This window comes from Thermaerobacter composti, assembly GCF_033582035.1.
GTDB lineage: Bacteria > Bacillota > Sulfobacillia > Thermaerobacterales > Thermaerobacteraceae > Thermaerobacter > Thermaerobacter composti.
Genome location: NZ_CP132508.1, coordinates 1,960,833 through 2,076,175, shown reverse-complemented (window position 1 = coordinate 2,076,175; position 115,343 = coordinate 1,960,833). Strand labels below are relative to the sequence as shown.

93 protein-coding genes, 4 pseudogenes and 2 riboswitches (1 of these 99 only partly in view) are annotated in these 115,343 nt (G+C 73.1%); of the genes and pseudogenes, 55 read left to right on the top strand and 42 right to left on the bottom strand.

Features of this window, described 5'->3' with window-relative positions:
- Window positions 1–61: 61 nt before the first annotated feature.
- On the top strand, window positions 62–1,546 hold the full coding sequence (gene lpdA / locus Q5761_RS08410) for a dihydrolipoyl dehydrogenase (protein ID WP_318750239.1): 1,485 nt from the start codon (window positions 62–64) through the stop codon (window positions 1,544–1,546).
- A 329-nt stretch (window positions 1,547–1,875) separates the two neighbouring features.
- On the opposite strand, the gene Q5761_RS08405 is transcribed toward lpdA, so the two are convergent.
- Window positions 1,876–2,076, bottom strand: coding sequence for a hypothetical protein (locus tag Q5761_RS08405; RefSeq protein ID WP_135225808.1), 201 nt, complete (start codon window positions 2,074–2,076; stop codon window positions 1,876–1,878).
- A 216-nt stretch (window positions 2,077–2,292) separates the two neighbouring features.
- Between Q5761_RS08405 and Q5761_RS08400 the strand changes: the two genes are divergently transcribed.
- Both Q5761_RS08400 and Q5761_RS08395 read left to right on the top strand, forming a co-directional pair.
- Window positions 2,293–3,441, top strand: coding sequence for an MFS transporter (locus tag Q5761_RS08400; RefSeq protein ID WP_318750238.1), 1,149 nt, complete (start codon window positions 2,293–2,295; stop codon window positions 3,439–3,441).
- A gap of 986 nt (window positions 3,442–4,427) precedes the next feature.
- On the top strand, window positions 4,428–5,030 hold the full coding sequence (locus tag Q5761_RS08395; RefSeq protein ID WP_135225806.1) for an ECF transporter S component: 603 nt from the start codon (window positions 4,428–4,430) through the stop codon (window positions 5,028–5,030).
- A 316-nt stretch (window positions 5,031–5,346) separates the two neighbouring features.
- Here Q5761_RS08395 and Q5761_RS08390 read toward each other — a convergent pair.
- A pseudogene (locus Q5761_RS08390) lies at window positions 5,347–5,643 on the bottom strand (YunC family protein); the annotation flags it as partial.
- A 543-nt stretch (window positions 5,644–6,186) separates the two neighbouring features.
- Between Q5761_RS08390 and Q5761_RS08385 the strand changes: the two are divergent.
- The 4 genes from Q5761_RS08385 to Q5761_RS08370 all read left to right on the top strand — a co-directional run bounded on the left by Q5761_RS08385 (window position 6,187) and on the right by Q5761_RS08370 (window position 10,532).
- Window positions 6,187–7,401 carry a hypothetical protein gene (locus Q5761_RS08385; protein WP_318750237.1) on the top strand — a complete coding sequence of 405 codons (1,215 nt, stop codon included), beginning with the start codon at window positions 6,187–6,189 and terminating at the stop codon, window positions 7,399–7,401.
- Window positions 7,402–7,872: 471 nt separating this feature from the next.
- The gene (gene lipA, locus Q5761_RS08380) at window positions 7,873–9,033 is read left to right on the top strand and encodes a lipoyl synthase (protein WP_318750236.1); all 1,161 of its coding nucleotides are present in this window, start codon (window positions 7,873–7,875) and stop codon (window positions 9,031–9,033) included.
- Complete coding sequence (gene lipB / locus Q5761_RS08375) at window positions 9,030–9,818, top strand: lipoyl(octanoyl) transferase LipB (protein ID WP_318750235.1); 789 nt, start codon at window positions 9,030–9,032, stop codon at window positions 9,816–9,818. Before lipA ends, lipB begins: the two co-directional genes overlap by 4 nt.
- Window positions 9,819–9,860: 42 nt before the next feature.
- Window positions 9,861–10,532: an MBL fold metallo-hydrolase gene (locus tag Q5761_RS08370; RefSeq protein ID WP_318750234.1), complete on the top strand. Its 672-nt coding sequence runs from the start codon at window positions 9,861–9,863 to the stop codon at window positions 10,530–10,532.
- Here Q5761_RS08370 and Q5761_RS08365 read toward each other — a convergent pair.
- A complete protein-coding gene (locus Q5761_RS08365; protein ID WP_318750233.1) occupies window positions 10,529–11,131 on the bottom strand; it encodes a DUF2203 domain-containing protein in 603 nt (200 codons plus the stop codon). The genes Q5761_RS08370 and Q5761_RS08365 overlap by 4 nt on opposite strands.
- A gap of 66 nt (window positions 11,132–11,197) precedes the next feature.
- On the opposite strand from Q5761_RS08365, the gene Q5761_RS08360 reads away from it, so the two are divergent.
- Complete coding sequence (locus Q5761_RS08360; protein ID WP_256369289.1) at window positions 11,198–11,737, top strand: deoxycytidylate deaminase; 540 nt, start codon at window positions 11,198–11,200, stop codon at window positions 11,735–11,737.
- A 279-nt stretch (window positions 11,738–12,016) separates the two neighbouring features.
- Here the strand turns inward: Q5761_RS08360 and Q5761_RS08355 are convergent, their stop codons facing one another.
- Entirely contained in the window at window positions 12,017–12,877 is an 861-nt protein-coding gene (locus Q5761_RS08355) for a DUF421 domain-containing protein (protein WP_318750232.1), read from the bottom strand.
- 218 nt (window positions 12,878–13,095) lie between these two features.
- Here Q5761_RS08355 and Q5761_RS08350 point away from each other — a divergent pair, with 218 nt between their 5' ends.
- From Q5761_RS08350 to Q5761_RS08340, 3 genes are all read left to right on the top strand, one after another.
- Window positions 13,096–13,515 (top strand): translation initiation factor IF-2, encoded by a 420-nt coding sequence (locus tag Q5761_RS08350; protein ID WP_135225802.1) that lies wholly within the window; start codon window positions 13,096–13,098, stop codon window positions 13,513–13,515.
- A 6-nt stretch (window positions 13,516–13,521) separates the two neighbouring features.
- Complete coding sequence (locus Q5761_RS08345; protein WP_318750231.1) at window positions 13,522–13,887, top strand: DUF4363 family protein; 366 nt, start codon at window positions 13,522–13,524, stop codon at window positions 13,885–13,887.
- Between the two features lie 94 nt (window positions 13,888–13,981).
- Window positions 13,982–15,157, top strand: a complete 1,176-nt coding sequence (locus Q5761_RS08340; RefSeq protein WP_318750230.1) for a serine hydrolase — start codon at window positions 13,982–13,984, stop codon at window positions 15,155–15,157.
- 3 nt (window positions 15,158–15,160) lie between these two features.
- Here the strand turns inward: Q5761_RS08340 and Q5761_RS08335 are convergent, their stop codons facing one another.
- The 3 genes from Q5761_RS08335 to Q5761_RS08325 form a co-directional block, all read right to left on the bottom strand.
- The gene (locus Q5761_RS08335) at window positions 15,161–16,072 is read right to left on the bottom strand and encodes a hypothetical protein (RefSeq protein ID WP_318750229.1); all 912 of its coding nucleotides are present in this window, start codon (window positions 16,070–16,072) and stop codon (window positions 15,161–15,163) included.
- A gap of 259 nt (window positions 16,073–16,331) precedes the next feature.
- Window positions 16,332–17,735, bottom strand: a complete 1,404-nt coding sequence (locus tag Q5761_RS08330) for a class II fumarate hydratase (RefSeq protein ID WP_318750228.1) — start codon at window positions 17,733–17,735, stop codon at window positions 16,332–16,334.
- 57 nt (window positions 17,736–17,792) lie between these two features.
- Window positions 17,793–18,728 carry a TerC family protein gene (locus tag Q5761_RS08325; protein ID WP_318750227.1) on the bottom strand — a complete coding sequence of 312 codons (936 nt, stop codon included), beginning with the start codon at window positions 18,726–18,728 and terminating at the stop codon, window positions 17,793–17,795.
- 471 nt (window positions 18,729–19,199) lie between these two features.
- On the opposite strand from Q5761_RS08325, the gene crcB reads away from it, so the two are divergent.
- On the top strand, window positions 19,200–19,577 hold the full coding sequence (gene crcB / locus Q5761_RS08320; protein ID WP_318750226.1) for a fluoride efflux transporter CrcB: 378 nt from the start codon (window positions 19,200–19,202) through the stop codon (window positions 19,575–19,577).
- Between the two features lie 197 nt (window positions 19,578–19,774).
- Complete coding sequence (locus Q5761_RS08315) at window positions 19,775–20,161, top strand: DUF190 domain-containing protein (protein WP_135225796.1); 387 nt, start codon at window positions 19,775–19,777, stop codon at window positions 20,159–20,161.
- Here Q5761_RS08315 and Q5761_RS08310 read toward each other — a convergent pair.
- Window positions 20,158–20,745, bottom strand: a complete 588-nt coding sequence (locus Q5761_RS08310; protein WP_318750225.1) for a cupredoxin domain-containing protein — start codon at window positions 20,743–20,745, stop codon at window positions 20,158–20,160. The two genes, Q5761_RS08315 and Q5761_RS08310, sit on opposite strands and share 4 nt — an antisense overlap.
- Before the next feature lie 183 nt (window positions 20,746–20,928).
- On the opposite strand from Q5761_RS08310, the gene Q5761_RS08305 reads away from it, so the two are divergent.
- From Q5761_RS08305 to Q5761_RS08240, 14 genes are all read left to right on the top strand, one after another.
- Window positions 20,929–22,770 (top strand): ATP-binding protein, encoded by a 1,842-nt coding sequence (locus Q5761_RS08305; RefSeq protein WP_318750224.1) that lies wholly within the window; start codon window positions 20,929–20,931, stop codon window positions 22,768–22,770.
- A gap of 330 nt (window positions 22,771–23,100) precedes the next feature.
- Window positions 23,101–24,141: a PstS family phosphate ABC transporter substrate-binding protein gene (locus Q5761_RS08300; RefSeq protein WP_318750223.1), complete on the top strand. Its 1,041-nt coding sequence runs from the start codon at window positions 23,101–23,103 to the stop codon at window positions 24,139–24,141.
- A 155-nt stretch (window positions 24,142–24,296) separates the two neighbouring features.
- Window positions 24,297–25,403 (top strand): phosphate ABC transporter permease subunit PstC, encoded by a 1,107-nt coding sequence (pstC, locus tag Q5761_RS08295; RefSeq protein WP_318750222.1) that lies wholly within the window; start codon window positions 24,297–24,299, stop codon window positions 25,401–25,403.
- A complete protein-coding gene (gene pstA / locus Q5761_RS08290) occupies window positions 25,403–26,380 on the top strand; it encodes a phosphate ABC transporter permease PstA (protein ID WP_318750221.1) in 978 nt (325 codons plus the stop codon). The genes pstC and pstA overlap by 1 nt, the downstream gene beginning before the upstream one ends.
- Window positions 26,381–26,405: 25 nt before the next feature.
- Window positions 26,406–27,350: a phosphate ABC transporter ATP-binding protein PstB gene (gene pstB, locus Q5761_RS08285; protein ID WP_318750220.1), complete on the top strand. Its 945-nt coding sequence runs from the start codon at window positions 26,406–26,408 to the stop codon at window positions 27,348–27,350.
- A 28-nt stretch (window positions 27,351–27,378) separates the two neighbouring features.
- Window positions 27,379–28,035 carry a phosphate signaling complex protein PhoU gene (gene phoU / locus Q5761_RS08280; protein ID WP_318750219.1) on the top strand — a complete coding sequence of 219 codons (657 nt, stop codon included), beginning with the start codon at window positions 27,379–27,381 and terminating at the stop codon, window positions 28,033–28,035.
- 188 nt (window positions 28,036–28,223) lie between these two features.
- Window positions 28,224–28,679 carry an arsenate reductase (thioredoxin) gene (arsC, locus tag Q5761_RS08275; RefSeq protein WP_318750218.1) on the top strand — a complete coding sequence of 152 codons (456 nt, stop codon included), beginning with the start codon at window positions 28,224–28,226 and terminating at the stop codon, window positions 28,677–28,679.
- A 151-nt stretch (window positions 28,680–28,830) separates the two neighbouring features.
- Complete coding sequence (locus tag Q5761_RS08270; protein WP_318750217.1) at window positions 28,831–29,415, top strand: glycerol-3-phosphate responsive antiterminator; 585 nt, start codon at window positions 28,831–28,833, stop codon at window positions 29,413–29,415.
- Window positions 29,416–30,074: 659 nt separating this feature from the next.
- Complete coding sequence (locus tag Q5761_RS08265; RefSeq protein ID WP_318750216.1) at window positions 30,075–30,788, top strand: MIP/aquaporin family protein; 714 nt, start codon at window positions 30,075–30,077, stop codon at window positions 30,786–30,788.
- A gap of 18 nt (window positions 30,789–30,806) precedes the next feature.
- Entirely contained in the window at window positions 30,807–31,808 is a 1,002-nt protein-coding gene (dhaK, locus tag Q5761_RS08260) for a dihydroxyacetone kinase subunit DhaK (RefSeq protein WP_318750215.1), read from the top strand.
- A gap of 1 nt (window position 31,809) precedes the next feature.
- Window positions 31,810–32,478 (top strand): dihydroxyacetone kinase subunit DhaL, encoded by a 669-nt coding sequence (dhaL, locus tag Q5761_RS08255; protein WP_318750214.1) that lies wholly within the window; start codon window positions 31,810–31,812, stop codon window positions 32,476–32,478.
- A complete protein-coding gene (gene dhaM, locus Q5761_RS08250) occupies window positions 32,475–32,966 on the top strand; it encodes a dihydroxyacetone kinase phosphoryl donor subunit DhaM (protein ID WP_318750213.1) in 492 nt (163 codons plus the stop codon). The genes dhaL and dhaM overlap by 4 nt, the downstream gene beginning before the upstream one ends.
- 36 nt (window positions 32,967–33,002) lie before the next feature.
- Window positions 33,003–34,502: a glycerol kinase GlpK gene (gene glpK, locus Q5761_RS08245; protein ID WP_318750212.1), complete on the top strand. Its 1,500-nt coding sequence runs from the start codon at window positions 33,003–33,005 to the stop codon at window positions 34,500–34,502.
- Between the two features lie 295 nt (window positions 34,503–34,797).
- Window positions 34,798–36,444 (top strand): glycerol-3-phosphate dehydrogenase/oxidase, encoded by a 1,647-nt coding sequence (locus tag Q5761_RS08240; RefSeq protein WP_243123427.1) that lies wholly within the window; start codon window positions 34,798–34,800, stop codon window positions 36,442–36,444.
- Between the two features lie 97 nt (window positions 36,445–36,541).
- Here Q5761_RS08240 and Q5761_RS08235 read toward each other — a convergent pair whose 3' ends face one another.
- The 8 genes from Q5761_RS08235 to cobA form a co-directional block, all read right to left on the bottom strand.
- The gene (locus tag Q5761_RS08235) at window positions 36,542–37,123 is read right to left on the bottom strand and encodes a redoxin domain-containing protein (protein ID WP_243123424.1); all 582 of its coding nucleotides are present in this window, start codon (window positions 37,121–37,123) and stop codon (window positions 36,542–36,544) included.
- A 346-nt stretch (window positions 37,124–37,469) separates the two neighbouring features.
- Entirely contained in the window at window positions 37,470–38,141 is a 672-nt protein-coding gene (locus tag Q5761_RS08230; protein ID WP_135225785.1) for a response regulator transcription factor, read from the bottom strand.
- A 248-nt stretch (window positions 38,142–38,389) separates the two neighbouring features.
- Window positions 38,390–39,106: a nicotinamidase gene (locus Q5761_RS08225; RefSeq protein ID WP_318750211.1), complete on the bottom strand. Its 717-nt coding sequence runs from the start codon at window positions 39,104–39,106 to the stop codon at window positions 38,390–38,392.
- Window positions 39,107–39,142: 36 nt separating this feature from the next.
- On the bottom strand, window positions 39,143–41,179 hold the full coding sequence (gene cysC / locus Q5761_RS08220) for an adenylyl-sulfate kinase (RefSeq protein ID WP_318750210.1): 2,037 nt from the start codon (window positions 41,177–41,179) through the stop codon (window positions 39,143–39,145).
- Window positions 41,180–41,201: 22 nt separating this feature from the next.
- Window positions 41,202–41,660, bottom strand: coding sequence for a hypothetical protein (locus Q5761_RS08215; RefSeq protein WP_318750209.1), 459 nt, complete (start codon window positions 41,658–41,660; stop codon window positions 41,202–41,204).
- Between the two features lie 95 nt (window positions 41,661–41,755).
- Window positions 41,756–42,574, bottom strand: coding sequence for a phosphoadenylyl-sulfate reductase (locus tag Q5761_RS08210; protein WP_318750208.1), 819 nt, complete (start codon window positions 42,572–42,574; stop codon window positions 41,756–41,758).
- 13 nt (window positions 42,575–42,587) lie between these two features.
- A complete protein-coding gene (locus Q5761_RS08205; RefSeq protein ID WP_318750207.1) occupies window positions 42,588–44,312 on the bottom strand; it encodes a nitrite/sulfite reductase in 1,725 nt (574 codons plus the stop codon).
- Between the two features lie 5 nt (window positions 44,313–44,317).
- The gene (cobA, locus tag Q5761_RS08200) at window positions 44,318–46,090 is read right to left on the bottom strand and encodes a uroporphyrinogen-III C-methyltransferase (protein ID WP_318750206.1); all 1,773 of its coding nucleotides are present in this window, start codon (window positions 46,088–46,090) and stop codon (window positions 44,318–44,320) included.
- Between the two features lie 441 nt (window positions 46,091–46,531).
- Between cobA and Q5761_RS08195 the strand changes: the two genes are divergently transcribed.
- From Q5761_RS08195 to Q5761_RS08180, 4 genes are all read left to right on the top strand, one after another.
- Entirely contained in the window at window positions 46,532–46,975 is a 444-nt protein-coding gene (locus Q5761_RS08195; protein ID WP_318750205.1) for a hypothetical protein, read from the top strand.
- Between the two features lie 232 nt (window positions 46,976–47,207).
- Window positions 47,208–47,323, top strand: a riboswitch (SAM riboswitch).
- A gap of 118 nt (window positions 47,324–47,441) precedes the next feature.
- Entirely contained in the window at window positions 47,442–49,985 is a 2,544-nt protein-coding gene (gene metE / locus Q5761_RS08190) for a 5-methyltetrahydropteroyltriglutamate--homocysteine S-methyltransferase (protein WP_318750204.1), read from the top strand.
- Between the two features lie 379 nt (window positions 49,986–50,364).
- On the top strand, window positions 50,365–51,903 hold the full coding sequence (locus tag Q5761_RS08185) for a carboxypeptidase regulatory-like domain-containing protein (protein WP_318750203.1): 1,539 nt from the start codon (window positions 50,365–50,367) through the stop codon (window positions 51,901–51,903).
- Between the two features lie 194 nt (window positions 51,904–52,097).
- Window positions 52,098–53,072, top strand: coding sequence for a class E sortase (locus Q5761_RS08180; RefSeq protein WP_318750202.1), 975 nt, complete (start codon window positions 52,098–52,100; stop codon window positions 53,070–53,072).
- 480 nt (window positions 53,073–53,552) lie between these two features.
- Here the strand turns inward: Q5761_RS08180 and Q5761_RS08175 are convergent, their stop codons facing one another.
- The 3 genes from Q5761_RS08175 to Q5761_RS08165 all read right to left on the bottom strand — a co-directional run bounded on the left by Q5761_RS08175 (window position 53,553) and on the right by Q5761_RS08165 (window position 58,904).
- Complete coding sequence (locus tag Q5761_RS08175; RefSeq protein ID WP_413084594.1) at window positions 53,553–54,779, bottom strand: trans-sulfuration enzyme family protein; 1,227 nt, start codon at window positions 54,777–54,779, stop codon at window positions 53,553–53,555.
- Between the two features lie 154 nt (window positions 54,780–54,933).
- Complete coding sequence (locus Q5761_RS08170) at window positions 54,934–57,528, bottom strand: methylenetetrahydrofolate reductase (RefSeq protein WP_318750200.1); 2,595 nt, start codon at window positions 57,526–57,528, stop codon at window positions 54,934–54,936.
- Between the two features lie 484 nt (window positions 57,529–58,012).
- A riboswitch (SAM riboswitch) is annotated at window positions 58,013–58,124 on the bottom strand.
- A gap of 381 nt (window positions 58,125–58,505) precedes the next feature.
- Window positions 58,506–58,904, bottom strand: coding sequence for a hypothetical protein (locus Q5761_RS08165; protein ID WP_318750199.1), 399 nt, complete (start codon window positions 58,902–58,904; stop codon window positions 58,506–58,508).
- Window positions 58,905–59,187: 283 nt separating this feature from the next.
- On the opposite strand from Q5761_RS08165, the pseudogene Q5761_RS08160 reads away from it, so the two are divergent.
- A pseudogene (locus Q5761_RS08160) lies at window positions 59,188–59,598 on the top strand (IS607 family transposase); the annotation flags it as partial.
- Here the strand turns inward: Q5761_RS08160 and Q5761_RS08155 are convergent.
- Complete coding sequence (locus Q5761_RS08155) at window positions 59,572–59,712, bottom strand: hypothetical protein (protein WP_318751656.1); 141 nt, start codon at window positions 59,710–59,712, stop codon at window positions 59,572–59,574. The pseudogene Q5761_RS08160 and the gene Q5761_RS08155 sit on opposite strands and share 27 nt — an antisense overlap.
- Before the next feature lie 80 nt (window positions 59,713–59,792).
- Between Q5761_RS08155 and Q5761_RS08150 the strand changes: the two genes are divergently transcribed.
- Window positions 59,793–60,263 (top strand): IS110 family transposase, encoded by a 471-nt coding sequence (locus Q5761_RS08150; protein ID WP_318750198.1) that lies wholly within the window; start codon window positions 59,793–59,795, stop codon window positions 60,261–60,263.
- Between the two features lie 7 nt (window positions 60,264–60,270).
- On the opposite strand, the pseudogene Q5761_RS08145 reads toward Q5761_RS08150, so the two are convergent.
- Window positions 60,271–61,089, bottom strand: a pseudogene (locus tag Q5761_RS08145) (RNA-guided endonuclease TnpB family protein); the annotation flags it as partial.
- 107 nt (window positions 61,090–61,196) lie between these two features.
- A complete protein-coding gene (locus Q5761_RS08140; RefSeq protein ID WP_318750197.1) occupies window positions 61,197–62,426 on the bottom strand; it encodes an IS256 family transposase in 1,230 nt (409 codons plus the stop codon).
- Window positions 62,427–62,602: 176 nt separating this feature from the next.
- On the opposite strand from Q5761_RS08140, the pseudogene Q5761_RS08135 reads away from it, so the two are divergent.
- The 3 genes and pseudogenes from Q5761_RS08135 to Q5761_RS08125 form a co-directional block, all read left to right on the top strand.
- A pseudogene (locus Q5761_RS08135) lies at window positions 62,603–63,073 on the top strand (tyrosine-type recombinase/integrase); the annotation flags it as partial.
- Window positions 63,074–63,863: 790 nt separating this feature from the next.
- Window positions 63,864–65,267, top strand: a complete 1,404-nt coding sequence (locus Q5761_RS08130) for an IS1182 family transposase (RefSeq protein ID WP_318750196.1) — start codon at window positions 63,864–63,866, stop codon at window positions 65,265–65,267.
- Between the two features lie 611 nt (window positions 65,268–65,878).
- Window positions 65,879–66,151: a hypothetical protein gene (locus Q5761_RS08125; protein ID WP_318750195.1), complete on the top strand. Its 273-nt coding sequence runs from the start codon at window positions 65,879–65,881 to the stop codon at window positions 66,149–66,151.
- Window positions 66,152–66,588: 437 nt separating this feature from the next.
- Here Q5761_RS08125 and Q5761_RS08120 read toward each other — a convergent pair whose 3' ends face one another.
- A complete protein-coding gene (locus tag Q5761_RS08120; RefSeq protein WP_318750194.1) occupies window positions 66,589–66,870 on the bottom strand; it encodes a hypothetical protein in 282 nt (93 codons plus the stop codon).
- Between the two features lie 574 nt (window positions 66,871–67,444).
- Entirely contained in the window at window positions 67,445–68,122 is a 678-nt protein-coding gene (locus Q5761_RS08115; protein WP_318750193.1) for a hypothetical protein, read from the bottom strand.
- Window positions 68,123–68,407: 285 nt separating this feature from the next.
- Here Q5761_RS08115 and Q5761_RS08110 point away from each other — a divergent pair, with 285 nt between their 5' ends.
- From Q5761_RS08110 to Q5761_RS08075, 8 genes are all read left to right on the top strand, one after another.
- Window positions 68,408–68,716, top strand: a complete 309-nt coding sequence (locus tag Q5761_RS08110; RefSeq protein WP_318750192.1) for a zinc ribbon domain-containing protein — start codon at window positions 68,408–68,410, stop codon at window positions 68,714–68,716.
- A 76-nt stretch (window positions 68,717–68,792) separates the two neighbouring features.
- Entirely contained in the window at window positions 68,793–69,839 is a 1,047-nt protein-coding gene (menA, locus tag Q5761_RS08105; RefSeq protein WP_318750191.1) for a 1,4-dihydroxy-2-naphthoate octaprenyltransferase, read from the top strand.
- A gap of 136 nt (window positions 69,840–69,975) precedes the next feature.
- The gene (locus Q5761_RS08100) at window positions 69,976–71,763 is read left to right on the top strand and encodes an isochorismate synthase (RefSeq protein WP_318750190.1); all 1,788 of its coding nucleotides are present in this window, start codon (window positions 69,976–69,978) and stop codon (window positions 71,761–71,763) included.
- The gene (gene menD, locus Q5761_RS08095) at window positions 71,756–75,565 is read left to right on the top strand and encodes a 2-succinyl-5-enolpyruvyl-6-hydroxy-3-cyclohexene-1-carboxylic-acid synthase (protein ID WP_318750189.1); all 3,810 of its coding nucleotides are present in this window, start codon (window positions 71,756–71,758) and stop codon (window positions 75,563–75,565) included. Before Q5761_RS08100 ends, menD begins: the two co-directional genes overlap by 8 nt.
- A 166-nt stretch (window positions 75,566–75,731) precedes the next feature.
- Window positions 75,732–76,568 (top strand): 1,4-dihydroxy-2-naphthoyl-CoA synthase, encoded by an 837-nt coding sequence (gene menB, locus Q5761_RS08090; RefSeq protein WP_135225774.1) that lies wholly within the window; start codon window positions 75,732–75,734, stop codon window positions 76,566–76,568.
- A 301-nt stretch (window positions 76,569–76,869) separates the two neighbouring features.
- Window positions 76,870–78,294: an L-cystine transporter gene (locus Q5761_RS08085; protein WP_318750188.1), complete on the top strand. Its 1,425-nt coding sequence runs from the start codon at window positions 76,870–76,872 to the stop codon at window positions 78,292–78,294.
- Between the two features lie 321 nt (window positions 78,295–78,615).
- Complete coding sequence (locus tag Q5761_RS08080; RefSeq protein WP_318750187.1) at window positions 78,616–80,238, top strand: FAD-binding oxidoreductase; 1,623 nt, start codon at window positions 78,616–78,618, stop codon at window positions 80,236–80,238.
- 13 nt (window positions 80,239–80,251) lie between these two features.
- The gene (locus Q5761_RS08075) at window positions 80,252–80,641 is read left to right on the top strand and encodes a hypothetical protein (RefSeq protein ID WP_318750186.1); all 390 of its coding nucleotides are present in this window, start codon (window positions 80,252–80,254) and stop codon (window positions 80,639–80,641) included.
- Window positions 80,642–80,787: 146 nt separating this feature from the next.
- Here the strand turns inward: Q5761_RS08075 and Q5761_RS08070 are convergent, their stop codons facing one another.
- The 5 genes from Q5761_RS08070 to Q5761_RS08050 all read right to left on the bottom strand — a co-directional run bounded on the left by Q5761_RS08070 (window position 80,788) and on the right by Q5761_RS08050 (window position 84,859).
- Window positions 80,788–80,904, bottom strand: a complete 117-nt coding sequence (locus Q5761_RS08070; protein ID WP_135225770.1) for a histidine kinase — start codon at window positions 80,902–80,904, stop codon at window positions 80,788–80,790.
- Between the two features lie 84 nt (window positions 80,905–80,988).
- Complete coding sequence (locus tag Q5761_RS08065) at window positions 80,989–81,741, bottom strand: ABC transporter permease (RefSeq protein ID WP_318750185.1); 753 nt, start codon at window positions 81,739–81,741, stop codon at window positions 80,989–80,991.
- 116 nt (window positions 81,742–81,857) lie between these two features.
- Window positions 81,858–82,823 (bottom strand): ABC transporter ATP-binding protein, encoded by a 966-nt coding sequence (locus Q5761_RS08060; RefSeq protein WP_318750184.1) that lies wholly within the window; start codon window positions 82,821–82,823, stop codon window positions 81,858–81,860.
- Window positions 82,824–82,952: 129 nt separating this feature from the next.
- Window positions 82,953–84,029 (bottom strand): HAMP domain-containing sensor histidine kinase, encoded by a 1,077-nt coding sequence (locus Q5761_RS08055; protein ID WP_318750183.1) that lies wholly within the window; start codon window positions 84,027–84,029, stop codon window positions 82,953–82,955.
- Window positions 84,026–84,859 (bottom strand): response regulator transcription factor, encoded by an 834-nt coding sequence (locus Q5761_RS08050; RefSeq protein WP_318750182.1) that lies wholly within the window; start codon window positions 84,857–84,859, stop codon window positions 84,026–84,028. The genes Q5761_RS08055 and Q5761_RS08050 overlap by 4 nt, the downstream gene beginning before the upstream one ends.
- A gap of 270 nt (window positions 84,860–85,129) precedes the next feature.
- On the opposite strand from Q5761_RS08050, the gene Q5761_RS08045 reads away from it, so the two are divergent.
- Together Q5761_RS08045 and Q5761_RS08040 are read left to right on the top strand one after the other, a co-directional pair.
- Window positions 85,130–85,372, top strand: coding sequence for an AbrB/MazE/SpoVT family DNA-binding domain-containing protein (locus Q5761_RS08045; protein WP_318750181.1), 243 nt, complete (start codon window positions 85,130–85,132; stop codon window positions 85,370–85,372).
- Window positions 85,369–85,770, top strand: coding sequence for a type II toxin-antitoxin system death-on-curing family toxin (locus Q5761_RS08040; protein ID WP_318750180.1), 402 nt, complete (start codon window positions 85,369–85,371; stop codon window positions 85,768–85,770). The genes Q5761_RS08045 and Q5761_RS08040 overlap by 4 nt, the downstream gene beginning before the upstream one ends.
- A 122-nt stretch (window positions 85,771–85,892) precedes the next feature.
- Here the strand turns inward: Q5761_RS08040 and Q5761_RS08035 are convergent, their stop codons facing one another.
- Window positions 85,893–86,075, bottom strand: a complete 183-nt coding sequence (locus Q5761_RS08035) for an acetamidase/formamidase family protein (protein ID WP_318750179.1) — start codon at window positions 86,073–86,075, stop codon at window positions 85,893–85,895.
- Window positions 86,076–86,394: 319 nt separating this feature from the next.
- Here Q5761_RS08035 and Q5761_RS08030 point away from each other — a divergent pair, with 319 nt between their 5' ends.
- Complete coding sequence (locus Q5761_RS08030; RefSeq protein WP_318750178.1) at window positions 86,395–87,561, top strand: IS110 family transposase; 1,167 nt, start codon at window positions 86,395–86,397, stop codon at window positions 87,559–87,561.
- Here Q5761_RS08030 and Q5761_RS08025 read toward each other — a convergent pair.
- A complete protein-coding gene (locus tag Q5761_RS08025) occupies window positions 87,532–88,329 on the bottom strand; it encodes an acetamidase/formamidase family protein (RefSeq protein ID WP_318750177.1) in 798 nt (265 codons plus the stop codon). The two genes, Q5761_RS08030 and Q5761_RS08025, sit on opposite strands and share 30 nt — an antisense overlap.
- Before the next feature lie 405 nt (window positions 88,330–88,734).
- Here Q5761_RS08025 and menE point away from each other — a divergent pair, with 405 nt between their 5' ends.
- Window positions 88,735–90,846: an o-succinylbenzoate--CoA ligase gene (gene menE / locus Q5761_RS08020; protein WP_318750176.1), complete on the top strand. Its 2,112-nt coding sequence runs from the start codon at window positions 88,735–88,737 to the stop codon at window positions 90,844–90,846.
- A 430-nt stretch (window positions 90,847–91,276) separates the two neighbouring features.
- Here menE and Q5761_RS08015 read toward each other — a convergent pair whose 3' ends face one another.
- From Q5761_RS08015 to Q5761_RS08005, 3 genes are all read right to left on the bottom strand, one after another.
- Entirely contained in the window at window positions 91,277–91,756 is a 480-nt protein-coding gene (locus tag Q5761_RS08015; RefSeq protein ID WP_318750175.1) for a heavy metal-responsive transcriptional regulator, read from the bottom strand.
- Window positions 91,756–94,029 carry a cation-translocating P-type ATPase gene (locus tag Q5761_RS08010; protein ID WP_318750174.1) on the bottom strand — a complete coding sequence of 758 codons (2,274 nt, stop codon included), beginning with the start codon at window positions 94,027–94,029 and terminating at the stop codon, window positions 91,756–91,758. The genes Q5761_RS08015 and Q5761_RS08010 overlap by 1 nt, the downstream gene beginning before the upstream one ends.
- Window positions 94,030–94,226: 197 nt before the next feature.
- Window positions 94,227–94,577 carry a hypothetical protein gene (locus Q5761_RS08005; RefSeq protein ID WP_318750173.1) on the bottom strand — a complete coding sequence of 117 codons (351 nt, stop codon included), beginning with the start codon at window positions 94,575–94,577 and terminating at the stop codon, window positions 94,227–94,229.
- Window positions 94,578–94,927: 350 nt separating this feature from the next.
- Here Q5761_RS08005 and Q5761_RS08000 point away from each other — a divergent pair, with 350 nt between their 5' ends.
- On the top strand, window positions 94,928–95,554 hold the full coding sequence (locus tag Q5761_RS08000; protein ID WP_318750172.1) for a class I SAM-dependent methyltransferase: 627 nt from the start codon (window positions 94,928–94,930) through the stop codon (window positions 95,552–95,554).
- A gap of 61 nt (window positions 95,555–95,615) precedes the next feature.
- Here Q5761_RS08000 and Q5761_RS07995 read toward each other — a convergent pair whose 3' ends face one another.
- Together Q5761_RS07995 and Q5761_RS07990 are read right to left on the bottom strand one after the other, a co-directional pair.
- Window positions 95,616–98,363 (bottom strand): heavy metal translocating P-type ATPase, encoded by a 2,748-nt coding sequence (locus Q5761_RS07995; RefSeq protein ID WP_318750171.1) that lies wholly within the window; start codon window positions 98,361–98,363, stop codon window positions 95,616–95,618.
- Between the two features lie 106 nt (window positions 98,364–98,469).
- A complete protein-coding gene (locus Q5761_RS07990; RefSeq protein ID WP_318750170.1) occupies window positions 98,470–98,856 on the bottom strand; it encodes a metal-sensitive transcriptional regulator in 387 nt (128 codons plus the stop codon).
- 438 nt (window positions 98,857–99,294) lie between these two features.
- Here Q5761_RS07990 and Q5761_RS07985 point away from each other — a divergent pair, with 438 nt between their 5' ends.
- Complete coding sequence (locus Q5761_RS07985; RefSeq protein ID WP_318750169.1) at window positions 99,295–99,498, top strand: heavy-metal-associated domain-containing protein; 204 nt, start codon at window positions 99,295–99,297, stop codon at window positions 99,496–99,498.
- 374 nt (window positions 99,499–99,872) lie between these two features.
- Here the strand turns inward: Q5761_RS07985 and Q5761_RS07980 are convergent, their stop codons facing one another.
- The 6 genes from Q5761_RS07980 to Q5761_RS07955 all read right to left on the bottom strand — a co-directional run bounded on the left by Q5761_RS07980 (window position 99,873) and on the right by Q5761_RS07955 (window position 110,277).
- Window positions 99,873–100,541, bottom strand: coding sequence for a TlpA disulfide reductase family protein (locus Q5761_RS07980; protein ID WP_318750168.1), 669 nt, complete (start codon window positions 100,539–100,541; stop codon window positions 99,873–99,875).
- Window positions 100,542–100,753: 212 nt separating this feature from the next.
- Window positions 100,754–104,506 (bottom strand): SNF2-related protein, encoded by a 3,753-nt coding sequence (locus Q5761_RS07975; protein WP_318750167.1) that lies wholly within the window; start codon window positions 104,504–104,506, stop codon window positions 100,754–100,756.
- A gap of 51 nt (window positions 104,507–104,557) precedes the next feature.
- Window positions 104,558–105,757, bottom strand: a complete 1,200-nt coding sequence (locus Q5761_RS07970) for a CaiB/BaiF CoA-transferase family protein (RefSeq protein ID WP_318750166.1) — start codon at window positions 105,755–105,757, stop codon at window positions 104,558–104,560.
- 152 nt (window positions 105,758–105,909) lie between these two features.
- Complete coding sequence (locus tag Q5761_RS07965; protein WP_318750165.1) at window positions 105,910–106,578, bottom strand: metallopeptidase family protein; 669 nt, start codon at window positions 106,576–106,578, stop codon at window positions 105,910–105,912.
- Window positions 106,575–107,891 (bottom strand): cysteine desulfurase-like protein, encoded by a 1,317-nt coding sequence (locus Q5761_RS07960; RefSeq protein ID WP_318750164.1) that lies wholly within the window; start codon window positions 107,889–107,891, stop codon window positions 106,575–106,577. The genes Q5761_RS07965 and Q5761_RS07960 overlap by 4 nt, the downstream gene beginning before the upstream one ends.
- Window positions 107,892–108,909: 1,018 nt before the next feature.
- Window positions 108,910–110,277, bottom strand: a complete 1,368-nt coding sequence (locus tag Q5761_RS07955; protein ID WP_318751633.1) for an FAD-binding oxidoreductase — start codon at window positions 110,275–110,277, stop codon at window positions 108,910–108,912.
- Between the two features lie 247 nt (window positions 110,278–110,524).
- Here Q5761_RS07955 and Q5761_RS07950 point away from each other — a divergent pair, with 247 nt between their 5' ends.
- From Q5761_RS07950 to Q5761_RS07930, 5 genes are all read left to right on the top strand, one after another.
- Window positions 110,525–111,403, top strand: coding sequence for a basic amino acid ABC transporter substrate-binding protein (locus tag Q5761_RS07950; protein ID WP_318750163.1), 879 nt, complete (start codon window positions 110,525–110,527; stop codon window positions 111,401–111,403).
- 136 nt (window positions 111,404–111,539) lie between these two features.
- On the top strand, window positions 111,540–112,217 hold the full coding sequence (locus Q5761_RS07945) for an amino acid ABC transporter permease (RefSeq protein ID WP_135225735.1): 678 nt from the start codon (window positions 111,540–111,542) through the stop codon (window positions 112,215–112,217).
- Entirely contained in the window at window positions 112,210–112,989 is a 780-nt protein-coding gene (locus tag Q5761_RS07940) for an amino acid ABC transporter ATP-binding protein (RefSeq protein WP_318750162.1), read from the top strand. Before Q5761_RS07945 ends, Q5761_RS07940 begins: the two co-directional genes overlap by 8 nt.
- A gap of 293 nt (window positions 112,990–113,282) precedes the next feature.
- Window positions 113,283–115,040, top strand: coding sequence for a Sapep family Mn(2+)-dependent dipeptidase (locus Q5761_RS07935; protein WP_318750161.1), 1,758 nt, complete (start codon window positions 113,283–113,285; stop codon window positions 115,038–115,040).
- A 100-nt stretch (window positions 115,041–115,140) separates the two neighbouring features.
- A protein-coding gene (locus tag Q5761_RS07930; RefSeq protein ID WP_318750160.1) for a helix-turn-helix transcriptional regulator crosses the window boundary here: on the top strand, window positions 115,141–115,343 show its start. The gene runs 859 nt beyond the window's last position; 203 of the gene's 1,062 nt are visible here — the first part of the coding sequence; its start codon is at window positions 115,141–115,143; its stop codon lies off the right edge, out of view.

The following is a 115,343-nucleotide window of genomic DNA, read 5'->3' as shown; positions in this document are numbered from 1 at the left end:
AACGCAACGCCTCGCTGCGGCGGCGTGGGACCTGGGTTCTGTCGAGACGGGAGTGGATGCGATGGTCGTCGGCGAAGTCGCGACGGAGACGGAGGTCCTGGTCATCGGCGGCGGGCCGGGCGGCTACGTGGCCGCCATCCGCGCGGCGCAGCTGGGCAAGGACGTCACCCTGGTGGAGAAGGATCGCCTCGGCGGCGTGTGCCTCAACGTGGGGTGCATCCCCTCCAAGGCGCTGATCGACGCCGCCAAGGCCTACCACCGGCTGGCGCGCGAGGCCGAGCGCGGCATCGTGGTCGAAGGGGCGCGCCTGGACTTCGGCCGGCTGCAGGGGTGGAAGCAGTCGGTGGTCCAGCGGCTGACGAGCGGCGTCGAGCAGCTGCTGAAGGGCAATGGCGTGACGGTGGTCAAGGGGCGGGCGACCTTCACCGGCCCGAACCAGGTGCGGGTCGAGAACCCCGGCGGCGGCAACGAGGTCTACCGCTTCAAGCACTGCATCGTGGCCACGGGCTCGCGGCCCGTGGAGCTGCCGGGCTTTGGCTTCGACGGCGTGCGGATCCTGGATTCCTCGGACGCCCTGGCCCTGGACCACCTGCCCCTGCGGCTGGTGGTGATCGGGGGCGGGTACATCGGCCTGGAGCTGGGCACCGCCTTTGCCAAGCTGGGCTCGGCGGTGACGGTGCTGGAGCTGGCGGACCAGCTGCTCCCCGGCACCGATCCCGAGCTGGTGCAGGTGGTGGCCCGGCGCCTCCGCCAGCTGGGGGTCAAGGTCCACACCGGCGTCCGCGTCCTGGGGTGGGAAGAGGAGCCCGGCGGCGAGGGGGTCCGGGTGGTGTTCCGGCCCGAGCCCCGCGGGGAGGGGGCGGCGGGAGCCGGTGCACGGGGATCGGCCGGTTCGTCCGGATCGGAAGAACAGGCCGTGGCGGCCGACGCGGTGCTGGTCAGCGTGGGCCGGCGGCCCAACACCGATAGCCTGGGCCTGGAGCTGGCGGGCGTGCAGCTGGACGAGCGGGGCCGGGTGAGGGTCGATGCCCAGCTGCGCACCAGCCAGCGGAACATCTTCGCCATCGGCGACATCGTGCCGGGGCCCATGCTGGCCCACAAGGCCAGCCGGGAGGGCATCGTGGCGGCGGAGGTCATCGCCGGGTTGCCCGCGGCGGCCGATTACGTGGCGGTGCCGGCGCCCGTCTTCACCGACCCGGAGATCGCCACGGTGGGGCTCAGCGAGGCGGAGGCGCGGCAGCAGGGGTACGACCCCGTGGTGGGCCGCTTCCCGTACGCCGCCAACGGGCGGGCCTTGACGCTGGGCGAGCGGGACGGGTTCGTCAAGGTGGTGGCGGACCGCGAGACGGGGGTCGTGCTGGGGGCGGGGATCGTGGGGCCGGAGGCGTCGGACCTGATCGCCGAGCTGGCGCTGGCGGTGGAGATGGGGGCGACGCTGCAGGACCTGGCGCTGACCATCCACGCCCATCCGACGTTGAGCGAGGCCGTCATGGAGGCGGCGGAGGCGGGGCTGGGCCACGCCATCCACGTGCTGGGGAAGCGTTAGGTGCAGGAGCCGGTCGTACCTGCGGGCCTGGGGCGTGGCCCTCGCCGGCGCGGCTTTGAGAGCCGGCGGCCCCGAACGCCGCATGGCTTCGCGAGCCGGCGCGGCCCCGAAAGCAGGGCGCGTCTCGGAGAGCCTGAACGGTCTCCAAGGCCGGCACGCCGCCGAGCACCGGTGAAAACCCCCCGCGCCGCCCCGCGCCGCTGAGAGCCGGCGTGCTGTCGCAAGCCGGCGCGGTTCCTGCCCCCGCCACCAAGCCATGGCGCGCCCCTGCCGGCCCTGGCTTGACGGTGATCCCCCAGCACTCAACCTTGTTGGTGGTTGCCTGGCGCTCAACGAAGTTCGCCGGTGCCACCAGCATCGTTGCGGCGGCGGGCGAGAACGGTCGACACGGCCCAGATGACTCCGCCGGCGATCAGCAGGAAAGGAAGCAGGCCGAGGCCCAGGGTAAAGGCGAAAATGCCGAGCCGTGCCACCAGCAGCAGAGCAAGTCCGACCACGACCAGCGTCAGCGCCCAGCCCATGACGACCACCCCACCGGTCATCCGGTTCGTCAGGCATAACCTGCCCGGAAGGGCCGGGGCCGAGACCGGCGCCTTGTAACAGCGGGCGTAGGGCCTAGGCGCGATGGCAACGACTGCTAGGATACGAAGGGCCGTGCCTGGGGGTGCGACCGGGCGCTCCAGTTCATCGTGCTGGCCGGTTTGATCAGCTTGTTCACGGACTTCACGTACGAAGGGGCCCGCAGCGTGACGGGGCCCTTTCTGCTGCAGCTGGGTGCGGGTGCGGCGGTCGTCGGCTGGACCGCCGGGCTCGGGGAGTTTGTCGGCTACGCGCTGCGGCTCCCTTTTGGCCGCGTCGCAGACCGGACCGGCCGCTACTGGTTCCTCGCCGGCCTTGGTTACGTCCTCAACCTGGTGGCCGCTCCGCTGCTTGCCCTCGCCGGAAACTGGCCGGTGGCATCGGGACTGATCCTGCTGGAACGGTTCGGCAAGGCCATCCGGACCCCGGCGCGGGACGCCATGCTGTCCTTCGCCGTGCAACAGACGGGCCGCGGGTACGGGTTCGGTTTGCACGAGGCCCTGGACCAGGTGGGGGCGGTGGTCGGGCCTCTTGTGGTGGCCTTTGTCCTGGCGCAGGGTGGCGGCGTTCGTCGCGCCTTCGCCTGGCTGGCGATCCCTGCCGCCCTCACGCTGGCCTTGCTGGTCGTGACCCGCTGGCGCTATCCGGCTCCGCAGGAGTTCGAAGGGCCGCCAGGCTGCGAAGGGCGCCCAGGCGACCAGGCCTCGGCGCCCGCGGCGGGCCGCCCAAGGGCCGGTACGGCGGACCCTCCCGCTGGACTGGGGCCGCTTCTGCCCTTTTTCGGCTTCATCGTGCTGTCGGTGGCCGGATTTGCCCACTTCCAGCTGTTGGCCTATCACTTCGAGCACCGGGGCGTGCTGGATGAGCCTGCCATCCCCATGGCCTTCGCCCTGGCCATGGCCGTCGACGCCGTGTCCGCCCTGGCCCTGGATCGGCTCTACGATCGTCATGGCTTGAGGACCCTGATGGCCCTCCCGCTGTTCACCGCCGAGGGTGCCCTGGCCCTGGGCCCCTCAGCGCGGGTCGTCTGGATCGGCATCCTGGCGTGGGGAGCTGCCCTCGGTTTGCAAGAGAGCATCCTGCGCGCGGCCCTGGCGGATTTGACGCCACCCGGTGGCCGGGCTACGGCTTTCGGCGTCTTTTCCCTTCTCTTCGGCGGTGCCTGGCTGGCGGGGAGCGTCGTCATGGGCTGGCTGTATGAACACGGCACGGGGTATGTGGTCGGCTTTTCCCTGCTCACGCAGGTGCTGGCCGGGCTTGTCCTCTACGTCGTGTTCAAAACCCGCGCGACGGAACCCGCGCGACGCCGTCCGTGACGACCTGCGCAGCGAACAACCTGCGCTGCGCCGCCCGTCACAATGATGCTCGCCCGACACCCCCTCCCTTCACGACGACGGGCGTTGATCCATGGCGACCGGCACGCGGCCGGCCAATCCATCGGCGCGGCCTCTTGCTGAATCTCTGGTATAGTGAATCTAGAGGTGGGTTTTCGTCCGGACGGTCCTCACCTCCAAAATCCATGACCTTCCTTCGGGGCAGGGTGGAAGTCCCGACCGGCGGTGATGGCGGCGCGCCAATCCTGGTGCGACCGCACCAGCCCGCGAACCGCGTACCGGAGTGCCGAGCCGCGGGTCGACGGCCGCGATCGTCGTCGACGCCGCTGGGCGCGAGGGCACGGTGAAGGGCGCGGCCGATTCCGGTGAGAAGCCGGAGCCGACGGTGACAGTCCGGATGGGAGAAGGAAGGGACGCGGGACCTCCCGGTTGCCGGCACGTGCGATGCGGTCCCGCCGGCGGTCGTGCGCGGGCTCAGCCGCGGGTGGTTCGCGGCACGCCGGCGACGGCCGCAGGTCGGACGAACGCGGCGAGGCGGCGCACTGCTCCCCTTGCACCGCGGACGGGTGGTGGCCTCCCGCGATCCCCCGGTTCCGCTGAGGCTGCGGCGAAGGGCCAGGGTGCGCCGGAGACCCTCGCGCGCGGGATGGGGCTCCCGTACGGGATGGCGCTCCCGTATCCCGTAGTGGAGCGCACCGGCGGTGGCGCACCGATCGGCGGTGCCAGTGCCGCTGGCGGCGGTGCAATCCACGCCGGCGATGGGGCGCACGCGGCGCGAGGCCGCAACCCACCGGCCCGGTGGGCGGGGTGCACCGTCGGCGGGCTGCGCGCAGCGGCATCGCACCGGGGGGTCAACGACCCGGACAATCGTGGTCATACGGGTCCACCTGCGTCCGTTCCCCCGAAGGGCTGGGCGGGACGGGCTTTTTCATGCCCGCCCGCACGCTCTCTCCAGGGGGTGCATGCCGGTGGTTCGGCGCATGGTGCGCCTCGCGCTGCTTTCCTCCATGGCGTTCCTCCTCATGCTGTGGGAGGTCCAGCTGACGCCGCTGCTGCCCTTCATCCCCACCTACCTCAAGTACGACCCCGGGGATCTGCCCGTACTGATGGGGGGCTTCGCCTTCGGTCCCGCGGCGGGGGCCAGCGTGGCCCTGGTGAAGGACCTGCTCTTCCTCTTCTCCGGCAAGTCGACTGCCGGCTGGATCGGCGTCTCCGCCAACCTGCTGGCCAGCATCGCCTACGTCGTGCCCGCGGCGTGGGTCTACCGGCGGCTGGGGACCCGCTGGGCGTTGGGGCTCGCGATGCTGGTGGGCACGGTGAGCACCAGCGCGGTGATGGCCGTGGCCAACTACTTCGTCTTCCTGCCCCTGTGGGGGGTGCCGGCCGGCCAGGTGGGGACCACCGTGGTCACGGCGATCACCCCGTTCAACCTGATCAAGGGCCTGCTCACCGGGATCCTGGCGCTGGTGGCCTACCCGCGGCTGGCGCGGGTGCTGGACGACCCGGTCTTCGCCGCCCCGGCGGAGGCGCCGTTGGCCAAGGAGGCCGCCGAGGAGGGACGTCGCCCCTAGTCCGCGGCCGGCCGTGCGGGCCGCGGGACCGATCGGACGGCGGGACCGCACCTCGCCCCGCGCCAGCGCCGCTGGTGGTCGCGGGGTGGGGCGGCGTTCTGGAGGCCCTGGACCTCATGAACGCGGCCGATCGGCGGCGCGTCGCCTTGGCGACGCGCCGCCGGCCGGCTCGGGATGTCGTATCGTGGGTCCCCGGCGCCGGCGCGCTTCGCGTCGAGGGCCGCGGCGTGCCTCACGCCGAGGCGTCGCCTCACGCCGAGGCGTCGTCCGCGTCGCGCGGGCCGACCGGGGCCTGGGGATCGCCCGCGACGGCTAGCAGCCGCTCCAGGGCCTGGCGGCCCGTCATGCCCGGGCGGATGCCGAGGCGCTCCGCGGCGCGGGTGACGGCCTGCAGCGGGCGGCTCAGGAGGTCGTCGAAGTCGCGGACGCCGAGGGCGCGCCCCGCCACGACCCGGCGCTCGCCCAGCAGGTCGTCGAGCAGGCGCACGTCCAGGGCTCCGCACATGATGTACCCCGCGGGCGTGGCGATGGCCACGAGCCGCGTCTTGGGCAGCTCCACCTTCACCCCGATGGCCGTCCCTCCGGCGAGGGGAATGGGCCGAACTTCCACCACGTCGCGTCCCTCCCTCGAACCTCTGGCGCCTTCCGCTCCTGGGCCGCCTGCCTCGCAGCCGCCTGCCCTGTGGATTGCTAGCGCGGACCGTGACCCGTCCTGCGGACCGGCGGCGTCGGGCCCAGCGACGGGTCCGGCCCGGCCCGGAGCGATGGCGCGGAGATGGTGCGACCGGGCCTAGGACATCGTATGGTGCGGCCGGGACCGTCGTCCCGGAGACCCGATGACCATCCCGCGCGGGTGCCACGCGCCGCACGCCCAGGGTGGGGACCGGCGGGCAGGCCTGGCGGGTGGGCAGGGAGCGGGCGGGTGGCGGAACGCGCCGGGGTCGCGCTGCCGGAGCGCCAGGACTGGGCCGCAGGAGCTGGCGCCGGGTGCTTGCCGTGTAGACGGGGCCGGACCCTTGCCGTGTACAGGACTCTGCAGGCAGGACCGCGTGCTTGCCGTGCAGGCGGGGCCGGGCCCTGCCGTGAACTGGAAGGTATAGCAGCGAGACGGCTCCGCAATCTATCCCCTGGAAGACGCGGTCAGGGGGGATCGATCATGGACGAGGCCAACGCGGCGGGTGGCCCGAGCCACGCCCAGTATGGCGCGACACCCGAGTCGTACAACCCGCGGCAGCAGTACACGTCGCAGTGGCAGTCGCCCGCCGGCGGCCACGGCTTGGGCAACCAGGCGTATGGCCAGGTGCAGTCCCAGGCGGGGCAGCCCGGTGCCCTCCAGAGCCAGGCCGGGCAGTACGGGGCCGCGCAGTACGGCACGGCGGGGTCGTACGGACAGGCGGCACCGTATGGAGCCGCCGGCCAATACCAGGCCCAGGCCGGTCAGGCCGTCCCGTATGCCGGCCAGGCGGGGCAGCAAGCGGGTCAGGCGGGAGCGTACGGCTCGTTCCAGAGCCAGGCTGGCCAGTACGCACCGTACGGCGGGGCGTACGGGCAGGCCGGAGGGGCTCCGTACGGGTCGTTCCAGAGCCAGGCCCAGGGCCCGGGTCAAGCGGGGGCGTACGGGGCAGGCGGTCCGAGCAGCCACGCCCAGTACGGGGCCACCGCCCAGAGCTACGACCCGGCGGAGAACTACAGCGCCCGCTGGCAGTCCGGGGCCCAGGCCAGCGCCGGCGGGATGGCCCAGCAGGCCCAGGGCTACGGGCAGGCGGGGCCCTATGGCCAGTACGCGTCCCAGGGCCAGCTGGGCGCGTACGGGCAGGCCACGAGCCAGGCCGGTCAGTACGCCGGCCAGGCGGGGCAGCAGGCGGGTCAAGCGGGAGCGTACGGCTCGTTCCAGAGCCAGGCTAACCAGTACGCACCGTACGGCGGGGCGTACGGGCAGGCCGGAGGGGCTCCGTACGGGTCGTTCCAGAGCCAGGCCCAGGGCCCGGGTCAGGCGGGGGCGTACGGGGCAGGCGGTCCGAGCAGCCACGCCCAGTACGGGGCCACCGCCCAGAGCTACGACCCGGCGGAGAACTACAGCGCCCGCTGGCAGTCCGGGGCCCAGGCCAGCGCCGGCGGGATGGCCCAGCAGGCCCAGGGCTACGGGCAGGCGGGGCCCTATGGCCAGTACGCGTCCCAGGGCCAGCTGGGCGCGTACGGGCAGGCCACGAGCCAGGCCGGCCCGGCCGGTTCGTCCCAGGGCCAGGGGGGGGCGGCGAGCCACGCCCAGTACGGTGCCACGGCCCAGAGCTACGACCCCCAGGAGAACTATTCCGCCCGGTGGCAGTCGGCGACGGCCAACGAGCAGACGGGCGGCGCCTACCGCGGCTGAGTGGCGGCACGGTGGCGCCGACGAACGACGGCAAAGGGCCGGGGGCGAGGCCCCCGGCCCTTTGCCGTGCGCCGAGCGCGGCGAGGCGGGCCGGCGAGCCGGCGGCGGACCCTTTGCCATGCGCCATTCTGCCACGAGCCAGTCGCGCGGAGGACCCTTTGCCATGCGCCAATCTGCCACGAGCCAGTCGCAACGGGGCAGAGCGGCGGCGTTCCTCCGGCCCGTTGCTTTGCCGCACCCCGGCCGCAGCCGCGCCTCGCGTTGCGGCGGGGCCGGCGCGGGACCGGAGGGGGGCGGTCGGACGGCGGAGAGGGCCCCGGCCGCCCAGCACGGCACGGGTCGTCCCCGGGGAGGAACCCGGCCGCCGAAGGCGAAGGGCCCGTGTGGTGGTGGAACGGCTGCCGTCGTCGACGGGAGCCGCCACGTCGGGCCCTGTCGCTACGGGGTCCCTGCGAAGGTGGGATCGATCCGATGGACGCGATGAACCGCCACGCGGAAGCAAGTCTTCACAGCCATGAGGGAGCGAGGCCGCCCATCGACGGCCGGCCTGTCGACGGTCTCCGCCCGGCCGCGGCGCAGCCCGGCGTCGCCGCGGGGCACCGCGACGATCCCGCGCTCCGCGACGCCGCCACGGTGCGCGCCGCGGGCGGGGACCGGCCCCCCAGCGCTCCCCCGGCGGGACGACGTCCCGACTGGCTCAAGGTCCGCCTCGCCCAGGGCCCCAACTACAACCGGCTCAAGCGCCTGCTCCGCGGCATGGACCTCCACACCGTCTGCGAGGAGGCCCGCTGTCCCAACATCTACGAGTGCTTCGAGAACCTGACGGCCACCTTCATGATCCTGGGGAACATCTGCACGCGGGCGTGCCGCTTCTGCGCGGTCACCACCGGCCGGCCGACGGAGCTGGACTGGGCGGAGCCGGAGCGGGTCGCCGCCGCCGTCGAACGCCTCGGCCTGCGGCACGTGGTGGTCACCTCGGTGGCCCGGGACGATCTGCGCGACGGGGGCGCGATCATCTTCGCCGAGACGATCCGCGCCATCCGGAGGCGGTGCCCGGATACGGCCGTCGAGGTGTTGATCCCCGACTTCAACGGCGACTGGGACGCGCTCCAGGTGGTGCTGGACGCGGAGCCGGACATCCTCAACCACAACGTCGAGACGGTGCGGCGCCTGTCCGACAAGGTCCGGTCCCGGGCCAAGTACGACCGCTCCCTGGCCCTGTTGGCGGAATCCAAGCGGCGAGCGCCCCACATCAAGACCAAGTCGGGGCTGATGCTGGGCCTGGGGGAGACCTGGGAGGAGATCCTGGAGGCGCTGCGCGACCTGCGGGCGCACCGGGTCGACATCGTGACCATCGGCCAGTATCTGCGTCCCACGCGGGATCCCATCCACCTGCCGGTGGAGCGCTACTATCACCCGGACGAGTTCGCGGAGCTCAAGCGCATCGGGCTGGCCATGGGCTTCTCCCACGTGGAGTCCGGCCCGCTGGTGCGCAGCTCGTACCACGCCCACGAGCAAGCCGACCGCGCCAGGGCGCGAGCGGCGGAAGCGGAGCCCGCCGGCGCGGGGGTGCCGGCCGCGGGAGCGGCCGCCGCCCTGCCGGAGGCCGCGGGAGGCGCGGGCGGGGCATGAGCGGCGGCCTTTCCCGAGGGGGGAGAGGGCCTCGTCCCGACGCCGCAAGCGGGGAGGCGCCGCGCCCGTCGCCCCCCGCCCTGCGCGTCACGTGGCTGCCGGGCCTGACCCCCTACGAGCCCGCCTGGCGGCTGCAGGAGCGCTTGGCGCGGGCCCGCGTGGAGGGCCGCCTGCCGGACCTGTTCCTCTTGCTGCAGCACCCGCCGGTCTACACCGTGGGCCGCAGCGGCCGGGACGAGGAGATCCTACTGGATCCCGCCGCCCGGCGGCGCCGGGGGGTCCAGGTGTTCCACATCGACCGGGGCGGCAAGGTGACCTATCACGGGCCGGGCCAGCTGGTGGGCTACGGCATCGTCGATCTGAAGAACCTGCCGGGCGGCCTCCGGCGCTACGTCCGCGGCCTCGAAGAGGCGCTGGTCGCCACCCTCGCGCGGTTCGGCATCGCGGCCCACCGGGAGGACGGGCTCGTCGGGGTCTGGGTGGGCCGGGAGAAGATCGCGGCCATCGGGATCCGCGTCCGTCGCGGCGTCACCTGGCACGGCTTCGCCCTGAACGTCGACCCGGACCTCTCCTACTTCGGCGGGATCATCCCGTGCGGCATCACCGACCGGGGCGTGACGTCCATGGGGCGTCTGCTGGGCAAGGCGCCGCCCCTGGACCAGGTGGCGCGGGTGGCGGCCGAAGAGCTGGCGCGCGTCCTGGAGCGCCGGCTGGAGTGGACGCCCGCGCTGGACTGGCTCCGGCCCTGGGGGTTCCCGCTGGTCTCGGCCCCAACCGCGGGCTGATGCCGAGGCGTGAGGCGCCGAAGGCCGAGGGGGCGAAGGCCGATGCAGGAAGCGCTGCAGCGATCACGGAAGGATCCCTTCCGTATCCGGGCGTATCCGCTCGGCCCGGTGCAGGCCAACGGCTACGTGCTGCTGGACGACGTCCACCGCCTCGCGGTGTTCGTCGACGCTCCCCACGATCCCGAGCCCATGTTGCGGGCGGCCGAGGGCTACCGGGTGGCGGCCGTGCTGCTGACCCACGCCCACTTCGACCACATCGGCGGCCTGCGGACGATCAAGCAGGCGACTGGGGCGCCGGTGTGGATCCACCGCAACGAAGCCTACTGGCTGGGCGACCCGGAGCGGAATCTGTCGGTGTGGCTGGAGCCGGTGGTGGCGCCGCCGGCCGACCACCTGCTGGACGGCGGCGAGCGGCTGGCCTTTGGCGGGATCGAGCTCGAGGTCCGCTTCGCTCCCGGCCACAGTCCGGGCCACGTGGTCTACGTCGGTCCGGGCGTGGTCCTGGCGGGCGACACCCTGTTCGCCGGCAGCATCGGCCGCACGGACCTCCCCGGCGGCGACCTGCCCACGCTGCTGGAGAGCATCCGCCGGGAGCTCCTGACGCTGCCCGGCGAGACCCGGGTCCTCCCCGGCCACGGACCGGAGACCCGCATCGCGACGGAGCGGGCCTCGAACCCCTTCCTCCGGGAAGGCGCCTTGCCGGCGGAGCCCTAACGGTGGGAAGCGTCAGGGCCGCACCCGTCGTCGCGTCCCTGGTCGTCTGCGTCCGGGCACCCGCCGGCGGGCGCCGGCCGGTTCGTCCGCATGTCGGGAGCCTGGACCCCACCGCGGCCGGCACCCTCGGCGGCCGACGCGGCAGGGCGGGGCCGGGAGGCGGGGCGGTGCTGGAAGCTCGCACGGGGTGGCAAGGGCTTGCGGCCGCGGAACCCCTCGTGCTCGCCGTGGTAGTAGGCCACCCGGGGCTCGCCCAGCCGCCAGCAGAGCAGCACCGGCTTGCCGTCGAGCTGGGCGGGGAAGTCGACCAGCCCAAGGTCCACGTCCTTGACCAGGCAGCCGAAGCCGTGGATCTCGGCCAGCAGCCGGTTCGCCTCCTCGATCGCGGACCGCAGCGCCTGGCGCGCCAGCTTGTAGTCGTAGGCCATGATCAGGGTGCCGTCGGGCTTGTAGCCGACGGCCTTGATCTGCTCCATCTCCCGATAGGACTGGCGGGCCTTCTGGTAGAGCCGGCGCAGGCGCAACAGGCGCTGCCGGATGACGGGCAGCAGGGCGGTGGCCTCCTCCGGCGTGAAGAACTTGCGGCCCCCTGCAGGCATGACGGTCACCTCGACTCAAACTGGTGTTATTGTAACATCGCCCGGAACCCACGAGGAGGGACGGCGGTGGTCCACGGCGAGCCGAAGGGGCAACCCGCAGGCGGATCCTCGTCGCCGTCGACGACGTCGACGACGTCGTCGTCCTGTGCGGGGCAGGGAGCCGGCGTCGAGGGGGAGCGCCCCACCTGGGACGCCTACTTCATGGAGTTGGCCGCGGTGGTGGCCAAGCGCTCCACCTGTCCGCGGCGCCACGTGGGGGCCGTGCTGGTGCGGGATCGCCGGATCCTGGCGACGGGGTACAACGGGGCGCCGCCGGGGTTCCCGCACTGCACCGACGTGGGCTGCTTGATGCAGGACGGGCATTGCGTGCGGACCATCCACGCCGAGGCCAACGCCATCCTCCAGGCCGCGCTCCACGGCGTCACGGTGCGGGGCAGCACCCTGTACACCACCGCGACGCCGTGCCTGCACTGCGCCAAGCTGTTGATCGGCGCCGGGGTGGTGCGCGTGGTGTACCGCGACTGGTATCCCGACCCGCGGGCGGTGGAGTTCCTGCAGACGGCGGGGATCCCCCTCGAGCGATGCCGCGCGGGCGCACCCTCCTGAACGTTCGGTAAAAAGAGCAGAGGCGCTGCGCCGTGGCGCAATCGCCTCTGCCGGGGGCATGGGTACCCTCCGGCCCGCCACCGGACGGGCGGGGCAGGCGACCGTCCGGGCGGGGCCGGAAGCTTGCGGTGGACTGGTCTCGGAACCCGACCGGTCACCCTGCGGGGTCGAAGGGGCAGGACGTGCACCCCGCTGCTTCTCGCTTCGACACGGTCCGGTGGAACCCTGCTCGTTTCGGGACGCGAATCGACTTTTGGAGCGCGGATGGGCGGACGTCCGTCAGCGCACCAGGGCGTCCAGTTCCTTCCGGAGCGCGGCGGTCTTGCGGGCGTACTCCTCGTACAGTCGACGGGCGTCGGGGTCGTCGGTCTCCAGGGCCCAGCTGGTGAAATCGGCCTGCAGGGCCTCCAGGCCCGCGCCCAACGCCTCGCGGCTCGAGGGCTGGACGACCTGCTGCGTGTCCTGGCGCAAGTCCACGTACAGCTGGTCCCCGATCACCTGGGCCAGCATCACCTGGCGGGGGTCGTCCACCCCGTGGCGCAGGAGCTCCTGCTCGAGCCACGCCCGGTCCTTCCCCGCCGCCCGCAACGAGTTGGGAAGAACCTGCCCGTCGGCGATGACCACGTAGGGGAAGGTGGACCGCGACGGGGTCGTGACGCCCGCGGTCTTCGGCGTTAGCGGCTCGTACTCCGGCTTCCTGAGCACGGTGATCTCGCCGTTGGTCTCCATCAGCGCCCAGTCCACCTGCTTCAGGTCGAAGACCTCCTTCTCGCGGAGCAGCTCCATCAGCTCGGCCACCGAGAGCCGGGCCTGCCGCAGCCCCTTCTCCTGGACCTGCCCGCGGGCCACTAGCACCACCGGCTCGCCCTCGATGAACTTGCGCGCGACGTTGCTGGACTGCTGCAGGTAGGCCAGCGCCACCGCCGCCGCCGCCCAGATCGCGGCGCCCACCACGCCGTCCAGGAAGCGGTTCTGCGGGTCGGTGGACGCCTGGGCGGCGATGGAGCCGATGGTGATGCCGACCACGTACTCGGTGAAGGTCAGCTGGGAGACCTGCTTGCGCCCGACGAAGCGGGTCAGGAAGAAGAGCCAGACGAAGGCCAGGATGGAGCGGATGACGACCAGCAGCGTCTCAGGCACCCGCACGTCCCCTCCATGCCGCCGTCCCCGGGCCTTGGTCCCGTCGCCCGCCGGCCACCGGGCGCGGCGGAACCGGATTCCTTCTGGGCAGTCTCTGCTGCCGCGTCGCGAAATACGCGCCCCCGGGGCGGGGGATACTCGCTGTCGACGGCAGCGGTTGGGGGCGGGGTCCCGCCCGCCACGGGCCGGCGGGACCTTGCCCGCGAGGAGGGCCGATCATGACCACCTATGCCAAGCTGCTGCGGGCGGCGGCGACCCTGAAGCGCGTGCGCGCCGGCCTCGACTCGCTGGCCGCCCGGGCGCAGACGGAGGAGGAGCGGGAACGGCTGCGCCGTGCTGCGGCCCAGGCACGGGTGATGGAACAAGGGCTGGAGCGCCGGATCCGCCAGGTGGCGGCGGAAGAACCGGAATACGCGCGCCAGTCGCCGGGTGGCGCGCTGATGGGGGAGCAGGGGGCCGTCGCCGACGGGCAGCGATCGGGGGACGACCGTGCCGGCGACGAAGGAGGGACCCCCCCGAGCGGTTCGCGGGAGGGTGCGCGACGCCCCCGGGGCACCGGCGAGGCTGCGGCCGGCGAGGCCACGGTGGTCGGGCGCGGGACCGCGGGAGGACGCGGCGCGGCGGGCGGCCGGGAGTAGGACGCCATGAAGACACGGCGATACGTGATCTTTGCCGTGCTGGTGGCGCTCGGCTTGGCGATCCTGGTGGCACCGACCTACTTCCGCAAGCCGCTGACCCCCAGCGGTCCGGTGGGACGCGGCATCGCAGAGACCCTGGCGGCGGTTCGGGCGGGCGACTGGGATCGCGCCAGCGCCCAGGCTGCGCGCCTGGAGTCCGAATGGAAGCGGGTCAAGGTGCCCATCGCCATCAACAGCGACGCCACCGCGATCCGGGAGTTCGAAGCGCAGCTGGCCACCCTGCGGGCGGCCATCGAGCTGCGGGATCGGGCGGCGGCGGTGACGGCGCTGGCGCTGATGACGACCCTGGTGGAGGATCTGGGCACCTACTGAGGGGGCGCGGCGCGTGAAGGCCGGCTTCGTCCGGACACGAGGGACCTCGCGCAACCGGTGGCGGGCAGCGCGCATGCCCTTGGGGGGTCGCGGTGTGCGCACACCCCTCGGGTTCGACGGGGTGCACATGCCCTTCGGGGTCGGCGGGGGGCGCATGCGCTTCGGGCTGGGCAGGGTACGCACGCCCTTCAGGGTTGGCGGGGGGCGCATGCCCTTCGGGCTGGGTGGGGTGCGCACACCCTTCAGGGGCGGCGGCGCGCGCAAACCCTTCGGGGTCGGCGCCCTGGTGCTCGCAGTGGCCATCGCCCTGGCCGGGTGCGGCCTGGCACCAGGGGGCGGGCTGCAGGGTGAGCGCCGCGCACCGGAGGGGGCGGCGAAGCCCGACCGCGCGCCGGGGCTCTCGGCCACCACCCTCCCGGTGGTCGACCCCGACTCCGGGGACACCCTGGCCCGCCTCGACGAGCTGCTGGATCGGGCCGCGCTGCGGCCGGGGGCGCGGCAGCCCGACTACCGCCCGCTGGTGGAGAAGGTCCGGTCCTTCATCGCGACGCGGCCCCAGACCTTCGGCATCTACTTCAAGGACCTGCAGACGGGGGCCACATGGGGCATCAACGAGCGGGAGCCGATCCACGCGGCGAGCACCATCAAGGTCCCGCTGGTCCTCTACGTGAACCACCAGGTGGCAGCGGGCCGGGCCCGCATGGACGACCGGGTGGTCTACGAGCCCGACCGCGATCTGACGGGCGGCGCCGGGATCCTGCAGCGGGACGGCTTCCCCGGCAAGAGCTACTCGCTCCGGGTGCTCACCAACCTGTCCATCACCATCAGCGACAACGTGACGACCAACATGCTCTTCCGCCACTTCGGCAAGGAGCGGGTCGGCGAGTTCATGCGCAGCCTCGGCGGCGAGGTGATCTTCCCCGAGGGCCGGCGCATCAGCACGGCCCGGGACATGGGCCTCTATGTGGAGGCCGTGCTGGACTTCGCGCGCCAGCATCCCCTGCTGGGCGGGCGCATGCTCGACGACATGGGGCACTCCATCTTCCACGTGGGGCTGCCCGGGCTGTTGCCCCCCGACGTGTTCGTCGCCCACAAGGAAGGCGACGTCGAGGGCGTGGCCGACGACGTGGGCATCGTCTTCGGCCGGCGTCCGTTCGTCCTGGCCATCCTCTCCAAGGGCGTCGAGGACATCGACCGCGGCTTCGCCGACATCGCCCGGATCAGCAAGATCGTCTACGACTACCAGGAAGGACTCGGCCCGGCACACTGAGGCTCAGCCGAGGAACCGGAGGCCCACGACCGTCCCCAGAATGGTGACGAGGCCCCCGATCAGCCATCCGGTCAGGCGTGTGATCCTCTGATCGACGTCGCGGCGCAGATCCGCGATGGCATGCTGGACATCGCCGAACTCCCGGCGTACGGCCGTGATCTCCTGGCGCATCTCCTGGCGCAGGGCCGCCATCTCCTGGCGCATCTCCTGGCGGGCACCGGCGATCGCCTGGTGCATCGCCTGCTGGGCGCCGGCGACCTCCTGATGCATCGCCTGCTGCACGCCGGCGATCTCCTGGTGCATCGCCTGTTGCACGCCGGCGATCTCTTGGTGCACCGCCTGCTGCAGGTCGGCGATCTCCTGGCGGACGGCGGCGACCTCCTGGTGCATCGCCTGCTGCACGTCGCCGATCGCCTGGCGGACGGCCGCGATCTCCTGGTGCATCGTCTGCCGCACGTCAGCGGTCTCCTGGCGCACGGCGGCGATTTCCTGGCGGACGGCGGCGAACTCCTGCCGCATCTCCTGCCGCACGCCGGCGACTTCCTGGTGCATCGCTTGCCGCACGCCGGCGACCTCCTGGTGCATCGCCTGCTGCACGCCGGCGACCTCCTGGTGCATCGCTTGCCGCACGCCGGCGACCTCCTGGTGCATCGCCTGCTGCACGCCGGCGATCTCCTGGTGCATCGCCTGCTGCGCGTCGCCGATCGCCTGGCGGACGGCCGCGATCTCGTGCCGCACGTCGCCGAGCTCCCGGCGTACGTCGGCGAGCCCCCGGTGGAGGAAGTCCACGTGGCCGTAAAGCCTCTCTTGGTCGCGCCTGATGTCGTCCAAGCGCTGCATCACGAGCCAGAGGGCGTCGATGCGCTCCGGCGGTGCCCCAGGCTCCTGGCTGGCGGCCATCTCGCCCGATGCCATGACGCGCCCCCTCCCGCTCCCCGACCTACGAAGCGTCCCCGCCGACCGGGTCAACCAATATTTTACAGACCGGCGGCGATCCGATCAATGGATGCCAATCCAAGATGCCAATCCAGCCCAGTCGATCTACTCCAGTCCATGCCACCAGGGGCTGACGGGGGGGCGCGTCTAGGCCACGGTGCGCGCCGCGCACGCCGCTGTGCCACGCGGCCCGAGGGCGGAGGCGGTCCGCAGCCCGCGCCGGACCGAGGGCCCGCCCTCAGTCGGCCCGGCCGGGTTCGGTCATGCGCCGTGGGTCCAGCAGGCGGGCCGCCTCCTCTTCCGACAGCAGGCCCTTCTCCAGGACCAGCTGGCGCACCGTGCGGCCGGTGGCGTAGGCCTCCTTGGCGATCTCCGCCGCCGTGTCGTACCCGAGGCGCGGCACCAGCGACGTCACCATGGCCAGCGATCCCTCGATCAGCGCCTCGCAGCGTTCCCGGTTCGCCTCGATGCCGCGCACGCAGCGCTCGGTGAAGGTGGCGACGCCGTTGGCCAGGATCTCGATGGACTGCAGCAGGTTGTGGGCCATCACCGGCATCATCACGTTGAGCTCGAAGTTGCCGTGGGTGTTGCTGACGGCGATGGCCGTGTCGTTGCCGATGACCTGGGCGCAGACCATCATCAGCATCTCGGACATCACGGGGTTGACCTTGCCCGGCATGATGGACGAACCCGGCTGGGTCGGCGGGATCAGGATCTCGCCGATGCCGCAGCGGGGGCCGGAGCCCAGCCAGCGGATGTCGTTGGCGATCTTCATCAGGCTGGTGGCGACGGTCCGCAGCTGCCCGCTGGCCTCGACCACCGCGTCCCGGGAGCCCTGGGCCTCGAAGTGGTTCTCCGCCTCGCGGAAGGGCAGGCCCGTCGCCTCGGCGATGCGGGCGATGGTGCGGCGCGGGAACTCGGGATGGGTGTTGATGCCGGTGCCCACCGCCGTACCGCCCAGGGCCAGCTCGGCCAGGTGCTCGCGCACGGCGCGCAGCCGGCGCAGGCCGTGTTCGACCATGCTGGCGTAACCCGAGAACTCCTGACCGAGGCGGATGGGCGTGGCGTCCTGCAGGTGGGTGCGGCCGATCTTGATCACGTCGTCGAAGGCCTTCGCCTTCTCGGCCAGGGCCTGGCGCAGCGCCTCGAGGGCGGGGATCAGCTTGCGCTCGATCTGCTCCAAGGCGGCGATGTGGATGGCGCTGGGGATCACGTCGTTGCTGGACTGACCCATGTTGACGTGGTCGTTGGGGTGGACGCTGCGCGACCCCAGCTCGCCGCCGAGGATCTGGATGGCCCGGTTGGCGATCACCTCGTTGGCGTTCATGTTGGTCGAGGTGCCCGAGCCGGTCTGGAAGATGTCCAGCACGAAGTGGTCGTCGAGCTTGCCCTCGATGACCTCGTCGGCCGCCTGGACGATGGCGTCGGCGATGCGCCGATCCAAGAGGCCGAGCTCAGCGTTGGTCTCGGCCGCCGCGCGCTTGATCAGGCCGAGGGCCCGGATGAAGGGGCGGGGGAACCGGATGCCGCTGATGGGGAAGTTCTCCACGGCCCGCTGGGTCTGGGCGCCGTAGAGCGCCGCGGCGGGAACCCACATCGCACCCATGGAGTCGCGCTCGATGCGGTAGGCCTGCTCTGCCACCTGGAGCCACCTCCACCAGGACGGGCTGTGCCATCCCGATCATACCACGGGCCGCCCTCACGCCTTGTCCTTCGGCTCTCCGGCCGCCTCGGCGGGCTCGCGCCCGGGGAACAGCACCGACGCGATCACCGAGGTGCCCAGGATCAGGGCGAGGATGCCCAGGGAGGTGGTCGGCGCCAGATGGACCACGTCGATCAGCAGCATCTTCGTGCCGATGAACACCAGGGTCACCGCCAGGCCGTACTTCAGATAGCGGATCAGGGGCAGGATCGCGTTGAAGACGAAGAACAGCGACCGCAGCCCGATGATGGCGAACACGTTGGCGGTGTAGACGATGAACGGGTCGCGGGTGATGCCGAAGATGGCGGGGATCGAATCCAGCGCGAACATCAGGTCCGTGGTCTCGATCAGCACCAGCACGACGAACAGCGGCGTCGCCCACAGGCGACCGTCGCGCCGGACGAAGAACCGGCTTCCGTGGTACTCCTCCGTGACCGGCAGCAGGCGGCGGACCAGCCGCAGCACCGGGTTGCGCTCCAGCGACGCGCCTTCCTCCTCCTTCTGGCGGAGGAACCGGATGCCGGTGAAGATGAGCACCACGCCGAACACGTAGAGCAGCCAGTGGAATCGCTCGAGCAGCGCGGCCCCGCCCCAGATCATCAGGCCGCGCATGATCAGGGCGCCCAGCACGCCCCACAGCAGCACCCGTGGCCGCATCGCGTCGGGCACGGCGAAGAACGAGAAGATGGCGATGAAAACGAAGATGTTGTCCATGCTCAAGGCGTACTCCACCAGGTAGCCGGCGAAGTACTCCGCCATCGCGGTGTTGCCCCGAGCGGATCCGAGCCAGAGACCGAACCCCACCGCCAGGGCGACGTAGAACAGGGTGCGCGTGATCGCCTGCCGGGCGGTGGGGGTCTGCTGTCGCCGACCCAAGCCCAGGTCGAACAGGATGAGCGCCACCACCAGCAGGTTGAACAGCAGGAAGCCCACCGTTCATCCCCCTCCAACAAGAAAGACCTCCGGGTCGCTGCGAGGTGCGGCAGCGCCCGAAGGTCTTGCCCGCGTGCACCGCGCGCCGCGGGCCGGGTGGCGTAGGGTTGCCCCGTACTGACGGCCCGCGGGACCGCGGGCGGCCGGCTCGCCGCCACGCCGCGGCGGGCGGGGTCGAGCCGGTTCGTCCCGCGGCGGCTACTCCCCTTCCGGCTCTTGGACCCTGGTGCGGCGATGGGCCGCCGGCGCCAACGGCCTCGACACCCGGCCCGGCGGTTCGGTCGCCGCCCGGCGGATGCCGGGCCCGGCATGGCGACGGGCGGCGGGCCTTCGCGAACGTGGCGACGTCCGCAGGCCCACGGCGATCGCCGACTCTGCCGACTCTAGCTTTTCATTATACTGGGTGGAGACGGCGCTGGGAATGGAACCGGGATCACCGGGAGACATCGCGGGGAAGTGGAGTGGAGCTCCTTGGCGTGGATCGGTGTCGCCCTGGGCGGCGCGGCGGGGGCGGTCGTCCGCTATGGACTCAGCCAGCTGCTCGCCCAACGGATGGGAGCCTTCCCGTGGGCCACGCTGGCGATCAACGTGACGGGGTCGTTCATCCTGGCCTTCTTGCACCCGTGGCTGTTGAGCACGGTGGCCGCGCCGGCCCTGCGGGTGGCGCTCACCAGCGGCTTCGTCGGGGCGTACACGACCTTCTCGACGATGACGTGGGAGGCGCTGGTGCTGGTGCGCGAGGGGCAGCCCGCGGTCGCGGCCGTCTACCTCGGGACCAGCCTGGCCCTGGGCATGCTGGCGGCGTGGATGGGCTGGGCCGCGGCGCTGGCCCTGGGGGCGCGCTCGTGATGCAGGGCGGGAGGCCATGCCGGCGGGGGCGTGACGGGCAGACCCGCCGAGGAAGCGCAACGCGGTGGTGAGCCCGCAGGGCCGGCCGCACCGGGCAGGCGGGCAGCCCGCCGACGCGGGGCGGACCCCCGGCCCGTCGACGGCGGGGGAACCTGGGGATCGGGGCCAGGACCGCCGGCCGGAGAGGGGTGGAGGCCATGGGGATCCAGGCGCCCGCGCAGCGCTTGACCGTCTATGTCGGCGAGACGGACCGCTGGCAGGGGCAGCCGCTGTATCACGCCATCGTGTTGAAGGCGCGGGAGCTCGGGCTCGCCGGGGCCACGGTCTACCGGGGCATCGAGGGCTTCGGCGCCAACAGCCGCGTCCACACGGCACGGGTGCTGGAGCTCTCCGGGGACCTCCCCGTCATCGTGGAGATCATCGACCACGCGGACCGGTTGCGGCAGATCCTGCCCTTCCTCGACGAGGCGGTGCAGGAGGGGCTGGTGGTCCTCGAAGACGTGGAGGTCGTGGCCTACCGGAGGAACCGGTCGCGGGGGCGACGGCCCGCGGGCGGCGACCACCGGGGGGACGGGGCGGGCTAGGGTTCGGCGCGAATCACCACCCGGGCCACCATCCCGTTCTTGCGGTGGCCCGGCATGCCACACCAGATGGGGAACGCGCCCGCTTCCGCGGGGGCGGTCCACTCCACCACCCGCCGCTGACCCGGCGGCAGCTCGAGGTCCGGCCCCAGCTTGCCTGCCGACTCGAGGCGGTGGGGGAGGCGGGGGTCGGCGTTGACCACTTCGAGGCGGACCGTCTCCCCGGGGCGCACCACGATCTCGGCGGGTTCGATGCGGAACTCCGGGGTGAGGGTCAGGGTCAGGCTGCGCGGACCCCAGGGACGCCCTCCGCATCCTGCGGCGAGGAGCACCAGGATGGCGGCCAGGGCGGCGAGGGCCCGGCAGGCCGGGATGCGGGGCCCGAGGCGCGAGGGATCCCGCCGGACGACGGCGGCCTCGGGCCCCGCGACGCCGTCCCCGGGGCTGGGGTTCCACGGGGTGCCGCCGGCGGGCGAGCCGCGGCGGGCGGGTGCGACCGGGGTGCGGGCCCTCGGGCGGCGGCGGGCCCGGGTCTTCCCGGCCGCTAGGGGGCGTCGGCAGGGACCGGCGGGGGGCAGGGTCCTCATGGTCCTCCCTCCTCGCGGCGCGCCCGTCGCGCCGGACCCGCTCGGAGGCGTTCCGGCGGGGCCGGCGACGGCGGCCCTCGGGGCTATGTCAGGTCTACGCCGGCGGCGCGGGCGGCAGACCGGCACCCGTTGGGCGTCCCTGGCGGGGTGGGCGGCACGAGGCGGCCGAGGGGAGGCGGCACGATGACGGGCGGGTTGCGGCGGTATCTGGCCTGGCGGCTGGCCGTGTTCTTCCCCTTGGGGGTGGCGGTGGTGGGGACCTTCACCGCCCTGCTCCTGGGCGAGGTGGAGCAGCTCTTCAGCCGCGCCTTCCTGCCCACCCTGGTGCTGGGGCTGGTGGTGGCCGCCGGGACGGGGGCGGGGCTGGGGTGGGCCATCGCCGGGCGGGTCACGCGGCCGGTGCAGGAGCTGGTGGACGGCGCCCGGCGACTGGCCGCCGGCGAGTTCGACCGGCGGGTGCACGTCGAGGGACCGGACGAGCTGGTCACCCTGGCGCGGGCCTTCAACGAGATGGCCGCGCGCCTTCGCGCCACCGTGGACGAGCTGGATGCCGAGCGCGAGCGATTGGCCACGGTGCTGGGGACCATGACCAGCGGGGTGCTGTTCATCGAGCGCGACGGTCGGCTGCGCCTGGCCAACCCGGCCGCACGCCGCATGCTGGACCTGCCACCCCACGCCGAGGGGCTGGACTACGTCAGCGTGACCCGGTCCTACCCCCTGGTCCAGGCCATCGAGACCGGCCTGCGCACGGGGCGCCCCGTGGCCGAGGACGTCACCCTGCCCGCCGACCCGGGGGAGACCCCCCGGCATCTGCGGGTGGCCGTGGTGACGGTGCCGACCCGGGGCACGGCGCCGCCCGCCTCCCCGCGTCGCCGTCCCCCCGGGGCCCTCGACCCCGTCGACGTCGCCGGTGGGCGTGCAGGGGCCAACGCCGAGAGCCGCACCGACGCCACCCCCGCGGCCTTGGCCGGCACCCAGGGGGTCGTGGTCGTTCTCCACGACGTCACCGACATCCGCCGCCTCGAGCAGATCCGGCGCGATTTCGTCGCCAACGTCTCCCACGAGCTGCGCACGCCGGTGGCGGCCATCCAGGGCTTCGCCGAGACGCTGCTGGAGGGCGCGATCCACGACGACCCGGCGACGGCCGAGCACTTCGCGCGCGTGATCCACCGCGAGGCGGAACGCATGGCGCGGCTGGTCCAGGATCTGCTGGACCTCGCGCGCCTGGAATCCCCCGAACCGGGGTTGCGGCGCGAGCCGCTGGATCTGCGGGAGAGCGCCCGCGCCGCCGCGCAGCAGTGGCGACCCCGGCTGGAGGCGGCCGGCCTCGACCTCGTGCTGGAGCTGCCCCCCGAGCCGGTCCCGGTCTTCGCCGATCCCCACCGGCTGGACCAGGTCTGGACGAACCTGCTGGACAACGCGCGGCAGCACACCCCATCGGGCGGCACGGTGACCGTGGTGGTGCGCCGCGAGGAGGCGGCGCGTCCGGGCCCGGCCGCGGGACCAGGGACGCGGGGTGCGCGGGCTGCCGGAGGGGCCGGGGACGGTGCGGCTCCCCGCACGGCCGCCGGATCCCTGCTGCAGGCCGAAGAGGCCGGCCCCGATCAGGCCGGGACCGCCCCGCCGGCCGGGGGCCCCCGGGCTGCATGGGCCGTGGGCGAGGTCCGCGACACCGGGCACGGCATCCCGCCGGAGGCGCTGCCGCGCATCTTCGAGCGATTCTACCGGGTCGACCGCGGTCGCAGCCGGGCGGCGGGCGGGACGGGGCTGGGGCTGGCCATCGTCAAGCACGTGGTGGAGGCCCACGGCGGGACGGTCGAGGCGGAGAGCGAGCTCGGCCGGGGGACCACGGTGCGCTTCCGCCTGCCGCTGCGAGGGCCCGGCGAGGGACCGGACGACGCGCAGCGACCCGGTGGGGAGCGGGCCGGCAGGCCGGCCGCCGGCGGGGCGCGGGGCGGCGAGCGCTCTGGCGAGCCGGGGGCGGGTGAGGTGCGATACGGCGAGCGGCAGCCCGGCGGGCCCTGAACGGCTCCGCGGCCCGGCGAGGCCGGGGCTGGCGGGGCGCGATGCGGCCAGCGGCGGTCCGGCGGGCCGTGGGCTGCCGAGGTGCGGGGCAGCGAGCGGCAGTCCGGCGGGACGCGCTCGCGCGAAGGGGTGGGCGAATGCGCCGCATGCCCCGGAGCCTGCGTGTTAAGCTCCCTTCACGAAACCTTCCGCGAAGCCCCACACGGTCCTAACCCACGCTTGCGGCGGGTGGACTACCCTGGAGGCGGAGGGGCGGTCCGGCGCGGAGGTCGGACCGCCGCGTCGGCAGCGGAAACCCGCGGAAATCGGGAGCGCAGGAGGGTTCCGGGCTTGGATCGAAACGGCTGCGTCGGGCGGAGACTGGACGGGACGTCGGTCGTCGGGGCGTTCGGGCTGGCGGGCGTGCGCCGCGACCGGCGCCTCCCCGGGCGCCGCTGGACCCGGGGCGCCGTGGCGGCGACGCTGGCGGCCGCGCTGGTGCTCGGCGCCTGCGGGGGCGGCGGTGCCGGCGGAGGAGAAGGCGGCCAGCTCTCTGGGACCATCACCATCGACGGCTCCAGTACCGTGTACCCCATCACCCAGGCGGTCGCCGAGGAGTTCATGGCCGAGCACCCCGGGGTGAACGTGACCGTCGGGGTCTCCGGTACCGGCGGCGGATTCCAGAAGTTCACCCGCGGCGAGATCGAGATCAGCAACGCGTCCCGCCCCATCGAGGCCGACGAGCAGGCGGCCGCCGAGGAGGCCGGCATCGAGTACACGGAGCTCCAGGTGGCGCTGGATGGCATCGCGGTGGTGGTCAACCCCCAGAACGACTGGGTGGATCACCTCACCGTGGAGGAGCTGAAGAGGATCTGGGAGCCCAACAGCACGGTCCGCACCTGGCGGGACGTGCGACCGGAGTGGCCGGACGAGCCCATCCGCCTGTACGGGCCGGGCACCGATTCGGGCACCTTCGACTACTTCACCGAGGCCGTGGTCGGCGAGGAGGGCGCCAGCCGCACCGACTACACCGCCAGCGAGGACGACAACCAGCTGGTGACCGGCGTGGCCAACGACAAGTATGCCCTGGGGTACTTCGGCTTCGCCTACTACGTGGAGAACCGGGACAAGTTGCGGGCGGTGCCCATCGACGGCGGCCGCGGGCCGGTGGAGCCCACCGAGGAGACCATCGCCAGCGGGAGCTACACCCCGCTGTCGCGACCGCTCTTCATCTACGTGAACAACGAGGCGTACCGCACCCGGCCCGAGGTACGAGCCTTCGTGGACTACTACCTGGAGGTGGTCGGGGAGCTGGCGCCGGAGGTGGGCTACATCCCGTTGCCGGACGAGGTCCTGGCCGAGCAGGTGGCGAAGCTCGAGGCCTTGCGCTGAGGCCGATGCACGCGCGCGGATGCCCATGCAAAGGCCCATGCGGAACGCGTCGACGTCGCCGCGCGTCGTTGGGGCGGTGCGCGCGGCGCGATGGGGGCTGGCGTGTCGACCAGCCCTTGCTCCTTTGACGTGGACGGGGCGGAGGAGGATGACCGGTGACGGCGAGGGATGACACACCCGCAGCGAGGGATGACGCACCCGCGGGCGGTGGCGTGGCCGGCGGGCGGCCAGGGCGGCCCGGGGCCGGGACGGCTGCCGGCGTCCCCGGCGCCGGGTCCGGGGCCGGACCGCGGGTCGCCGCGGCAGGGCAACAGCCGTGGGACGCCGCCGGCGTCGCCGGCACGGGGTCCGCGGCGGGACCGGGGACGCGCCCGCGACGTCCGGGGCGGGGTGCCGACCGGTGGGCACCCCGGTTGCTGCTCCTCCTGAGCCTGGTGTCCGTGGTGACCACCGTGGGCATCGTGGTCGCCCTGGCCGGCGAGACGGCCGTGTTCTTCCGCTCGGTGAGCCCGGTGGAGTTCTTCACGGGCCGCGAGTGGACCCCGCTGTTCGCCGAGAAGCACTTCGGCATCCTGCCCTTGCTGGCCGGGACGCTGATGATCACCGTGATCGCCCTGGTGATCGCGATCCCGCTGGGCCTCGGCAGCGCCATCTACCTCAGCGAGTACGCGGGCGACGGGACGCGGCGGGTCCTGAAGCCCGCCCTGGAGCTGCTGGCGGGGATCCCGACCATCGTCTACGGCTACTTCGCCCTCACCTTCATCACCCAGGTGGTCCTCAAGCGGCTATTCCCAGACATCAGCGTGTTCAACGCCCTGAGCGCCGGGATCGCCGTGGGCATCATGGTGACGCCGCTGATCGCGTCCTTGAGCGAAGACGCCATGGCCGCCGTGCCGCGGCGCCTGCGGGACGGCGCCTACGCCCTGGGGGCCACCCGCTGGGAGGTGGCGCGCCAGGTGGTGGTCCCGGCGGCCCTCTCGGGCATCGTCTCGTCGGTGGTCCTCGCCTTCGCCCGCGCCATCGGCGAGACGATGATCGTCGCCGTGGCCGCGGGCTCCACGCCGCGGCTGACGTGGAATCCGCTGGAGAGCGTCCAGACCATGACCGGCTACATCGTCCAGGCGGCGCTGGGCGACGTGGCCCACGGGGGCCTGGAGTACACGAGCCTCTTCGCCGTCGGCATGACCCTGTTCGTGTTCACCTTGGCGATGAACCTGCTGGCCCTCTACATCCGGGGCCGCTTCCGGGAGGAGTACCAGTGATGGCACGGCACGCGATCCCTGCCGAGCGGGCCGGGACGTCGGGCGTCGGCGTCGGACCGGTGGGGACGGGGGAAGCGGCTGCGCCGGCGGGCGGACGAGCGGCCTTTGGTGTCGACGCCGGACGCAGCCACCTCCTGCGACGGCGCCGCCGGGTGGACCGGTTCTTCCACGGGCTGTGCCTGGCGGCGACCCTGACGGGTCTCGCGGTGCTGGTGGTGCTGCTGGCGGACGTGCTGGCCGACGGCTGGCGGCATCTGGACTGGCACTTCCTGACCAGCTTCGCGTCGCGGCTCCCGGAACGGGCGGGGATCTACGCGGCGCTGATGGGCAGCCTGTGGGTCATCGGCGTCGCGGCGCCGCTGCTGGTGATCGTCGGCGTGGGCACGGCCGTGTACCTGGAGGAGTACGGCGGCGACGGCCCGCTGGCGCGGCTGATCAAGATCAACATCGACAACCTGGCCGGGGTGCCGTCGATCATCTATGGCATCCTGGGGTTGGCCCTGTTCGTCCGGGGGCTCGGGCTGGGGCCGGTGGTGCTGGCCGGCGCGTTGACCATGGCGCTGCTGGTCCTGCCGGTGGTGATCGTCGCCACCCAGGAGGCGCTGCGGGCGGTGCCGGCCTCCCTGCGCCACGCCTCCTACGCCCTGGGCGCCACCCGCTGGCAGACCACCTGGCGCGTGGTGCTGCCGGCGGCGCTGCCGGGGATCCTGACCGGCATCATCCTGGCCCTGTCGCGGGCCATCGGCGAGACCGCGCCGCTGATCGTGGTCGGCGCGGTGACCTACGTGCGCTTCGTCCCCTCGAGCCTGTTCGACCCCTACACGGTGCTGCCGATCCAGATCTACAGCTGGATCACCATGCCGCGCGAGGAGTTCAAGGAACTGGCGGCGGCGGGCATCGTGGTGCTGCTCGGCGTGCTGCTCTGCATGAACGGGGCGGCCATCTACCTGCGCAACCGCTACCAGCAGCGCTGGTAGGCCGCCGGCGAGGGAGGCGACGACGATGGCGGGATGGATCGCGGGGGCCCTGGCACGGACGTTGCAGGAGAAGGCGAGGGGCGCGCCGGTGGAGGCGCCGCAGCGGCTCGCAGGCGCGGAGGCCGCGGGCGCCCGCGACGCCGGTGCGGCGCCGGGGACGGCGCGCGGCGTGGGGCCGCGGGCGGGCGCCGGTTCGTCCGGGGCGGGGACGCCGGAGGAGATCGTGCTGCGGGTGGAGGACCTGCACCTCTACTACGGCGACTTCCATGCCCTCAAGGGCATCACCATGGCGATCCCCGCCCGGTCCATCACGGCGCTCATCGGGCCGTCGGGCTGCGGCAAGTCCACCTTTCTCCGCACCCTGAACCGCATGAACGACATGATCAAGGGGGTGCGGATCGAAGGCAAGGTCTGGCTCCACGACGTGGACATCTACAGCGGTGCCATCGAGGTGGAGGAGCTGCGGGCGCGGATCGGCATGGTGTTCCAGCAGCCCAACCCGTTCCCCAAGAGCATCTACGACAACGTGGCCTACGGCCCGCGCATCCACGGCATCCGCGACCGGCGGCGGCTGGACGAGATCGTCGAGCAGAGCCTGCGCCAGGCCGCGCTCTGGGACGAGGTCAAGGACGATCTGCGCCGTTCCGCCTACAGCCTCTCGGGGGGGCAGCAGCAGCGGCTCTGCATCGCCCGTGCGCTGGCCGTCCAACCCGAGGTGCTCCTGATGGACGAGCCCACCTCGGCCCTGGATCCGGCGGCCACGGCGCGCATCGAGGACCTGGTGACGGAACTGAAGAAGCGGTACACCATCGTCATCGTGACGCACAACATGCAGCAGGCGGCGCGGGTGGCGGACCAGACGGCCTTCTTCCTGAACGGGGAGCTCATCGAGTACGGCCCCACCTCGGAGATGTTCACGCGGCCGCGGGACCGGCGCACGGAGGACTACATCACCGGCCGGTTCGGGTGAGCCGCCCGGTGCGAGGGGAGGAACCGGCATGACCCGCATCTCCTACCACGCCGAGCTGGACGCCTTGCGCCAGGACCTGCTGCGCATGGGGACCCAGGTGGAGGAGGCCATCCGCCTGGCCGTGGACTCCTTGAAGGAGCGCGACGCGGCCAAGGCCCGGCGGGTGCTGGAGCTGGAGGACCAGGCCGACCGCATGGAGCTCGACATCGAGCGGCGCTGCCTCAACCTGATCGCCCTGCAGCAGCCCATGGCCAGCGATCTGCGCCAGATCGGCATGACCCTGAAGGTGATCACCGACCTGGAGCGCATGGCGGACCACGCCCACGACATCGCCAAGGTCACCCTGCGCCTGGGCAGCGAGCCGCTGATCAAGCCCCTGGTGGACATCCCGCGCATGGCCGAGATCGCCGAGAAGATGGTGCGCGACGGCCTCAAGGCCTTCGTGGAGGGCGACGTGGAGCTGGCCCGGGCCATGGTGGCCCGGGACGACGAGCTGGACCACCTCTTCAACCAGATCTTCCGCGAGCTCTTGATGATCATGCGGGAGAAGCCGGGCACGGTGGAGCAGGCGACACAGCTGCTGATGGTCGCCTCGCACCTGGAGCGCATCGGCGACCACGCCACGAACCTGGCGGAGTGGGTGATCTATCTGGTGACGGGCGTGCGGGAGGAGCTCAACGACTGAGGGGCCGCCGAGGTGGGGCATGGTCCAGGGTGAGGGAGGCACGGGACGCCCGGGGCGCGAAGGCTGTCGGGCATCGGCCATCGGTTCGTAGCAGTCGCTACGGTGACGGGCGGCCCCGAAGGCGCCATGATGGCCAGCGGGTGCCCGACGCACCGGTGGCGAGACGGGCCTGCAAGGGGGGTGAGGGCATGGCACAGGCGGTCGCGCGGCGACGACTGCCCGCCGGGACGATCCTCTTCCTCTGCACGGGCAACTCCGCCCGCAGCCAGATGGCCGAGGGGCTGGCCCGCCACTTGCTGGGCCCCCGCTGGGAGGTCCACAGCGCCGGCGTCGAGCCCAAGGGCGTGCACCCGCTGGCGGTGCGGGTCATGGACGAGATCGGCATCGACATCCGCGGCCACACCTCCAAGGCCATCGACCCGGCGCTGCTGGCCCGGGCCGACTGGGTGATCACCCTGTGCGGGGATGCCCGCGATCGGTGCCCCACACCGCCGCCGGGAGCCCGCCACCGGCACTGGGACCTGGAGGACCCGGCGCGGGTCCAGGGCAGCGAGGTCCAGCGCCTGGAGGCCTTCCGCCGGGTTCGGGACGAACTGGCCCGGCGCCTGCGGGAGCTGGCGCGGGAACTCCAGGACGAGGGGTAGGTCGAGCGGCAGGTCCCGGGTGGTCTCCGCGCGAACCCTCGCCCCTGAGGGGCGGGGGGAGCCGCATCGGCGCACGGTCGTGGGAGCTCCCTGCGCGGGCCTTGCGGTCCGCCGCCCCCGGCTGCGGAGAGGCGCGGAGAGGGAGGCGACCATGGAGCGGGCCAGCCCGCGTCAGGCCCTGGGCCGGCACCCGGTGATCCCCGCGGTGCGACGGCAGGAACACCTGGAGGCCGCCCTGGCCAGTCCCGCGGCGGCGGTCTTCCTGCTGCACGCCACCCTGCTGGATCTGCCCGGCGTGCTCGACCGGTGCCGCCGCGCGCGCAAGGCCGTGTTCGTCCACTACGACCTGGTGGAGGGGCTGGCCGGGGACCGCAGCGGGGTGGAGTTCCTGGCGCGGTGGGCGCGACCCGACGGCGTGATCACGACCCGCAGCACCGTGGCCCGCTACAGCATCGAGGCGGGATTGGAGACCGTCCTGCGCGTCTTCGCCCTGGACAGCGCCGCCGTGGCGACGGCGGTCCAGGTGATCCGGAAGACCCGTCCCGGCGCCGTCGAGGTGCTGCCCGCCTCCCTGCCCGCTTGGGTGTTCGCCGCGATTCGGGCGGTCCACGGCGGCCCGCTGGTGGCCGGCGGCCTGATCCGGACGCGGCCGGACATCGAGCGGGCTCTGGCGGCCGGCGCCACCGCGGTCTCGACCAGCGACCCGGCCCTCTGGGCGTCGGCCCCTCGCGGCTAGTCGTGCGCCCCCGATGACGTCCGGCGTCCCGGGTGCGGAATGGCGCCCTGGCGCCGTCGTCCCCTCCCGTGCATCCGACTGCGGCTGAAGGCCGCTCCCCCTGCCGCCTGCGGATCGCTCCCCTTGCCGCTCGCCGTCGTGGCGCGACCGGCGGCCGGCGCGCTCCCCCCGGCGCTTGCGACTTCTCCGAAGCCGAGACGGCCCGGCGGCAGGAGACGGGTTCCTTCGCGGAGAAGTCTCCGCCGTGGAGAGATCCTGGTTCGTCCGCGCAGAACTCGTAACCTGAAGCCCAGGATTCATTCTGCAGAATCCATTGCAAGACGGTGGGGCACCCGCAGGCAGGGGCCGGAGACCTGGGAGAGAGGCCCTGCGCGAGGCGTGGCGTTTCCCGCTTCGCGCAGGGCCTTCGTCGTCAGGGCATGCCTGGGATGACCGGGGCGGTTCGCCGGGGCGGCGGGCCGGGCTGGGGCGGCGGCCCGGGACCCGTCGGCGGCCGGGCGGGGAGGAGGTGAGCGAGGGCGCGTCGGCGCCCGGCGGCCGAGCCGCGGCGATCCGGCGGCGTGGAGCCGGTGACCGCACGGCGAAGGGGTCGGAAACCCTGGAGCCCGCGGGGATAAGAAGGGAAGCGGCCGCCCACACCAATCGAGGGGGGTTGACCGGTGAGTCCGTTTCTCGGCGAGGTGCTCGGCACCGCCATCCTGATCCTGCTGGGCGACGGGGTCGTCGCCAACGTGCTGTTGAACCGGTCCAAGGGCCAGAACGGCGGGTGGATCGTCATCACCACGGGATGGGCGCTGGCCGTGGCCATCGCGGCGTACGTCACGGGGCACGTCAGCGGGGCCCACATCAATCCCGCCGTCACCCTGGGCCTGGCGGCCATCGGGCAGTTCCCGTGGTCCCAGGTGCCATCGTACATCATCGCCCAGTTCCTCGGCGCGTTCCTCGGGGCCGTGCTGGTCTACCTGGCGTACCTGCCGCACTGGGCCGTCACCGACGATGCCGAGCTCAAGCTGGCGGTGTTCTCCACGGCGCCGGCGGTGCGCAGTCCGGGAGCGAACCTGGTGACGGAGATCATCGGCACGGCGATGCTGGTCCTGGGCGTGCTGGGCATCAGCCACCCGGCGAACCAGCTGGCGGGCGGCCTGTCGCCGCTGCTGGTCGGCTTCCTGGTCTGGGCCATCGGCCTGTCCCTGGGCGGGCCGACGGGATACGCCATCAACCCGGCCCGCGACCTCGGGCCGCGCATCGCCCACGCCGTCCTCCCGATCCCGGGCAAGGGCGGCTCCGACTGGGGCTATGCCTGGATTCCCGTGGTGGGGCCGGTGATCGGCGGCATCCTGGGCGCCCTGCTGTTCCAGACCCTGTTCGGCTGATCGAAGGAGGACCGCCCCGTGAAGAAGCTGATCAACCGAGTCGAGGCGGTGGTCGACGAGGCGACGGAAGGCCTGGGACTGGCCCATCCCGATCTGGTGCGGGTCCACCTGGAGCCCCGGTACGTGGCGCGCGCCGATGCGCCGGTCCAGGGGAAGGTGGCCCTGATCTCGGGGGGCGGCTCCGGCCACGAGCCGCTGCACGGCGGCTACGTGGGCCGCGGCATGCTGGACGCGGCCTGCCCCGGCGAGGTGTTCACCAGCCCCGTGCCCGACCAGATGGTGGAAGCCGCCAAGGCGGTGCACGGCGGCGCCGGCGTCCTGTTCATTGTGAAGAACTACACCGGCGACGTGATGAACTTCGAGCTGGCGGCCGAGCTTTTGCAGGCGGAGGGCATCGAGGTGCGCTCGGTGCTGGTGGCCGACGACGTGGCGGTGGAAGACTCCCTCTACACCGCCGGCCGCCGGGGTGTGGGCGGGACCGTGTTCGTCGAGAAGATCGCCGGCGCCGCGGCCGAGGCGGGCGCCTCCCTGGACGAGGTGGAGCGCATCGCCCGCAGGGTCAGCGAGAACGTGCGGTCCATGGGCATGGCCCTGACCTCGTGCACGGTGCCGGCCAAGGGCTCGCCCACCTTCGAGCTCGGCGAGGACGAGATGGAGATCGGCATCGGCATCCACGGCGAGCCGGGGCGTGAGCGGATGAAGCTGCGACCCGCCGACGAGATCACCGCGATGCTCGCCGGCCCCGTGATCGACGACCTGGGCCTCCAAGCCGGCGAGCAGGTGATCGCCATGGTCAACGGCATGGGCGGCACGCCGCTCATGGAGCTCTACATCGTCTACCGCCAGCTGGCCCAGATCCTGAAGCAGCGGGGCATCGCCATCGTCCGCAACCTGGTGGGCAACTACATCACCAGCCTGGAGATGCAGGGCTGCTCCATCTCCCTGCTGCGGGCGGACGACGAACTGCTGCGGCTCTGGGATGCGCCGGTGCACACGCCGGCCTTGCGTTGGGGGGTCTGAGGTGGGCGGGGCAGGCGAGGTGGCCGGGCGGGGCGTGGACGCCGGGCGGGTGCGGGCCTTCATCCGGCGCTTCGCCCAGCTCGTGGCGGAGCACAAGGATGAGCTGACCGCCCTCGATGCCGCCATCGGCGATGCCGATCACGGGACCAATCTGGATCGAGGCCTCCAGGCCGCCCTGGAGCGGCTCCCCGGCGAGGGGGCAAGCCCGGCGGACCTGCTCAAGGCCGTGGCCATGGCGTTGATCGCCAAGGTGGGCGGCGCCTCCGGTCCGCTGTACGGCACCGCCTTCCTGCGGGCGGCGACCGCGGCGGGCGGCAAGGCCGTCCTGGAGCCGACGGACGTGGCGGCCCTCTTCCGGGCGGCGCTGGCCGGCATCCAGGAACGGGGCAAGGCGGCGGTGGGCGAGAAGACCATGATCGACGCCCTGGCGCCGGCCGTGGAGGCGCTCGAGGCGGCCCTCGGCCGCGGCGCCGACCTCGCCGAGGCCCTGGCCGAGGCCGCCCGGGCCGCGCGGGAGGGCTCCGACCGGACCATCCCCCTGGTGGCCACCAAGGGGCGGGCCAGCTACCTCGGCGAGCGGTCCCGGGGGCACCGGGACCCCGGCTCCCTCAGCGCGGCCCTGATGATGCAGGCGGCGGCCGAGACCCTGGCCGGCGGGAAGGCCCCATGACCGCTGGCCTGGAGGCCAGGGGGCCATCGCCGAGCCCAGGGGGCCAGGGCGGCTCGGCATCCGGCGCGGGCGCGGGGTCGCCGACCCCCACCGCCCTGGTGCTGGTGTCCCACAGCCGCCGGCTGGCCGAGGGGGTGCGGGAGCTGGCGGCCCAGATGGCCGGGCCCGCGGTGCCGATCCTGGTCGCCGGCGGCCTCGACGACGGCACCCTGGGCACCGATGCCACCCGCATCCTGGCCGTGCTGGAGGAGGCCTTGCGTCGGGCGGCCGGGGTCGTGGTGCTGGTGGACCTCGGCAGCGCCTACCTCAACGCGGTCACGGCCCTGGAGCTGCTGGCCGAGGACCGACGGGCCCGGGTGCACGTGGCCGACGCGCCCCTGGTGGAGGGTGCAGTGCTGGCGGCGGTGGCCGCCTCGGTGGGCGAAGCGGCGGCGACGGTCCGGCAGCGGGCCGAGGAGGCCCGGGGGATGCGCAAGGTCCCCGAATAGAACGCGGGGCGGAGAAGCCCGAGGAGGGAACGAGGCATGGCGCGGTACGTCCTCGCCCTGGACCAGGGCACCACGAGCTCGCGGGCGATCCTGTTCGACCGGCAGGGCAGCATCGTGGCGGTGCGCAACCAGGAGTTCCGGCAGATCTATCCGCGGCCGGGCTGGGTGGAACACGACCCCCTGGACATCTGGGACTCGCAGATCGCCGTGGCCAAGGCGGTGCTCAAGGAGGCCGGCGCGTCGCCGGCCGACGTGGCCGCCATCGGCGTGACGAACCAGCGGGAGACCACCGTGGTCTGGGACAGGGAGACGGGCGAGCCGGTGCACAACGCCATCGTCTGGCAGGACCGGCGCACCGCCGACCTGTGCGGCGACCTCAAGCGGCGGGGACGCGAGGCGCTCTTCCGCGAGAAGACGGGGCTGGTGATCGACCCCTACTTCTCCGGCACGAAGATCGCCTGGCTGCTGGACCACGTGCCGGGATTGCGGCAGCGGGCGGAGCGGGGCGAGGTGCTCTTCGGCACCGTGGACGCGTGGCTCGTCTGGAAGCTGACCGGCGGGCGGGTCCACCTCACCGACTACTCCAACGCCTCCCGTACGTTGATCTTCAACATCCACACGCTGGATTGGGACGAGGAGCTCCTCGACGAGCTCGGCATCCCGCGGGCCATGCTGCCCGAGGTCCGGCCCTCCAGCCAGGTCTACGGGGAGACCGACCCGGCCTTGTTCGGCGGGCCCATCCCCATCGCCGGGATCGCCGGCGACCAGCAGGCGGCGCTGTTCGGCCAGGCGTGCTTCCGGCCCGGCATGGCCAAGAATACCTACGGCACCGGCGCCTTCGTGCTGATGCACACCGGCGAGCGGCCGGCCCGCTCGGAGCACGGCCTGATCACCACGGTGGCCTGGGGCATCGACGGCAAGGTGGAGTACGCCCTGGAGGGCTCGATCTTCATCGCCGGCGCGGTGGTCCAGTGGTTGCGCGACGAGCTCAAGATCATCGACAAGGCGGCCGACACCGAGCCGCTGGCCCGGTCGGTGGAGGACACCGGCGGCGTCTACCTGGTGCCCGCCTTCGCCGGCCTGGGCGCGCCGTACTGGGATCCCTACGCCCGCGGCACCATCGTCGGCATCACCCGGGGCACCGGCCGGGCCCACCTGGCCCGGGCCGCCCTGGAGTCCATCGCCTACCAGACCCGCGACGTGCTGGGTGCCATGGAGGCCGACTCCGGCCTGACCCTGAGCGCCCTGCGGGTCGACGGCGGCGCGGTGGTCAACGACTTCCTCATGCAGTTCCAGGCCGACGTCCTGGGCGTGCCGGTGGACCGGCCGGTGGTCAACGAGACCACGGCCCTGGGGGCCGCCTACCTGGCGGGCCTGGCGGTGGGCTTCTGGAAGAGCCGCGAGGAGATCGAGCAGTTCTGGCAGCGGGACCGGCGCTTCGAGCCGGCCATGCCCGAGGACGTGCGGGAGAGGCTGTACGCCGGTTGGCGCCGGGCGGTGGAACGGGCCAAGGGCTGGGAGGAACCGGCCCAGTGAGCCGGACCGGCGCGGCCGGCCGGGGGGCACGCCCTGGGGCGGGGCGGCCGGTGGCACCGGCCGCCCCGCCCCGCGCCCGGGCCTCCTCGCCTCGGGCTCTCGGCCGCCCGGGCGCCCCGGGCGGGGCGCCCGCAGGGGCTGGCGGGCCCGGGGCCGGGGCCCACCTCGCGCCCGATGTCGCGGGCCGCGGGCCGCGGCGGCGCAGCGACGGGCGTGCGGCGGCGGGGGGATCGCGGGAGGCTGCGCCGGCCGGCGGCGGGCCGGCGATGCGAGGGCGATCCGCGGGCAGGAGGCGGTGGCAGTGGATCGGCAGCGGGCACTGGCCCAGCTCCAGCAGGAGACCTTCGACCTCTTGATCATCGGCGGGGGCATCACGGGGAGCGGCGTGGCGCGGGAGGCCGCCCATCGGGGGCTGCGGGTGGCGGTGGTGGAGGCACGGGACTTCGCCGCCGGCACCAGCAGCCGCTCGACCAAGCTCATCCATGGCGGCCTGCGCTACCTCAAGGAACGGGACTTCCGCCTGGTGCGCGAGGCGGTGGTGGAGCGCATGCGGCTGCTGCGGCTGGCGCCCCACCTGGTGCGGGCGGAGTGGTTCGTCTTCCCCGTCTACCGGGGCGACCCCGACCCCCTCTGGCAGCTGCGCATCGGCCTGTGGCTCTACGACCGGTACGCCGGCCGCAGCCTCGGCACCCTCCGCCACCGCATGCTGCGCCCCGAGGAGGTGCTCCGGGAGGAGCCCCTGCTGCGGCGGGAGGGGCTGGTGGGCGCCGGCATGTACGTCGACGCCGTCACCGACGACGCGCGTCTGACGGCCACCGTCGCTCGCCAGGCCGCGGCGGCGGGGGCGGTGGTGGTCAACTACGCCGAGGTGGTCGGCTTCGTGAAGGACGAACGCGGCCAGGTGGTGGGCGTGCGCGTTCGCGACCGCCTGGCCGGCGGGGGCCCCGACCAGGGGGGCGCCACCCCAGGCGAGGCGTTCGTCGTCCGCGCGCGAAAGGTCCTCAACGCCACGGGTCCCTGGGCCGACCACGTGCGCCGCCTGGACGACCCCGCGTCGCCCCGCCTCCTGCGCCTGACCAAGGGCATCCACATCGCCTTCACCCGCGAGCGGCTGCCCCTTCGCCACGCCGTGACCATGCGCGGGCCGGACGGCCGGATCATGTTCGCCGTACCCCGGGCCGAGTTCGCCTACGCCGGGACCACGGATACGGTCTACCGGGACGACCCGGCCCGGCCGCAGCCCGAGGCGGACGACGTGCGCTACGTGCTGGCGGCGCTGCACCGCAACTTCCCCGACGCCGGCCTGGGCCCCGACGACGTGATCAGCGCCTGGGCCGGGCTGCGGCCGTTGATCGACCCCGGGGATGCCCGCGACCCGGGGGCGATCTCCCGGGACTACCAGCTCTACTGGAGCCCCTCGGGCCTGATCACCGTGGCCGGCGGCAAGCTCACCGCGTACAAGGCCATGGCGCGGAACATCGTGGACCGGGTCTTCCCCGAGACCCGGGGCGCGCCGGCGGACGAGGAGCCCCTGCCGGGCGGCCACCGGCCACCGGGGGAGGCGGAGCTGCGCGAGAGGGCGGCGCGAACCGGCCTGCCGGTGGAAGAACTGCGGTGGCTGGCCCGCCACTTCGGCGATGAGGTGGACCGCGTCCTGGGCCACCTGCGACCGGAGGACCTCCAGGCCGGCCCGCGGGCGGCGCGGGTGCGGGCGGCGGTCCGGTACGCGGCGGCGGAGGAGATGGCCTGCACCCTGGCCGACGCCCTGTGGCGACGGGTACCCGAGGCGCTGTGGAGCACCGACAACGGCCGGGGCGTGGCGGCCGACGCGGCGGCGGCGATGGGCGAGGTGCTGGGCTGGGACGAGGCCCGCCGCGACGCGGAGGTGGCCGCCTACCTGGGCCAGGTCCAGGCCATGCACGCCTGGCGGGAGGCCCTCTGAGGCCGGCATGCCGGGCAGGGACCGGGTCGCGGGCCATGTCATGTCACGTGGAGACGCCTGCACCCGTCGCGGTGGGGCGGCATGGCGACCGGGAGACCTACGGCGTGGAGGCGGCGAGGTGGCCCAGGACCTCGCGGGGATCGGGCAGGTAGCCCAGGTCCGGCGCACGCCAGGTCCACCGCACCAGGCCGCGTTCGTCCAGGACGAACACGGCCCGGTCGGCGAAGGGGCCGAGCCCCCAGCGGACGATGGCCACGCCGTAGGTTCGGATCACGCGGCGGTTGTAGTCGCTCGCCAGGGGGAAGGGCACGCGGTACCGCTCCGCCCAGGCCTGGAGGGCGAAGGGGCTGTCGGTGCTGATGCCCACCACCTCGGCGCCGCGGGCGGCGAAGGCATCGTAGTGGGCGGTGAACGCCTCCACCTCGTTGCAGCACCCCGGGCTGAAGGCGAAGGGGAAGAACAGCAGCACCACCGGCCGTCCCCGCAGGTCCCGCAGGCGGAGCCGCCGGTCGCCGACGCCCGCCAGGGGCAGGTCGAAGTCCGGCGCCGGCCGACCGGGCCGGGGCATGCGCCGGCGGAGCCAGCGCTCCCGCAGCCGATCGGCCAAGCCCGGTTCCGGGGGTGGCGAGGCCGGGACGTGGCGTTCGGCGGTGGACACGTCGGCGTTCCCGCGCTCCACACCCTTCACCCCCCAACCCTTTCACCCCGGTGGACGGGGTGCGAGGCCCCGGCGACCCATGGCCTTCCCCGGCCCCGGCCCGGCACGGACCAGGACCCCACGGCGCAATGCGGGCCGGTTGCCCTCCGCCTCGGACCGTCAGACGCGGCGACCTGCCAGGTGAGACGCCATGAAGGTCGGCGTCGATGGGAGCCCATCGCCCTCCGCGCGTCGGACTGCCGGATGCGGCGACCCAGCGGGTGAGGTGCCAGGAAGGCCGGTGCCGATGCGAGCCGGTCGCCCTCGGCGCGCCGGAGGCGGCGGCCGCGGTGTGGTCCGTCCGGAGCTGCGGACGTCCCGCGGCCGCTCACAGGCGGGGCAGGGGCGAGTTCAACTTGTAGCCGTGGCCCCGCACCGTCAGGATCCATTCCGGCTGGCTGGGGTTCCGCTCCAGCTTCTCCCGCAGGTGGCGGACGTGGACGTCCACGGTGCGGGGGTCGCCGAAGGACTCCTCGCCCCACACCCGGTCCAGCAGCTCCTGCCGGGAGAAGGCGCGGCCGGGCTCGGACGCCAGCGTGGCCAGCAGCTTGAACTCCGTCGGGGTCAGCTGGACCCGCTGGCCGTCGCGGTACACCTCGTGGCCGGTGTAGTCGATCAGGATCGGGCCGATCTGTTGGCGGCGGCCCTCGGTCCGGCGCAGGAGCGCCTTGATGCGCGCCACCAGCTCGCGGGGGCTGAAGGGCTTGGTCACGTAGTCGTCGGCGCCCAGCTCGAGCCCCAGCACCTTGTCGATCTCGCTGTCCCGCGCGGTGAGCATCAGGATCGGCGTCTGGACGCCCCGCTCCCGCAAGTGGCGGCACAGGGTGAAGCCGTCGGTGTCGGGCAGCATGATGTCGAGGATGATCACCTGCGGCCGCCGTTCCTCCAGGCGACGCAGCGCCTCGGCGCCGTCCCGCGCCAGCACGGGCTCGAGGCCGTTCCGCCGCAGGTTGTAGGCGACCAGCTCCAGGAGGGACTCCTCGTCGTCGACGACCAGCACGGCGGGTCCGGTCGCCGCCGGCTCCCCAGCCGTGGGGCCGGTCGAACGATGGGAAGCGGCGGCCCTCGACCGACCGAACCCGCCGGGTTGGGCCGCATCGGTCCTGGCCGCAGCCTTCGCACCGGCCGCGGAGCTCGCCGCCCCGACCCCACCAGCGGGCCTGGCTGAGCCGAGCGCCGCGTCCCTGCCGGCCGCCGCCTGCCCGGCCGCCGGCCCTGGGAGGGGGCCGCGTTCGTCCCGGGACACGGTCACGGGGCCTCCCCGCCCGCCAGGACGGCGCCGCGGGCCTGCATCTCCTCCAGGGCGCGCCGGCCATCGCCGGGGCTGACGTCCACCGCCCGGACCGCCGGGACCAGTACGGTCACCTGGAAGCCCTCCCGCAGCCCGTCCAGCACCGTGGCCCGCACGCAGTAGTCCGTGGCCAGCCCGCCCACGTACAGGCGCCGCACGCCCTGCTGTCGCAGCCAGCCGGCCAGGTCCACCTCCGGCTCCACGCCGGTCTCGCCTCGGGCCAGGGCGCCGTCGAAGCCGCTGTAGGCCTCCCGGTCGGCGTCGAAGCCCTTGCGGAACACGGTCCCCTGGACCAGGAGGTCGGGGTGGAAGGCAGCCCCCCGCGTCCCCTGGATGCAGTGGGGCGGCCACGGGCCCCCGCGCTGCCGGAAGCTGACGTGGTCCTGCGGGTGCCAGTCCTGGGTGTAGACCACCACGCGGCCGGCACGGCGGAACGCGTCGATCCAGCGGTTGAGGACCGGGACCACCCCATCGCCCTGGGGAACCGCCAGGGCACCGCCCGGGCAGAAGTCGTTCTGGACGTCGACCACCACCAGGGCGCCCTCCGGGTCGCGGGCGGCGGCGTCCGGGTCGACGGTGGCGCCGGCGGCCGTGGGGGTGCCGACGGTGGCGCCGGGGTCGCCACCGGGCTCCTGCGGATGAGGATGGGCGGGGCGGCCGTCAGGCTGGTCCATGGTCGTGCTGCCCCCCTTCGGGCTCGTTCCCTTCCATTATAGACTGGCCCGAACCTGGCCCTCTGCGTTGGCATGGGCCCCAGGTTTGGCCACCGCGCCACGCGCCGCCTCGACCAGGATGCGCGCCACCTCGGGCCGCGAGTACTCGGGCGGGGGCAGCTCGCCGCGGGCCAGCATCGCCCGCACCCGCGTGCCGCTGAGCAGGAGCCGGTCGTCGTCGCCGTGGGGGCAGGTCTTCGTGGTGGCCATGCCGCCGCAGCGCCGGCAGAAGAAGGCGTTCTCGAACTTGAGGGGCGTGATGCCGAGTTCGTCCGGGTCGAACCGGTCGAACAGGCGCTGGGCGTCGTACGGCCCGTAGTAGTTGCCCACGCCGGCGTGATCGCGGCCGACGATGAAGTGGGTGCAGCCGTAGTTCTTCCGGCACAGGGCGTGGAAGACCGCCTCCCGCGGCCCGGCGTACCGCATGGCGGCGGGGAAGACGGCGAAGAGCACCCGCTGGGCGGGATAGTAGTGGCGGAGGAGCTCGAGGTAGCAGCGCAGCCGCACCGGGGCGGGCACGTCGTCGGCCTTGGTCGGCCCCACCAGCGGGTGGAGCAGCAGGCCGTCCACCATCTCCAGGGCCACCTTCTGCAGGTACTCGTGGGCGCGGTGGACGGGATTGCGGGTCTGGAAGCCCACCACGGTCCGCCAGCCGTACCGGTCCATGCGTCGCCGCGTCTGCCACGGCGTCAGCCGGTAGGGGGCGAAGGGGTCTGCGGCCTGGGCCGCGGCGCCGGACCCCCGTTCCACGGGTTCGGGCGCCGGCCCCTCGGTGGCCTCGCCGTCGGGTCCCACGGGCAGCGGCCGATCCCGCCGGCCCAGGTACCAGATGGGGCCGGCAACCAGCACCTCGCCCCGCTGGAGGAGCCGGGCGACCCCGGGATGGGCGGGGTCCGCGGTGCCGAAGACCGCCCGCGCCTCCCGCTCCTTGTCGTAGGGGAAGACGTCCGTCACCTGGAGGATCGCCACCGGCTCGTGGTCGGCGTCGACCAGCGCCACCTCCTGCCCCTCCCGCAGCCCCGCCGCCTCCCCCCGAGAGACGGCCAGGGTGACGGGCAGGGGCCACACCACGCCGCTGGCCAGGCGCATGGCCTCCACCACGGCCTGGTAGTCCGCCCGGTCCATGAAGCCGGTCAGCGGGCTGTAGGCGCCGGTGGCCAGGAGCTCCAGGTCGGCGGCGGCCAGTTCGTCCAGCGGCAGCCGGGGCAGGGCGGCGACGCGCTCCAGGGCGGCCCGGCGTGCCTCACCGCCCAGCACCCGCCACACCAGCCGACCGCCGTGGGGGGCGATGGGGCCCGGCACGGCCGCGGCGGCCGTACCCGGTCCCGCCGCGGTGGCGGTCGCGGGGCGCCGCCCCGCGACCGCCACCCCGCGCCGGCCATCGCCGGTCGCGGCGCCGTCCCCCGGCACCGGCCCCCCGCGGCCCGGGGTGGCGTCGGGCTCCGCCCCGGTGGAGCCGCCGGGCGATCCGCCGGCACCGGCCCCACGGGCCGCCGCGGCATCCGCCGGCACGTAGCCGCGTTCCTCCAGCAGGGCGAGGACGCGGGCCGTGCTCTCGGCGACGGTCTCGCGGGCGGTGTCGCAGACCAGATCCGGCTGCAGGGGCTCCTCGTAGGGGTCGTCCAGGCCGGTCAGGCCGCGCAGCTCGCCGGCCAGCGCCCGGCGGTAGAGGCCCTTGGGGTCCCGCTGGATCAGCACCTCCAGCGGCGCCCGCACGTACACCTCCAGGAAGTCGCCGATCTCGCGTCGGGCCTGCTCCCGGCTGTCCCTGTAGGGGGCGATGACCGCCACCAGGACGATCACCCCGTGGCGGGTCAGGGTCGCCGCCACCCAGGCCGCCCGCTCCGCCTGCCGCCGGCGGTCGTCGGCGGAGAAGCCCAGGTCGCGACACAGGCTCTGGCGCAGGACGTCGCCGTCGAGGACCTCGACGGGCAGGCCCTGCTGCCGCAGCCGGCCCGCCACCTGGCGGGCCAGGGTCGACTTGCCGGCTCCGGGCAGGCCGGTGAACCACACCGTCACCCCGCGGTGGGGCAAGGTCGAGCACCACCTTTCCCGTCTAGATCGCCAGCTCCAGGCTACGCGCCGTGGCGTCGGTCGGACCCAGGTCCAGCACCAGCCGCCGACCGCCGGCCTCCACGGCCAGGCGGAACCGGCCCGGACCCGCCGCCGCCAGGCGCAGGCTCTCCAGGGGGAGCCCCTCCAGCGCGGCCAGGGCCGCGTTGACCGCGGCCACCTGCCCCTCCAGCTCCCGTCCCGGCGGGGTGCGCCGGTACACCTCCCCCAGGGCCTGTTCCTCCCGCGGGCCATAGCGCGCCGCGATCCGGCCGCTGGTCAGGGTGAGCTGGAGGAGCTGGCCCAGCAGCGCCAGCAGGTCGTCGGGCACGGAGCCCTCCGCCGCCGCGGCGGCCAGCCGGTCGAAGGCCTCGCGGACGGCGGGGCTGGCGGCCTGGGCGGCGAAGGCGGCCGCCTCCTGGCGCACGATGGCCGCCGTCTCCCCTGGCAGGTGCACGGGCAATGGACCCACCCCCCTCTTGGCCGACGGCGCCCCGTCCCGGTCCCTGGTGGCGCCGCCGCGTCCGCGATCCTCCCCGCGGCGACCCAGGCTGCGCCCTATTCGTTCAGCTGGCCGCCCAGGTCGTGCCCGAGGATCGCCTCCACCTCGTGCTCGAAGCCGCCGGTCTCGATGGGGCAGTGCATCCCGCACTCCTTGGGCGCGTCCTTCTCCCACCACCAGCGGCCGCTGCGGGGGTCGGCGCCGGGTTCCACCGGGCGCGTGCAGGGGGCGCAGCCGATGCTGGTGTAGCCCCGATCGTAGAGGGCGTTGTAGGGGACGTCGTTCTGGCGGATGTAATCCCAGACGTCGTCGTCGCTCCAGTCGGCCAGGGGGTTGAGCTTGACCAGCCCGCCGTGGTCGTGGTCGATCTCCACCTTCCGGATGTTGGCCCGGGTCGCCCATTGGGCGCGCCGCAGGCCGGTCACCCAGGCGTCCAGGCCCTCCAGCACCTGCTGCAGGGGCAGGACCTTGCGCAGGTGGCAACAGAGAAGGCGCAGGTTGACGTCGCGATAGAACAGGTTCATCCCGTGGCGCCGCACCATGCGGCCGATGAGCACGGGATCGGGCATCACCACCTCGACGGCGATGCGGTAGCGCTCCCGCACGCGGTCGATCAGCTCGTAGGTCTCCTGGGGCAGTCGCCCGGTGTCGACGGTGATCACCCGCACCTGGGGGTTGATGCGCCAGGCCATGTCGATCAGCACGCTGGACTCGGCCTGGAAGCTCGAGATCAGGGCCAGGCGCTGGGTGCCGAACCGCTCGAAGGCCCACTCCAGCAGGTCCTCGGGCTCCCGGTCCTCGAAGTGGACGGCCCACTGGCCCGCCTCGTAGTCGTCCATCAGCGCGGGGCGCGAGGGCGTGCTCGACGGCTGCACGGCGATCCCTCCTTCAACCCTCCATCACCGCCAGCAGCTGCGCGTCGTCGTGCCGGCGGAAGAAGGCCTGGGGCGACTCCCCCGGGCGCCGCTCGGCCAGGTAGAAGGCGACCAGGCGCTCCACGTAGTCGCCCAGCCGGTCGGCGGGCACCCGCCGGGCCACCGGCCGGCCGATGGCCGCCTCCGGGCCGAGCCCGCCCCGCAGCAGGATGTCGTAGGCCGGGATCTTCTCGCCGCGTTCGTCCCGGGCCGTGGTCCCCTGGATCCCGATGTCGCCCACCCAGTGCTGGCCGCAGGCGTGGGGGCAACCGTCCAGGTGGATGTGGAGGTCCGCGATGGCCTCACCGAAGCGGGCCTCCAGCCGCTCCACCAGCCGCACCAGCTGCGGCTTGGTGTCGCCCACGGCGTAGTTGCAGTGGGGGTTGCCGGTGCAGGCGATGCTGCCGCCCCGCACCGGGTTGACGTCCAGCGGGAAGCCGAGCTCCGCCATGGCCGCCACCACCCGGTCCACGTCGGCCCGGGCGATGCCGGTGATGATCAGGTTCTGCTCGCGGGTGAAGCGCACGTCCTCGCCGTAGGCCTCCGCCAGGTCGGCCACGGCCACCATCTGGTCGCCGGAGATCAGGCCGGGGAAGACGGGGAAGCCGATGTAGTAGCGCCCTTCCTGCTTCTGGGGGTGGATCCCCAGATGCCCCGTGCGGCCGGCGGGCCGGGGCACCTCGGCCAGCGGTCGCAGCGGGCGGCCCAGGCGTTCCTCGATGCGGCGGCGGATCGCCTCGGGGCCGTGGTCTTCCACCATGAACTTGAAGCGCGCCTTGGCCCGGTTGGCCCGGTAGGTGAGGTCGTTGCTCCACACCTCCAAGAGCGCCCGGAGGAAGTCGATGAGCTCCTCCGGCGGGACGAACACGCCCAGGGGCTCGGCCAGGCGCGGGTAGGTGGAGAGGCCGCCCCCCACCAGCACGGCGAAGCCCGGCTGCCCGTCGACCACGGTGCCCACCAGCCCGACGTCGTGGATCTCCGGGGCGTTGCACTGGTGGGGGCAGGCCGCCAGGGTCCACTTGTGCTTGCGCGGCAGGTCGCTGTACTCGCGGTTGTGGTAGAAGAAGTCGGCCAGGGCCCGCACGTAGGGTCGCGTGTCGAAGAGCTCGCCGGCGTCGATCCCCGCCACCGGGCAACCGGTGATGTTGCGCAGGATGTCGCCGCACGCCCCCGCGGTGGTGAGGCCGTTCTGCCGCAACAGGTCGAAGATGGCCGGCACGTCCTTGAGCTCGATCCAGTGGATCTGGATGTTCTGGCGGGTCGAGATCTCGCCGCTGTTGCGCCCGAAGCGGCGGGAGATCTCGCCGATCACCCGCAGCTGCTGGGGCGTGACGATGCCGCCCGGGATCTTGACCCGCATCATGAAGGTGCCGACCTTGGGCTTGTCGTGGTAGAGCCCCCACCACTGCAGGCGGAGGATGTCGTCCTCCGGGATGTCCTCGTAGTGGGTGGCGGCCAGCCGCGGCAGCTCGTCCAGCAGGTCGAAGGGCAGCTTCTCGTGCTTGACGCGCTCCACGTAGTTGCGGCGGCGCACCTCCTCCCAGGTCAGCGGGCGCCGCTCGCGCCGCGCCCGGCCGGGGCGGGCGCCGTCGCGATCCGAACCCCGCGGATGGGCGCCGGCCGGTGGGGGGCTGGCACCTTCCGCGGACGACGGACTCGCCGGGGTCCTGGGGACCTCGGGCGGGTTGAGGCCGGCCATGAGGGTCACCTCCTGGACGCTCCGCGGACGGGAGCCGGGGACGAGGGTGCGTCGACCCGGGCGGCCGGTGGGGTGCCCCGGATCGCCGGTTCGTCCGCCCAGGCGGCCACCGGGCCGATGATCCATACGGCCGGTGCCTCCGTCTGGACGCAGCCGGCGGCGACCGCCTCCAGGGTCGCCCGGATCACCCGCTGCCGGGGCCAGCTGGCCCACTCCACGAAGGCGCACGGCTCGGCGGGCGGGCGCCCCGCCTCGATCAGCGCCCGCGCGGTGGCCTGGCGGTTCGCCACGCCCATGAGCACCACCAGGGTGTCGGCGGCAGCCAGCCGGGCCCAGTCCTGGGACGAACCGGCCTGACAGTGGCCGCTGGCCACGGTGAAGGACGACGCCACCCCGCGCAGGGTCAGGGGGATGCCCGCCAAGCCGGGCGCCGCCACCGCGGACGTCACCCCGGGCACGACCTGGACCGGGATGCCGCGGCGGCGCAGCTCCGCCAGTTCCTCCCCGCCCCGGCCGAAGACCATGGGATCGCCGCCCTTGAGGCGGACCACCACCCGGTGGCGCCGGGCGCGGTCGGCCAACAGATCCAGGATCGCCTCCTGGCTCCAGGCGGCCATCGACCCGCCGGCGCCACGGGGCGCCTTGCCCACCGCGATGCGCTCGGCGCCGGGGCGCACCCGGGCCAGCACGGCGGGCGAGACCAGGCGGTCGTAGAGCACGCAGTCCGCCTCGGCCAGGATCCGGGCGGCCCGCAACGTCAAGAGCTCGGGGTCCCCGGGGCCGGCACCGACCAGGTAGACGGTACCCGGGCCCTGGTGGCTGGGCGAGCGCGTCGGCTGAGGGTGCCCCGGCAGGGGGCTGGGCACGCTGGGCTCAGCGGGCGCCTGGCGGCTGCGGCCCTGGACGCCGTGGGCCGAGCCCGAGATCGCACCGGCCGGCGCCGTCCCGACCCTCGTCGTGGCCACGGCCGTGGGTGCGGGGTCCGCCCCTTCGGCGAACCCGTCGGCCCGAGGGTCCGGTGCCGCGTCGCCGGGGCGGCTGGTCGGGTGCGGCGTCAGCGCGGCCGACGCAGGGGGCGCGTCCGCCGGCCCACCGGCCGCCGCGTCGAGCAGGGCCTCGAGGAGTCGGCGCGCTCCCTCCACGTCCCCACGACGGACCAGGGCGAGCCCCTCGGAGTCCACCATGCGGTACCAGAGGGCCCGTCGCCGGTCGGGATCGGGGATGCGGGCGGCCACCGCCGGGCGCATCGACCCGAGCAGCGCGATCCAGGTGGCGTACTCCGGCCCCAGCTCGCGGGCCAGCCGGTCGCGCAGGCGCGCCGCCAGCGCAGGGCTCTGCCCGCCGGTCCCGACGGCCACCACCAGGTCGCCCTGGCGATGCACTGCGGGGAGGATGAAGCTGCAGTGGGGCGGGTCGTCGACGGCGTTGACCCACAGGTGGCGCCGGTCGGCCTCGCGGCGGATCCGCCGGTTGAGGTCGGGATCGCCGGTGGCCGCGATGACCAGGACGAACCCGGCCAGGTCGCCGGGTCGGTACTCGCGCCGAATCCAGCGGATCCGACCCTCGGCCGCCCAGCGGGCGAGGGCCTCCGTGGCCGTGGCGGCCACCAGCGTCACCCGAGCGCCGGCGTCCAGGAGCCCGCGCACCTTGGCCTCGGCTTCGCGACCCCCGCCCAGCACCACGCACGGCCGGTCCCGCAGATCGAGCATGACGGGATAGTAAGGAACGCGACCGGGCGCGGTGCCGTCGGGTCCTCGCAGCCCACCATCGGTTCCCACAGGCGTCGCTCCCACCCGCGTCGGTCCTCGTGGCGCTCCGCTGCGGAGCACCCTATTCCCAACAAATACGATTGAGTTAGTTTACTTAGTCCCCATTGAAGTCGGGTGGGCGGGTGGTGTCAAGGCCTCCTCCCGGACGCCAGGGGGCATCGAGGGCTGTGGGGAGGGGATGCAGCGGAGGTCGCGGCGCGTACGGACGCGTATCGGGTAGAATCGTCGTGACGGAGGCGTACGGCGTGCCGGCTCGGCGAGCCGCGCCGTGGGCATGGCGGCGAGCCGCACCTCGGGCACCGGCCGCCCCTGGCGACGACGCCGGAGCCCCTGCATCGCGTCGAGGGGATGGTTGGGGTGTGGATGCTCGCGTCCTTCACCGCCATCTCCGGGACAGCCTGGGCGATCTCGACCGGTTCGTCGAGGCCGTCGAGGACCTGAGGGAGAAGGGTGGCGAGGAGCGTGGTGGATGAGGGGCTGCGACGGGTGTTCCCGGCGGCGGCCGATTCGGAGCGCGAAGCGCTGGGCATGGCCGTCGGGCGCGTGCTCGCGGAGTGGGACGAGCTGGACTTCGCGCTGGGCTTCGGATCGTTCTTCGAGGGACTGCCCTACAGGGACCTCGACGTCGCCCTCCACAGCCGGGATGGGTGGCCCCTCGACGAGGCGACGCTAGCCGCCATCGGGCGCGCGTGCGAAAGGGTCGTGCGGCTGCCCGTCGACGTCGTCGACCTGGTCGCGGCGCCGCTGCCCCTGCGGTTCTGGGCCAGCCGGGGCATCGCGCTGCTGGTGCGGGACCCGGAGCGGCTAGCCCATTGGAAGGAGCGGACGTGGCTCGCCTACTGGGACATGGCGTGGATGTACCGGCAGCAGTGGCGCGACCTGGTCCGCCCTTGACGGGCATCGACCTGTGACGGGGGAGCCCGAGCCTGCGCCGATGGCGGGTTGGAGGCGATGGCAGGCCCAGACGCCGCGGCCCGGCGCCCTGCAGGAAGCGGCTCGCGACGCCGTGAAGGGAGGTGGCCGGGGGAAGGACTTCGCGTCCGCACCCCGAATAGCAGTCCCCAACGTCCGCGGCCCGCGCTCACTGGGCGACCGCGGCGCGATCCCAGTCATACCCCAGCACGACGCCCTATCGAGAGTGGCCGAGGGACGGGCCCGATGACGCCACGGCAACCGGCCGCCGGGCGTACGCGGCGGCACGGTGCCAATTCCCGCGGGAGACGTCCTCCCGGGAGATAGGGAAAGGCGAGGCCCCCTCTCCTTTCCCGGAGAGGGTTTTCATTTGTCGGGCGGGATCGACCCCGGGAGGGAGGCGACCCCCGCAGGGGGCGATCCCGCCCGGCCGAGGAGGCGAGGATCGATGGCGCTGGCGACGAACCTGGGTTTCCCCCGCATCGGCGCGGGCCGGGAACTCAAGCAGGCCCTCGAGGCCTACTGGGACGGCAAGATCCCGGCGGACGAGCTGCTCCGCAGGGCCGCCGAGCTGCGGCGTCGCCACTGGGAGCTGCAGCGGCAGGCCGGCCTCGACGTGGTCCCGGCCGGCGACTTCTCCCTCTACGACCACGTGCTGGACACGGCTTGCATGGTGGGCGCCGTCCCGGCCCGCTACGGCTGGACGCCGCAGGGGTCGGGCGACCCTGCCACCGCGCGTCGCGCCACGACCGGCGCCGAGGGCGGGCTCGGGGCGGACGGGTCCGCGGGATCCGGCGACGCTCCGGCCGCCGCTCCCCCGGGGGTGCCCCTGGACGTCTACTTCGCCATGGCCCGGGGGACGCCCGGCCAGGGCGTCCCCGCCCTGGAGATGACCAAGTGGTTCGACACGAACTACCACTACATCGTGCCCGAGCTGGAGCCAGGCCAGACCTTCCACCTGGCGTCCCGCAAGGTGGTGGAGGAGTTCCGCGAGGCCCGGGCGCTGGGGTTCGAGGCGCGTCCGGTGCTGCTGGGGCCGGTCAGCTTCCTCCTGCTGGCGAAGATTCGCGGCGCCACGGCGTCCGCGGCCGCCGACGGCAGCAGGCCGGGGTCCGCGAGCCGGTCGGCCGGTTCGTCCGGGTCGGTTGGCCAGGGTTCGGCCCCGGCGCCCTCGGCCGCCGGGGTGGCCCAGGGCGTCTCGTCCGATCCGCGGCTCGCCCTGCTCGACGGCCTCCTGCCCGTGTACGGGCAGGTGCTGCGGGAGCTTCAGGCCGCCGGCGCCACGTGGGTCCAGCTGGACGAACCCTTCCTGGTCCTCGACCTGGACGAACCGGCCCGGGACGCCTTCCGACGGACTTACGCGGAGTTGGCTCAGGCGGCCCCGGGGCTGAAGCTCTTCCTCGCCACCTACTTCGAGGGCCTGCGGGACAACCTGGAGCTGGCCCTGAGCCTGCCCGTGCAGGCCCTGCACCTCGACCTGGCGCGGGATCCCGGCCAGCTGGAGCAGGTGCTCGCGGCCGGCGTGCCGCCGACCCTGCACCTGTCCCTGGGCGTGGTCGACGGCCGCAACGTCTGGCGGACCGACCTGGAGGCGGCCCTGGAGCGCCTCGAACGCGCCCGGGAGGTGCTGGGACCCGAACGCATCTTCGTGGCGCCGTCGTGCTCCTTGCTGCACGTGCCCATCGACCTGGAGCTGGAGACGGAGTTCGACCCGGAGATCAAGGGCTGGCTGGCCTTCGCGAAGCAGAAGCTGGAGGAGGTGGCCGTCCTCACCCGCGCCCTGAACGAGGGGCGGCAGGCCGTGGCCGACGCCCTGGCCGCCAGTCGTGCGGCCGTGGCCGCCCGTCGCAGCTCGCCCCGCCGGACCCGGCCCGAGGTGCAGGAGCGGGTGGCGCGGCTCCAGCCCGACGACGCCCGGCGGCCCTCCAAGGCGCCCGAGCGCCGCGCGCGCCAGCGGGAGCGGCTCGGGCTGCCGCTCCTTCCCACCACCACCATCGGCTCCTTCCCCCAGACGCCGGAGGTGCGCCGGCTCCGGGCCCGGTGGCGGCGGGGGGAGATCGACGACGCGACCTACGAGGAGGGCATCCGCGCCGAGATCCGCCGGGTGATCCGGCTGCAGGAGGAGCTGGGCCTGGACGTGCTGGTCCACGGCGAACCCGAGCGCAACGACATGGTGGAGTACTTCGCGGAACAGCTGGAGGGCTTCGCCTTCACCCGCCACGGCTGGGTCCAGAGCTACGGCAGCCGATGCGTCAAGCCGCCGATCCTCTACGGCGACGTGGCCCGGCCCGGCCCCATCACGGTGAAGTGGATCACCTACGCCCAGTCCCTGACGGAGCGGCCCGTCAAGGGCATGTTGACGGGACCCGTCACCATCCTGCAGTGGTCCTTCGTCCGCGACGACCAGCCGCGGGAGGTGACGTGCCGCCAGATCGCCCTGGCCATCCGCGACGAGGTCCAGGACCTGGAGGCAGCGGGGATCCGGGTGATCCAGATCGACGAACCGGCCTTCCGCGAGGCCATGCCCCTGCGGCGGGCCGATCGCGCGGCCTACCTGGCCTGGGCCACCGAGTGCTTCCGCCTGGTGACCGGCGGCTTGCGGGACGAGACCCAGGTCCACACCCACATGTGCTACTCGGAGTTCAACGACATCCTGGACGCCATCGCCGCCCTGGACGCCGACGTGATCCTCATCGAGGCGTCCCGGTCGGGGATGGAGCTCCTGGACGCCTTCGGCGAGCACCGCTACCCCAGCGACGTCGGCCCCGGCGTGTACGACATCCACTCGCCGCGGGTGCCGTCGGTGGACGAGATCAAGCATCTGCTGCGCAAGGCGGCGTCGGTGTTGGACCCCGGGCAGCTCTGGGTGAACCCCGACTGCGGCCTCAAGACCCGGCGCTACGAGGAGGTCGAACCCGCCCTGCGCCACATGGTCCAGGCCGCGCGGGAGCTGCGCCAGGAGTGGGCGGCGGTGCCCGCCGGCCGGCGGTAGCCCGGGGGAGCGGGGGCGATCCGCCGCCGGGGTCGGGACGCGCGGCGCCGACGGGGGGCAAGCCGCCGGCGGCGAGGCCGGGCCGCCTGGTGCGGACGGGGGACAAGCCGCCGGCGGCGGGGCTGGGATGCGCGGTGCGGACCGGGGAGAAGCCCCAGGCGGCGGGGTCGGGCGGGTAACCTTGCGGACCCCGCGGCCCGCCCCGCCTGCCGCGGCGCGGCGGCGCCCCGACGCCACCGGCCTGGCGGAGGCGGCCTGCCATGGGCAGACCGCCTCCGCTTGTCAGCAACACGGCGCCTCCCCTTGTCAGAAAAAGGTCGAGCCCCACGAATGCCTGTAACACTTAACGACCATTCAGTCGGTCTGGGGGAGGAGAGCCATGCAGGGAGATCCGCGGAGCCGCGGGAACGCGACCGCCTGGCCAGGACGGATCGTGCCGGTGGACGTCTCGGGCGGACGGCCGCCCCGACGGGCGCGGGCGACGACAGGGGCTCCGGGGCGATTCCGTCCCCGGTGCCCGGATCGGTGGCCGCGAGGGGCGGCCATCGGCCGGGCGACACGGGTGTGGGGCACCGCGCTGGCGCTGGTCCTGGTCGCGACGGGGTCGTGGGGCTGGCCGGTGGCGGCCGAGGCGGCCGGCACCGGCGGATCCAGGACGGTTCCCTCGGAGGACGGCGGGTCGGCATCATCGGCCACCGAGGTGGCGGCTCGGGCGTCCGGGACCGCCGCCGGTCGGTACCGGCCGGCCGCCGAGGGTGCGGCCTCCGTCCTGGGGACCCTCGGGAACACCCTCTCGCAGGTGGGGCGCACCGCGACCGACGTCGTCCGCCCAGGGACGCAGCCGCCCGCCGAGGCGAGCCAGGGCGATGCCCCGCCGTCCTCCGGGTCGTCCGCGGCGGCGGGGGGGGGGCGGGATGCGTCGCCGCGATCGGCGGCTCCCCTGACCGGTGCCGTGGAGGGGGTCCACGGTGCGCTCCAGGGCGTGGTCGGCACCGTCGCCGGCGAAGCGGCGGGGAGCCTGGTGAACCGGACGACGGGGACGCTCACGGGCGCCCTGGACGGTGGGCTTCGCGCCGTGGAGGGCGTCCTCGGCGGGGTCGTCGCCGGGTTGCCGATCGCCCGTCCCGATCGCGGCGGGAGGGCCGGCGGCGGGTCCGGCGGGCCAAGGCTGAACCTCGAATTGGGCGATGGCCACCTGGAGGTGGGGTTGGGAGGCGGCCTCCGCGTCCGCCGCGGGGACGACGCCGGCGGCGGGGCGGGCGGCCAACCCGGGGGCGACGGCGCCACCCGCATCGAGCTCCCCACCGGGATCGTCACCGGTCTCGTCTGTGACATCCTCACCGGTCTGCCGATCCCGGGGGCCGCCGTCTCCGTCGCCGACGACGGTGGGATCGACCTCGGGTTGGTCAAGACCGACCTCGGCGGCCGCTTTGCCCTTGAGATCGGCCGGCCCGATGACGGCCGGCTGACGGTGTCCGCGGGTGCGGAGGGGTATGCGGACGCCACCGTCGGACCCCTCGCCATCGGCCCCGACGGCGTCGTCACGGTCAAGGTGTGCCTGCAGCCGACCCGGACGCCGCCCGGCAGCCCGCCGGACGACGGCTCCGGCGGCGGCGGGACGCCGCCCGGCGGGCCGGGGGGAGACGACCGACCGGGGGACCAGGGTCCGGGGACGCAACCGGGCGAGACCCCGGGCAGCGACGCGGATCGGCGCGAGCCGGGCCCCGGGACGACACCGGGGACCGACGGCGAGGACGCCGGCGCGGGGGCGCCGGCCGACGACCACCGCGGCCGGCGGGGCGAGCTGCCCTTCACCGGCGGCAACGGGCTCGCGTTCCTCGTCGCGGGCGGCCTGCTGGCGGGCGCCGGCTGGACGGTGCACCGCTGGGCGAGGAAGGGCGGCGGGATTTGCCGGTAGGCGCAGGGCAAGCCCGGGGTGGGGAGGCGACGAACCGCCCCCGGCGCGGACGGGGGACCGCTCGTCGTCTGGAAGCCCGAGCGAGGGTGGTCCACCCGCGGCCTTCGGCATCGCCACCCGCCTTCTCGGTGGCGTCGGGGCGGTCCGGCCGGCGGTGGTCCACGCGACGGGCGGCGACGGGAGCGGATGACGCGATGTCCGGGAGGATCGTTCGCCGGGTCGGGATGCTGGTGGCCTGGGTCCTCTTGCTGGGCGGGGTGGCGCTGGCGGCGACGCCCGGCCTGCAGCGGGTCTACGCCTGGGGTTGGCAGATCGTGCTGGGGGCGGCGCTGGGCAGCGACGGGTCGCCGTCCGCACCCCCGTCCGTGCCGGCCGCGGCCTCGGTGCCCGCGCCGTTCCGGGTCGGTGGTGCGGAGGGCGCCACCGGGGCGGTGCCGCAGGGGGAGCTGGAACGGGCCGGCTTGGAACGACTGCTGGGGCATCCGACGGTGCGGTCGGCGGCGGGGGACCTTCTCGGTCTCCTGGGACGCTGGCTGCAGGCGGTGGAGTCCCTGATGGGGCCGCTGGTGTCGCTGCTGGACCGCCTGGGCATCCCCGAAGGGTGGCTGGCAGCGGCGGGGGACGATCCGGCCCTCGCCCTCCCCGGGGCGGGCGGCACGGTGGGCGGCGAGGCGACGGGTCCACCCGGACCCGTCGCCTCGCCGCCGCCGATGGGTGCCGGATCGGACGCGGGAGCGCCCGGGGCCCCGGCGGCCGGCGAGGCCCCAGCCCTGGCGCGGCTGCGCATCCCCCGGGCCGCGGTGGACGCGGTGGTGCTCCGCGGCACCACGCCGTCCGTGCTGGCCCGGGGACCCGGGTTCTACCCCGAGGCGGAGCCACCGGGTCCCGAAAGCCGCGTCGCCATCGCCGCCCACCGGACCACCTACGGCGCCTGGTTCCGCCACCTGGACCGGCTGGTGCCCGGCGACGCCATCGACCTCTGGTTCGACGGTCGCTGGTACCGGTATCGGGTGGAACGCGTCTTCACCGCCCGCCCTGACGACTGGAGCGTGGTCCTCCAGGGACCGCGGCCCGGACTCGTCCTGACCACGTGCCACCCGCCGGGTTCGTCCCGAGAGCGCCTGGTGGTGCACGCGGAGCTGGCGGCGGTGGCGGGAGCGCCCAGGTGACCGCCGCCTCTCGCCGCTGTGCCGGCCGCGACCAGGTGGTGGTGCACGCGGAGCTGCCGGCGGTGGCGGGAGGGTCCAGGTGACGGCCGTCCCCGTCCGCTGGGCCGCGGCCGCGTTCGTCCACGGTTTCGGCGGGCGGCCGACCGTCCCCGCAGGCCGCGTCGCCCTCGGACCCGGCGCCGGCCGGCCCGGGTTCGGACCCGTCCCGGCCCGCCGGGCCCCCTGCAGACGTCGCCCCCACCGGCGACGCCCCGGGGCTCGCCCGGCACCCCGTCGGCCAGCGAGCGGGCGCCGTCCGGCTCCCCGTCCCCGCCGCCCGGCGCCAGGCCCGTCGTGCCCTGGCGCCGGCCGCTTCGCGTCCCTTGGCGGCCGCCGCGGCCCCGGCCCCAGCCGGGGCCAGCGCCGTCGTGCCCTGGCGCCGGCAGCTTCGCGCCCCTCGTCGGCCGCCACGGCCTCGGCCCCAGCCGGGGCCAGCGCCCGTCATGCCCTGGCGCCCGCCGCTTCCCGGGTCGCGAGCTGTCGCAGCGTCGCCTCCGCCCGCTGCCCGGCCTCGACCACCCCGAGGGCCGACGGACCGCCCAGGGCGCCCTCCAGGTCGGCGACCAGGTCGTCCACCGCCTCGATGCCCACCGACAGCCGCAAAAGCCCCGCGTCGATGCCCAGCCGCTTCCGCAGCGCCGCCGGCATCTCCTTGTGGGTCGTGGTGGCCGGGTGGGTGATCAGGCTCTCCACCCCGCCGAAGCTCTCGGCGAAGACGACGAGGCGAAGGCGGGCCAGCACCTGCTCCGCTCGCGCCGGCTCCCGCAGCCGGAAGCTCAGCATGGCACCGAACCCCGCCGCCTGTTGGAGACATCGCCGGAAGAACGGGCTCGACGGCAGGCCCGGATAGTACACGGCGGCCACGGCGGGGTGGGCTGCCAGCCAGTGGGCCAGGGTCAGCGCGTTCCTCTGGGCCCGCTCCATGCGCAGCGCCAGGGTCTTGAGGCCGCGGACGGCCAGCCAGGCGTCATGGGGTCCGAGGATCCCGCCGGTCACCGTCCGGATGGAGGCCAGTTCGTCCGCCAGGGCCGGCGTCGCCGCCACCGCCACGCCGGCCACCAGGTCGTTGTGCCCGGCCAGGTACTTGCTGGCGCTGTGCACCACCACATCGGCCCCGCGGGCCAGGGGCCGCTGGAAGAGGGGCGTGAACAGGGTCGAGTCGACCACGAGCCACAGGCGCCTGGCGCGGCAGAGGGCGGCCAGGCCGTCCAGGTCGGCGACCCGCATCAAGGGGTTGGTCGGGCTCTCCACCAGCACGGCCCGCGTGGACGGGGTCAGGGCGGCGGCCACGGCCGCCGCGTCGGTGGTGTCGGCCAGGGTGTAGGCGATGCCCAGGTGGCGGAAGAGCTCCTCCAGGACGCGCCACGTGTGGCCGTAGAGGTCCTCGGTGACCACCAGGTGGTCGCCCGGCCGCAAGAGGTGCAGCACCGCCGTGAGGGCCGCCATCCCGGAGGCGAAGGCCACGGCGGCGAAGCCCTCTTCGAGCCCGGCCACCGCCGCCTCGAAGGCCTCGCGGGTCGGGTTGTGCAGGCGACTGTAGTCCCACCCCGTGGTCTGACCGGGGCCCGGGTGTTCGTAGGTCGCGGTCTGGTAGATCGGGACGGCCACCGAACCCGTGCGCGGGTCACGGCGGACGCCCGCGTGGACGAGCCGGGTCTCGAGCCGCAGCCCGCGGGGCGCAGGAGGCGGCCCAGCGGCGGCGCCGGGGGCCTCCGCGGGTGCGCCGGCCCCCTCCGGCCCCGGGCCGGCCGGCGTCGGCGACGGGTCCGCTGCGGCTGCGGGCTGCCCGCCTGGACCCGCGATGGTTGCAGCGCGGTCGGGTTCACCCGGCATGGTGGCGCACCTCCCCCTGCTCCACCGGCGATGCCGCACCGGAAGCCGGCAGGAGGTCCGCCCGGGGGCCGATCCCTCCGCCCGGGGTCGACGAGCCGTGGTCGGTCGGCCAGGCCGCAGCCGACCCGGCGGTGGCGGGGCGGGGAGCGGTCGCCCCCGCCCCCTCCGCCGCCGGACGGGGCTCGTCGAACCGGGCCCGCAGTCGCCGGACGAACGCGGCCACCGGCTCGGCCTTGCCGTAGGAGACCACCACGTACACGCCGGCGATGTACGGCCGGGCGGCCTCGACCACCGCCTCGGCCAGCTCCAGCCCCACCTCCAGGCCGCGATCGCCGGCCTTGTCCAGGGCCTCGCGCACGGCATCGGGAATGGAGATGCCCGGTACCTGGTGGTGCAGGTAGTGGGCGTGCCGGCCGCTGTGCAGCGGCATCACCCCCAGGAGGATCGGGACCGGGCAGCCGCCCAGCCGGTCCAGGACGCGCTCCAGGGGCTCGAGCTCGTAGAGCGGCTGGGTCATGACGAAGTCCACGACGCCCACCTCCAGCTTGCGGCGGAACCGCTCCAGTTCCCGCTCCAGGTCGTCCGCGTTGGGGCTCAGGGCGCAGGCGACGGTGAAGTCGACGGGGGCGCCGAGCGGATTGCCCTGGGGGTCCTCGCCGCGGCGCAGCGCGGCCAGCACCTCCAGGAGCCCGATGGAGTCCACGTCGTAGACGGGCGAGGCGCCGCTGTTCCCCAACCGCGGGGGGTCCCCGGTCAGGGCCAGCACGTTGCGCACCCCCAGGGCGTGGGCCGCCAGGAGGTCGGCCTGAAGCGCCATCAGGTTGCGGTCGCGGGTCGTGCAGTGCATGATGGCGTCGATGCCGGCGGCGTGCCGGACCAGGTAGGCGCCCGCCAGGGCGGCCATGCGAGGTCGCGCCATCGGGCTGTCGCCCACGTTGACGGCGTCGGCGCCCGCGGCCGCCACGGTCCGGGCGTCGGCGACGAACTTGGTGGTGACGGGCCCGCGCGGCGGGTCCAGCTCGACGCTGATGACGAACCGGCGGCCCAGCTTCTCCCGCAGCGGGAGGGGTCGCGCGAGCCGGTCCTCCGCCGGCGCAGGCGGCACGCCGCCGCCCGTGCCGCCGCCCCAGGCGGGGGTTCCGGGCCCGGCGACGCCACGCCGGTTCGTCCCCGCCACCGTCGCCGCATCGGGAGCCCCCGGGGTGTCGGCCCGATCGGCCGGGAGGCTAGCTCCCGCCGTCGCCGCCGGGGCGCCGGCGGTCCCCGTCGGGGCGGCAGCGGAGGCCGTCCGGTTCACCGGACCCTCCGGGCCGCAGGGTTCGGCCGGCCCTCGGGGAACCGATGCGCCGCCCGTGGCCCGCACCGCCGACGGAGGCGCGTCGGCCCGCCACCCGCCAGCCTCCCCGGCCGCGGGGCGTGGTGCGGTGGCGCCGGCCTGCCGCAGCCGACGGGCGAGGGTCGCGAAGCGCGCAGGCGACCGGGCGCCGGTGCCCGCGACCCAGCTCACGCCCAACAGGCGCAGCGTCGCCCAGGGGTCGGCTTGCTCCTCGGCGGTGGGGCTTCCGTTCCCCCGCGCCCCGCTCCGGCGGGTGGGACGACCGTCCCCCCGCCCGTCCGGCTGCCCGGGGACGGGTTCGCTCCCCGTTCCCGCAGCCCGCCGGTGCGCCCCAGCGACGGGTTCGTTCCCCGTGTCCCGAGTCCGTCCCCGCGCGCCAACGACGGGTCCGCCGCCCGTGCCCGGAGCCCGTCCGCACGCTTCCGGGGGCTCGGGCGTCTCCGGCTCCCCGAGGCTCACCCACAGGGGGCCGGCCCAGCCGGCGTCGCGCAATGCCGCCAGCCAGGGCGCCGCCTCCGCCGGCCCGCCGGTCACCGCGACGCCGAGGGCGTCGGGCATGCCCGTCGCCTGGAGAGCCGCCACCAGCTGGACCGCCTGGGCGTCCGCCCCCATGGCGCCGGCCTCCCCGCCGGGCTCCCACAGGAGTCCGACCGGCAGCCGGGCTGCCTCGCGGGCGGCCCGAAGCGCCCCGCGGGCCTCGGCCACGGTCCGCGCGGCGATCCAGAAGAGGTCCACGCCGCCGGCCAGGAGGCCCGCCACCTGGTCCCGGTACCAGCCGACCGCCGCCGCGGGATCGTGGTCCGCGAGGGACGCCGCCGCGGGCGGCAGGGGGCCGAGGTAGCCGGCGACCAGGCAGGGCTCCCCGGCCACCTCCCGGGCCGACCGCGCCAGCTTGGCGGCCCAGAGGTTGAGATCCTGCACCTGGGCCGCGGTGGCATCCTGGAGCCAGGCCGCGTTGGCCCATCGCGTATGGGTGCGGATCAGCCGGGCGCCGCTGCGGATGGCGGTGAGGTGGACCGCTTCGACGGGACGGGGGCGCGTGAGCGGCCACCACGCGACCGCGGCGGCGCCCGCCACGGCCGCCCTGCCGGTCCCGTCGGGGTCCGTCCCGCCCTGGGCGCCGGCGTCCCCGGCCTCCGCCGCCAAGGTCCAGGAGGGGTCGGCGTCGGCCAGGGCGAGGAAGGGCGGGGCGAACTGGAGGGGGCCCGCGGGTTCGCCGAGCGGGGTGGAAGGAGCGTCCCTCCCCACCGGCGCGGATGGCGACCCCCCGACCGGAGCGGATGCCGGCCCTCCGACCGGCGCGGACGGCGCCCCCCCGCCCGCGGCGGATGGCGACCCGCCGACCCGCCCGCCGGGGGCCAGGGTCACGTCGGACCGGCCGCGTTCGGCGGTCGACGACCCGGCCCCGGCGATGGCCGGTTCGTCCGGACGGCGCTGGCTTGGGGGCGGCCCAGCGGGGTCGGGCCGGGCAGACGGAAGCTTCAACCGTTGGTCACCTCCTGGCCTGGCGGTCGGGGCGGAGCCCGCTTGGACTGGGAGGTCGGGGCGGAGCCCGCCATCGGCGCCGGTAGGCTCGGCGGGGTCGGCGGCACGGACCGAACGGAGACGCCCCGACCGAAAGGGCCCGACGGACCGACCGAGAGGACCCGACCGAAAGGACCCGACCGAAAGGAAACGCCCCTTCCGAAGGAGGAAGGGGCGTGCTACGTCGTGTTCGATCCCCGTCCCCCTTCTCTCATCTCTCGGCATCCCCAGCGGGGAGCCGCGGGAGTTGGCACCGCACGACGGCGTCGCCGGTTGCCGCGGCGTCATCGGGCCCGTCCCTCGACCGCTCTGGATAAGAGAGGGGTTGCCGGTGTACCGGCTGGGTCCATTGTCAACGGAAGATTAAGGCCAGTATAGCCGGGTTCCTGCAGCGCCGCAACCGGCCGCAATCCCTCAGCCAAGGCGGAACCGAGGGGGTCTCGGCCCCCTCAACATGGGGAACTCGTAGCGAGGGGACGTGCTGGGCCGATGCCTCTCGCCAGCGGTCGTGAGGATCGGGCCACCATGGGCGAGCCGGACCGGGCGGCCCGAGCCTGCCGCGAACGCTGCGCGCAGCTGGACGCCGTCCAGCACAGGTCTCCATCGCTGGGTTGAAGCCGTACCGGAGCCGGAGACGAAGCCGCAGGAGGAGGAAGCGGGGGAATCGTGGGAGGTGCTCCGCGAGACGGCCCAGGAGGCGATCAGCCGCCGCGGGCGTAGAGGCCGATCAGGGCCGCCAGGATGGTCGCCCACACCGCCAGCGTGCTGACCCACAGGGTGCGGTGGTCCCGCCGCAGCGCGGCGATCTCGTCCCGCAGCCCCCGTTCCAGGACGGCCATGTCCTGGCGGATGTTCCGGATCTCCTGCCGAACTTCCTCGCGCAGTTGCGCGACCTCCTGGCGGACGTCCTTGACCTCTTGGCGGACATCCTTGATCTCCTGGCGGACGTCCTTGACCTCCTGGCGAAGGTCCTTGATCTCCTGTTCCACCCAACGCCGCAAGCCCGCGTTCTGTTCCGTCAGGTCCTTGAGGCGCTCAAGGATCAGCCAGGCCTCCGTTGGTCCGTCGGGCTCGCGGGTGACGGCCGCCTCGCCGTCCACCGATCTCCCGTCCTTCCTCGTATTTCCATCCCAACGATAGCACACGGTTGCCGGGCCCAGCAACGGGAAGGTCCGCCGAGCCTGTGGACACCGTCGCAACGCACCAGAGCGGCCGCCGGCGTGAACCGGCGTTAAAATGGGGACGTGATCGGGAGGACGCAGGGTGGCCCCAGGGTGGCCCCTTGCCCGGGGGGCGAAGGGGTGTGCCCCGTAGGGCGGGGGTCGTGAACAGCTCGTCGAAACATAGTCAGACATAGGCAAACATATGTGCAATATTTCGGGTATGAAGCTATCCAAGTGGGCTAAGCGTGAAGGAATCAGTTACATCACCGCCTGGCGCTGGTGCAAGGCGGGTCGGTTGCCCGTCCCTGCTCGGCAGACACCGGCCGGGACCATTCTCGTGGACCTGCCTGCTCCGGCGAGAGGGAAGACGGTGGTGTACGCCCGCGATTCCTCTCACGACCAGAAGAGCGATCTTGACCGTCAAGTTGCCCAGGTCACGAAGTGGGCTACGGAGCACGGGTTTCACGTGGACCAGGTAGTCACAGAAATCGGGTCCGGACTGAACGGGAAACGGGCGAAGTTGCGCCGACTCCTGGCCGACGCATCGGTTGCAACCATTGTGGTGGAACACCGTGACCGGTTGGCCCGCTTTGGAGTGGAGTACCTAGAAGCCGCTCTCGCCGCACAGGGTCCCGCCGGAGGCAAGCCGCGTGTTGCGCCGGCTGTTGCGCCTGCGGCAGCGCACCGACAGCCGCCGCAAGGCCGTGGGCAACCATTTGCGGGCGTTGCTGCGCCGACACTTCATCGCGGTGCCTGCGGGCAAGGACGTGGCCGTGTGGCTCCAGAACCATCCCGGCACGCTGGAACGCTTGTCGGCCGACGACCGTGTGCTCCTCGGCTCCCTGCTCCGCCAGTACCGGGTGCTCCAAGAAGAGGTGGAGGCCCCTCACGGCCGAGGTGGCCGCGCGGGTTCAGGATCACCCCATCGTCCAGTGCTTGCTCACCATCCCCGGGGTCAGCCTAATCACGGCGGCCACGATCGATGCCTACCTGGGGGATCCGCGCCGGTTCCGCGGGCCGAAGCAGGTGAAGCGCGATGCCGGCCTCGACCCATCGGTGTACCAGTCGGGCCAGCGCAACCGCCGGGGACGGACGAGCAAGCACGGCTGCACGGCCCTGCGGGCGGCTTTGATCGAGGCCGCCCAGACCACCGTGCGTTGGGGCGACGGGCCTCTGGGGAGCCTACCGACGGCTCCGGAAGAAGAAGGGTCACTCCGTGAGCGTGGTGGCGGTGGCGGGGCGGCTGTTGGTCACCGCCTGGCGAATGATGCTTACGGGCGAGCCTTATCGCGGTGAGAGGCCCTTAGCCACCCAGCGCAAGCTCCGGATGGTCCGCCGCCGAGCTGCCCAGGCCCGCGATGGGAAAGCGATCATCGCCACGGAGCTGGGCTTTCGGTGCGCTGTTGCACCGGAGCGCCATCCGTATGGACACCCAAAGACAAAAGACAGAGGAACGGAGGCAAGCACGCGTTCCGGCTTGACGTCCAACAGGAGTGTATTGAAGTTGGCGGCGGATCGCCGCCAGGGATGCATCGGCCAGCGCCCGGGCGAGCCGGTGGTTCTTCAACATGCCCGCCACGTGCAGCCGTTCGACCACCACCACGCCATAGGTGGTCGCCAGGTGGTGCGTCAGCTTGTGAAGGGTGTCCTGGCGAATGTGCCGAACCCGCGCATGGAGCCGGGCCAGCCGGCGGCGGGCCTTTTGCCACCTGCGGCTGCCCTTCTGGCGACGGGCCAGGGCGCGGCTGGTCCGGGCCATCTTCCGGAGGGCTTTTCCAGCGGCCGCGGGTTCGGCCACACTTCGCCCGTCGAAAGGACCGCCAGGTGCCGCACCCCCGCATCCACGGCCACCACCCGCCACCCGCCACGGGAACCGGGACCGGCCCGGCGGCCGCTCCACCTCGCAGGTGAAGCTGACGAACCACCGGCCGCCTTCCCGCGACACCGTGGCCGCGAGGATGCGGGCCGTCCCCGCCTGGATGCGCCGGCGAAGAGCCGTGGTCGGCTCGTGGGTCTTCACCCGCCCGATCCGGGGCAGGACGACGTGGCTTTGGTCGTCCACCCGGATCGCGCCGGTGGTGAACCGCACCGACTGCCGCCCCCGCCCCTTCTTCCGAAAGCGCGGGAATCCAACCCGGTGGTCCTATCGTACGAGGGCCTCACGCCGCGGCAGAAAGGCCGTGTCCCGGCAAGTGGTGGAAAAGCGGCTCCCCCTCGGGTTCCATGGGCTTACCTCGCTGCAACAGCCAAGGCGCTTACCGAGTCACTCCCCAACGCGTCACCGCCCTTGAGCTTCGCCATCGACGCCTGGCTAAAGTACCGCCGCTGCACCAGCCACTCGTCCTGCTGCTCCTCCAGCAGCGCACCCAGCAGGCGCAGCACCGCCGCCACGTTCGGGAAGATGCCCACCACGTCGCACCGCCGCGCCAGCTCGCGGTTCAGCCGCTCCAGGACGTTCGTCGAGTGGATCCCCCGCCAGTGCTCCGGCGGGAAGTCCATGTAGGCCAAAACCTCCTCCGCGGCCTCCCGCAGCAGGCTCGCCACCTGGGGGAACCGCCGCTCCAAGTTTGCCGCCACCTGCTCCAGCTGCTGCCGAGCCGAGGCACGGTCCGGCTGGGCGAAGATGGTCCGTACCAGCGCTGCCACCATGGACTGGGCGTGCTTGGGCACCCGCGCCAGCAGGTTCCGCATGAAGTGCACCCGGCACCGCTGCCACGTGGCGCCTGCCAGCACCTCACCGATGGCTCGCTTGAGGCCCTCGTGGGCGTCCGAGATCACCAGCCGCACGCCCTTCAGCCCCCGGGCCACCAGGCGACGTAGGAAGTCCAGCCAGAACTCGTACGTCTCGGCCGCGCCCACGTCGAACCCCAGGACCTCCCGTTCCCCTGTCTCCCGCACACCCACGGCGATCACGGCCGCCATGTTCACCACCCGTCCGTCTTGCCGCACCTTCACCGCCTTGGCGTCCAGCCACACGTAGGGGTACTCGCCTTCCAGCGGCCGGTTCCGAAAGCGCTCCATGTGCTCGTCCAGCTCGGCGCAGATGCGGGAGACCTCGCTCTTGCTCAAGCCCCCGACGCCCAGCGCCTGGACCAGCTCGTCCACCTTGCGCGTGCTCACCCCGTGCACGTAGGCCTCCTGCACCACGGCCAGCAAGGCCCGCTCCGCGCGCCGCCGCGGCTTCAAGAGGCTGGGGAAGTAGCTGCCGCGGCGTAACTTCGGGATCTGCAGCTCGATGGTGCCCACGCGCGTGTCCCAGCGCCGGGGGCGGTACCCGTTTCGGTAGGTAGTGCGCAACGGGGTGCGCTCGTAGCGCTGGGCGCCGATGAGTTCGCTGACCTCGACCTCCATCAGCTGCTGGGCGAGCCAGCGCAGGCCCTCCCGCAGGGCGTCGACCTCGGGCTCGCCCTGGTACTGGCGCAGCAGTTCGAGAAGTGCCATCCTGAAGTCAGCGGTCACCGGTGGTCCGACCTCCCTTCGTGCTCGGGTTCGTCCAACCCGAAGGGAAGCCGCCGGTGACCGCTGCTGTCAACGGCCACCAGCCACGCCTAAACCCTGGCCGGAAAGTCCACCACTACCCGGGACTTTAACGGCAGAAAGCCCACCACGCCCGGCTCAAATAGCGCGACCACGCCCTCATCACGCTGCTGCTGTATCAGGTGCTGCGGATTAGCGAGGCGGTGGGGCTGCTGTACGGCGACGTGGACTTCGAGGAGGAGACCCTGCGGGTTATCGGCAAGGGCGACAAGGAACGGCTCCTCCCCCTCCACCGCCGGACGAAGGCGGCCCTTCTGGACTACCTCCGGGCCTGGTCCGGCCCGAAGAAGCCGAAAGCGCCACAGGATCCGCTCTGGTGGACGCTGGCCGGCCAGCCCCTGACGAAGAACGCGGCCCAGGTGGCCGTCAAGCGGGACCTCATCCGGGCCGGGCTCTGGCGGGCCAGCGCTCACAAGCTGCGGCACACCTTCGGGACGCGGCTGGCCGAGGCCGGTGTGGACCTGCTTGCCATCAAGGATCTGCTCGGCCACGCGACGGTGGCTACCACCCAGATCTACGCCCACGTGGCACAGCGCCGGCTAAGGGAGGCGATTGACAGACTGCCGTGAACCTGTTCCTCGTTGACGCACGGGGCGGCAATGGACCCCCAAGGACTTGGGGGTGTCCCCATTTGTCGAATCCAGTTAATAAACGTCGAAACACTTTCCGGTAACGCAGGCAGGCATTCTCCTGTCTGCGTTGAACCTTTGGTGCACGGGCGGAGACATCCGTCCACCGATAGCCAGCCGCTATAACTGAACCGAACAACCGTAGCAGTAACAACCGCGCGTTGTGTTACCACACCGCCCATCATTGAGCTTTTCCAGCAGGCTGGTAGGAGGTGCTCGCCATGCAACCATCAAGATAATGACATACCGCGCGACGAAGACCATCGACCGGGGCTGCAGCGCATGGATAGTACAGTGCATGGTTGCCATGCAAAAGGCGAATGCCGCCCACTGATACTATAACCGTCGGGTTTCGGGTACACGAAGTGGCATAAAACAGAAAATGAAGGGGGATCAATGTGGCATCCACAAAGAAGGCGGCAATAGTTAAGGCGGTGTTACTTGCCTTCGTGTTGAGTTTGATGCCAGCGGCTCCTGGGTTGGCGGGCACAGCACCTTGTCGAGAGCGCTTCCCTTCAGCGGAAGCTGCTCGATATGCAATGGTTGAGCCGTGTCCTGGTGATAAGGTGGAACTCGTTCGGTATTACAAGGCAGATGGAACTCCTATTAATCCTGAACAAAACTCAGCACAAGAGCCTGTTTCACGAACCCAGGTATTTCCGCAGGATTGCCCCCACGTGGGTTTAAGTGAAGCCATGGATTGGAATTCTCCGTTGCCCGAGGTGTCCCTATGGCCTACAACCTCCGCCCGGTGAACCGTGACCAACTGTACCTGCTCCCACCGAGCCTTCGCGACTGGCTTCCTGAGGATCATCTGGCCTGGTTTCTGATCGACGCCGTCGAGCCGATGGACCTGCGGGCCTTTTACGAGAAGTACCGCGCCGACGGTTGGGGCGGAGAGAGTTACGACCCCACCATGATGGTGACGCTCCTGCTGTACGCCTACTGCGTCGGCGAACGGTCGAGCCGGCGGATCGAGCGGTTGTGCCTCGAGGACGTGGCCTTCCGGGTGATCACCGCCAATCAGAAGCCGGATCACGTGACCATCGCCCGCTTCCGCCAGCGCCATGCACGGGAGCTGGCCGCGCTGTTCACGCAGGTGCTGCGGCTGTGCCGTGAAGCGGGGCTGGGGAAGGTCGGCGTGGTGGCACTGGACGGGACGAAAGTCAAGGCCAACGCCTCGCTGGCGGCCAACCGAACCTACGATGCGATTCGCCAGGAAGTGGAGAAGATGCTCCGGGAGGCGGAGGCCACGGACCGGGAAGAAGATGAGCGGTACGGCCCCGGGCGCCGTGGGGACGCGTTGCCGGAGGAACTGCGCTCCCGCCAGAGCCGGCTGGAGCGGCTGAAGGCATGCAAGCGGCGGCTGGAGGAAGAGGCGGCCCGGGAAGCGGCTCGGCTGCAGGCCCGCATCGAGGAGCGGAAGGCGCAGGAGCAGGCGACTGGCAAGAAGCGGCGGGGGCGGAAGCCGAAGGCGCCGGATGCCTCGGTGGATCCGGCGGCCAAAGCCAACGTGACGGATCCGGACAGCCGGATCCTCAAGACCCGGCAGGGCTTTGTGCAAGGGTACAACGCCCAGGCGGTGGTGACCGAAGACCAGCTCATCGTGGCCGCGGCGGTGACGCAGGACGCCAACGACGTGGGCCAACTCCACCCGATGCTCCAGCAGGCGCAAGCCAACCTGCGGGCCGCGGGCGTCAACAAGCCCATCCGCGCCGTGGTGGCCGACGCGGGGTACTGGAGCGAGGCGAACGTGAAGCAGGCGCCGGCGGATGGGCCGGAACTGTTCCTGGCGACGAGCAAGGAGTGGAAGCATCGTCAGGCGGTGAAGGATGCACCCCCTCCGCGGGGCCGGATCCCCAAGGGGCTGAGCCTGCGGGAGCGGATGGAACGCAAGCTGCGGACCCGGCGAGGGCAGGCGATCTACGCCAAGCGCAGCCAGACCGTGGAGCCGGTGTTTGGGCAGATCAAGACCGTGCGAGGCGCCGACCGGTTCCTCCGTCGGGGTCTGGCGGCGTGTGACAGCGAGTGGAAGCTGCTCTGCCTGACCCATAACTTGCTGAAGCTCTGGCGGAAGGTAACGAAGGGGTCCGCATCCTCACCCTTTGGTTGGATGGCGGCCGCGTTGGCGTAGAAGGGTAACGACCGGGCCGCCGGCCTACCCCGTCCTGACCGTCAGCCCACGGGACATGGCCGAATCGACCCGGTACGTTCCCCCAGTTCTGATCTCGTCAGGATCAGTGAAACAGGCTCACAAGCCGTTATTATTGAGCCTGGAACCACTAAGATTGAGGTTTTCAGATGGACAGACGGGAAAACGTACGAAGATGACGAGGCTAGCGGGATTGCATCCACAATTTGGAATATCACGCTGACAATTCGTTCGTACTTCGCGCGGACCGCCGGCCAGATTCTTCTTGATATTGCCCAGATTTTCGCAGATACCATCGATAAGAATCGAGGCGCCACGGCTAGGCTCTATCACTCGTATTCATACCCGGACAAGGATGTGTACGTTTACACGTCGGCAGGAACTTGGAAGCTTTACGTTACCTCACGGCCAAGGCAATGGTATCGCCACCACTTCGGATCCTACGCAAACAGCCGTGGATTTGTGCGAACGTATACCATTGATTATACCGCGGACAGAGGATACCCCCCAATTCACAGTGAATGGTCACCGCACTACTTCGACGAAAAGTGGTTAATTGAAATGGCTCAGTATAGGTGGAGGACGGGGCTGGGATGGTATATCGAAACATATTGAATGTGAAGAGGATTGTGGGTGTAGCAGGAGTGGTACTGGCGGTGGCGGTGGTTGTTGCCGCCACAGCCTGGCTAGAAAATCCTATGCACTTGTACGATACAGACGAATGGCCCGATGAAAGCCAATTTAGGTCTACTGATAGCGTAAAAGGCGTGCTGAACATTTCAGCTTTAGTTAAGGTGACGGATCGCCCCCACCGCCCGGTGACGGGGCCGGAGATTGGTACAGCATCATCTATGACATTAAGATAACAAATGCGAGCGGGAAGCCCGTTCGGGGCCTTGTTGTCGGCGTGAAGCTAGATCCTGTAATGAAGCCGTGGATCTTGTCGCACATGCTTGACTTTGGGACCGGTCAGAGCGGTATCGACTTGATGCCAGGGAAAGAGCCGTTTGGAGTATATGTATCACGAGTATCGGGCGTGCCCAACCCCGACACACTGGAAGAGTCGGATAGAACGAGATTGATCGAGGCCATTCGAACTCCGCTGTGGCTAAAGATCACGTGGAATGGCCAATCTCATTATATCCGATTGGATCCAGAGGAAATACAATATGAAGGCCTCAGCTTGCTTGAGTAGTGGGCCTGGGATCACCGCGGTTGAGCCTCAGAAGGCGACCTGTTGTGCGGGCGGAGTCCAGGTTGTTCTCGGTGCTATTGGTCGTGGCCGGCACAGGCGGCCAAACGATCACGGCCCGTAGTATACTACCGCAGCAGCCGCGTTGGCCAGGAGGACCTGGGCCACGTGCGGTGAAAGCAACACGTGCGGTGAAAGCAAGTCGTACACTTCGAACGCATTCCCGGTCACCTCGAGCGCTACCCTGTCATCGGGGCGCAGCCTTTGGAGGAAATGCGCCCATCCGTTCGGGGTGTTGGGGAACCGGGAATGCTTCTCTTTTTGCTCCTCGGGGCGCCACTCGCAGACGTGCACGTAGCGGGCGTGCAGGTCAAGTCCCCAATACCGTGGCATCGACCTTCCCTCCTTAGGCGATCGAGCGCAGGGGCGGCGAAATGGGACAGCGTGCTCGCATACACTTGTCCGGGCTCACGGGCCCACAGGCCCAGGCCCATGTGGGCGGTGCGCAGGAGGGGGCCAGTCCACACACCACTGCGGGCTCGATGGCCCATGGAAAAGCACGGCACACCCTCCTGCCTGCGCTCCGCTGCCGCCTCCGCCCACGGAATCGGCACAAGGTTATCCCTTGAAGCTACCGATTCCTGCGCCGGGGGCTTGACCTCAATCATGCCCACAAGTGCAGCTCGAAGAACGGGCGTCGTGGGCCGGAGCGGTACCCCCGGCCCACGGACCCTTCATTGTACGGCAGCCCCCAGCCGGAGCCTCGGGCCGGACGTGTCGGCGTCGTAACCCCTATATGAGAACCGCGGGTGCCGGCCTGTGGCATTCAGGTGCGCCCTACCATTCCACCACGCGGGTATTAACCAGCCGGTGCCCGGCCCGGATGAGTTCTTCCAGCACCCGGGGGTGCGGGGATTATTCAGGACGTGTTCGGTGGCCGGGCGGCAAGCAAGTACTTGTTAACGGGCTACCTTGTCATCGTGTCACATTGGCCGGCACCAGCCTGTTGTGCTCTTCCAACCAGCGGCGGGCACGGCGCTTGCGGACGTTCTCCCGCTACCGGGCTTCCTCCTTCCTGGAGCACCCGGTACTGGCGGAGCAGGGAGCCGAGGAGCACACGGTCGTCGGCCGACAAGCGTTCCAGCGTGCCGGGATGGTTCTGGAGCCACACGGCCACGTCCTTGCCCGCGGGCACCGCGATGAAGTGTCGGCAGCAACGCCCGCAAATGGTTGCCCACGGCCTTGCGGCGGCTGTCGGTGCGCTGCCGCAGGCGCAACAGCCGGGGCTTTCCTCCGGCGGGACCCAGACCGCGGGGAGGGTACCCTGGGCCAGACCGGTGACCAGGCGTTCGGTGTCCGCGCGATCCGTCTTCCGGCCCGAGCCCCGTTCCTTGACCGCCGAGGGCTTGACGACCAGGACTTTACCGGCATGCGGGGAAAGGAGATCATGGATCTCGAAGGCATTCGCGGTGACCTCGAAGGCCACCCACGTGTCCCGGTCGATCTCGGTCGCGATGAACGGGGACCAAGCTTGCGGGGTGTTGGGGAACCGCGAATGCCTTATTTTGGCCCCGTTGGGATGGGGCATGAGCCTGCACACGTGGATATAGTCCCGGTGCAGGTCCAGGGCGAGGAATCGCGGCACGGGACGCACCACCGATGACGGGATCCGGATCGCGGAGCGCGCGGCGGCCCGGCTTAAAGCGAAGCGGCACACTCCTTCGGGTTCCCCGGGAAGGGCCCGGGCCCATGTGGGCGGTTCGCGGGAGGGGGCCGACCAAACAAGTGCTCGACCTCAAGGCCCATATACTGGACCGGCGCACCCTCCCCCGCGCTCCGCTGGCCGCCTCCGCCCACCACAGACGGAGGCAAACTTGGCCGGAAACAATGGGGCTTCCTCTTTACGCCCGTTCCGGCTTGTGCGTCCATCATGCCAACAAGTGCGTCTGGCACGGGGCGGTCCTGGTCGAAGCGCCGCCCTTCTATCCCAGTAGCAAGCGTTGTTCGCGGTGTGGCGCGGTCAACTCGTCGCTGCCCGCAGCGCGTTTTCCGCTGTGAGGAGTGCGGGCTCGTGCTCGACCGGGACGAAACTGCGGCGCGGAATCTCGCGGCCCTTGTGGCCGCCGTCACCGGGAATGGCCCGGAGACGCGAAACGCCCGTGGACGGGACGGAAGTCCTGCTGTCTGGCAGGCGGTCCCGGAGGAAACGGGAAGCCGGCACCGGCGTATCGCCGGGTAAGACCGGCACCGCCGATCCGTGAGGATCGGCTGCCTGAAACAGATGACGATGTTTCAGGTAACGGGAGGAGACTCGTGTGAACCATCCGGAGGAACGCCGCCCGTCCGCGACGACGCCCGAAGACGCGGGGACTTCCGCGGGCGCATACCCCGCGCCGGCGGCCGGTGCGACGCTACCGTCCGCCGCGGCCCCGCACGCCGCGGAACCGCGCTCGTGGCGGCTCCTCGCCCGCGCGTGGTTCCAGGCCACTCGGCCCCACCTCAAGCCCGTCACCGTCATCCCCGTGCTGGTGGGGATCCTGGTGGCGGGCGGGGAGGGGCACTTCGACCCGTGGCTGGCGCTCTGGACCCTGCTGGGCAGCCTGGCCATCCACGCCGGCACCGACATGGCCAACGACTACTACGACTTCGTCATGTACGAGGGCGACGCGCCCTTCACCGGCGGCAGCGGGGTGATCCAGGCGGGGTGGCTCAGCCCGGAGAGCCTGCGCCGTGGCGCCTGGGTGTGCTTCGGCTTCGGCGCGCTGGTTGGCGTCTACCTCGCCGCCCGCACCGGCTGGCCGGCCCTGGCCCTGGGGCTCCTTGGCATCGCCAGCGGGCTCTTCTACACGGCCCCGCCCGTCCGCTACGGCTACCGCGGCCTGGGCGAGGTCATGGTCGGGCTCAACATGGGTGCCGTGCTGGTCGTGGGCTCGTACTACGTCCAGGCCCGCGGCGTGTCGCTGGAGGCGCTGGTGGCGTCGCTGCCGCTGGTCTCGTTGGTGGCGCTGATCCTCTACGCCGAGTCCATCCACGATATCGAGGAAGACCGCGCCACCGGCAAGCGGACCCTGGCCGCGCGACTGGGCGAAGCCGGTGCCGTGCGCCTGTACTTCGGATGGGTGGCCGCCACCGCGGTCCTCGTGGTGGCCGGGGTCCTGGCCGGCCGCCTGCCCGCCTTGCTGTTGCTCACCCTGGTCCCGGCCGCCCGGTGCCTGCGGGCGGCGCCCCGCTACCTCGGCGGGCGGTACCGCCACGAGGACCTGTACCGGTTGGGTCGGATGGCCCTCGGCCTCTACAAGGCCACCGGCGCGGCCCTGGTCGGGGGCTACGCCTGGTGGTGGATCCGCGCCGCCTTGGGATGAGGCCCGGGGACGGGCAGGGATTTCACCACCCGCAACGAAGCAGGTTCCCTGGGTTGCCGATGAATGAACGTTTATTCACCGCTGACGCGTTCGGCCACGACCACCGACGACGCAACACCACCGGGATCGAGGGATCGTGCCTGTGGCGAGAGGCGGAGCACCCCTGAGCACCCTGATCGAACCCATCGCCCGCGATCTGGAGCGGCTCGACGCCCGGGCCCACGACCAGGCGCACCGCGCCGGGCGACCCGCCGTGGTCAGCTTCACCGTGGCCGCGGAGCCGGTCGATCCCCTCGCGGTCTTCGACGGCGCCGCCATCGTCGCGGGAGAGCGGGCGCTCTGGCTCGCCCCGGATGAGCCGATGGCCCTGGTCGCGCTGGGCGCGGCGGCCGTCCTGACGGTGGAGGAGGGCGGCGAGCGAGGGCAGGCCGGGGAGGGGAGTGGCCGTGGGCGGGGGCCGGAGGGCCACTCGGGTGGCGGTCCCCGGGTGCCGGTGTCCCGCTCCGACCCCCTCCGCCCGTCGGCTGGCCCCCCGGTGGGCCATGGACGGGGGGACGAACCGGCCGGACCGTTGGCGGCGGTGGCCGGAGCGCTGGAGTCCGCCTGGCGGTCCCTCTGCGCCGGGTCCCTGGTGGACGCCCCCCACGGCGTGTGGGGCACGGGTCCCGTGCTGGTGGGCGGATTCGCCTTCGACCCGGCGGTCCCGCCGGACGCCGCCTGGGTCGGGTTCCCGGCGGCGCGCTTCGTCTTGCCGGAGCTCTTGCTCACCCGCGGCCCCCAGGGCACCTGGCTGACCTTCAACCGGGTCGTCCTCCCCGGGACGCCGGGCGGGCGGCAGGGCGACGCCGGCTGGACGTTCCCCGAGGGCGTGCGCCTGACGGTGCCCCCGGCGGGGCGGGGGCCAGCCGGCGAGGGGGGGCGGCGGTGGCTGTCGCTGCTGGCCCTCGCCGCCCGGTCGGCCCCGGGGGCTACGGCGGGCGGTGGACCCCGTCGCCGGGCCGGCTCCGGCGGCGACGGGCGCCGCCCGGCCGCGGTGCCCGTCGCCGCCGTGGCCCGGCCGGACCGCCGACGCTGGACGGAGGCCGTGACCGCCGCCCTCGAGGCCATCGCCGCGGGGGCGCTGGCCAAGGTCGTGCTGGCGCGGCGCCTCCACGTGCGGGCCGGCACCGCCTTCGATCCCGGCACCGTGCTGCGCCGCCTGCGGGCGGAGTATCCGGAGTGCTTCGTGTTCGCCGTGGCGGGGGACGGCCGCGGGCCGGGGGGGCGCGGCGTGTTCCTGGGGGCCTCACCCGAGCGCCTGGTGCGGCTGCGGGAGGCGCGGCTCGAGACGGCGGCCCTGGCCGGTTCCACCGCCCGGGGGGCCTCCGCCGCCGAGGACGAGGCCCTGGCCCGAGCCCTGCTGCAAAGCCCCAAGGAGCGGCAGGAACACGCCCTGGTGGTGCGCATGCTCCGGGAGACCCTGGCGCCCGTCTGCCGCGGGCTCGAGATCGCCCCGGAGCCCCGGCTCCTGCGCCTGCGCAACGTCCAGCACCTCCATACCCCGATCCACGGGGTGGTCGACGGGGTGATGCTGCCGCAGCTGGTGGCGCGCCTCCACCCGACCCCGGCCCTGGGCGGGTGGCCGCGAGAGCGGGCCCTGGCCTTCATCCGACGGTGGGAGGGGGGCTCGCGCGGCTGGTACGGGGGCGCCGTCGGCTGGTTCGACCACCGGGGCGACGGCGAGATGGCCGTGGCCATCCGCTCCGGGCTCCTCCGGGGGGCGGAGGCGTGGCTCTTCGCCGGGTGCGGCGTCGTGGCGGGCTCGGACCCCGAGCGGGAGTGGCGGGAGACGGCCCTCAAGCTGCAGCCGTTGGCAGCCGCCCTGGGGGTGGAACCCGACCTCGGGGCGGAGGCCGGTGCCGGGGAGGCGGCGCACGGTGGCTGAGCCCAGGGAACCGGTCGGCGGCACCCTGTCCCAGAGCCCCCGGGCCGTACCGGCGATGCCTCCGGCCGCATGGACCGGCGCGGCGCCCCGGGACGCGGGGCGTGGCCGCGGCGAGGGCGGCGCCGTCGATCGAGGGACGGTCAACCTCCGCTGGGCGCGGGCCCTGGTGGACGGCCTGGTCGCCGCCGGGGTGGAACACGTGGTGGTCTGCCCCGGCTCGCGCTCGAGCCCCCTGGCGCTGGCTGCGGCCCGGCACCCGGGGGTGCGGGTGTGGGTCCAGTTGGACGAGCGGTCGGCCGGGTTCTTCGCCCTGGGGATCGGCCGCGCCACGGGCCGGCCCGCGGCGGTGGTCGCCACCTCCGGCACGGCCCCGGCCAACTTCTACCCGGCGGTGATCGAGGCCCGCTACGGCCGCGTGCCCCTGGTGGTGCTGTCCGCGGACCGGCCCCACGAGCTGCGGGACTTCGGCGCCTCCCAGACCGTCGACCAGATCCACCTGTACGGCCGTCATGCCAAGTGGTTCTGCGACCTGCCCCTGCCCGAGGACGACCCGGCCGGGCGGGCCTTCGCCCACCGAGCGGCGGTGCGGGCGGTGACCGAGGCGCTGGCCGCCCCCGCCGGCCCGGTGCACCTCAACGTGCCGTTCCGCGAGCCGCTGGTCCCGGGGGCGTCGGGCGACGCCGAGGCGGGGGACGAGGCCACCGGGGCGGGGGACGGGACGGGCGAGGCGGGGCGCCCGACGGGGATCGCGGACGGGCCTTGGGGTCCGGGGGTGGCGGTCCGCCCGCCCGGAGGGGCGCGGGCCGCCGGGACCGCCTGGGGGACCGGGACGCCCGGGCGGGGCGGGTCGGCTGGTGCGACCGGGGCGGCGGTGGAGCCCCGGCTGGCCCCCGCGGCCCTCGCCGACGGTCAGGCGTGGGAACTACTGGGCCTGCTGGCCGGTGCCCGCCGCGGGCTGATCGTCTGCGGCCCGGTGGCGCCGGCCGTCGCCGCCGTCCCGCCGGCCGGCCCTGGGACGGGGAGCGGCGGCGGGGCGCCGGTTGCCGTGCCCGGGGGGCCGCCCCTGGCCGTGGCGGTGACGCGACTGGCCCGGCGGCTCGGGCTTCCGGTGTTGGCCGATCCCCTCTCGGGGGTGCGATGGGGGCCGCACCTCGGCCCGGCGGCGGGCGCAGATGCGGAGAGCCCCATCGATGCGGAGTGCCCCATCATCGACGCGTACGACGCCTTCCTCCGCGACCCGGCGCTGGCCGACGCCCTGGCGCCCGACGTGGTGCTGCGCATCGGGGCGCCTCCCGTCTCCAAGCCGCTGGCGCAGTACCTGGAGCGGCATGCGGCGCTGCAGATCGTCCTGGACGAGGGGGGTTGGCCGGACCCCGCCCACGTCGCCGCCCGGGTCGTCCGGGCCGATCCGGCGCGGGCGTGCCAGCAGCTGGCGGAGCTGGCGGAGCGGCTGCAAGGGGAGGCTACGAGGACCGAGGCCGAGCCGACACCCCCGGGCGGCGAGGCCAGCCGCGGCCCGTCGCCCGGATCGGACGCCGCCGGCGATCCCGGCAGCTGGCTCGCCCTCTGGCAACGGATCAATCGCGTCGCCCGGGAGGCCATCGCCCGCCAACTGGCCGGGTGGGACGAACCGGCCGAGCCGCGGGTTGTGGCCGAGCTGGCCCGGCTGCTGCCGCCGGGCAGCCTCCTGGTGGCGGGGAACAGCATGCCGATCCGGGACGTGGACACCTTCGTCCCCGCCTCGCCGACGCCCATCCGGTGCCTGGCCAACCGCGGTGCCAGCGGCATCGACGGCGTCGTCTCCACCGCGGCCGGCGTCGCGGCGGCGGGGGAGGGGCCGGCGGCGCTGGTCATCGGCGACCTCTCCTTCTACCACGACCTCAACGGGCTCTGGGCCGCGGCCCGCTACCGGCTGCCGCTGGTGGTCGTGGTGGTGAACAACGACGGCGGCGGGATCTTCTCCTTTCTGCCCCAGGCACGCCTGGACCCCGAAGAATTCGAGGCACTCTGGGGCACGCCCCACGGCCTTGACTTCCGCCACGCCGCCGCCCTGTACGGCATCCCGTACCGGCGGGTCCGAACCTGGGACGCGTTCCGCAACGCGGTGCGGGAGGCCCTGGCCGCCGCCGACCCATCCCCCGGCTTCGCCGCCGTCCGCACCGCCCCGGCCAGGCCTGGCGACAGCGGGGTCCCGGACCCACCCCGCGAAGGCGCACGGCGCGGCGGTCCGGTCATCGTCGAGGTGCGGACCGACCGGAGGCGGAACGTGGACCACCACCGCCAGGTGTGGAGGGCGGTGGCCGCGGCGCTGGCGGAGGCGGGCCTGGCCACCCCCCGGACGGGGAGCGGGCCGACCGGGCCGGTGGCGGGGCCGGCCGCGGAGGACGGCCCGGGGTCGCCGGCACGGCGATCCCGGGCCGGGGACGGCGAGCCCCGTCGTCCCCCGGCCGAGGACGACCGCGAGGCCGCCGGGGCTGGCCGTGGGCACGGCCACGGCCGTGGCCGCGGGGCAGCGGCCGCTCCGCCGGCGGCGGCATCCGGGGCGGAAGCCGCCCTCGCGGTCGAGTTCGCGCGCGAGGGTGCGGCGACCCGCCCAACCGAGGCGGCGTGCGGGGCAGCAGCCGCCCGCCAGGCGGACGGTGTCGCCCCCCAGGCGGAGGACGGCGTCGCCCCCCAGGCGGAGGCGGACGGCGATGCAGCAGCCACCCCCGAGGCGGAGGGGGAGGGCGACCCAGCAGCCGTCCCCCGGGTCGAGGCGGAGGGCGGGGCAGCGGTCATCCCCGAGGCAAGGGCGGACGCCGGTGTCGGCACCGATCCCCCGGCTGAGGCCGGGCGCCGGCCGGCGGCCGACGCCCGCGGGGCGGCGGGGCCCGTCGGCGGCCGGTTCGTCCGGGTCCGCGGGGTGCGGTACTACCTGGAGGCCGCCGGTGGGGAGGCCCAGGGCCCTTCCGCTGCCCTCCCTGCCCTCGCTGCCCCCGCGGCCCCTGCTGCCCCCGCGGCAGCCGGCGCGAGCCGGTGCCGTCACGAGTCCAGCCGTCGCGAGCCCGCCCTGCTGCTCCACGGCTTCACGGGCAGCACGGCGACCTGGGCGCCGGTCTGGGACGAGCTGGCCGCGGCGGGGCCGCTGCTGGCCGTCGATCTGCTGGGTCACGGGCGCACCGCCGCCCCGGCGGATCCCCGGCGCTACCGCATGGAGGAGCAGGTGGCCGACCTGCTGGCCCTGCTCGATCGCCTGGGCTGCCACCGGGTGCATCTGGTGGGCTACTCCATGGGAGGGCGCGTGGCCCTGGGGCTGGCGGCCGCCGCGCCGGACCGGGTGGCGTCGCTGGTGCTGGAGTCGTCGTCGCCGGGGCTGCGGGATCCCGCCGAGCGGGCGGCCCGGCGCCGCGCCGACGAGGAGCTGGCCCGCCGCATCGAGGCGGAGGGGGTGGAGTCCTTCGCCCGCCACTGGGAGGGGCTGCCCCTCTTCGCAGGGCTGCGGCGGCTGCCGCCGGCGCTGCGGGCTGCCGTGCGGGCCACGCGCCTCAACCAACGCCCGCAGGGCCTGGCCAACAGTCTGCGGGGCATCGGGGCGGGGGTCCAGCCGCCGCTGTGGGACCGGCTGCCTGCCCTGGCGATGCCGGTGCTCTGCCTGGCGGGGGCGGCCGACGCCAAGTACGCCGCCCTGGCGGCCGCGATGGCGGCCTGCCTGCCCCGGGGCCGGGCGGTGACCGTACCGGGGGCGGGGCACGCCGTCCACCTGGAGGATCCGGCCGGGTTCGTCCGGGAGGTGAGAGCCTTCTGGGAGGCGGTGCGAAGGTGAGTGAGCCCCCGGGACGTTGTTGGGGGGGGGGCGAAGGTCCGGGTCGAGGCGCCGGAGCACCGAGGCCGACCAGGATTTCGCGGAAGCCACGAGGGAGCCGCCGAGACCGCGCTTCGGCGGGTGGAGGCATCAGCGCGATCCACGGCTACGACGGGGAGGGTCGGCGATGTCGACGACGGTGGAGCTGCCGCGCTGGATCAAGGTCAAGGACTACGAGGACATCATCTACGAGAAGGCCGACGGCGAGGGCATCGCCAAGATCACCATCAACCGGCCGCACGTGCTCAACGCCTTCCGGCCCAAGACCATCGTCGAGATGCAGGACGCCTTCACCGACGCCCGCAACGACCCGCGCATCGGCGTGGTGCTGCTCACCGGTGCGGGCGGCAACTTCTGCACCGGCGGCGACCAGAAGGTCCGGGGCCATGGCGGCTATGTGGACGAAGAGGGCACGCCGCGGCTCAACGTCCTGGACCTGCAGCGTCAGATCCGCACCCTGCCGAAGCCGGTGATCGCCCTGGTGGCCGGCTACGCCATCGGCGGCGGGCACGTGCTGCACGTGGTCTGCGACCTGACCATCGCCGCGGACAACGCTCGCTTCGGTCAGGCCGGGCCGCGGGTGGGCAGCTTCGACGGCGGCTACGGCGCCGGGCTGCTGGCCCGGATCGTGGGCCACAAGAAGGCGCGGGAGATCTGGTACCTGTGCCGCCAGTACTCCGCCCAGGAAGCCCTGGCGATGGGCCTGGTCAACGCCGTGGTCCCCGCCGACCAGCTGGAGGCCGAGGGCGTGAAGTGGGCCCGGGAGATTCTGGAGAAGAGCCCGACGGCCATCCGCATGCTCAAGGCCGCCTTCAACGCGGATACCGACGGGCTGGCGGGCCTGCAGCAGCTGGCGGGCGACGCCACGCTGATCTTCTACCTGACGGAGGAGGCCAAGGAGGGGCAGCGCGCCTTCCTGGAGAAGCGCAAGCCCGACTGGAGCAAGTTCCCGCGGTTTCCCTGATGGGCGCACCGCGGTTCCGTGCATGGGTTCGGTCCGCCCACCGAGGACCGAAGGCCCCGCCGTGCCGCGGGGCCGTTTTGTTTCTTCAGGGAGGCACGGCGGCGGCGGGTTCCAGGCACGGCGGCGCATTCCGGGCACGGCTGCGGCGGGTTCGGTGCAGGCGGGGTGACCGTGACCGGCATCCCTTGCACCTGCGAGCGCCCTGGGATTTAATCAGTATGCCTACTGGTTTACATGGGATGCCCGGGGCTAGCGGCCCGGGGGCGCAGGGGAAACCGGGTGGGGTGAGGAGGATGCCGCCATGACATGGCTTCCCGTGGCGCTGAACGTTGCGGGCCTGGTCGTCCTGATTGTGGTGCTCTACTGGCTGAAGGGCCGCGGGTTCAGCTTTTCCAGCCGGGTGTTCGCCGGCCTCGGGCTCGGCGTGATCTACGGCCTTATCTTGCACACCGCCTACCAGGCGCAGCCCGGGGTGATCCCTGCCTCGGTGGAGTGGTTCAACCTGGTGGGGACGGGCTACGTCAAGCTGCTCCAGATGGTGACGATCCCGCTGGTGTTCGTCGCCATCGTCTCCGCCTTCACCCGCATGGAACTGGCCGACAACCCCGGCCGGCTGGCCCTGACCGTGGTCGCGATCCTGGTGGCCACCACGGCCATCGCGGCCGTCCTGGGCATCGGGTCCGTCGGCCTGTTCGGCCTTGACGCCAGCCAGTTCCATCAGGGCGAGGCGGAGGCCCAGCGCATCCAGCAGCTGGAGCAGACCTTCGGCGAGCTGCAGCAGATGTCGGCGCCTGAGCGGCTGCTGGAGCTCCTGCCCGCCAACCCCTTCCTGGACTTCACCGGGCAGCGGCGCACCTCGACCATCGCCGTGGTGATCTTTGCAGCCTTCGTGGGTTCGGCCTGCCTGGGCCTGCGGCGCCGTGATCCCCAGGCGGCCGAGACATTCGCTGGCATGGTGCGGGCCCTGGAGGGCGTGGTCATGGGCATGGTGCGCCAGGTGATCCGGCTCACGCCCTACGGCATCCTGGCCATCATGGCCCGGGTGGCCGCCACCAGCGACTATGCCGCCATCTGGCAGCTGGGCAAGTTCGTCGTCGCCTCCTACGCGGCGCTGGTCGCCATGTTCCTCCTGCACCTGCTGTTCCTGGGCGCGGCCGGCCTCAGCCCGGCGGCCTACGTGCGGAAGGCCCTGCCGGTGCTAGCCTTCGCCTTCTCGTCCCGGTCCAGCGCGGCGACCCTGCCGCTTAACGTTCGCACTCAGGTGGAGGAACTGGGCGTGCCCCAGGGTATCGCCAACCTAGCCGGCTCGCTGGGCCTGTCCATCGGGCAGAACGGCTGTGCCGGCGTTTACCCGGCCATGCTGGCGGTGATGGCGGCGCCGCTGGCGGGCATCGACCCGTGGACGCCGGGCTTTCTGCTCAGCGTGGTGGGCGTGGTGGCCATCAGTTCCTTCGGCGTGGCGGGCGTCGGCGGCGGGGCCACCTTCGCCTCGCTGCTGGTGCTCTCCATGCTGAACCTGCCCGTGGGGCTGGCGGGCCTGCTGATCTCAGTGGAGCCCCTCATCGACATGGGCCGTACGGCCCTCAACGTCAGCGGTGCCATGACCGCCGGCATCCTGACCAGCCGGCTGGCGGGCCGCCTCGACGTGGACGTGTACCGCGGGCACCGGCTGGCAGGTCCGGGAACCGGCACCGGGGCGGATGCCGGCGTGCAAGTGGGCGCCTGACCCCCGGAGCAGGTGGGCGCCTGCAGGCCGGGAGCCTGCAAAGGTTTGGAAGGCCCGGCGGGTTGAGAGCCCGGCGGGCATGGCGGCGCGACCCGGCGAGAATCGAGAGGACGGCGCGGGACGGGCCGGGACGAGCCGGCCTGCGGGCCGCCGGTTCCCCAGGGGGAGCCGGCGGCCCGGCTTTTTGCCAGGGGGTTGGGGGGCGGCTCAGGCCTGAGGGGATCAGGGGACACCGGGCTTGCGCGGCAGGAACGGTGACCAGGGTCCGCTGCGGGGGAGGGCGAAAGAACCGCTCAAACCGGAAGACGGAGGGGGATGGTCATGGCCTCGTGGGCGGGTAAGGTGCGGCACTGGAACGGGTGGGGCTATGCCGGGGAAGAACCCGGCCCGGAGGCCGTGGAGCGCTGGCGGCGCTCGCTGGGGGCGCTGGCTGGCGTGAGGCCGGAGGATTACCGGCCGCCGGTACCGCTGGAGCAGATCCCCCTGCCGCCGTCGCGGCTTGAGCCCGGCTCCGCGGGCGGCCTCCCCGGCCTCGCCGGCTTCCGGGGACGCATCGTCGCCACCCCCTACGAGCGGGCCCTGCACGCCGCCGGCCGCAGCACCGGCGACCTGATCCGCCTCCGCACCGGGACGAACCTGCGCTTCCCCGACGCCGTGGCCTACCCCGCCGACGAGGACGACCTCCTGCGCCTCCTGGAGTACGCCGAGCGCCGGCGGGTGGCCCTGATCCCCACCGGCGGCGGCAGCTCGGTGGTGGGCGGCGTCGAGCCCGACGTGCCGCCGACGTACACCGGTGTGGTCAGCGTGGACCTGAGGGACCTCGAGGGGGTCGTGGCCATCGACCGGACCAGCCGGCGCGCCCGGGTGCGGGCGGGCACCCTGGGCCCGGACCTGGAAGACGCCCTGCGCCGGGAAGGGCTGGCCTTCCGCTTCTACCCCCAGTCCTACGCCTGCTCCACCGTGGGCGGGTGGATCGCCACCCGCGCCGGCGGCCACTTCGCCACCCTCCACGGCAAGATCGACACGGCCGTGGAAGCCCTGCGGGTGGTGACGCCTCGGGGGAGGGTCGAGACCCGGGAGGTGCCGCAATCGGCCTCCGGTCCCGACGGCAAGGCCTGGTTCATCGGCTCCGAGGGCGCCCTGGGCGTGATCACCGAGGCGGTGCTGCGGCTGCAGGTCCCTCCCGTCCGGAAGCGGGCCACCGGCTTTCGCTTTGTGGGGTTCGCCGAGGGGCTCGAGGCGGTGCGCCGGATCGTCCAGGCCGGCATCTACCCGCCGGTCCTGCGCCTGCTGGACGAGTACGAGGCCATGGTGGCCTTCTGGGGCCGGGCGGGGATGGAACCGGGGGCCTTCCTGCACCTGGGCTTCGAGGTGACGGATCCCGACGGGGAGCGGGCGGTGACGGTGGCCTGGGAGGAGGCGACCCGCCTGTGCCGGGCCGCCGGCGGCCGGGAGGTGCCGCCGGCCGGCGTGCAGGCGTGGAGGGAGGGCTTCGTCCAGCAGCCCTACTGGCGGGACGTGATGATCGACCACGGCCTGGTGGTCGACACGCTGGAGACGGCAACGGCGTGGTCCCGCGCGGTGGCCCTGCGGGAGGCGGTGCGGGAGGCGCTGTTCCGGCGCATGGAGCGATGGTCGGCGGTGGCCATGGTCCTCTGCCGCGTGACCCACGCGTACCCCGATGGATGCTCGCTCTACTTCACCTTCGTCCTCAAGCCGCCGCGGGAGGCGATGTGGGCGGCGTGGCGGGACGTGCAGCAGGCGGGGCTGGAGGCGTTCCTCGCCCACGGCGCCACCCTCAGCCACCACCACGGGACCGGTCGCGACTTCGCGCCGTTCTTCGAGCGGGAGCACGGCCCGGGACACGTGGCGGCGCTGCGGGCGCTGAAGGCCGCGTTCGACCCGGCGGGGGTGCTCAATCCGGGCGTGTTCTTCCCGACGTGAGGGGGCTCTTCCAGTGGGTCGGAGGGGGCGGGGGTACGGGTGGCTGCGGGGCGCCGGAAGCGCGGTGCTCGCCCTGGTGCTGCTCGGTGCGGTGGCGGTGCCCTTGTCCGTGCCCGCGGTGCCGTCGACGCTCGGCCCTGGGCAGGCCCAGTTCGCGGCCTACGCCCTGGACGTGGCGTCTGCGGCCTTCGAGGCCCCCCTGGTGCGGCCGCTCATCTGGCGGTACGCCGTGCGGGCGGTTCACCCGGCGGCCGGTTCGTCCGGAACCTGTGACGAGCGGCCCGGCCTTGGGGCCTACCGCGCCATCGTGGACGCCCTGGGACCCTTCGGCCTGCGCCTCGGCCGCGCCGTCGTCGAGTGCGGGCGGACATCGACCCGGTGGCTGGTCGGCGGCGGGTCCTGACCACCGGATCGGTGACCGCGGATCGGTGACGCCGGGTCCGCGGCACCGGTGGGCGACGCCCTTCGCGGGGCGACGTCGGCCGGGCGGCTGCATGGGGACGGGGGCGGGGCCGCGTCCGCTCTCGCCGTGCCGGGGGTCCGGGGGCGTCAGAGCCGGTCCCGCCGGTTCCGCTGGTAGTGGGCGCGCCGGACGAAGAGCCACAGGGCGATGCCGCTCGCCAGGATCAGCCCCCAGGTGATCACCCAGGGCCAGAGGGTGGGCATGGCTGCGATCCTCCCTCGCGCCGCCGTCCCGCGGCGCACCCGCCGCTCGGCGGCCCGTCGGATAGGATGGCCAAAACGGCGCGCTCAGACCACGTCGCGGCGGGTCACGGTCAGGGCCGCCAGCGCCAGGAACCCGAGGAACAGCGGCGGCAGCTGGACCCACCAGGCAGGCAGGTGGGCGGCGATCTCGGGGAGGTAGCGGGCCTGGGCCGTCCAGGCCGGGATCGCCGTCGGGATCCAGAGCGCCTCGTCGCCGGCGAAGGCGGTGAAGATGTTGGCGACCACGAAGAACCCGGCCGCGGCAAGGGGCAACACGTAGTTGCGACCGAGGACGGCCAGCCAGAGCACCACGGGCACCAGGAGGAACTGGGCGAGCCCCGCGACCAGGTGGAGTCCCAGGCCGGCGGCGACGGCATCCCACGACGGCAGGTAGCCGAGCACGGGCAGTCCCGCGATCACGGCCAGCGGCACCGCCGCCACCACCGCCACCGCCAGGATCAGGGCGGCGGCGCCCAGCTTGGCGAGGAGGATGCCGGTCCGGCTGGCGGGCAGGGCGAAGAGGTTGGTCGCCGCGCCTTCCTGGTACTCGCGGACCACCGCATAGGTGACCACGAAGCCGAAGAGCAGCGGGTAGACCAGCAGGTTCGCGAACAAGCCCACCTGGGCGAAGAAGCCCTCCCACGGGATCGAGACGCCTTCCCCGGCCGTGCCGGCCACCCGCCGGGCGCCCCAAACCAGGAGCGCGTTGAAGGCCGGCGCGACGCCGGCGGCCAGCAGGGCCGCCCAGTGGACCCACGATCGCTTCCACTTGAGGAGTTCGGCGCGCAGGATGGCCACGTGTGCTCCCCTCCTGTCGCCCCGGGTTGGGGCGCGGTCTTCGCTTCGGGTCCGCAGCGCGTTCAGAGCGGCGTCTGCTCCCCGATCGGGCCCTGGGCCGAGCTGCGGCGGTGCGGTCACGCCGCGCCGGGGGGCCGGTTCGTCCCGGTGTCCGAGGCCGGGTCCGCCGCGGCGGTGGCCCGCAAGAAGTGGTCCTCCAGGCTCTCCCGCTGGACGGAGGCGTGGAGCACGGGGAGGCCGTGTTCGACCAGCACGCGGACGACCTGGTCCGGCCGGTCCACGTGCTCGTAGACCCGCAGCGTGCCGCCCGGCAGCACGGTGTACCGGCGCACCCCGAGGCGCTCCTCCAGCAGGCGCACGGCCGCCTCGGGCTCCCGGGTCTCGATCACCAGGTACGTCCGGCCGCGATCCCGCAGCTCGCCCATGCGCACCTCCTCCACCAGCCGGCCTTCGTGCAGGATGCCGACCCGGTCGGCGACCTGCTCCACCTCGGCCAGGATGTGGCTGGAGAGCAGGACCGCCATCTTCCGCTCCGCGGCCAGCTCCCGGATCAGCTCGCGCACCTCGCGGATGCCGGCGGGATCGAGGCCGTTGGTCGGTTCGTCCAGGATCAGGAGCCGGGGTTCGTGGAGCAGGGCGCGGGCGATGCCCAGGCGCTGGCGCATGCCCAGGGAGAACTCCCGCACCCGCCGGTCGGCGGCGTGGCGCAGCCCGACCAGCTCCAGGACCTGGTCGATGCGCTGCGGTTCCGGGACGCCGAGGATCAGGAGATTGTGCAAGAGGTTCTCCCGGGCCGTCAGGTTGCCGTAGAAGCCCGGCGTCTCCACGGTGGCGCCGACGCGGCGGTAGACCTCGGCACCCCACTGCTCCAGGCGCCGGCCGAAGAGGACGATCTCCCCCGTCGTGCGTCGGGCGAGGCCCAGGATCATCCGCAGGGTCGTGGTCTTCCCGGCCCCGTTGCGCCCCAGCAGGGCGTAGACCTCGCCCGGGTGGACCGTCATGGTGAGGTCGCGCACCGCCCAGCGGCGCCCGTACCGCTTGCCGACCCCCCGGAGCTCGGCGGCCGGTGTCGGGCCGTCCATCCCCTCACCTCCCGCCCGCAGCATAGCGCACGGGGTTGAACGCAGCCCATCGGCCCGATTACGCCACGCTTACGGTGCGGTGAAGGGGGCGGGGGCGGGGGGTACGCAGCTGGTGGGCGCCTGGCCGCTTCAGCTCCCAGACGGCGCCCCCTGCGCGCGTCCGTGGTCGCCGGGGCCACCTCCCGACCCGGCGGACGGCGAGGGGGCGGAGCGGGCCGGTCCCCCGGGGTCGGCCCCCGGCCACGTGACGATGAACGCCAGGCCCCGCGGTTGCCGCGGGCCTGCGCGCAGGTCCCCGCCCCAGGCGCGGGCCAGCTGGCGGCTGATGGCCAGCCCGAGTCCGGCGCCCGGAGAACCGGGGCGGCGTCGGAAGGGGACGAACAGGCCCGCCACGACCTCGTCGGGCACGGGCTCGCCGTCGTCGGCCACCACCAGCTCCCAGGCAGGGCCGGTGCGCCGGAGGGTGACGGTCAGGCGGGTGATGCCCCGGGCGTGGCGGAGGGCGTTGTCGACCAGGTTGCGGACGACGCGGTCCACCAGGTCCGGGTGGCACCGCACCCAGGCCGCCTCGGGGAGGTCCGGCTCCAGCGCGATGTCCCTCTGGCGGAGGGCGGGGTAGAACTCGATCAGCAGCTGGCGCAGCCGCTCGGCCAGGTTGAGCCGCGGGGCGGGCAGGTCCGCGACCTCCAGGTCCAGGCGCGCCCACTCGAAGATCCGGTCCAGGGTCTCCCGCAGCTCCCGCCCCTTGCGGTGCGCCGTCTCCAGGTAGTCCCGTCGGGTCGCGGGGGCCAGGTCGCCCCGGGCGACCGCTTCGAGATAGCCCAGCACTGCGGTCAGCGGCGTGCGCAGGTCGTGGGAGAGGGCGGCCAGGAACTGGCGGCGGCGCTGTTCCTCCCGCTGATGCGCGGCCTCCAGGTCGTGCAGGCGCCGCATCACCCCGTTGAACGCCGCGGCGAGGGCCCGCACGCCCGGGTGGCGCGAGTGGAAGCGCACCATGACGTCGCCCGCCCGCGCCTCCTCGACGGCCTGGGCCAGCCGCCGCAGCTCGCGACGCAGCCCCCAGTAGGCGGCCAGGGCAAACAAGGCCGCCGCGATGGACACCCCCGCGACCAGGAGCCACGGAATCCCGCCGGCCGGGAGGAGGGCGACCGGCGGCCACGACCCCGAGGACGGCCCGAGCGCCATCCCGACGGCGTGCTGGCTCATGGTCCGCAAACCAGCCGGTAGCCCAGGCCGCGCACGGTCTGGATGATCGCCGGCCGCTCCGGGTTGCGCTCGATCTTCGCCCGCAGCCGGTGGATGTGGACCGCGACCGTGTTGTCGTCGGTCACGTAGGGCTCGCCCCAGACGGCCTCGTAGATCTGCTGCTTGGTGAAGACCCGGTCGGGGTGGCGGATCCACCACGCCAGCATCTGGTACTCCTTGGCGGTGAGGTGGACCGGCTTCCCGTCCACCCAGACCCGGGCTGCCGCCAGGTCCATGGTGAGGGGCCCGCACCGGACCACCTCGCCGCCGGTCGCGTGCGGTTCCCGGACGAACGCGGCCGCGGGGGGCGCCGCCTCCCGGCCGGGCGACGGCGTCGGGGCCGAGGGTCGCCGCGCGCCATCGGTCGCCACCGGCGTCGGGTCCACCGCCGCCGGCTGCGCCGCCCGGGTGCGGAACCGGCGCAGCACCGCGTGGACGCGGGCGGTGAGTTCCAGCAGGCTGAAGGGCTTGGCGACGTAGTCGTCGGCCCCCAAGGACAGGCCCACCGTCTTGTCGACCGCGCTGCCGCGGGCGGAGAGCATGATCACCGGCAGGTCGGGCCACCCCCGCCGGGGGTCGCGGATCCGGCGCAACAGATCGATCCCGTCCATCCCCGGCAGCATGATGTCCAGGATGACCAGGTCGCACGGCTCCTCGTCCAGCAGCCGGAGGGCGGTCTCCGCATCCGGCGCCACCCGGGTCGCGAAACCCTCCCGCGCCAGGTGCTCGGCCAGGAGCCGGGTCAGATCCGGCTCGTCATCGACGATGAGGATGGTCGCCCGCCCCGTCACCGCCGGCCCTCCTTGGACGGCCCCCTGGGCCGTCGATGGCGCTCGCCCGCGTCCATGCGACCTCCGCGGGGGATCGGGATCCTACCGCGTCCCGGCGACCGCGCCGAGGTCCTCGACCGGCACGATGATAGCACAAGGCGGTGCGCGTCCCGCCCGCACCGCGGCCACCGCCGAGGGTGTTGGCCGCATGCGCGCCTGAAGCAGCGGTGCCGCGCGGGAAGTTGAGAAGGTTAGAATGGATATCACCAGGATCTGTGTGGGGGGATGGCCATGGGGATCCGGCGAATCTTACGGATCGGTCAGAGCCTTGGTGTTACCCTGCCCGCCCGGGAGCTTCATGAGCTGGGGCTGAAGGAGGGTGCTCCGGTCGAGGTGGAGGTGGATCGTGTCCAGCGGCGGGTGGTCATCCGGCCCTTGGACTCCGCGACAGGCGTTGACCCGTCGTTTGTCGAGGAGGCCCGGCGATTCGCCGAAAGGCATCGGGTCATCCTCGAAGAGCTCGCCCGGCGATGAGTCTCACCCCCGCTCAGATCCTCTACCTACACGACCTGGCCCTCGAGTTCGGCGGTGGCGCGCCAGGGGTTCTTGACGTAGGTCGCGTTGAAGCGGCTGTTGCGAGGGCATTCCAGACTGTCGGTGGACAACCTGCTTACCGGACGCCTGTTGCACAGGCAGCGGCGTGTGCGCATGCCCTTGTGCGCGACCACCCGTTTGTGGATGGAAACAAGCGGACGGCTTTCTTGGCACTCGGCCTCTGGCTTGCGTCCGAAGGTCTCGTCTTCGATCCGCCACCAGCGGAGGCGGTTGAGGTCATGGAACGGGTAGCAGTTGGTCACATGGATGAGCGGGAACTGGCACGATGGGTGGAGCGGTGGGTCAGGAGACGAGACAGTCAGGCGAAGTTGTCGTGAACATCGACCGAGCGCCCCTTACAGACCAACGTGTCGGGGCGGCGCGAGTCCCGCCCGCACCGCCCCCTGCTGCCGGCCGCACGCCGCGGTCGATATCCCTCCGCGGCCCTGCCCACCGGCCCTCACCGGACGAACAGGGACTGGGGGAGGAACGCCGAGACCAACCAGTTGGGCGCGTCGACCACCTCGCTGATCTTCAGGTCCACGGCCACGCTGGCCAGGGCGTAGGCCTCCGCAGGCTCCAGGTGATAGGTCTCCCCCAGATAGCGGATCATCGCCCGCACGGCCTTGCGGGTGGCTTCCATCAGGTCGTCGCTGATCCCGGTGGTGTCGGCATGATGGAGTCAAGCCCCCGCCGGGCGGCCAGGAAGGGCCGCAGGCGGCGACTAATCTCCGTCCCCAAGAGGCGGGCGGAGGCGGTCGCGGAGCGCAGAGCAGAGGGCGCGCCGTGTCCCGTCATGGGCTTGGAGCCCGACCTTCTTGTCTGGTCGGCCCCCTCTGCGCATCGCCCGCATGGGCACCGGAGGCGTCCGGTCAGCCCGGAGAAGTGAATGCATGCGTACGCGGTCGAAGGAAAAACCGCCGTCTGCGCTCCGAGAATCACCCGGGCGGGAGGGGGTTCCCATGCCGCGCTACATCGGGCTTGATGTGCACAAGCGCTACGTGCACGCCTGCGAGTTCCGGCCTGATCGGCCCGAAGGGCAGCAAGAAAGGCATTTCCGGTTCCCCAACACGCCCGAGGCGTGGACGGCCTTGGTGGCCGAACTGGACCGCGAAGCGGTCGTCGCCCTCGAGGTCACCGGAAATGCCTTTGAGATCTACGATACCCTGGCACCCCACGCTGGTAAAGTCCTGGTGGCCAACGCCGTGGAGCTGAAGCGCCTGGGTTCAGGGCGGCACACCGACCGCGTGGACGCCGCGCGGCTGGCCAAGATGGCGGCGCTGGGCATCGTACCTACCGTATGGGTTCCGCCCCAGCCGCTGCGGCAGGTGCGCCGGCTGCTGAAGACACGGGAACGGCTGGACAGCCAGCGCCGGGCCCTGCTCAACCAGGCGCGGGCTGCCTTGAACCGCCACGGGATCGCTGTCCCCCGGGGTGCCGACCCCGCGGTCCTCCTGGAGCGTATGGAGGGCGTACCGCTGCCGCCGGGCGAACGACTGGCGGTGCAGGTCACGCTGGAGGCCGCACAGGTGCTGGAGGCGCAGGTGGAGGTGCTCACGGCAGAGATCGCCCGGCAGGTCGCGGAGGTGCCCGAGGTGCAGCGGTTGCTGACGATCACAGGCGTGGGGCTATTGACGGCAGCCACCATCTGGGCCAAGTTGGGCGATCCCGGGCGGTTTCGTGGTCCCAAGCAGGTGGCGCGGTACGCAGGGCTCGACCCCTCGGTCGACCAATCGGGGGAACGGGACCGGCGAGGGCGCATCAGCCGCCACGGCGATCGGCTGCTGCGGCAGGGGCTGATCGAGGCAGCCTGGTCGCTGGCCCGGCATGACAAGGGGGAGCTGGGCCGGTTCTATCGCCGCCTCGCAGCGAAAAAAGGGGCCAAGAAGGCCCTTGTGGCGCTGGCACGCAAGCTTTTGATCGTGGCGTGGCGGATGCTGCAGACGGGCGAGCCGTACCGGGCGCAAAAGCCGGCCACCGTGCAACGCAAGCTGGTTGGCCTGCAGCGACTCGTGCGCCGTCGACCTGCCGATGGGGAGGTGATCCGCCGGGCGATGCTTCGTAGCTGGGCTGAGGCAGTTCAGGGCACAGCCTTGCGCTCAGGAGAGAAGCTGCACCGAGCTTCCTGAGTAGGGGTTCCGCCCGGCGAGGGCTTGACGTCCATCAGAAGTGACGAAGTAGCCCCGCGGGTCCTGGCCCGACGCCAGCGGGCCCGGCACGATGAAGGCCGGTTCGTCCAGGCGCAGGTCGCGGCGGATGCGGAAGCGGCAGGCCACCTGCATGGCCGCCTCGATGGCCGTGCCGCACACCTCCCCGTCCCCCTGGGCGGCGTGGGTGTCGCCGATGGAGAACAGCGCCCCCTCGACCCACACCGGCAGGAGCAGCCGGGTGCCGGCGGTCAGGTGGCGGATGTCCATGTTGCCGCCGTTCTTCCGCGGCGGGACGATGCTGTGCCGCCCCGGCTCGGGCAGGGCGACGCCGATGGTGCCTGGGAAGGGGGCGAGGGGCACGGCGATGCGCTCGTTGAACCAGGCACGCTCACCGGGCCCCGACAGGTCCCAGATCTTGAGGTAGGGTTTCGGGAACTCGTCGGCCAGAAGGCCAAACCCGGGGATGATGGCCGTCCAGCCCCAGCGGGCGGGACCGAACTCCAGGATCTCGACCTCCAGCACGTCCCCCGGCCTCGCGCCCTTGATGAACACCGGTCCGGTGACGGGATTGACCCGCTCGAAGTCGAGACGCGCCACGTCCGCGGCGGTCGAACCGGCGTTCAGCTGGCCCCCCGACGCATCGACCACCTCGAACTCCACCGTCTCGCCGGGTTCGACCTCCAGCACCGGCTCGAGGCTGTTGTCCCAGCCGTAGTGGACGTGACGGGAGTGGATGGTGTGGGCCATGGGGTTCCCTCCTTGCAAACGGCCTGGCGTCCCTGGATGCCATTTCGGTGGCGACCGGGGAAAGGCCTGTCTCGGTCCGGCGACGGGCGGCGCGGGCCGCGGCGACGCCAACCCCTCTCCCCACCACCATGCCCATCCGCATCATCGGGTGCGGAGGATCGGACCGGGCACCCGGATCGTTCGGCGGAGGGCCGTCGTACCGCCGTGATGGTCGTCTATGATGGTGATGGTGCGCAGAGCGGACGTGGCGGCTGCCCGGCGACGACGCCGACCAGGCCAGGTGGAGGAGGAAACGTGACCGCGCCCCAACCCCCCCTTTCCGATCAGGCGGGACGGCCGGAGCACGATGGGCCGGGTCGACCCGGGACGGCCGGGGGGCCGGCTGCCTGGGCATGGACCGGGCCGATGCCCGACTGGCTTCACCGCCAGGCGGAGCTGCAGCCCGACGGCCTGGCTTTGCTGGTGGCCGGCGACCCAGCCTCCACGCGTGACGAACGCTGCTGGACCTTCGCGGAGCTGGACGCCGCGGCGACGGCGCTGGCCGAGCGGCTCCGGGCAGCCGGTGTCCGGCCGGGCCAGACCGTCGCGGTGCTGGCGGCCAACGAGCCCGGATACGTCGTGCTGATCCACGCCCTGATTCGGGCGGGCGCCGTGCTGGTTCCCCTCAACGTGCGCCTGACGCCGGCCGAACTGGCCTGGCAGGTGGCCGACAGCGGCGCCGACTGGCTGATCTACGGCCAGGGGTTCGGGGAGACCGCGGCGGCGGTGGCGGCCCACATGGTTCCCGAGCCGGCTGTGGCGGCGACCCTTCCTGCCCCGAAGTCGGCAGTGGCGGTCGGACCGGCCATCCCGCCCTCGCCAGCACCGGCGATGCCACCGGCGGCTGAAGCCGCAGGCCAACCCGGTCGTGCGCCGGCGCCAGCTACCCCCGTACCGTCCCACGCGAAGGGGTGGCCTTGCCTTCTCTCCCTGGCCGGCCTAGCCAGCGATTTGCTGATGGCGGGGGCGGCGACCCAGGGACCGGTCCAAGCCCCTTGCGCCATGGCTTCCGCCGGGGGTGCTACCACGACTTCCGCCGGTCCCACGGCCCCACCTTCCACCGGGGACACCGGGGCCGCCGCGGTCCCGGCTTCTGCCGCGGTGCCGTCCCCCGCCTCGACCGCGGGGCTTCGCGCCGCCATCGACCTGGCGGCACCCCACTGCATCATCTACACCTCGGGGACCACGGGCCGGCCCAAGGGCGCCGTCCTGACCTACGGCAACCACTTCTGGAGCGCCGTCCAGTCGGCCCTGAACCTGGGCCTTCACCGGGACGACCGCTGGCTCTGCTGCGTGCCCCTCTTCCACGTCAGCGGGCTGTCCATCGTCTTCCGGTCGGTGATCTACGGGATCCCCATGGTGCTGCACCGGCGGTTCGACCCGGCGGCGGTCAACGCGTCCATCGAGCGGCACCGGGTGACGGTGATCTCGGTGGTGGCCACCATGCTCCAGCGCATGCTGGACGAACGCGGCCCCCGGCCCTATCCCGAGCACCTGCGCTGCGTGCTGCTGGGCGGCGGGCCGGCCCCGCGGCCGCTGCTGGAGGCCTGTGCCGCCCGCGGCATCCCCGTGGTGCAGACCTACGGCATGACGGAGACGGCCTCCCAGTTCGCCACCCTGGCTCCTGCCGACGCCCTGCGCAAGCTGGGCTCGGCCGGCAAACCGCTGTTCTTCAACCGGCTGCGCATCGTGGACGAACGCGGGCGCGACCTGCCGCCCGGCCAGGTGGGGGAGATCGCCGTGCAGGGCCCCACGGTCAGCCCGGGGTACCACCGCCGGCCCGACGCGACCGCCCGCACCTGGCGGGAGGGCTGGTTCCACACCGGCGACCTGGGCTACCTGGACGAGGAGGGGTACCTGTACGTCGCCGACCGCCGCGACGACCTGATCATCTCCGGCGGCGAGAACGTCTACCCGGCGGAGGTGGAGGCGGTGCTGCTGGCCCACCCGGCGGTGGAGGAGGCCGGGGTGGTCGGGGTGCCGGATCCGGAGTGGGGGCAGGTGCCGGTGGCGGTGGTGCGGCTGCGCCCCGGGAGGGCGGCGGGCGAGCCCTCCTCCCAAGCGCCCACGCGTCCGCGTCCTACGGCGGGGCGGCCGGACGTGGACGGGATGCCGGGCCGGCACTCGGAGCTGGACCCAGACCTTGGCCCTGCGCCGGATGCGGACCCCGGTCGCGTTCCGGACCCAGCCACGGATGCGAAGCTGGATTGCGTTCCGAACCTGGATCCGGACCAAGACGTGAATCCGGAACCGCACCAGAACCCGTGCCCATCATCGAACCAAGAACCGAGGCAGCAGCCACACACGGCCCCGGAGCCGTCCGCGGTCACGGAAGAGGCCCTCTTGCGCTTCTGCGCCGAGCGGCTGGCGCGGTACAAGGTGCCCCGCCGGGTCCTCTTCACCTCTGAACCCCTGCCGCGCACCGCCAGCGGCAAGCTGCAACGGCACGTGCTGCGGCAACGGCTGGACTCGGGCTGAGATGCGGGAGGTTGGGCCAGATCCGCGGCCGCCCGGTACGGGGCCGACAGGAGCTGGGCCACGTAGCCCAGGGGCCACCGGGCAATGGTTCGGGCGGTTTGGTCCAGCCGTTCCACGGGCCGGGCCAGCCGGCGGGAGATCAACCAGGCCAGGCCGGTGGCCACGGACAGGGCACCCGCCGCAGCCGGCACCATGACCACTACGCTGCAAGGTCTGGACGTGGCGGAAGCCGTCGCGGCAAGACACCAGGGCCGGTTCGTCGTCCTACGGCCGAACCTCCACTCCGGCGAGACGGGCACATCGCGGTACAAGGGACGGCAAGGGCCGGCCACCGTGCGGTGCGGGGGAGGAGGCGTACTTGCCGGAGAGACGCCGGCCGGACGGGCGCTTTTTGCACCTCACCTGCCCTCGTACCTACCGTACCTCCTCCTCACGGGGTGGCCCGCAACGGGTCCCGGGCCTGTCCAGGGTCGGCCGTCTTGAGAAGGTTGTTGCCAGGGTTCGGGCCAGCCCGCTCCTCGAGAAGGACACAGTAGGAAGGTGAATCGCCGGGGGGATCCGCCGGCTCGACCGGCGCCTTCGCCCGGAGGGCGAGGAGTTCTGCGCGAAGCCCGGTGAGGGCGCGGATCTGCGCATTCAGGTGTTCGATCTTCGCATCCAGCCACGCCACCACCTGACTGCAGGGAGCCCGGCCCTCGTCCCGGAGCTGCAGGATCTCGGCGATCTCCTCGAGGGTGAAACCCAGCCGCGCCGCTCGCCGGATGAAGCGCACCCGTTCCACGGTCTCCCGGTCGTACAAGCGGTAACCGGAGCCGCTTCGCCGGCAGCGGATCAAGCCCAGGGATTCGTAATAACGCAACGCATGCGGCGACACTCCCGCCTGCCGCGCCGCTTCGCCAATGCGCATCATCACCGCCTCACCCCGCTCGCGCCGGGAATCCCGGTACGTTCTGCTGTCGCGGGCAGCCGGGTGGTCAGGGTGTGCCCCAAGACCAGTGTCAGCGATACCGCCATGGCCAGCATCGCCCACATCGGATGAACGCGGCCCGAGAGCGAGGCGAGCACGCCGGTCGCGTTCACGGCCAGTGCCAGCAGCACATTGCGCAAGGTCAGCCCGTAGCTGGCCGCCGCCAGGGCGCGAGCCTCCGCGACGGCGGGGAGGCGGCGCGCCGGGAGCACGACGTCCGCCGATTCGATGGCGATGTCCGTTCCCGCCCCGACGGCGATTCCCACGTCAGCCTGCATCAAGGACGGGGCGTCGTTGATCCCGTCGCCGACGAAGGCCACCTTCCGGCCCGCTCGCTGCAGTTGCAGCACGAGCCGCCGCTTGTCTTCCGGCAGGAGGCGGGCGTGGAAGACGTCGACACCGAGCTCGCGGGCCGTCGCGGCGACGGCGCCCTCGTGGTCACCGCTGGCGATGACGGTCTGCAGTCCCTGCCGGCGCAGGGCCGCAACCGCCGCAGCCGCGTCTTCCCTCGGCCGGTCGGCCAGGGCGATGGCGCCGGCCAGCTGTCCGTCGACGGCCACGTACACCACGGTGCGCCCGAGTTCGTGCTGACCCTTCACCCAACGCGCCGTGGCCTCATCCTGCTGGATCCCCTGCTCATGCAGAAGTCGCTGGTTGCCGACCAGGATCTGCTGTCCGTTCACCCGGGCGACGACGCCCCGCCCCGGTTCGGCCCGGAGAGCTTCGGCCTGGGGGAGATCCAACCCCCGTCCGGCGGCGGCGTCGACGATGGCCCGGCCCAAAGGATGCTCGGAGAGGCGTTCGGCGGCAGCGGCCAGGGTGAGCAGCTGCGCTTCCGGGTCACGCGGTGCGGAAGCGCCGGGTTGGACCCGCATGAACCCTTTGGCCGCCGCCACGGCCACCACCTGGGGTTTGCCTTCCGTCAAGGTTCCCGTCTTGTCGAACACCACCGTGTCCACTAGGCGGAAGACCTGAAAGGCCTCGCCGGAGCGCATGAGGATTCCGCGGGCCGCGGCCTCGCCGCTCGCCCGGACGACGGCCAGGGGCGTCGCCATGCCCAGGGCACACGGATACCCCATGACCAGCACGCCCAGGGCGGCATAGGCGGCCCGTACCCCGTCCGGCCGCCCGCCGGCCAGCCACGGTACGAGCAGCCAGAACAGCGTGCCGGCGGCGGCCAGGGCGAAGATCACCGGCACGTAGACCAGGAGCACCCGGTCCACCAGGCGCAGGATCCCCGGCTTCATGGCTCGGGCTTCGGCCACCTGGCGCGCGACCCGGTGCAGGAACGAGTCGTCGCCGGTGCGGGTCACCTCCACCTCGATCCCGCCCGTCAGGTTGATGGAGCCGCCGACGACTTCGTCGCCTGGCCGGCAGTCGCGGGGGACCGGCTCGCCGGTGACCAGGCGTTCGTCAATGGCGGTGGAACCGTGGAGGATGCGCCCGTCGACCGGGATCCGCTCCCCCGGCCGGATGCGCACCCGGTCCCCCGGGCGGAGTTCGTCCACCGGCACCTCTTCCTCGTTGCCGCGTTCATCCAGGCGCCGGGCCGTTGCGGGCTGTAGCGACAGCAGCCGGCGGACCGACTGGGACGCCCGCACGTGGACCAGGACCGAGGCGTAACCCCCCACGGCGTGGAAGGCCAGGATGTAGGTGGTGGCGGCGAAGAAGGCACCGCCCGGGAAGCGCGGGTCGGCCAGCCCGGCGACTCCGCCAACGAGTCCGGCCAGGGCCGCCGCGGCCGCCAGCACGTCCTGGTTGAGGATCCGCCGCCGCAGCGACTGCCACGCGTTGCGGTACACGAAGCGCGCCGGGCCTACGGAGGCCAGCAGGGCGAGGACCGCCTGGGCCCCCGGGATCACAGCATGAAGGCCGGGAGAGACTTGACCCCAGCGGCTCGCGACCATGAGCGCCGTCGCCGCGATGACCAGGCTGCCCGTGGCGGCCGCGATGCGCCGGGCTCGCGCCAGCTCTCGTTCTTCCTCGGCGAACACGTCGCTGCGGTCGGGATCGCGTACGGTAAAACCCAGGTCGCGCAAGGTGTCCGTGAGGGTCGCCACCGGCACCCGAACGGGATCGTAGCGCACGAGGACCTCTTCGTGGGCCAGGCTGACGCGGACGTCGTCGACGCCGTCCAGGCGGCGCAGCGCCTGCTGGATCGACCGGGTGCAGAGGGAGCAATGCATGCCCCCGACCCGGACGTGGAGTGTCGCCATGGGAACCACCTCGCCGCCAGTGTAAACCTTCAAGCCTGCTCGAAGGTCAAGGCAGCAGGGCCTGAAGGCACCCAGGACCGGCGACGCCGGACGGGGGTGCCGGTCTTGGCTGGAAAGCGGGCGGGTGTATGGCTAGGCTAGGTGGAACCCGGGTTCGCTGGGCGGTTCCCGGCCATATGGAATCACTTGCCTGTAGCCTAAGATGAGCGCGGACGTCGCCACCGCCAGAGGTGCCACCCGCCCCCCAGCATGCCGCCCATGGAGGCGCCCATGGTGATCATCCCGCTCGCGGAGAGCCCGTGCAACGGCATTCCGGACCAGAGGTCCATGAACGTCGTCGATGCCACCGCCAGGGCGCTGCCGGCGAGAGCGCCAAGCCCGGCTAGGGTCATGGCCGCATGCTCCTCCTCAGCCGCGGGACGCACCGTCAGCGGTGCCACCAAGGTGAGCAGGGTCGAGAGCAACCCGTGCAGCGACAAGGCGTGGTCGAGGAAGCTCCCGATCAACCCGGCCCAGGCTGAGCGCTGGAACAAGGGGGAGCTGAGCACAACGTCACCTCCGACCCTAGCGGACGGGGGTGTGGGTGCGCCGGTCCCGGGAACGGCCCCTCGCGGCGACGGGTGGTTGCTCGCCCGGCGGCCTGCCGGCACCGCTACTCACGCCATATGCGCGGCGGCGGTCGTTGATCCCATCCGTGGTCTGTGCCCATGGTCGCCGGGGGGAGGGGGGCTCCGGGCGGCAGCCCGGCGTCCGCAGGGACCGCCGCACCCGAGTTACGGATGGCGCGATGAAGTGCGCCGGGAGGAAGGGAGGCGGCGGGCCAGACCACGAACGCCGTTGCCAAGCCGGCCCACAGGAATGAGCCAGGCCAAATGACCTCAGAAGGCAGGGAGTCGCCATGGCGGGACATCCGCTGTTCGCAGCCGTGTTCGACTTGATCCAGCGTCCGGCGGCGCCGATGATCGATCCCTGGCGACGGCGCGTGGTGGGTGAGGCGACCGGCCGCGTCCTGGAGATCGGCGTGGGCACGGGCCTCAATCTGCCGTTTTACCGGATGGAGCACATCGAGCGGCTGGTCGGACTTGAACCCGATCCCCACATGCGCCGGCGGGCGGCGGCGCGGGCCCGGCGCCTGGGCATCCCCCTGGAACTGGTTGCCGCACCGGCGGAGGAGATGCCCTTTGAGGACCAATCCTTCGACACGGCGGTGGCCACCCACGTCTTCTGCAGCGTGGCCGATCCGGAACGGGCGCTGCGCGAGGTCTTCCGGGTCCTGCGGCCGGGAGGAACCTTCCGATTCCTTGAGCACGTGCGGTCGGCGGACGAACGGGCTGCACGGTGGCAGGACCGGGTGACTCCGCTGTGGCGCTTCGTCGCCGCTGGATGCCATCCCAACCGGCGGACGACGGAAATGATCGCCGCCGCAGGCTTCGCCTTCGAGGAACTTGAGCGATTCGAGTTTGCCGGGGGCGGACCCGTCAAACCCCAGGCATTCGGCGTGGCTCGGCGCCCGGCGCAAAGTTAGCGACGGCACGAACCCAGAGGCATGCCCACGGTTGGGTCGCCATCGGGGCAAGGGGCCGATGTCACGGTTCGCGGCGAAAGCGCCGCATGGGATCGAAACGCTTGAGCAGGGTGGAGTTGGTCGTCACCGAGACGGAGCTCAGGGCCATGGCCGCGCCGGCCAGCACCGGGCTCAGGTAACCCAGGGCGGCCACCGGGATGCCCAGGGTGTTGTAGATCAGCGCCCAGAACAGGTTCTGCCGGATCTTGGCCAGGGTGGCCCGGCTGAGCTCGATGGCGGCCACCAGGGTGCGCAGGTCGCCCCGCATCAGGGTGACGTCGGCCGTCTCGATGGCCACGTCGGTGCCCGTGCCGATGGCGATGCCCACGTCGGCCGCCGCCAGGGCGGGGGCGTCGTTGATGCCGTCGCCCACCATGGCGACCTTGCGGCCGCGAGCCTGGAGCTCGCGCACCTTGGCGGCCTTGTCCGCCGGCAGCACCTCGGCCAGGACGCGCTCTTCGGGGATCCCCGCCTGCCGGGCCACGGCGCGGGCCGTGCGGGCGTTGTCGCCGGTGATCATCCAGACCTCGAGTCCCAGCTCGTGCAAGGCGGCCACCGCCTCGGGGGCCGTCTCCTTGAGGGTGTCGGCCACGGCGATGAGGCCCGCCAGGCGGCCGTCCACCGCCACCAGCATGACCGTCTTGCCCTGTTCCTCCAGGGCCGCCAGCCGGTCCGCCGCGGCGTCCACCGCGACGCCTCGGGCCTCCATCAGCCGCCGGTTGCCCACGACCACCTCACGGCCGGCCACCCGCGCCTGCACCCCGTGCCCGGGGATGGCCTCGAAGGATTCCGGTTCGTCCAGGTCGAGGCCGGCTTCCCGGGCCCGCTCGACGATGGCGGCAGCCAGCGGGTGCTCGGAGGCCCGTTCCACCGACGCCACGAGCCGCAACAGGGCCCGCTGCGCGGCATCCAGGTCGGAGGAACCGGCCCCGCCGCGACCGGATGCTGCATCACCGGCTGCGACGGCGTCCCCGCCCGCGCCGGCACCGGCGGGGGCCTCGCCGGCATCCTCGGCCGCATCCTCGACCACGTCGCCGTCAACGCCCGGACCGGCATCCAGCGCCTCCAGCGCCTCCAGCACCACCACGTCCGTCACCGACGGCTTGCCCACGGTGAGCGTCCCCGTCTTGTCCAGCAGGATGGCGTCCAGGGTGGCCGTCGCCTCCAGGTGCTCGCCACCGCGGAAGAGGATGCCGTTCTCCGCGCCGCGCCCCGTCCCCACCATCACGGCCGTGGGGGTGGCGAGACCCAGCGCGCACGGGCAGGCGATGACCAGCACCGCCGTGGCCGCCAGCAGCGCCCGGGTGAGGTCGCCCGTCGCCACGAGCCATCCCGCAAAGGTCACCGCCGCCACCGCCATGACCGCCGGGACGAAGACGTTGGACACCCGGTCCGCGAAGGCCTGGATGGGGGCCTTGGAGAGCTGCGCCTCCTCCACGATGCGGACGATCTGGGCCAGGGCGGTGTCCCGGCCCACCCGTGTGGCACGGAACTTGAAGGAGCCCGTGGTGTTCACCGTGCCGCCGATCACCTCGTCGCCGGGCCCCTTCTCCACGGGCAGGCTCTCGCCGGTGAGCATCGACTCGTCCACCGCGGAGCGGCCCTCCAGCACCACCCCGTCCACGGGGATCTTCTCGCCGGGCCGCACCACCACCACGTCACCGACGGCCACGTCTTCGACCGGGACGTCCACCTCGCGCCCGTCGCGGATCACGCGGGCCGCCCGCGCCTGCAGAGCGAGGAGCTTCTCGATGGCCGCCGACGTGCGCCCCTTGGCCACGGCCTCCAGGTACTTGCCCAGGGCGACCAGCGTGATGAGGATGGCGCTGGTCTCGAAGTAGAGTCCCGTCGTGCCCAGGCCCGGCCAGAGCAGCGCCACCACGCTGTACGCGTAGGCCGCCGTGGTGCCCAGGGCCACCAGCACCGACATGTTGGCGTTCCGGTTCTTCAGGTTGAAGTAGCTGTCGCGGTAGAAGATCCAGCCGACGTAGAACTGCACGGGCGTGGCCAGGGCCAGTTGCAGCCACCCGTTTTGCAAGAGGGCGAAGGCCGGACCGTGCCACCGGAAGAGGTGCGCCGCCATGGCCAGCAGGAGCGGCAGGGAGAGCACCGCCCCCAGGACGAACCGGTTCCTCCAGCCAAGGATCTCACGGCGGCGCGCGGCCTCGGCTTCGTCGCCCGCCCCCCGACCCTCGTCGACGGGCTCCGCCTCGTAGCCGGCGGCCCGGACGGCGCCCACCAGGTCGGCCACCGTCGCCGTGCCCGGGACGAGCCGCACGGCGCCGGTCCCCGTGGCCAGGTTGACCGACGCCTCGACCACGCCTGGGACGCGGCGCAGGGCCCGTTCGACCCGGTTGACGCAGGCCGCGCAGGTCATGCCGCGGATGGTCAGGCGCACCGGCTGCAGGGGCACGTCGTAGCCCAGGTCGCGCACGCGCGCCGCCATGTCGGCCACCGTCACCCGCTTGGGGTCGAACCGGACCCAGGCGCGGGCCGTGGCCAGGTTCACGGCAGCGTCGGCGACCCCATCCAGGCGCTTGAGGCCTCGCTCGATGCGGTTGGCGCAGGCGGCGCAGGTCATGCCCTCCACGGGCAGGGTGACGTCGACCGTGGCCACGGCGGCCGCGGTTCCACCGGCGTCGGTGTCGTCGGGCCCGCCCTCCCCACCACCGCCTCCGGCCACGGCACCGGGACCGCGACCCGGGTCTTGCGGATGCGGGACACCGGCTTCGGTGCGGGCACGCTCCTTCAGCACACGCCCATCCGTCATGGGGACCGCCTCCCCTCTTGAGGCACGGTGCCGCTGGACGTCGCAGGCGACCCGGAGTCAGCGTCGATGTGGCGCATCGGATGCAAGCCCGACGGGGTGCGGCCCGTCACGAGGTGCGGAGCAGCCGCCGCACCACCGCCATGACCTCGTCGATGGCCGCGTCGCCGTCGCCACTGCGGACGGCGTCCTGGACGCAGTGGTGGGTGTGCTGCTCGAGGAGCTGCAGGGCCACGGCGTCCAGGGCGGCCCGCACGGCGGCCACCTGGATCAGCACGTCCACGCAGTACCGCTCCTCCTCGACCATGCGCTGCAGCCCGCGCACCTGGCCCTCGATGCGGCGCAGGCGATCCAGCAGCTTCTTGCGGTCCGCGTGGGGCGTCATGCGCCGCGATCCCCGACCGCGGGCCGCCCCGTCCACCAGCGTAGGGCGGCCGGGGTCGGGGGGCGACGCCTGCGGCGGTCCGGCGATCGGCTGGTCGGCGTCCCCGTTCACAGGATCCCCTCCCGTCGGCTCCGCCGTGTCGCCGGGGTCGTTCGTCCCGACGCAGGGGCGTCGTCGGTCGTCCAAGCGTACGGCGCGAAGCGTTCGGCTCGATCATACCCCCTTGGGGTATGTGCGTGTCAATGTACCAAAACATGTATTCCCATGCAACGGGCCGGCGGCGGAGGCAAGGCCCTGCGAACAACCGCCGGCATGGCACGCGATGACGACGAGCGACGGATCCGTTCTCAGCCCAAGGATGGGTGGAGGAGGCCGCGGTCTTTGACGGCAGGGGGTCGGCGGCGCCGATGTTTGACGGCGCGGGAGCGGCAGCCTAGGATAGAGACGACGATACCCCCTCAGGGTATCCATGGGGCCTCGGAGTATCGATGCCGGAGTATCGAGGCCGGCCCCGTGAGGGCAACCATGGTACAGGGAGGTCGACATGGCATGGCGACGCGGGTCTACCAGGTCAAGGGCATGTCCTGCGACCACTGCAAGGCGGCCGTCAAGAAGGCCATCGCCGGCGTGCCGGGCGTCCAGGAGGTGGACGTCGACCTGGCCACCGGCCGCGTGACGGTGACCTACGAGGGCGATCTCGACGACGCCCGGGTCCGGAAGGCCGTCGAGGAGGCCGGCTACGAGGTGGCGTGACGGCATCCGCCCCGATCGGGGCGGACGCCCCATGATCCCGCCTGTCGATCCCCGGATCGGCCCGGGTCGGCGCGGATCGGCCCCCACCGGAGCCCTTCGGCCCCATTCGGCGCGGTCGCGACGCCCTCGAGCGGGTCGGCCGAGGGCGGGGCACGAGCGGGTCGTCGAGACCGGGGTCGGTAGGGCGCGGTGTGGGGGCGGAGGCATGGGGGCGCTTCGGTCCATGGTGGGGATCACGGGCAGGTCGGGTTGGAGGACGGTGTGGCGGGGCACCCCAGGAACCGGTCCGCCGTCAGGAAGGTCGGCGCTTCGGGGAGACCGGAAGGGGGATGAGGGGCAGGGGGCAGGGGGATGAGGAGCAGGGGGCGAGGGCCTCACTCGGCCGAGGGGGCACCGCCCTGGGCGGTCCCGGCCGCCAGCGTCTCCTCATACAGCCGTTCCATGTCGGCCAGGGTCATGGGGCCGCGCCAGTGAATCCGCACGATCCCTTGCTCGTCGATCCAGAAGGTCTCCGGGTACCCCGTGACCCGATACTGGCGGTAAACGGTCTTGTCCCGGTCCAGCAGCACGGGGTAGGTGGCGCCGAACTCCGCCAGGAAGGCGCGCACGGTGTCCACGGGCTCCGCGACGTTGACGGCGTAGAAGGCCACCCGGTCGCCGTACCGCTGGTAGAAGGCCTTGAGGGCCGGCGTCTCCTCGCGGCAGGGGGCGCACCACGAGGCCCAGAAGTTCAGCACCACCACCCGGCCCCGCAGGTCGGAGAGCCGCACCGGCGGGCCGTCCAGCTGGGGCAGGGTGAAGTCGGGCGCAGGCTTGCCCGGCGCCGGCGCCGCGGCCAAGATGTGCCCCATGGACCGGACCCCCGCCAGGGAGGCGGCGGCCAGTACCAGGGCCACAGCCAGGGCGATCCGCCGTCGGCGCCGCCGGACGTCAGGCGGCACCGGGAAGGCATCCGAACCGGGTTCGCCCGTCCTCGACGCCGCCGGGGATGCCGCTGCGGCCGCCTTCCCGGCGTGGGGGACGCCGTCAACACGCTTGCTCATGCCGCCGGGATCCCTCCCTCGCCCGCTACGGGCCGGTCCTTCCCGTCGTCCCCGCCGCGAGCCGGCGTGTCCGACCGTGCAGGCACAGCCGGTTCGTCCGGCTGGCCGTACGACCCTCGGTCCTTCCCGGTTCGGGGGCGGGGACGTGGCGATGCCGCCGCTCCCGTCCCGTGCCCGTCCGGTCTCACCATGCCGGAACGGCCCGCCGGCGATCAATCCGGCGCCAGCAGGAACTCCAGGTCTTCGCGGGTCAGGTCCTTGCCCAGCTTGCCGTTCCTGGTCAGCAGCGCCCCGGCCAGGGCCCTCTTCTCGGCCTGGAGCTGGAGGATCTTCTCCTCCACCGTGCCGCGGGTGATCAGCTTGTAGCTGAACACCGGCCGGTCCTGGCCGATGCGGTGGGCACGGTCCGTGGCCTGTTCCTCCACGGCCGGGTTCCACCACGGGTCGTAGTGGATCACGTAGGAGGCGGCGGTCAGGTTGAGGCCCGTGCCACCGGCCTTCAGGCTGATCAGGAAGACCGGCACGTCGCCCTCCTGGAACCGCCGCACCCGCGCCTCGCGGTTGCGGACCCGCCCGTCCAGGCGCTCCCAGCCCAGCCCCAGGCGGTCCAGCTCCCGCTGCAGGATGTCCAGCATGCGGGTGAACTGGCTGAAGACCAGCACCTTGCCGCCGCCGCCCACGATCTGCTGGACCAGCTCGCGGAAGGCGTCCAGCTTGGCGGAGCCCGCGTTGCGGGAGCCGGGCAGGTCCAGCAGCGCCGGATGGCAGCAGACCTGCCGGAGCCGCAGCAGCGCCTCGAGGATCGTCATGCGGCTGCGGGCGATGCCGGCCCGCTCCACCTCTGCGAACACCCGGGCTCGGTAGGCGGCCAGCAGCTCGCGGTACAGCCGGCGCTGGCCGGGTGCGAGCTCGCAGTACTGCACCACCTCGGTGCGCGGCGGCAGGTCGCGCGTCACCTGCTCCTTGACCCGACGCAGGATGAAGGGGAAGACCCGCCGCCGGAGCTCGGCGACCCGCGGGTCGGGGGTGGGACCCGGTTCGTCCGGACGAACCGGCGCGGCCCGCGGTCCGGCCCCGCCTGGCGGTCCGGCCCCTGGCTCGTCGGCGGCGGGCTGCCCGTCCGCGGGCCCACCCGGGGCCGGCGCTCCGCCCGCGTGCCCCGGCTGGAGCGCCGCGCCGTGGGCGACCGCCGCCGGCTCCAGCGTCGCGTACCGGCGCAGGAAGGCGTCCCGGCGGCCCAGGTAGCCCGGCATCAGGAGCTCGAACAGCGCCCACAGGTCGAGCACGTGGTTCTCCACCGGCGTCCCCGTCAAGGCCAGCCGGTGCCGGGCGCGGATGCGGCGCAGGGCCTGCCAGGTCTGGGTGTCCGGGTTCTTCACGTGCTGGGCCTCGTCCAGGATCAGGTAGTGGTAGTCGCGCTCCGCAAGCCGGTCGACGTCCCGCCGGATCAGCGGATACGTGGTGATGAGCACGTCGTGCTCGCCGGCTGCGCGGAACAGGGACGCCCGCCGCGGTCCGGTGAGGGCCAGCACCCGCAGGTCCGGGACGAACCGGCGCGCCTCCTCGACCCAGTTGAAGACCAGGGAGGTGGGCACCACCACCAGGCTCGGCGGTGCGGTCCGGCCCGCCTCCTTCTCGGCCAGCAGCAGGGCCAGCACCTGCAAGGTCTTGCCGAGGCCCATGTCGTCGGCGAGGATGCCGTGCAGGCCGTGGTCGCGCAGGAAGCAGAGCCAGTGGTAGCCCCGGACCTGATAGGGCCGCAGCCGGGCCTTGAGGCCTTGGGGGAGCGGCACCGTGGGGATCCCCTCAAAGCCCTCCAGCAGCTGGGCCAGGCGACGGAACCCCTGGTCGACCTCGCGCCGGTCCGCCGCCTCCAGCAGGTGCGCGGCGACGCCGAAGGCCCAGCGGCTGAGGCGCAGCGGTGCCCTTCCGGACGAACCCGGCTCACCGGCCGCCGTCCGCCGCCGACCGCCGCCGCGCGCCGGGGCGTGCTCGGCCAGCACGCCCAGCCGCTGCAGCCATGCCTCAGGCAGCCGCGCCATGACCCCCGAATCCAGCCGCACGTAGCGGGAGCCCCGGCGCAGCGCCTCCAGCAGCGCCTCCCAACCCGCCGACCCCTCCGGGGTCTCCAAGGCCACGTCGAGATCGAGCCAGTCGATCCCGGTGGTCACCCGCACCCGGGAGCGCAGGGGGCTCGGGCTCACGCGGAACCGGACCAGCCGCTCCTGCCCCCGGACCTCCCAGTGGGCGGCCAGGCGCGGGAGGGTCTCGGTCAGGAAGTCCAGCGCCCGGTCCCCGAAGAGGAGGGCCCGGCCGTCCGGTCCGGGCGGGGCGCCGATGGCCTCCATCGTCGCCGCGAACTGTTCCCATGCCGCCCGTTCCAGGTCGCGCCGGCGGCGATGCCAGACGGCGACCGAATCCAGCGGGGCCGATCCCCGGGCCCCGCCCGCGGAGGGGCCGGCGGATCCCGCGTCCTGCGAAGCCGGCGCCTCCGGCACCAGGGCCGGCTCGTCCTCGTCGAGGCGGACCAGCGGCGCCCCCTGGCCGTAGGCGAAGGCCAGTTCGACCGTCAGCGCCCCTTCCTGCTCGCCGAGCAGCACCACGGGCCGGGGCCTCCCGTCGCGGATGCGGCGAGCCAGGTCCTCGGGCAGGTGGATCCGCGCCCGCGGCTGCAACCGCGGCAGGTACCGACCGATGAAGTCCGGCGCCTCGGTGGCGGGAACGGTCAGGGGGCGGGCCGCCACGTCCAGGTGCAGGGCGACGTCGCCGGCGGGAAGCACGGGCCGCAGGATCGGCCCCCATTGGACCCACAGGTAGCGCTCCCCGGGGATGCCGATGCTGCCGGCGGGCGGCGACCAGATACGCCCGTCGGCGGTGAACCAGCGGGTGGTGAGGGTGAGGTCGTCCCCTGCCGGCACGAGCGCCAGTTCGACCCGGTAGGGCTCGTGCTCGATGCGCAGCGGCTCGCGCCCGTCGCCGGCGAACACGAAGGGCAACCGGCCGAGGAGCTCCAGACACAGGTCGACCATCCCGGGCGGGATCTCGTAGAGCGGGTCGTACGTCGCCGACCCCGGCCGCCGCGGATGGGGGACGGGGTGTTCCAGCATCCGGAAGAGCAGGCGGTGTAGCGGACCGGCCGGCGAGGGCAGCCACGGCGCCAAGGGGTCGAAGTTCAGCGGCCGCTCCTTGCCGAGGCCCTGCTTGCCCCAACGGGCCCGGTGGATGGCGAGGCGAAGGCCGTCGGGGAAGAAGTAGACCCGCACCACCACCTGGTCCGTGCCGGGCTGCGGCAGGCCGCGGTGGAGGCCGGGACCGCCGGGTCCCGCGACGGGATCCGCTGGGGAGCCGGCGGTGGCGCGTTCCAGCCATCGGTCCACCTGGGCCCGCCACCCCCGATTGCCGGTTCCGCCCGTCGCCGGGACACCTTGGGTGGTCGGGGTGCCCGACTTGGAAGGGGCGCCGGGCGTCGGGGTCGCGCGGCGGTCACGCGGGGTGTGCAGCGCCGGGCTGTGCTGCACCGAGTGACGCGGAACCGTCGGCTCCTGCCGTTCTGGGGCCGTCACCGGCCCCGGTGCGACGGCGTTCGGTGCCGCCGGTCGATCCGTCGCCACACCGGCCGGGATGGGCTCCCCCTCCTCGACCCGGTCGATGAAGCGCAGGATGACCGCCACCACATGCTTGCAGGGCCACCCTTCGAACGGGCACGAGCAGGAGGCCTCCCAGCCGTTGGAGAGGGGATCCCACCAGACCATCACCCGGTACGGTGTGCTGGCCGTCCCCGCCACCCGGGCCTGGAGGGTCAGCTCCGGCCCCCACGCCAGGTCCAGCACGCGTCCTCCCTCGGCGTACTCGCGCCCCCGCTCGACGATCCGCTCCGGTGCGGCATCGACCACGTCCCAGAGGGACTCCACGGCCAGTTCGAAGGAAGGCTTCGCCCTCACCGGCTCGCGTGGCAGCGCCCACACACCTCCCTCTCCTGCCGGAGCCTCGAGGGGCGCGCGATCACCCCTCGAGGCTCACCCGATCACCCCGGCCTCCCGCAGCCGCCGCCGCTCGTCGGCCGCGAGGCCGAACTCCTCCAGCACCTCGTCGGTGTGTTGGCCCAGCAGAGGCGGCGGCGCGTAGATGGCGCCGGGGGTCGCGGAGAGCTTCACGGGGATCCCCGTCACCCGGATGACGCCGGCCCGGGGGTGCTCCAGGGAGACGATCATCTGCCGGTGCCGGACGTGGGGGTCGCGGGCCAGGTCGGCGATGCTGAGGATGGGCCCCGCCGGCACCCCGGCCCGGTCCAGGCGCTCGAGCCACTCGGCGGTGGTCCGGCTGCGCATCAGCGCCTCCAGCTCCGGCAGGAGCTCCTCGCGGTGCTCCACGCGCCCGGCGTTGGTGGCGTAGCGCGGGTCGGCGGCCAGGTCGGGCCGGCCCGCCGCCTCGCAGAAGCGGCGCCAGAGGCTGTCGTTGCCCACCGCCACGATCAGGTGGCCGTCGGCGGTCGCGAAGGCCTGGTAGGGGACCAGGTTGGGGTGGGCCGAGCCGTAGCGCCGCGGCACCTGGCCCGTGGCGAAGTAGTTGCCCGCCACGTAGGTCAGCCAGGCGATCTGCCCTTCGAAGAGGGAGACGTCGACCACCTGGCCGCGGCCCGAGCGCTCCCGCTCCCACAGGGCGGCCAGGATGCCGAAGGCGGCCCACATGCCGGCGCCGATGTCGGCGATGGCCACGCCGGCCCGCACCGGCGGCCGGTCGGGCTCGCCGGTGACGTGCATGATGCCGCCCATGGCCTGGGCGATGGCGTCGTAGCCCGGCTTGTCGCGGTAGGGGCCGTCCTGGCCGAATCCGGAGATCGACGCATAGATCAGCCGCGGGTTCTCGCGCAGCAGGTCGTCGGGGCCGATGCCCAGCCGGGCGGCGGTGCCCGGGCGGAAGTTCTCCACCACCACGTCGCACTGCCGCGCCATCCGCCGGATCAGGTCCCGGCCCTCGGGCGCCTTGAGGTCCACCACCACGCTGCGCTTGTTGCGGTTGACGGCGAGGAAGTAGGCCGCCTCGCCGTTGATGAAGGGCGGCCCCCAGCCCCGGGTGTCGTCGCCCGTCTCGGGCCGCTCGACCTTGATCACGTCGGCGCCGAAGTCGGCCAGCATCATCGTGCAGTACGGTCCGCTCAGCACCCGCGAGAGGTCGAGCACGCGGATGCCCACCAGCGGTCCTCGACGGCCCTTCACCGCCCGCTCCTCCCCCTCCGCCTCCGTGGCGTCGCCTCGCGCCCGTCGGCGCACGGGTCGTTCATCGCGCCGTCCACTCCGTTGCGGAGCCGTCGCGCCGGCGACGGCTCCACGCCCGACGACGGGCCGGCGACCGCATCGCGGCGGTCGGCTCACCGGCGGCCGCCCCCGCCGCCGTCCGCCCCGACGTCGTCCCCGCCGCCACCGCTGTGCCCCACGCCGCGCCCATCCCTGCCGCCAACGCCGCCATCGCCGCCCTCGTCGCCGTTCGCCGCGGCGGGGCCATCGCCCGCTTCCCGCGCGCCGCGCCGGGCGTCCTCCCACAGCTGCTGGAGCTGGCGCAGGTCCTCGAGCCCCAGCCAGTCCACCCCGGCCAGGGCCTCGATGTGGTGCTGCAGCTCGTGGAGGATGGTCTCTTCCAGTTCGTCGAACCAGACCTCGGCCGGTTCGTCCACCAGCACCCGCTCGAAGGACCCGTAGTAGATGCGGATGAAGCGGCCCAGGTACGGCTCGGTGATGTACTCGCCCAACAGGTAGACGCCCGGCGGATCCTGGGGAATGCGCCGCGCCGCGGGGTCGATCTGCACCCCGCCCTCCAGCTCCTCCAGGAGGCGCGGGGGCAGGCGGCGGACGATGCGGTCCGCCCACGCCGTGAAGGTGTCGAAGTCCACGGGGACGAACCGGTACCGCCGCAGCCGGCGCCGCCGGCGGACCGGTCCGCCGCGCGGGCGGCGCTTCCCGGCGCCAAGGCCGCCGAGGTCCTCCGGGCCCGCTGGACCGCGGTCGCCCGAGCCCGCGCCGCGATCGTCGCGCCCGCTCATCCGGATCCTCCTCGGCCCAGCGCTTCCATGGCCTCCAGCAGCCGCTCGATCTCCGCGGCGGTGTTGTACGGCGCCAGGCCCACGCGCACCAGGCCGCCCGACGCCTTGAGCCCCAGCCGCTCGATCAGCGTCACCGCGTAGAAGTCGCCGTCCCAGACGAACAGGCCGCGCTCGGCGAGGAACCGCGCCACCTCCGCCGGGTGGCGACCGGCGACGGTGAAGGAGACCGTCGGCGTGCGGGGATGGCCCTCCGGCGGCCCGTAGACCTTGACGCCGGGCAGGGTCGCCAGGCCCCGGCGCAGCCGCTCGGCCAGCGGCGCCTCGTACGCCTCGATGGCGTGCATGGCGGCGAGGATCGCGGCCCGCCGGCCGGTGGCCCCGCCCACCGCGTCGCGGAACGCGTCGAGGTAGCGCTGCCCCAGGCGGGCGAGGAAGTCGACGGCCGCCGTCAGCCCCGCCAGCCCCTCGTGGTTCAGGGTACCGGTCTCGATCTTCTCCGGGGCCGCCGCAGACTGGGGTCGCACGCGGTAGGTCTCCAGGGCCTCGAAGGCCGCCCGCCGCCCGTAGAGCACCCCGACGTGGGGACCGAAGAACTTGTAGGCGGAACACAGCAGGAAGTCGCAGCCGATGGCGCGGACGTCGATGGGGCCGTGGGGGGCGTAGTGCACCGCGTCGACCACCGCCAGGGCGCCCGCCTCGTGGGCCATGCGCACCGCCCGGGCCACGTCGTTGACGGTGCCGACGGCGTTGGACGCCCAGCCGATGGCCACCACCCGCGTCCGCCGCCCCAGGAGGTCGCCCAGGCGATCCAGGTCCAGCGTGCACGTCGCCGGGTCCACGGGCAGCCAGCGGATCACCGCCCCCTGCTCCTGGAGGACCAGCCACGGGCTGACGTTGGCGTCGTGGTCGAGCTCCGTCACCACGATCTCGTCGCCGGGTCGCAGGGTGCGACCGATGGCCCGCGCCAGGTTGAAGTTCAGGGTGGTCATGTTGGGCCCGAAGGCGACCTCGGCGGGCGTCGCCCCCAGGAAGTCGGCCATCGCCGCGCGGGCCGCGGCGATGGTCTCGTCGGTGGCGCGGCTGGTCGGGAACGCGCCGTGGGTGTTGGCGTTCCTCTCGACCAGGTACGTGGCCATGGCGTCGATCACGGCCTGCGGGACCTGGGTTCCGCCGGGCCCGTCGAGGAAGGCCGCCGGTTGACCGCCGACGGTGCGCTGCAGGGCGGGGAACTCCGCCCGGCACCACGACAGGTCGATCGCGCCTTCCTGCCGGGCGGTGGCCGATGTGGCCGACGCCGGGCCTGACTGGTTCACGCCGTGGTCCCCCCTGGGCCGGCACCGCGTCCGACACCCTGCCCGACCGTGCGGGGTGTCGCCCTCCCGGCGGGGGCGAGGGGCCCCCTGGGGAGGCCCTGGCCTCCGATCGAGAAGTGCTAGCTCCCGTGGGGAAGCCCTCTCCCCCGTCGGGAAGCCGTGGCCCCCACGGGGAAGTGCGGCGGCCCGCGGGGTGTGCCTCGCCGGGTGCGCCGCCGCGGGCGCCACGGGCGCCGCAGGCCAGGGTCGGGCAAGGGCGGATCGGTTGCCGCCGACGCTGTCCTGCGGGGCGGGCGGCCGGCGGAGCGCCGGCCGCCCGCCCCATCGTTCGCGGCCCTCGGCGTGCTGCCGGGGACGCGGATCGCTTCAATGCTTACCGATCGGTGGGCCGGGTTCCTGCCGGTGGGCCGGGTTTGCCCATTTCCACCGTCCCGTCCCCCTCTCACCGCCTCGTGCCCATCTCCTGGCGCCACGGTTGGGCACCGCCATGAGGCCGGTCCACCGGCGCGGCCCTGCGCCCGCCGGTCCCGGTGGGCCTCGAGCGGGTGAGGCAGCTCGTGGAGGCGGCGGAATCCAGGGCCGCCTTGAACCCGCCGGCCCACGGGCGACGCGTTGGCGAAGTACCGCGCCGCGTGCTGTTCGGCCGCCAGCGCCGCGGGCCGCACGCACCGTCCCGCCGGTCCCCTTGAGCCGCGCCGCACCGCCCCGACGGCCCCCAGGGGCGCGGCGGCCGGCGAGGGGCGTGCCGCGCCCGTCGCCGGGCGCCACCGCGGTACGCTGGCCCGTCTCCGCCCAGCCGCTGCGCCGCGCAGGGGTCCGTCCAGGGTCCATGGCAACGGGGCTGCCCGGGCGTTCCGCGGTGCTGGGTCGGGGTTGACGTGGCTCGGTTCGGCACCGACGAATGGCGGCGGGGCTCCCCGGGCGTTCCGCGGTGCTGGCGGCGGGATCGGGGAACGCGGCCGGGGAGCGCGCCCCGGCCGCTGCGCTGGTCTCGGTTCCGCGTCCACCGTCTGGCGCGTCAGTCCGCGTCCACCGTATTGAATCCCTGGCCGATGGGGAAGTCCACGAAGCCGTCGAACCGGTCCGCCCGCAGCGACTCGATGCCGGCGACGGGCTCGCCGCCCAGCGCCGGTTCCTCCCCCAGGACAAACGCGGCCACCAGCTCGCCCACGGCCGGCGCCCGCATGACGCCGAACCCGTTGAACCCCACCGCCAGGTGCAAGCCGGCGACGCCCCCGTAGGGACCGAGGAGCGGCCGCCGATCCGGGGTGGCGTCGCAGAGGTGGGCCCAGCCGCCCACCGCCTCCGCGCCGCGGGCCGCGGGCATCCGGTGTTCGAGCCGCCGGCGGCTGGCCGCGAGGAACTCCGGGTCGGGGTCGCGGCGGAAGGCGTCGGGGTCTTCCTCCACCAGCCCGGTGCCGTCGCCCACCGCCAGCAGGCCCTGGCGGGGCAACCAGTAGTACGCCCCCGTCACGTCGTGCAGCGGCGGGACGTCGTCGGGATCGATCCCCTCCGGCAGCGCCCAGAGGGAGAGCTGGGTGCGGTAGGGCTTGATGGGGGCGTCCAGGCCCGCCGTCCGCAGCAGCGATCGCGTCCAGACGCCCGCGGCGACCACCACCACGTCGGCGGCCACCGGCCCCTCGGCGGTGTGGACGCCGGCCACCGCCGGGCCGCCGGGCCCGCTCCCGGTGGCGAGCTCCCGCACCGGGCTGCCCTCCAGGACCTTGACCTCCCGCTGTCGCAGCCGGCGGGCGAGGAGCTGCGCCCCATCGCCCGGTAGCAACGCGCCGTCGTGGGGGAGGAACCAGGCAGCCGCGATGTCGTCCCAGTTCCACGCGGGCACGGCGGCGATCCCCGCGGCCGGGTCCACCGCCTCCACGGCGACCCCAACCGCGCGGAGCATGGCGACGCGGCGCCTGAGGCGCCGGATCACCTCCTCCGTCGCGGGGGCGGTGCGGCCCTGGGGCGCATCGCCGACGGCCCCCGTCGGGGGCAGGCCGCCGCGGCCGGTGGCATGTCGGGCGGCGTCGCCGCCCTGGCCGGGGTCGCGGGGGCCGACCCGGGTGCCTTCCCCGTCCCCGTCGGCCGAGGCTGCGGCAGCCCCCGGTTCCGTCGGCGCCCCGACCACCACGTACGATCCCGTGACGCGGAAGAAGGACCCGCCCAGCTCCGCCTGCTGGCTGGCGTACAGTTCGGCGCTCCGCCGCACCAGGCGGGCGTCCAGCGGGTTCCACGCGAAGTGGGAGAGCAGGCCGGCGCCGTGGGCGGTGGCGCCGCGCCCCGCGGCACCGCGGTCGATCACCGCCAGGCGCCGAATGCCCGCCTCGCGGAGGTGCCAGGCCACCTCGAGCCCGACGATGCCTGCGCCGACCACCACGATCTCCACCTGCAACGGACATGCCTCCTCGGAACGGCGGGCTCCGGCCCGCCGTGCGCCCCGGAGGCGAACGGGGCCGCCGGGGCGGGTCGCCGTGTTATTCGGCCGGGCGGGCGGCGTTCCCTCTGGGGGTGGCAGCGCGATGCTCCCTCCGGGCAGGGGCTCCCTCAAGGAGTTGACGGACGAACCGCGAATTCTTATTTTCAAACGCGTTGGCTCCATTTTTATGCGTTTCGACTGAGAAAGGTGGGAGAACGTGTTGACAGCGTGGCGTAGGAAGGGGCGTGGCCGTCGCGGCTGGATGGCGCTGGCCCTGCTGGCCGTCCTGCTGATCGCGGCCGGCTGCGGCGGGGCCGGGCAGCCGGCGGCCGGCACGGGGGGCGGCGACGGCGCCGGCAGCGACGCCGGCGATGCCGCCGGCGGGGGCGGCGAGGCGTCGCTGCTCGACGAGATCAAGGCCCGGGGGTACATGGTCTTCGCCACGGACGGCGCCTACCCGCCCATGGAGTTCCCCAACCCGGAGAACCCCAGCGAGCTGATCGGGTTCGACATCGACCTGGGGAAGGCCATCGCCGAGAAGCTGGGCGTGGAGTACCGGGTCGAGGTGGCGGAGTGGGAGGGCCTGCTGGGCGGCCTGGAGGCGCGGCGCTTCGACGCCGTGATGAGTTCGATGAACATTACCGAGGAGCGCCAGAAGAGCGCCGACTTCGTCCAGTACCTGGAGATGGGGCAGATGATCGTGGTCCCCAAGGGCAACCCCGATGGCATCCAGTCGCTGGATGACCTGAAGGGCAAGGTTATCGCCGTCCAGATCGGCACCACCAACGAACAGGTCGCCCGGGGCATCGAGGGCGCCACGGTCAAGACCTTCCAGAACTTCCCCGACGCCCTCCAGGAGGTGGCGGCGGGCCGGGCCGACGCGACCATCCTGGACGAGCCGGTGGCCCGGTACTACGCCAACATCGAGGGCGACAAGTACGAGTACGTGGGGGTTCCCTTCGAGACCGCACCCGTCGGCATCGCCGTGCCCAAGGGCGAGGACGAGCTGGTCCAGGCCATCCAGCAGGCCCTGGACGAGTTGAAGCAGGACGGCACCTACGACCGGATCTACGCCAAGTGGTTCGGGGGCCAGTGATCCGGGCCCAGGCCGGCCCGCGAGCCCAGCCGAGGCGGCGGCTGCAACAGTGGGACAAGGCTCCGTTCCCACGCCGGCGCGCGCATTCCGCGGCGCCGGCGTGCGGTTTCGGGCGCCGGGGAAGGACGGGGGCACGATGCCGCAAGAGGGACTGGTGGATCTCGGCTTCTGGGGCGCGATCCAGCGGGTCACGCCCATCTACGTCCAGGGCGCCCTGACCACCCTCCAGCTCACGGCGGTGGCCATCGTGCTGGGCCTGGTGGTCGGGCTGGTCGTCGCCCTGATGAAGCTCTCGCGCGTCGGGATCCTGCGCCGCGCGGGGTCGTTCTACACCTGGGTCATCCGCGGGACGCCGCTCTTGGTGCAGATCTACATCATCTACTTCGGCCTGACCCAGTACGACGTGGTGCTGGACCCCTTCCCGGCGGCGGTGCTGGCCCTGACCATCAACTCCGGGGCGTACCTGGCGGAGATCATCCGGGCGGGCATCGAATCCATCCCCAAGGGGCAGATGGAGGCGGCCCGCTCCCTGGGCATGAGCTACGGCCAGGCCATGCGCCGGGTCATCCTGCCCCAGGCCTACCGGCGGATGATCCCGCCCATGGTCAACGAGTTCGTCACGCTGCTCAAGGACTCGTCGCTGGTGTCCATCATCAGCATGGAGGAGCTGATGCTCTATTCCCGCCAGCTGGCCAACGCCACCGCCCGGGGCATGTGGTTCTTCGGCTACGCCGCCTTCTACTACCTGGTGATGACGACGCTGTTCACCACCCTGGGCGCGTGGCTGGAAAGGAAGCTGAAGGACTATGAGTGAGACGCCCATGATCGAGTTCCGCGGCGTGAACAAGTGGTTCGGCGACCTGCACGTGCTCAAGGACATCAACCTGACCATCCGCCGCGGCGAGGTGGTGGTGATCGCGGGCCCCAGCGGCAGCGGCAAGTCCACCCTCCTGCGCACCATCAACTACCTGGAGCCGGTGCAGGAGGGGGAGATCCTGGTGGACGGCCAGCCCATCGGCCGGCGTCGCCAGGGCAACCGCTGGGTGGAGGAGTCCGCCGCCGAGCTCAACCGCAAGCGCCAGGAGATCGGCATGGTCTTCCAGCAGTACAACCTCTTCCCCCACATGACGGCGCTGGAGAACGTCATGGAGGGGCTGGTCACCGTGCGGCGGATGCCGCGGGCCGAGGCGGAGCGCATCGCCCGGGAGATGCTCACCCGGGTCGGTCTGGCCGATCGCATGCACCACCGGCCCTCCAGGCTCTCGGGCGGGCAGCAGCAGCGGGTGGCCATCGCCCGGGCGCTGGCCATGCGGCCCAAGGTGATCCTGTTCGACGAGCCCACCTCGGCCCTGGACCCCGAGCTGACCGGCGAGGTGCTCAACGTGATGCTCGACGTGGCCCGGCAGGGGTATACCATGGTGGTGGTCACCCACGAGATGGGCTTTGCCCGGGAGGTGGCCCACCGCATCGTGTTCATGGACGAGGGGCGCATCCTGGTGGACGCCCCGCCCGACCGGTTCTTCCGGGACCCGGGCCACCCGCGGGCGCGGGACTTCCTCGGTCGCGTGCTCTGGCACGCGGGGTAGGGGCGGGGGATGGGCGCGCGGGGCAGTGGGTGCCGCGGCCCGGAACGGGGTCTGAGGCCCCGGCCTCCGACCGCCCGGGATGCGGTCCCGGCGACCGTGGGTCCCACGACCCGGCTTCGGCGAAGGGGAGTGCGACGGTGGCAGGCGAAGGCGACACCCGTGCCAAGGACGATCGCAACAGGGCCGGCGAGGATGCCGGGGGCGGGGGCAGCACCCGGCAAGGCGCCGCCGCGGACCAAGGCGGCGCCGGTCCAGGCGGCGGGGCCGGCCGCGACGCCGATGAGGCGCGCTTCGTGGCCCAGCTCGACCGGTGGCTCCAGGACCATCGCCAGGAGATGGTGACGGCCGTCCAGGCCCTGTGCCGCATCCGCAGCGTGCAGGACGAACCGGCCCCGGGTCAGCCTTTCGGGCCCGGCGTGGCGGAGGCCCTGGAGTGGGTCCGCCGCCGGGCGGAGGCCCTGGGCTTCCGCACCCGCAACGTGGACGGCTACGCCATCGACGCCGAGATCGGCGAGGGGGACGAGTGGATCGCCATCCTCGCCCACGTGGACGTGGTGCCGGAGGGGAGCGGCTGGACCCACCCGCCCTATGCGGCGGAGATCCACGACGGCAAGATCTACGCCCGCGGCGCGGTGGACGACAAGGGGCCGACCGTCGCCGCCCTGTACGCCATGAAGGCCGTGGCCGACCTGGCCCTGGCCGCCGGGCGGCGCCCGGCGCGGCGCGCTCGCCTGGTGGTCGGCGGCAACGAGGAGTCGGGCTTCGAGTGCGTCAAGTACTACTTCGCCCGCGAGCCCCAGCCCGCCCTGGGCTTCAGCCCCGACGCCATGTTCCCCCTGGTCCACGCGGAGAAGGGCATCTGGACCTTCCGGCTGAGCTTGGAGCTGCCCGGCGAGGGCGCGGATCCCTTGGACGAACCGGCCGACGGGGCGGCTGGTGCCCTGGAGGAGGCCGCCTCCGGTCGCGCTGCGTCGGCGGGAGCCCCGGCCGGGGTGGCCCCCGACATCCCTACCCAGGGCGCGAGGGACGGCGGCGCCGGCGGTGAGGGCGGGCGCGGCGGCGTCCCGCGTTCGGGTCGGGAGGCGGAGGGAGCGGCCGACGGGCCGGGGGCCGGGGCGGCCCCGCGGCCCCGGTGGAGGGCCCGGCTGGTCCGGCTCGAGGGCGGAACGCGGGTGAACGTGGTCCCCGAACACGCCGTGGCCGAGCTGGTCGTCGCAGGCCCCGGGGCGCCCTCCCTGGAAGAGCTGGCCCGCCGCCTGCAGGATGGCGGCGGACCGGGGCGCGCCCGGATCGAGGCGCGGGTCGCCGACCATCGCCTGGTGGTCGAGGCGCGCGGGGCGGCGGCCCATGCGATGCACCCCGAGAAGGGCATCAACGCCGTGGCCGGGCTGCTGGGGGCGTTGGTGCGGGTGCTGGGGCCGGCGCTGCCGCGTTCGTCCGACCTCGGATTCCTGGCGGAGGCCGGTGCCCGGACCGACGGCTCCGGATTCGGCATCGCCGTCACCGACGCCGTCTCGGGACCGCTGACCGTCAACCTGGGGATCGTGCGCCTGGTGGGCACGGACGATGAGGCGGCAGCTGGCTCGTCCCCCGCGCCCAGGGCCAAGGCGTCGGCGGCCGGGGCCGCGTCGTCCCGGGCGAGGGGCGGCGGGGCGGTGATCTACGCCGACTGCAACGTTCGCTATCCCGTCACCACCTCCGCGGCCCAGCTGCTCCAGCGGCTCACAGCCACCTTGGCCGACAGCGGCTGGCGGGTGGAATCCCGCGAGGACATGCCGCCCCACCACGTGCCGGAGACCAGCGAGATCGTGCAGCAGCTGCTGGCCGTGTACCGCGACGAGACGGGTGACCGCGACGCCCGCCCCTTGGCCATCGGCGGGGGCACCTACGCCCGCGTGCTGCGCAACGGCGTCGCCTTCGGCCCGCTGTTCCCCGGCCAGCGCGAGCTGGCCCACGAGCCCGACGAGCACTGGAGCATCGATGACCTGATGCGCTGCACCCGCATCTACGCGCGGGCCCTCTATCGCCTGATGTTCGCCCCCGGGCGTTGAAGCGGGCGACCGAAGCCAAGGTTCGGCAGGAAAACGCCCCCATCCCTTGGAACTTCCGAATCCCGATGGGGAGTCCTGGGATCGGGGGGATCGAGGGACCATGCAGCGGTCCCGGCTGTTCCGGTTGATGTACATCGTCCGTGAGGTGAAGCAGGGGCGGTATCCCAACGCCCACACCCTCTCCCGCGACCTGGAGGTGAGCGAGCGGACCATCCACCGCGACCTGGAGCTGCTGCGCGACGACTTCTGCGCGCCCCTGGAGTTCGACCGGCGGCGGAAGGGGTTCTACCTGACCGATCCCGA

Coding starts and splice junctions, on each gene's coding strand:
- Q5761_RS08000 (WP_318750172.1), top strand. CDS start 94,928: ATGGCGGGACATCCGCTGTTCGCAGCCGTGTTCGACTTGATCCAGCGT.
- Q5761_RS08010 (WP_318750174.1), bottom strand. CDS start 94,029: ATGGCGACACTCCACGTCCGGGTCGGGGGCATGCATTGCTCCCTCTGC.
- pstA (WP_318750221.1), top strand. CDS start 25,403: ATGGCACGGCACGCGATCCCTGCCGAGCGGGCCGGGACGTCGGGCGTC.
- metE (WP_318750204.1), top strand. CDS start 47,442: ATGGCGCTGGCGACGAACCTGGGTTTCCCCCGCATCGGCGCGGGCCGG.
- Q5761_RS08335 (WP_318750229.1), bottom strand. CDS start 16,072: ATGGCATCGGGCGAGATGGCCGCCAGCCAGGAGCCTGGGGCACCGCCG.
- Q5761_RS08060 (WP_318750184.1), bottom strand. CDS start 82,823: ATGGACGGCCCGACACCGGCCGCCGAGCTCCGGGGGGTCGGCAAGCGG.
- Q5761_RS08070 (WP_135225770.1), bottom strand. CDS start 80,904: ATGCCCACCCTCTGGCCCTGGGTGATCACCTGGGGGCTGATCCTGGCG.
- dhaM (WP_318750213.1), top strand. CDS start 32,475: ATGACCGCTGGCCTGGAGGCCAGGGGGCCATCGCCGAGCCCAGGGGGC.
- Q5761_RS08315 (WP_135225796.1), top strand. CDS start 19,775: ATGGGGATCCAGGCGCCCGCGCAGCGCTTGACCGTCTATGTCGGCGAG.
- Q5761_RS08365 (WP_318750233.1), bottom strand. CDS start 11,131: ATGCCTGCAGGGGGCCGCAAGTTCTTCACGCCGGAGGAGGCCACCGCC.
- lipA (WP_318750236.1), top strand. CDS start 7,873: ATGGACGCGATGAACCGCCACGCGGAAGCAAGTCTTCACAGCCATGAG.
- Q5761_RS08110 (WP_318750192.1), top strand. CDS start 68,408: ATGCCAACAAGTGCGTCTGGCACGGGGCGGTCCTGGTCGAAGCGCCGC.
- Q5761_RS08035 (WP_318750179.1), bottom strand. CDS start 86,075: ATGGAAGCCACCCGCAAGGCCGTGCGGGCGATGATCCGCTATCTGGGG.
- lpdA (WP_318750239.1), top strand. CDS start 62: ATGGTCGTCGGCGAAGTCGCGACGGAGACGGAGGTCCTGGTCATCGGC.
- glpK (WP_318750212.1), top strand. CDS start 33,003: ATGGCGCGGTACGTCCTCGCCCTGGACCAGGGCACCACGAGCTCGCGG.
- Q5761_RS08130 (WP_318750196.1), top strand. CDS start 63,864: ATGGCCTACAACCTCCGCCCGGTGAACCGTGACCAACTGTACCTGCTC.
- phoU (WP_318750219.1), top strand. CDS start 27,379: ATGACCCGCATCTCCTACCACGCCGAGCTGGACGCCTTGCGCCAGGAC.
- Q5761_RS08155 (WP_318751656.1), bottom strand. CDS start 59,712: ATGAAGTGTCGGCGCAGCAACGCCCGCAAATGGTTGCCCACGGCCTTG.
- Q5761_RS08080 (WP_318750187.1), top strand. CDS start 78,616: ATGGCCTCGTGGGCGGGTAAGGTGCGGCACTGGAACGGGTGGGGCTAT.
- Q5761_RS07965 (WP_318750165.1), bottom strand. CDS start 106,578: ATGAGCGGGCGCGACGATCGCGGCGCGGGCTCGGGCGACCGCGGTCCA.
- Q5761_RS08225 (WP_318750211.1), bottom strand. CDS start 39,106: ATGGACCAGCCTGACGGCCGCCCCGCCCATCCTCATCCGCAGGAGCCC.
- pstB (WP_318750220.1), top strand. CDS start 26,406: ATGGCGGGATGGATCGCGGGGGCCCTGGCACGGACGTTGCAGGAGAAG.
- Q5761_RS08045 (WP_318750181.1), top strand. CDS start 85,130: ATGGGGATCCGGCGAATCTTACGGATCGGTCAGAGCCTTGGTGTTACC.
- Q5761_RS08180 (WP_318750202.1), top strand. CDS start 52,098: ATGTCCGGGAGGATCGTTCGCCGGGTCGGGATGCTGGTGGCCTGGGTC.
- Q5761_RS08310 (WP_318750225.1), bottom strand. CDS start 20,745: ATGAGGACCCTGCCCCCCGCCGGTCCCTGCCGACGCCCCCTAGCGGCC.
- Q5761_RS08385 (WP_318750237.1), top strand. CDS start 6,187: ATGGACGAGGCCAACGCGGCGGGTGGCCCGAGCCACGCCCAGTATGGC.
- arsC (WP_318750218.1), top strand. CDS start 28,224: ATGGCACAGGCGGTCGCGCGGCGACGACTGCCCGCCGGGACGATCCTC.
- Q5761_RS07985 (WP_318750169.1), top strand. CDS start 99,295: ATGGCGACGCGGGTCTACCAGGTCAAGGGCATGTCCTGCGACCACTGC.
- Q5761_RS08040 (WP_318750180.1), top strand. CDS start 85,369: ATGAGTCTCACCCCCGCTCAGATCCTCTACCTACACGACCTGGCCCTC.
- Q5761_RS08015 (WP_318750175.1), bottom strand. CDS start 91,756: ATGATGCGCATTGGCGAAGCGGCGCGGCAGGCGGGAGTGTCGCCGCAT.
- Q5761_RS07940 (WP_318750162.1), top strand. CDS start 112,210: ATGAGTGAGACGCCCATGATCGAGTTCCGCGGCGTGAACAAGTGGTTC.
- Q5761_RS08030 (WP_318750178.1), top strand. CDS start 86,395: ATGCCGCGCTACATCGGGCTTGATGTGCACAAGCGCTACGTGCACGCC.
- Q5761_RS08205 (WP_318750207.1), bottom strand. CDS start 44,312: ATGGCCGGCCTCAACCCGCCCGAGGTCCCCAGGACCCCGGCGAGTCCG.
- Q5761_RS08305 (WP_318750224.1), top strand. CDS start 20,929: ATGACGGGCGGGTTGCGGCGGTATCTGGCCTGGCGGCTGGCCGTGTTC.
- menB (WP_135225774.1), top strand. CDS start 75,732: ATGTCGACGACGGTGGAGCTGCCGCGCTGGATCAAGGTCAAGGACTAC.
- Q5761_RS08185 (WP_318750203.1), top strand. CDS start 50,365: ATGCAGGGAGATCCGCGGAGCCGCGGGAACGCGACCGCCTGGCCAGGA.
- Q5761_RS08120 (WP_318750194.1), bottom strand. CDS start 66,870: ATGCCACGGTATTGGGGACTTGACCTGCACGCCCGCTACGTGCACGTC.
- Q5761_RS08270 (WP_318750217.1), top strand. CDS start 28,831: ATGGAGCGGGCCAGCCCGCGTCAGGCCCTGGGCCGGCACCCGGTGATC.
- Q5761_RS08125 (WP_318750195.1), top strand. CDS start 65,879: ATGGTATATCGAAACATATTGAATGTGAAGAGGATTGTGGGTGTAGCA.
- Q5761_RS07980 (WP_318750168.1), bottom strand. CDS start 100,541: ATGAGCAAGCGTGTTGACGGCGTCCCCCACGCCGGGAAGGCGGCCGCA.
- menE (WP_318750176.1), top strand. CDS start 88,735: ATGCCCGACTGGCTTCACCGCCAGGCGGAGCTGCAGCCCGACGGCCTG.
- Q5761_RS08345 (WP_318750231.1), top strand. CDS start 13,522: ATGAAGACACGGCGATACGTGATCTTTGCCGTGCTGGTGGCGCTCGGC.
- Q5761_RS08370 (WP_318750234.1), top strand. CDS start 9,861: ATGCAGGAAGCGCTGCAGCGATCACGGAAGGATCCCTTCCGTATCCGG.
- lipB (WP_318750235.1), top strand. CDS start 9,030: ATGAGCGGCGGCCTTTCCCGAGGGGGGAGAGGGCCTCGTCCCGACGCC.
- Q5761_RS08055 (WP_318750183.1), bottom strand. CDS start 84,029: ATGAGCCAGCACGCCGTCGGGATGGCGCTCGGGCCGTCCTCGGGGTCG.
- Q5761_RS08350 (WP_135225802.1), top strand. CDS start 13,096: ATGACCACCTATGCCAAGCTGCTGCGGGCGGCGGCGACCCTGAAGCGC.
- Q5761_RS08085 (WP_318750188.1), top strand. CDS start 76,870: ATGACATGGCTTCCCGTGGCGCTGAACGTTGCGGGCCTGGTCGTCCTG.
- Q5761_RS07995 (WP_318750171.1), bottom strand. CDS start 98,363: ATGACGGATGGGCGTGTGCTGAAGGAGCGTGCCCGCACCGAAGCCGGT.
- Q5761_RS08025 (WP_318750177.1), bottom strand. CDS start 88,329: ATGGCCCACACCATCCACTCCCGTCACGTCCACTACGGCTGGGACAAC.
- Q5761_RS07945 (WP_135225735.1), top strand. CDS start 111,540: ATGCCGCAAGAGGGACTGGTGGATCTCGGCTTCTGGGGCGCGATCCAG.